The organism is Flavobacterium sp. KH_001, assembly GCF_057840745.1.
In genome coordinates this window covers 2,479,872-2,595,214 of record NZ_CM174520.1, presented here as the reverse complement: position 1 = coordinate 2,595,214, position 115,343 = coordinate 2,479,872, and the positions used below count along the sequence as shown (strand labels likewise).

Here is a 115,343-nt window from a genome sequence, read left to right as displayed (position 1 = left end):
CGCAAAAGCGACCAAATGGAAAGCGAAATACAATATCCCCGACAAGAACATCTATAATTATCAAAATTTTGATGAGATCGCCAATAACAAAGATATTGACTTAGTTTACGTGATACTGCCTAACAGCATGCACAAAGATTTTGTTGTTCGTTCTGCAAAAGCACGCAAACATGTCATTACCGAAAAACCTATGGCGATTACGGTCGCAGAATGTGAGGAAATGATCAAAGCCTGCAACGATAATAACGTACAACTGGCTGTTGGTTATCGTTTGCATTATGAACCTACGCACATGGAAATTAAACGATTGGGGCAAGAGAAAGTTTTTGGAAAAGTTAGATACATAGAAACATCCTTAGGATATAAAACTTACGATACGATTGCTAAAAAGCCTGTCGATTTAAATGATCCAAGCGTATGGAGGTTAAATAAAAAATTATCCGGCGGTGGTCCGTTAATGGATCTGGGGATTTATTGTATCCAAGCAAGTCGTTACATTTTAGGCGAAGAACCTATTGCTGTTACCGCTCAATTCGGAACTGTAAATGATAAAAACAGATTTTCAGAAACGGAAGAAAGTATTTCGTGGCAAATGGAATTTCCAAGCGGTGCAATGGCAAACTGCAATTCTTCTGTTGGTTATTATATTGACCGAATTTATGCCACTGCAGATGAAGGTAATTTTCAATTAAGTCCTTCTTTAAGTTACGGTCCCTACGAAGGAAAGACCTCAAAAGGTCCATTAAAATTTCCCGCAATCAACCAACAGCAAACACAAATGGATGAAATTGCGAAAGTACTGTTAGAAAACAAAAAACTCCCAAGCCACATCACTGGCGAAGAAGGTTTAAAAGACATTAAAGTCATAAACGCGATATACAAAGCCGCTGAAACCGGGAAGAAAGTTTCGTTAAAGTAGTTTTGACACAAAGGCTCTAAGACACAAAGTTTTTTGCCACGAATTGTTTTTGCCACGAAGACGCTAAGGCACGAAGTTTTTTTTGCCACGAATTGCACGAATTGCCACGAATTGTTTTTTCACGCAGATTTAAAAAGATTTAAGCAGATTAGCGCAGATTATTTATTTGCTAAGCTTAAAAAAATCTTTTTAAATCTGCTTAAATCTGCAAAATCTGCGTGAAAAACTGCCAAAGATTAGCAAAAAAACTCAGCGCTAATCTGCTTAAATCCTTGTCATCCGCGTACCATCTCTCATTTCAGGCAACTTCTTAAAATACTAACCGGATGCTGCGCTTCCCTACTCGTTCCATCATAGATTTGATGGCGACAGCTCGTTCCTGCAGCGGCAATTTTTACATTTTCAGCCGTTGCGCGCACTTTTGGGAATAATGTATCTTCTCCCATTTGCATACTCACCTGATAATGCTCTTTTTCGTAACCAAAAGATCCCGCCATTCCACAACAACCCGAATTATAAATCGTAACCGTATTATTAGTTGGCAAATTAAGCATCGCAAAAGTCGCTTCAACAGAACTCAATGATTTCTGATGACAATGGCCGTGAATTTTGATTTCTTTCTTTTCATCCGAAAATGAATCCGGTTTAATTTTACCATCTATAATTTCCTTTTTAAAGAATTCTTCGATCGTAAAAGCATTTCGGGATAACTTCTCAGCTTCTTCCTTATCATCAGCCAAGCGAAGATATTCATCCCTGAAAGTTAAAATAGCAGAAGGTTCAATACCAACCAAAGGCGCATTGCCTAAAACCAAATCTTTAAAAATGCGGACATTGTGATTGGCTATTTTTTTTGCTTCTTCTAAAAAACCTTTAGATAAATACGCTCTTCCGCTTTCTTCATGGTCGATAACCAGAACCTGATAACCTAATTTGGTTAATAATTCGAAAGCATCGATTCCTATATTTACATCATAATAATTGGTAAATTCATCTACAAACAAATACAATCTTCCGTTCGGAAAATCTGTAACTGTAGGTTTATGGTTTTCATGCCATTTTCTGAAAGTCTTTTTCGCCAAAAGCGGCACTTGTCTTTCCGGCGCAATTCCCATACTTTTTTTAACCAGTGACTGATTCGAAATAAAGTTGGTGATTGACGGAAACAAACTTCCCATTTTATTCAGTTTTGCGTTGTGTGCAAAAATTTTGTTTCGGGTTGAGAAACCGTTTGCTTTTTGATATTGGTATAAAAATTCGGCTTTTAAGGTTGCAACGTCCACATTACTCGGACATTCGCTGGCGCAGGCTTTACAGCTAACACACAACTCAAAAACTTCGTATAATTCTTTCTGGTCAAATTTATTTTCTTTCTCAGAATACGTCAAATATTCACGCAACGCATTCGCTCTCGCACGCGTGGTTTCTTTTTCATTTTTCGTCGCACGATAACTCGGACACATTGCTCCGCCTGCCGATGGCAATTTTCTACAATCGCCGGAACCGTTGCATTTTTCGGCTGCACGCAAAATCCCTAAACTGTCTGAGAAATCCTGAAACGTTTTAATATCCGGTTCTACCCTGCCCGAAACCACACGATGGTTTTCATCCATCTTTAAAGCGTTCACAATCTTCCCGATATTCAAAACCGAATTCGGGTCAAAAGCCAATTTAATGCGTTTCAGCAATTCATAATTCGTCTCGCCAATCATAAACGGAATAAACTCGCCGCGCACAATTCCGTCGCCGTGTTCCCCGCTTAATGAACCTCTGTATTTCTTAACCAAAATCGCCACATCGGTCGCGATGGTTCTAAATAATTTTAAGTCAGATGTTTTCTTCAAATTCAAAACCGGACGCAAATGCAGTTCTCCTGCACCGGCATGTGCATAGTAAATTGCACCTTGTCCGTGACGCAGCATCATCGCCGAAAACTCGGCAATATAAGCGGGTAAATCGCTCAACTCAACCGCAGTATCTTCAATCGAATCGGCGGCTTTGTCGTCTCCTACTATACTTCCTAAAAGTCCAAGGCCGGCTTTTCTAAGTTCGTTTACTTTTTCAATATCCGCTCCGTAAATTTTTACGAGCGCGTAACCAAAGTTATTTTTTTCTAAATCGGCAACCAAAGCATTCGCCTGATTTTCGGCATCTTGTGCATCATGCGAAGCCACTTCAAACATCATAATCGCTTTTGGTTCTCCAACCAAAAAGAAACGGTTTTTAATGTGTTCGCGATTCGTTTTCGTACAATCTAAAATCGTGTCGTCGATCATTTCTGCGGTGTACAAATGATGTTTCATCGCCACCACGACAGATTCCAGCGATTCCTGAATACTATGATAATGCGCCACGACCATAATATTATTGGCCGGCGGTAAATCGTCAACTTTTAAGGTAATCTCATACGTAAAGGCCAAAGTTCCTTCGCTTCCGCAGAGTAATTTCCCCAGATTTATTGTTGGTTCGGTTCCGCCAAACAAATCCGATTTCAGTAAAATATCAACGGCATAACCCGTATTTCTTCTGTGAATCTCCGGTTTCGGAAACTCTTTTACAATTTCATCCTGCGTTGCTTTTACCGAAAGTTCGTCGTAAACGCTTTTGTATATTTTATTTTCTAAAGTATCGCCTTTGGTTTTCTCGATAAATTCCGCCGAAGTCAGTTCCTTAAAAACTACTTCCGATCCGTCGCTCAAAATCGCTTTGATTTCCACAATTTTATCGCGCGTCACGCCATAGCGAATCGAAGTCGTTCCCGAAGAATTATTTCCCACCATTCCGCCAATCATACAGCGGTTGGAAGTCGAAGTATTAGGACCGAAAAACACGCCATGAGGTTTCAGAAACAAATTCAGTTCATCGCGAATCACGCCGGGCTCGATCGTAACTGTTTTTTTAATCGGATCGAAATTCAGGATTTTGGTAAAATTCTTCGAAACATCGACCACAATTCCGTCGCCCACCGTTTGTCCGGCCAGCGAAGTTCCCGCCGTTCTTGGCGTAATCGAAATTTGATGCTCCCCTGCAAACCGAATCAGTTTACTAATATCTGCGATCGTTTTAGGCACGGCAACCGCTTTTGGTTTAATCCGGTACACCGAAGCATCGGTCGAATAAAGTGTTTTATGAAGATCATCGTATAAAAGTGTTCCTTCCAACGATGCTGATAATTGTTCTAAATCCTTAAGTAGTGACATTATTTATGACCTGAAAATGAATTACAAAAATAGTTTTTTTTAGGTTACAGAGATGCTTTTTTTGAGGTTCAAAGATGCAAAGGGACAAAGGTTCAGAGGTTTTTTCCACGATTGTCATCCTGAGCGTCCCGAGACTTCGGGAGAAGGCTTTTGAAAATTGGAATTTGGGATTTTTAATATTGGAATTTCAATTTCATTTATTGGAATTTCGTTTTTAATTAGGAGCTATTTCCTGCTGTCCTTCCAAATCTTTTGTGTCCGCCGCGGCGGACACAAAAGGATTTTCCCTCCCATCAGGGCTAGGGTACTCTTTTTCATAAGAAGGTTTATCCAAAGTTAAAATTTGTAAGAAAATTATTTTATTTTAAGAAAAACATTATATTCGTTAATTATAAGATTTTATTTACAATTAAAATAAAAAAAGATTATGAGTGAAAAACATGTTGTAGTGAGTGGTGCAACTTGCAAATGCAATTTTAGTGTAGAACCAAAAACAGATATTTTACAAGTTAAATCCCAAAGTAAACATTTTGCAAATGATAAAAATGCGGAGAAGAAACTTATTGCTACTGATAAAGAGATTGGACAAACATTGAAAGCAAACACTTTTGGCAAATGCAAGAAACAGCCAGCGGGAAATGATTATTTACCATGCAAAGCAGTAATAACTAAGTGGAGCGGTTTTTATGAAAAAATAACTTTAAGCAATCAAGGCAAAATTTTAGTTGAAGACAGCAAAGCAACTTGTCCAATTGGTGGGTCAGATTGCATTGTAATTACAAAGCATGGACAAAAAGCGGAGATAAGCAAACAGCAATTGCTAAGATCCGATCGTGAAATATTAAGGCAAATAAATCCACTAATAGATCTTGATGATTTTGAAGATGAAGATTCCATTTGTAGTTAAAACAAAATAGTATGTCGAAATTAAAAATTACAGGCAATTCAAACCCTATTGTAGGAGAATTAGAAAAATACTCTGTCGACGATTTTTTTCAGAAATTTAATTTGCACCAAAATACAATATCAGAAAATCACTCTTCTAATGTATTTGATAATCAAATAAAATGGAGTATTTGTATATTAGACAAAGGCTCTTGGCGAAAAACGAAAGAAAACGACAAAACAGGAGCTACAGTAAATTATACTTTTCATCAAAAGAGCCTTACCCGTAAAGGAATAAAAATGCTTGTCGAAGCAAATGGCGAAAAAGATATTCTTGACATAACACCAAAACCAGCAAATCAAGCCAAAATAATAAAAGTTGATTTATTAGATGCTGATTTTAGCAAACCAACAAGACCTTTTGCTTATGGAGATTCTGTTATTGCACGCGTACATTGCGTCGATATGGAAAGATTTCCGCTTTTAGTTACACTATGGGAAGATGATAGTCCCGGCGCAGGACATAACAAAGCAAATACTTTTATAAAGTCACAAAAAGGAACAGTTTTAAATGGCAAAGCCGATGTTGAATTTTATTTAGACCCAAGTATTTCCTGGCTTGCCAATGCAAGGCTAGCTCCGGGAGATAAAAACGAGGGAGCAAATCACGAATATTATGTAACGGCTGAAGTTTTTGAAAAGGTTCCCATAAAAAGAGTTGCCAGCTCAAATACAAATGTGCCCAACCCTGATTATAAACCTGAAATTACAAAACCAAAACCTCCTAGCCCGGCTTCTCAAAAAGAACCTTCCAAAAAAGACAAAAAAGAAATAAATAAATCAGAACAAAAGGTTCATGATTATCATGAGCAGAAGGTAACTGTTGAGAATAAAATTGTCTTCAATCCTATGAATCCTATTAACAGTTTGATGAAAGTTAATATGGATCCTGATTGGTGGAAGTCTGAAAATCAAAATAAAAAAAGCATTTGTCCAAACTGTGATAAAGATATTACCTTATTAGAATTTAATACTATGTTTCCAAACTCTAAGCATTTATTTCAAAAAGGAACAAACAGTTTATCTTCTAAAACACCACAAGAATTTATTGATTCACTAAATAAAACTTTAAAAGAATTTAAAATAAACACTTGTGTAAGAAAAGCTTTCTTTTTGGCTCAAATTGCAAGAGAAACAGGAGAATTTTCAAGGATAGATGAAAATTTAAATTATACATCAGAAAGTGCCTTACATGCTTTTTGGCAAAGTAACACTCACCCATTATTATATTCTCATGCTAATATTTTTCTTAATAATCCTGAGAAATTGGGTAATTACGTCTATCGAAATATTGCTGAAAATGGTAATGAAATAAGTGGAGATGGTTATAAATTTAGAGGAAGAGGTTTACTACAGATAACAAGAAAAAAAGGTTATCGAAGATTTGGAGAGTTCAGTTGTAAAAATCTAACTTCTAATCCTGATTTACTTTTAGATGATTTAGATCTAATGGTACGTTCTGCCGGTTGGTACTGGAGACATGGTGTCCTTTTGAGTGATGGCTCAGAAAAAGATATTAATAATGTCGCAGATCTTGAAGATTTTATAAATACAACAAAACTAGTTCATGGCTCTACATCTGATGTTGTGGAAAGAGAAAAAATCTTGAATAGAATAAAAATCACTTTAAAAACCAATGAATGTAAAAAGACAATTGTAGAAGTTTTATCTAACTCTGATATTGAGTATCATATCTTTTACAGTGGTATAATACGTTATAAGATACATAATGAGAAAAGAGAAAATGCATCTTACTATTATCATGACGACCAAGGAACAATACACAGCATTGGTACATATAATTTAAAAAAAATAGCAAATACCCATGGCGAAGATTTTAAAGATAGATTAGAGAATCCAAATATTTATTTGTTTGACATTAGAAATTTAAAAAACTACATGAACGGAAACACTAAGTTCTCTCTTACAATGAATCCTGGCACAAACCGCTTTTTCATGAATGATATAACAGTGGCTTCATTGATTGGAGCTATGTTAGATTGCAATTATGAAGATTTTGTCTATAACGGTTTCAGTGATGAATTAGGCGCATCTACTGGAGGAAGTAAATCTCACAAAAATGGTATGAATGGCGATTTTAGATATTTGAGAAAGGATAAATCCGGAAAAAACGTACATCTAAATCAAGAATCTGAAAAAGGTGATCCTTGCGGATGGAAAGGTATGGATGAAAAAAGGCAAAATATTTTTAATGATGCTTTATATAAATATGGATGGAAAAGCATGTTATCCTGGAAATATAATGGAAAGACATTAAATCATTCAAAACATTATGCTGATCATCATCATCATTTACATGTACAAACTTTTACTCCAACTTTAAAAAAAATAAAATGAGATATTCAAAATTATTAATTGCTTCCTTTCTTTTGTTGAGCGTAGTTTCTTGTAAAAAGAACAACAAACAATTAACAGATGCCTTAGAAAAAACACAAATCAAAGTAAGAATTAGCGATACATTAATAGACGGAATTGATTCATCTAAAATCGAAAAGTTAAGTACTAACAAGGAAAAAATTATTGATTTATTTTTTAAAAGTTTTCAAAAAGATTACAATAAACCATTGATAAATTTTAATAGAGTGAAAAATTCCAAAGAAAAAATTGAGGTAAAAAAATACTCAACTTTTGATATTAGTGGAACAGAGTATAACTCATTTTTAATCTCATTCACATATGAAAATGATGAACTTTATAAATCAATACTATTAACCAACTCTCTTTTAGATGATGGTTTAATTATTTATGAAAAAGTTCTAGATGAAGGAGAATATTTAAGGATTACAAGAATTAGTAAAAATATCATCACTAATTCTGTTTTTCAAATAGAACATTTTAAATACGACAAAGAAGGCAATATCTCAGGAGAATTAGCAAAAAAAGATTCTTTACTTGTCATGAAAAATAATTATCTAATTCAAGAAAATTACTTCTCAGAATATTTTAAAGAAGCTGATTTAAACTTGGGCAGGAAATGGGGAGCGAAAGAAATTATATATACAAAAGACGGACTAGATTCTTCATACGTTTATTTATATGAGCAGAAAGGAAAAATTCAAAATCACTTAAAAGTTGGAAATTGGGAAGAAAAAATATATATCATGGAATATGATAAATCTGTTTGGTTAGATGGTAACTATGTAAGAGGATTAAAAAATGGTAAATGGCATTATTCTCCAGATGGTCCAGTTGATAAAGTTGAAATTTACGAAATGGGAAAATTAATTAAAACATCTTTTCCTTAATCTATCTATTTGCATCCTAAAAAAAGAAATTCAACTAGTAGATTTTAAAAGAATAAATATTTATGGGATGGCGAAAAAAAATGGAACATGGCATGGGTTTAAAATGGTTTTTTAGTATTCTATTTTTAATTCCGATTATGGTTTATTGTCAGGATAAGGAATTTAAAAAGGAGGATTTAGCGTTGATGCATCAGCGCTAATTCTATTTCCCTATGCTTTTAGTATAGCTTCAGAACATGATGAAATATCTGAGACTAGTACAAAATCTAAAATAGTAGGCACAAGCGTACACTTAAACTATTACATTTCTAAGTGTTTTGCTTTTACAATAAGTAGCGGTTATGAATCTATCAACCAGCCAAAAATGGATTATATCCCAATCACTGGTGGAATTAAATGGATTCTAAACGATACAAAAGAAAGCCTATTAACTTCTTTTGATTTGGGAGGACATGTCGGACAAGTAGAAAAATTTGGGGTTTTATTAAGAATAGGTGTTGGATATCGATTTATCATTTTCAAAAAAATACTTGGAGATTTTGAATTATGCTATTCTCATCAAAATTTGTATAAAACATTTATCAGGCAGGATAATCGAAAAATGGATTATCACAATATTGAAAGTGCCGGATTTAAAATAGGAATAGAAATATACTAAATAATCTAAACAATGAAATTATCAAAAATAATAGCTCTTTCACTTTTCTTAACATTTGGACCAAAGAGTATATCGCAGAATAAAGGAACATTAGAAAATTCGATTTTTGGAGTAGAAACCGGTTTTTTAGGCTTTTGGGTCAATAACGAAACCAGACTAATTTCTAATTTATCATTAAAAAGTGAATTAGGTCTTGATGCCGGTTTTTTTGGCGGAGCATCTGACACCAAAATTGGTACCGTACTTGTTCCGGTAATTACGTTAGAACCCAGATATTATTACAATATTGAAAAAAGAGCACGTAATAACAGAATTACATCAAACAATAATGCCAATTTTATTGCATTAAATTTAAAATATCAACCTGATTTATTTGTTGTTTCAAATAGTAATGTAGATGCAATCACTAACATTTCTATTATTCCGAAATGGAGTATCCGAAGAAACTTAGGAAATCATTTCCATTATGAAACAGGTTTTGGTCTTGGCTACAGATATTTTTTAGAAAACACAAATAGTGAAAAAGGAGAAATGGCTGCCGATTTACACTTAAGAATTGGGTACAATTTCTAAATTATTACAATTATTCACTCCGTACTTTAAGTGCGGAGTTTTTTTTGCACTCTTTTTAAATTAAAGTGAAGAGTTACGAGATAATAACCAGAGCCCGGAAATAGAATTTCTCGTTATTTGAGGAGCTCTTTCCTGCTGTCCTTCCAAATCTTTTGTGCCGAACCCCGGCACAAAAGGATTTTCCCTCCCATCAGGGCTAGGGCAATCTTTTTCATAAGAAGTTTTGTTGTAAAATTAATTGACAAGAAATAGTTACCCAACAATGCCCTCATACAATATTTACAATCCCCACTTACAGCACTTTATTTTGATTTGTTTACAGTGTAAATTCCGCCCACAAGTAAAATGACGCCCAGCCCTAAATAAAGGTATCCCTGTTGTTTACCGGATTCGTTGGACGCATTAATTTTTAGTCCTAATAAATTAATTTCTTTTGTATTATCAGCTATTTTGTTGATACCTATATATCCCACACCGAGACTAATAACGATTAGAATTATTCCTATTATTTTTGATGGATTCATGTTTTTTGAATTTAATTGTTTCTCTAATTTAAGAAAAATATTTTTCAATCAGTTGATAATATTCATTTTATCCTAATTTATACAACGATAGCGCGGATTTGTAATCCGTGCCCGCAAAGTATATTTTTTGGCTTTTCTTATGTTCACTCGTGGTGGGCACGGATTGAAAATACGAGCTACCTTGTTGATTGTAAGTTAATTAACAACATAAGGCGGTTCCAGAAGAACTCTATATTCCATAAAAACGCATCCAAAATTTTTCCCTTCTATTTCTTCAATAATAACCCAATCTAATATTCCTTTATTTATAAGTTGATACAATTCATATTCAATAAATTCAGGAGTATAATTTAATTTTTGATATTCAGGATGTGTTCTAATAAGCTCTGAAAATTTCCATTGTGAAAACTTAATTTCATCTACAGTAATATCATAAGCATAAATAACTCCATCTTTCTCTGCCGTACAACCGCTTCCATGAAACCAATATTCAATTCCGTCTATACTTCCTTTTCTTTCAAAATAAGTACTTGAAAATGAACACGGATTTATATCTTGTTTGTACTTCCTTTTTAATAAAGTTTCAAAATGCCTTATAAAATTGACGTAGTTGGTTAAAATTTCTTCGATCATAATTATTGCAAATTCCTAATTGGAATCGAATATAAGTTATTTTCAATAATGCTCGGAATTATTTCAAAAACTTCTTTTTACACATAAGGGTTTTACTATATTTGCCTTTCCTAAATTACAGAATCATGACATCTAAAAAACTTTTGCCCATGTGGTATGGTGGCGGTATTGGAAACAACCGTAACACTTCTGTAAGTGTAGGACACCTTAGCCTCATGGGTTTTATATTTCCTAAATTACAGAGTTATGAGTACCAACACCCTTTCAAAAGAAGCCGAAAAAAGGCTGACAGATTTTTTTAACCACACAATAGAACCCGAAGGAATGGCCAAGGCAATAAGGCAAGTAAATTATTTACTCGCTTTAGGAATTATGAGGGAACATGAAACCCTTCAAACCCAAATAAACACCTTAGAAAACAGCTTTTTTTGGCTGAATGAATTAGCCGAAGTTTTAAATCCTTATTTGAGTTTAGAATAAGATTTTGATTTTACAGTAAATGGAAAAACCTCGATTTTAAAAGATTGAGGTTTTTTTGTTTGATTTCGTTATGGCTATTGCAAATCCGCATTATCTGGAAAATTAGATATGATTCAAAAACATACCAAAAGCACTTTCTCGCAGAAACAATGGCTAGAAGCTTTTGCCTATCGAGGCATCAAATCAAGCAAGCTCTATAAGTCAAGACATTATTGATGTAATATTTGTTCTAAGTGTTGAAAATTAAAGTTTGGCAGTCTTAAAATCGCTTGTCTAATTTTAAAAACATTGATTTCTACTTCTTTATTCCAATTTAACGTCATATAATCTGAATTTGTTCTTGAAAATAAATGGAAAATCAAACGAAATTGAGGAATAGCTTCAAACTTCGGAATGAACTCATCATAAGTATATATTTTCATTCTATAAATTCTGTTTTCTTCATCAGTTTGTATAAATCCTGGATAGTTATTTTTAATATTTTCTAACAATTCTATGAATTGATTTATACCATCTTGCAATCTATAAATTAATAAATATAGAGTAATTGAACCCAATTCTGAATGTATGCATATTTTATCTTCTTCGTCTCTAAAGAGATTGCCATCCAAATATTCATCAGAATATCTTTCTAATGCAATATGATTTTCAGAAAAAACATGTCGTAGTGTTAAATTTTCAAATCTTTTTAACACATCCAAGTTTTCCCCTCTTACACCATAAAATTCTGGATTATAACATTTAAACCATCTTTCATAACTATATTGTTGATTTTGATCAAATCGTTTAGTTAAAACCTGATAAACTAAAGATATCCTATTGTATTCTTCATTACTCATTTATGTTGATTTTTAGTTACATTTCTCAAATTTGCTGTACTGTTTCGCTTCACAACAATTGGATTTAATTTAATCTCTTTATATTAAAAAAATGATTATTTATTAATCAAAACTCTCTCCGAACAACCAATCTTTTGGTTCTTTATCAGTTAATTTTAAACGAATACTTGACAATATAAATTCTTTTTCTTCTACAGTTAAAATATTTGTCTCAAGAATTTCTTGTAATGAATTGTCTCCAATATTTACAAAGTATTGAAAGTCATTCTCTTTTAATAAATCTAAGATGACCTTGAAAATAGTTGATTTCTGCCTTGGATCCATTTCTGAAAAAATGCAACCATCATGAGCTAAAAAGCCAAGTAAGTTGATATTCATTATTAGCAATAATACATCATAACAAAATATTTTAACTTCTCCAACACCTTGTGATCCTTCTTTTGGAATATGCGAATTGATATCAAAAAGATACTTTGCTTTTTTTGTTTCTTCAATTTTGAAAGATCCTCCAAGATTTTCATAAAATTTTTTCACTAAACTTCGAAAAGTACTCTCGATGAATTCGAAATATTCTTTATTTTCATTCAAATAAAGAATACTGTTTTTCTTATTTATTGCATCATCAATTTCCAGTCTACTTTTATCATGCTTAAAGTCTGCAAGTAAATGTTCATATTTTTCTAAATTTTTTTGTTCATCTTCTAACGATGTGATACGATCTTTTAAAGAATCTCTTTCTTCTAAAGCACCAGTATTATGTAAGTCCTTAATTAATGTATCCCTTTTTATTCCTAATTCATTTTTATCAAGGTTTAATTTTTCAAGTTCAATCTTAATTTCATTTATTTCACCACTTAACCTTTTCTTTCTATTTTGAATTAAGTTTTCATGAAAAGTTTGAGCTTCCTCTAGTCTTTTTGTTACTTTATTATCAAAAAAGAAATTCGCTTCATCATAAAGATCTTTTATTTTTTGCAGATCAATTTGTGTATTTTTTGAAGCTTCAAAACTTTTTTCTTTTCTTAAAAGTTTGTTTTCTAAATAATATATATTATTTCTAAAATCATTAATTTGTTCAGTCAATAAATCAGCTTCTTTTTTTAAGCTATCAAAGTTTTCAGTTATTAGAAAATTTCTTAAATCATTATTTAATTCAATTATCTCATCTTTGATGTCATTTATGTTAGAACTGTCTAACACTTTTTTATATTCCTCAATAGTAGTCTTTGCCTTGTCAAGCTTAGATAATTTTTCCTTAATCGTATTACTTTCTTCAACAAGTTTCATATCTAACCCTAACAATGCTAAATTGGTATACCTTTGATGATAATCTTCTAAAGGCCTACTTTGTTGAGCAAGAATATTGCTATAATAACTTACCTCACTACTGTATCTTCGAGCGAAACAATTAAATATTTGTTTAAATGTGGGTTTAGCATCTTGACTTCCTAGAAAAATATAATTTAGCTCTTTCGGATAATTTGTTTTTAATATTTTATTACCATTAATATAATATTCACTTTGTCCAAAGTTTTTTTTAATACTGTATTGTTCTCCATTATGATTAAATGTTAGAATAAAATCTCCATATTTCGATAAAAACTTTTCAAGTTTTAGTTCAGATTTGCTTTTAAACCGGGATCCAAACATGTAATGAATAAGATTCAAAGACATACTTTTTCCTATTCCATTTATAGATTTTTTTTGTTCTGTAGTTAATTGTGTCCCAACAACGATATTTAATCCAGATTGAAATGTTATCGTTCTAAACTTAGGATTACTAGATGTTAATTTTAATAATTTCATTCTTATACTTAATACTATCAGTTATATAAAGAAAGTCTAATGCTAACATCATTTTTTCGATGGAGATTTCTTTGTAATATTTTTTATTAAATGCCTCAAGCAAATCATCTATATTCATGCTCTTTGAAATAAGTATTTCAATAATAAAAGCAGAAATACTTATTAAGCTATCAACCGGTTCAATTGTTTTTGTCGGTAAAATCATTTTTTAATACCTATATCACAAATTTCAAAAAAGAATGAAATTATTATCCAACTTATTGACATTGAATTATAATCTGAAATATCAATCTTGCTTTCTAAGATTGTGTGAAGATTGTGCATAATTTTATTAAAATCTAAGTTAAATTTCACTGATAATTGATGAAGTTCTTTTAAATCTAGATCGCATAAATCAGAAGCAGAAACTTTATTGGATAATGCTTCTAATAATGTTTTTTTGTATAATCCATCGACTATAAATTCCCTTAAATCACTTATTAAATTGCTTTCATCATTTTCGTGAATTATACTAATATAATCTAATCCATTATTAATTTTACTAGAAATTCTTGAATTTATTTTATTTAATTGAATCTTGTTTTGAGTGTCAATATTTCCAAAATCATCATCATAATTTTTCTGTATTTTCTGTGAATGAAGAATCAAATTCTTAAAAACAAGATTTAATACAATTTCATTAGTATATTTTTCAGACTTGTTTTTAAAATATTTCTCATTAAGCTCTATTACTTCGTGAGTTTGAAGATTATTAATTTGTTTAATAAGATCCGTGGAATCTAGTAGATGATCGTTTAAATTTACTCCATAAGCTTCATTAAAATGTTCCTGAGTATTTTTATTTGGCTTTGATTTTTCTAGCAAATAAAGTATGTTAATTTTATAGTCCTTATATTTTTTATTCTTTAAAGCTTTTAATGTTTTATCAATTTTTTCAGTTGTTCTTGTTGTAGTAATTTGATATGCAATTTTATTCTTTTTATCTAGAAGATCAATACATGAACTATTTTGAGTATTAAAATTGTCGTTCTCAAACTCACATTTATAAACAAAATTCATAACATCTCTAAAGTAATTTTCACCATGAATATTTAGGCTTAAATCATTCAATGATTGTCTTTGTTCAATGTCATATCTTGTTATAGCTAGTACTCTACTAATATTTTGAACAGCCTTTGCCCTTTCGTCAATCATAGATATGTATTTTTCTCTTTTCTAATATTTGGTAAATCCTACTATTAATGTTGTAATATAAGGTTAATTTTTAATTCCCTTAAATTATAATTGTGATATCTTCCAAATATAAATTTATTATTAAATCAATATCTAATATTTTGATTTTTTTTAAAATTTTCTTCTTCAGAAAATACTACTCTCCAAAAATATCAATTAACCATTCCAAACAACCCAGTACATATACCCGTTTTTCTAACCCAAAAAAATCCCCAACTTTCCCTAAATTTATCCCTAAATAAATCCCATTTTAGCATTACCAAATACAACACTTCCTTAAAACAGCATTTTAATGAATAAAAATATAAGCGCACTTTTTGAAATCGCTCAAAAAGAGACCCGAAAAATAATAGGTTTAATGTCCGGAACTTCGCTTGACGGGCTTGATATTGCGCTTTGTGCTATTTCTGGTGCGGGCGAAAATACCGCTGTAAAAATTCTGGAATTCAAAACCATTAATTATACCGAAGACATTAAAACCGAAATCCGTAAAGTTTTTGCACAGAAAACCATCGATTTTCAGCATTTGGCTTTATTAAACGAATGGATCGGTCTTTTGCACGCCGGCATGGTCAACGAGTGTCTTCAAAAATGGAATATTCCTTCCCACGAAGTCGACTTAATCGCCTCGCACGGACAAACGGTTTTACACGCTCCTAAGTTTTTGCATCAGCAGGAAAAATTCCCCAATGCGACTTTGCAAATTGGCGATGGCGATCATATTGCCGTAAAAACCGGAATTATAACCTTATCCGATTTCAGGCAAAAACATGTTGCGGGCGGTGGCGAAGGCGCGCCTTTGGCGGTTTACGGCGATTATTTATTGTTCAGCAAAAAAGGCGAAAACCGCATTATGCTCAATATGGGCGGCATCGCGAATTTCACTTATTTACCCGCTTCCCAAAACGCCGAGGAAGTTTTTGTAACCGATACCGGAACCGCAAATACTTTAATAGACATTTTTACCAAACACTTTTTCCCTGAAAAAAGTTACGATAAAGATGCCGAAATCGCCCAAACCGGAACCGTAAACCAAACCCTTTTAACCGAATTAAAAAGCAATGCTTTCTTCCAGAAAAGCTTCCCAAAAACCATCGGTCAGGAATTATTCAATAAAGCTTTTGTCGATTCGGCTTTGGCAAAAACAAAACTCGAAAACATTTCGGCACCAGATTTGCTTGCCACCTTAACAAGACTAAGCGCCGAAACGATTGCAGAAGCGATTCTGTTTGTTGTAAAAAACACAGGAACGCCAATCGAAGATTTTACGGTTTATATGTCGGGCGGAGGCGCAAGCAATCCGTTATTGGTTAAGGGATTAAAGGAATTATTGTCGTGCCCGTTTCAAAAAAGTGATGATCTCGGTATTTCAGGTGACGCAAAAGAAGCAGTTTTATTTGCCGTTTTAGCCAACGAAACCGTTGCCGGCGGAGATTATAACTTTGGCACAAAAAAAGGAATTCCCTCCATCACAATGGGAAAAATTTCCTTACCGGATTAGGAGGGTTTGCCACGAAGGCACTAAGGCACAAAGTTTTTGTTTTACTGTGTGGCTAAAAAAATTTCACGCAGATTTTGCAGATTAAAGCAGATTTAATTTGGATTTAACTATAAATAATCTGCGTTTATCTGCTTAAATCTTTTTAAATCTGCGTGAAAAAAATATTTGGACTAATTGATAATCTGTGGCTAAAAATTCTCTCGCAGATCATACAGATTTAATTGGATAAACTATTAATAATCTGCGTTCATCTGCTTAAATCTTTTTAAATCTGCGTGAAAAAACTATTCGCACTGATTCATAATCTTTGGCTAAAAATTTTCTCACGCAGATTTAGCAGATCTTGCAGATTTTTTGTAAAAAATAAAAACTTTGTGCCTTAGCGCCTTCGTGGCAAAAAAATTAAAATCACACATATGAAATTCAAATTAATACCGTTAAAATTATAATCTATTAATTATTTACGATAATCAGCTAAAAAAACTATTTTTGGTTTCTGTTAAAAAAGATTGCAATGCATAAAAATCAGCCACTACTATTCTCTATCATATTCTTACTTTTCTTAGGATGGACATCCAACGCGCAGGAAAAACTACTACATCCTAAAAACGAATTTAGAGGGGTGTGGATCGCCACCGTCGTAAATATCGACTGGCCAAAAACAGCGATGGACGGTGTTAACAAAGAAAAAGCAGACTACATTGCCACTTTAGAAGCGTATAAAAAACTAAATTATAACGCCGTAATCGTTCAGATTCGTAGTGTTGGAGATGCTTTTTATCCTTCAGAACTGGCGCCTTGGTCCCGTTTTTTAACGGGTAAAGAAGGTGTGGCTCCAAATCCGTATTACGATGCATTGGCCTGGATGATTGAGGAAGCACATACCAGAGGTTTCGAATTTCACGCCTGGCTAAATCCATATCGTGCGACTTTCGATTTAAACAAACAGCAATTGAGTCCAACTCACGACATTTTCAAACATCCGGAATGGATGATTGAATACGCCGGAAAAATATATTACGATCCTGCGTTGCCTGAAGTTCAGGAACATTTGACAAAAGTCGTAAAAGAAGTCGTGGATAAATACGATATCGACGCCATTCATTTTGATGATTATTTCTATCCTTACACCGTTCCCGGAAAAACATTTAACGACAACGCTTCATACAAAAAATACGGATCAGGTTTAAGCCTTGCCGATTGGCGTCGTGCGAATGTGAGCAACTTTGTACACACGATTTCTACGACTATTAAAGCAAGTAAACCGTGGGTACAATTCGGAATCAGTCCGTTTGGGGTTTGGAGAAATAAATCACAGGATCCAAAAGGTTCTGAAACACAATCGACTTCAAACTACGACGATTTATACGCAGATCCAGTTTTATGGATGGACCAAAAATGGATTGATTATATCATGCCGCAATTGTATTGGAGTATGAATAATCCGAGAGCTTCTTACTCTAAATTGGTAAAATGGTGGTCTGAAAATTCTAATAATACCGCTCTTTATATTGGTCACGCGTCCTACAAAATCAGAGGCGATGCAGATAAAAGCTGGAATTATTTGACTGAAATTCCAACCCAGATTGATTATGCCAGAAGTTTCAAAAAAGTAGGCGGAAGTGCTTATTTTAGTGCCAAATGGTTTACAGATAAAAATTTTGATATTGTACGCCTTTTAGAAGAAAATCAGTATAAATATCCTGCGCTTCCGGCTCCGGTTCCCAATTTAAAACATGTTATTATTGACACACCGGTGGTTACTGAATTTGCACAGGACAGTTTAAAATACAGGTTCACTATTAAGGATCCGTTGAATACCAAAGTGCGCTATATGGTACTTTACGGTGCAGATCATATTTCGAAAATCGACATTAATGATGCCCGCCAAATCATCGACAAAGTGGTAGTACGCCAAGATACAGGGGATATTTTAATTTCGGCTACTGCTGCAAAAATGAATCCGTATAAAGCTTGCGCTGTAACATTTATTGATTATTTTGCGAACGAAAGTACACCTACTATTATTGACTTAAAAAAGCCATTTAAAATAGCTTACCCTAATCAACCAAATGAAAACAGATAATAAACCCTGGTATTGGATTCCGCTTTTAAATTTTGCGTCTGGACTGCCATACGCCGTCATCATTTCCGTTTCGGTTATCATGTACAAAAATCTCGGAATCTCTAATGAAGACATTGGAGTTTACACCAGTTTATTATATCTGCCCTGGGTTATCAAACCACTTTGGAGCCCGTTTATTGAATTAAACGGAACCAAAAGAAAATGGTTTCTTTCGATGCAATTGCTTATTTCGATTGCGTTTTTGCTGGTCGGTTTCACGATTCCGGCTAGTGGGTTTTTCATCATGACATTGGCGATCTTTTGGGTTGCGGCTTTTGCTTCGGCTTCTAACGATATTGCCAGTGACGGCTTTTATTTGTTGGTTTTACCAAAAGAACAGCAATCCTTTTTCCTCGGAATCAGAAGTACTTTTTATCGACTTTCACTTTTAGCCGGAAACGGACTAATCGTTTTGTTTGCCGGATATTTAGAACATAAATATGGCGACAATACTAAAGCCTGGTCGTACACGATGATTGCTGTTGGTTTGTTAATGACTGTTATCACAATTTATAATTTCATCTTTACACCAAAAAATGAAATAAATGCTGGAGAAAACAATACAGAAGTTCATCATCAAAACTTTGCCACGATCTTTATTAGTTTCTTTAAGAAAAAACAAATCGGTTTAGTATTGGCTTTTATTTTGTTATTCCGTTTAGGCGAATCTCAATTGCTTAAAATGCTTAGTCCTTTTTTATTGGACAAAAAAGAAATAGGCGGAATGGGATTAGACACTGAAGCTGTTGGAATTATCTACGGAACTTTAGGTATTTTCGCTTTAACAGTCGGAGGAATTCTGGGAGGTATTGCCATCTCTAAACAAGGCCTTACCAAATGGATGTTTCCGATGTTTTTGGCCATGCATTTGCCGATTCTTGGTTTTATTGGATTAGCTCATTTTCAACCGGCAGAACTTTTCCACCTGCATATAAACCTTTATTTTTTCGAAATAAATTCCCCGCTTAATCTTTATACCTGTATTACTGTAATATTAGAACAGTTTGGATATGGCTTTGGATTTACCGGCTTTATGATGTTTTTAATTCATGTTGCCGAAGGAGAATCAAAAACAGCACATTATGCACTGGCCACCGGATTTATGGCATTAGGAATGATGCTGCCGGGAATGTTAAGCGGTTATATACAACAATTTTTAGGCTATCAGAACTTTTTTATCTGGGTTCTCATAGCTACAATTCCAGGTCTTATTTTATCACGTTTTTTAATTTTCCCGAAAGATTTTGGGAAAAAATCTGAAGAAGTTTAACCCCAAATCAAACATCTTAAATATGGAATTCAACGAAAATCTGCAAGCCGAACGCAACCTAAAAGGAGCTGAGTTCGAGAAAACAGGAGATTTTGAAAAAGCAATTGAAGTATATGAAGAAAATGTCGCGGAAAGCTTTAAAGGAAATCATCCTTATGATCGGTTAGCTACGATCTACAAAAACCAAAATGATATTGACAACGAAATTCGGGTGCTCGAAAAAGCTATTATTGTTTTTGAAGAAATCACACTCGAAGACCGACTAGAAGGTTTACCGAAACTTTTCCGTTTCAAAAACCGTTTAGAAAAAGCAATTGAAACCAAAAAACAACTGGCTAAACAAAAGAAAGCAAAGTTGAAATAAAGCATAAATTTTTACGCATTTTATCATGATTACGCTCAAAAGAACAAACTCTGATGACACTGATTTCAAAAATCTGGTTGTTTTATTAGATCAGGATTTAGCCATCAGAGACGGAGAAGATCACGCCTTTTACAATCAGTTTAATAAAACCGATAAAATAAAACACGTTATTGTTTTTTACGAAAATAATATCGCTGCTGGCTGTGGTGCTTTTAGGGAAAAAGAAAGTGATACAGTCGAAATCAAACGTATGTTCGTTCATCCGGATCATCGAAAAAAGGGATTTGCATCCGCCGTTCTAAAAGAATTAGAAATTTGGGCGAAAGAAGTAGGTTACGCGTACACGATTTTAGAAACCGGAAAAAATCAGCCGGAAGCTATTAATCTGTACCAAAAACAAGATTACACTATAATTCCAAATTATCCTCCTTATGAGGCTATGGATAATAGTGTCTGCATGAAAAAGACTTTATAATAATGAAAATGACAGCTGAAGCATTAAGACAAAAAGTGGGACAATTCTTTTTTCCCGCAGTTTTCATCAACGATACCGAAGAAAATATTCAGGAAACCGAACGTTTAATCAAAGATCACAATATTGGCGGATTGACTTTTTTCCACAGCCGTGCGAGCGCGGCAACGAATTATGAAAGCAAGAAAAAGGTAGTCTTTAATGATGACAGTTATCAAAAAATAAAAGAACTTATTGTTCGTTACCAAAAGTCGGCTTCGACTTCCCTTTTAATCAGCATTGATGCCGAATGGGGTTTAGCCATGCGCATCGAAAAAACACCGCAATATCCGTACGCAATTACGCTTGGCGCTTTGCCGGAAAGCAAATCTGATCTGGTTTACGAGGTTGGAAAACAAATTGGTTTAGACTTAAAAGCAGCTGGAATTCATTATAATTTATCGCCTTTGGCAGATATCAATAACAATCCGAATAACCCGGTTATTGGGTACCGTTCTTTCGGTGAAAACAAAGAAAAGGTAGCCCATTTTGCTGTTGAGTATTTAAACGGAATGTCGGAAGTTGGCGTTTTAGGCTGCCTGAAACATTTTCCCGGACATGGAAACACCAATGTCGATTCGCATTTAGGATTGCCGGTTTTAAAAGAAACGTTAGAAGAATTATTAGAAAACGAATTATATCCGTTCATCAAAGGAATCGAGAATAATGTTGATTCGATTATGATTGGACATTTGGCCGTTCCGAGTTTAAATGACGGAAAAGATACTTCGGCAACTTTGTCAAAAGCAGTTATTCAGACGCTTTTACGCGAGAAGTTAGGTTATGATGGTTTGGTTATTTCTGATGCCTTAAACATGCACAGCGTTTCTAAATTGTACGAAACAAAAGGCGATTTAGAATGGGAAGCGTTCAACGCCGGAAACGATGTTTTGTGTTTTGCAGAAAATGTTCCAGAAGGAATTGAAACCATTCTTAAAAACGCTTCACCGGAAAGAATTGAAGAAAGCTTCAACAGAATTATGAAGGCAAAGAAAAAAGTTGGAATCTTATCTGAAAACAACTTTACCTCAGGCGAATTAAACTTCAAAAAAGCAGCCGAATTAAATTTTGAAATCGCTCAGGATTCCATCACAAAAATCATTGACAATTCAAATACAGAATTAGCTTTTGAAGCGCAGAAAAACAATCAGCTAGCCAAATTGAGTTTGTATAAAAATGTCGAAAATACTTTCTTCCAAACTATAAATTCAAAATTAGAATCTCCAGAATTTGCTTTTGAAAATTTAGAAGTTTCTGATATTTCCAAAATCAAAAAAGAGCTTGAAGATTTCGAAACCATTTTGATTTCCTTATTCGTTCCAAAGGCCAAACCAATGAACAATTTCGAAATTAACGACGAAGTTTTAGCGTTGCTTTCAGAATTGCTTCAAACCAAAAAATGTATTCTTTACGTTTTCGGAAATCCGTATGTTTTACCTATTATTCCGAATCTTTCTAAAGCTTCAGGACTAATTCAGGTCTATCAGGATTTTGCAGAATTTCAAAAAAATGCAGGAATTCAATTTTTAGAAAATAAAATCTGTAACGGAATTCTTCCTGTAAATATTGACCTTCAATAACTTACAATAACACTATACAACATCATAACTAAATACTATCACTTAATAAATATTTATAATTACATCTTATTGTAAGTAACTCTACTTATACCCTACTTTTGCACCACAAATAAATTTTTAACTTTAAAACGAATAAGATGTCTTTAGTAGGAAAAAAATTCCCAAGTATTGCAGTAGATGCTATCTCAGAAATGGGTGATAACTTAAAAATCAACATTTTTGAAGAAGCAGTAAACAACAACAAAAAAGTATTATTGTTCTGGTACCCAAAAGATTTCACTTTTGTATGCCCAACTGAATTACACGCCTTTCAAGCTGCATTACCAGAATTTGATAAAAGAAATACTATCGTAATTGGAGCTTCATGCGACACAAACGAAGTACACTTTGCCTGGTTAAATACTCCAAAAAACAACGGTGGAATCGAAGGTGTAACGTACCCAATCTTAGCGGATACAAACCGTAACTTATCTAACATTTTAGGAATTTTAGATATTGATTCTACAGAATACAGCGAAGAAACTGATTCAGTTATCATCGAAGGTTCAAACGTAACTTACAGAGCTACTTACTTAATTGACGAAACTGGAAAAATCTTCCACGAAAGTGTTAACGATATGCCATTAGGACGTAACGTAAACGAGTACTTACGTATGGTTGACGCTTACACGCACATTCAAACTAAAGGTGAAGTTTGTCCTGCAAACTGGGAAGCTGGTAAAGAAGCTATGTCTGCAGACAGATTAAGTACAGCTGAGTACTTGAGCGCAAACTAATACCTTTTAAAGGTTCTAAGATACTAAGATGCTAAGGTTCTGAGATTTTTTTCTCAAAACCTTAGTAACTTAAAATCTTACTACCCAAAAACATCAAAAGAGACTAAAAAAAAGAAGCTAAAAACCTTAGCCCCTCAGAACCTCAGTCCCTCAGAACCTTAAAAAAAAACAAAAACATGTTAATCGACTTAAACGAAGATACGTTAGCAGATTTAGTTGCTAAAAACGAAAAAGTAGTAGTACAATATTCAGCTTCATGGTGTGGAAATTGCCGTATTATGAAACCAAAATTCAAAAAATTAGCAACAGAAAATGAAGCTATCACTTTTGTTTTGGTTGATGCTGAAAATTCTCCGGAATCAAGAAAATTAGCCAATATAAGCAACTTGCCAACATTCGCTACTTTCGTAAACGGACAATTGGTTGGAGAAACACAAACCAACAAACAAGAAGTTTTAATCGACTTGGTAAACGCTATTGCGTAAATAGATTTTAGATTTTTAGACTGTTAGATTTTTCGAATCTTTATCTAAAAATCCAATCATCCAACAATCTAACAATCAACAAAATGAAATTACCCGTAATAAAGCAATTGACCCAATTTATCGAAGAAAACGATCAGGATTATATCATCGAAACGATTGAAGTTCTGGAAGCAATGACTGAAATTCCGTCTCTAAAAGATGAAGAATTAGATGTAATTGGCGAATTGATCTCCAACATGTATGGTGCGCTTGAAGTACACAAAATGGTAGTTCAGGGTACCGATAAAAAAGAAGCTTTAAATGCGTTCATGAAACGTGTTTTAGGTTCAATTGATAAATAAGAATACCACTATATTTTCAAAAGCAAACAAAAAACAAAGACAGAGGAAGCGTTTCTATATTTAGAGACGCTTTTTTTATGCGCAATGTATTAAGTATTAAGATTTTTGTACAATTTTTTCTTCCGCAAAGTAAATCTAAAATCTACACTCTAAAATCTAAAATTATTAGGGCGAGACAGCATTAGAAAAAGGGGCTACTCTTCTTTGCGCTTATGTGCCCCTTTCCCTAATGCTGTCGGGCTATCCGTACTGCTTCGGCAGTTAACTCCTATCCCTCTCGCGGCGACCCGATTTCAGTTCAACTTTTATGCATAACGTAATCACCACAAACTTGTCAACCTGAGGAACGAAGGGCCACACACGAAACTCCGCACAGTATTTGCCAATCTTTGTCGAGCTACTAGTGTGATCCTTCCTTCAGAATGACAAAAAACCCGCCCAAATCCGTGTCATCCGCGTGCCATTGTACTCCAATCAAATAATAAAATATAGGATTTCCCGTTACTCTTAAAACTCGCCTAATTGTGCTTACAACCCACAACAAATACTTTTAGATTCAAATATTAATCCTTACTTTTGAACCTCATAATTTAAACAAATATCATGGCTTCAATAACATTAGGAGGAAATCCTATTCATACTTCAGGAGAATTACCAACAGTTGGATCACAACTAGCTGATTTCAAATTAGTACAAAATGATTTATCAGTTGCTTCATTAAGTAATTTTGCTAGTAAAAAATTAGTTTTAAATATTTTCCCAAGTATCGATACAGGAACTTGTGCAACTTCTGTTAGAAAATTCAACGAAAGTGCAAGCAACTTAGAAAACACTACTGTACTTTGTATTTCAAGAGATTTGCCATTCGCTCAAAAACGTTTTTGTGGAGCTGAAGGATTAGAAAATGTAGTAAACTTATCTGATTTTCAGGCTGGAGATTTTGGTAAAACAAACGGTTTAGAAATCGTTGACGGACCTTTAGCAGGTTTACACTCAAGAGCAATCATTGTTGTTGATGCTGACGGTAAAGTTTTACATACAGAGCAAGTTGCTGAAATTGCAAACGAACCAAATTACGAAGCAGCTTTAGCAGCACTATAATACCCATTAAATGGAATTTCAAAAAGATAATACTTTTGTAACAGGTCGGTTAAAAAGCATGACATATGCTTTTAACGGGGCTGTAAAACTTATAAAAACAGAGCACAGCATTATGGTTCAGTTCTCATTGGGAATTGTAATGACCATTGCCGGGTTTTATTTTCATATTTCACAAACCGAATGGCTTTGTCAAACATTGGCAATCGGCTTAGTTTTAGGTATTGAAGGATTGAATACGGCAGTTGAAAAAATTGCCGATTTTATTCATCCTGATTACAGCAAACGAATCGGATTTATTAAAGATATTGCAGCTGGAGCAGTATTTTTTGCTGCAATGACAGCGATAGCAATAGGCTTGATTATTTATTTACCCAAATTTATATAGGCAAGGAACGCAAGAATGGCAAAAACAACCAAAAAAGAAACTGTAAATAAAAAAAACGAACCAAACACCGAGAATAAAAGATCTTGGAAGATAACCAAACAACAAAAATTTGTTTTAGGCTGTCTTTTGGTACTCTTTTCTATTGCATTATTAGTTGCATTTATTTCATTTTATGTCAACGGACAATGGCAAACAGATCAAAGTGCGGTAAGTCAGCTTGGCGATCGTTCTGAAGAAGTACAAAACTGGCTCGGAAAATTCGGGGCTTTTCTTGCCGATCTGCTTGTATACAGAGGTTTCGGTCTTGCGTCTTTTATTTTAGTCCGTTTATTTTTCTTAACCGGATTATTTCTGGCTTTAGAAATGTCAACCAAAAGACTAAAAAGCATTTGGTTCTGGGACTTATTTGCCATTATTATTGTTTCTGTCTTATTTGGATTTTTCGCTACTTCTGCACCAGAACTAGGCGGAACTATCGGATACGAACTGAATTTATTTTCACAGGATTACATCGGAAAAACAGGAACTTTATTAGCCTTGCTTTTCGGATTAATTGTGTATTTAATTTTCAAAATAAAACTATCTCCGGAGAAAATTCAATCTTATTTTGATTCAACTAAAAATGAATTCAAATCGGAACTGGATGCTTTAAAGGCGCCGCAACAACCTGAAAGTGCTTACAATTTAGAAGAATTTGCGATTGAGGAAGAAGATCCTGAATTAGACAATATTCATTTAAAAACAGAAGACACGCAATTCGAAATCAACAAAGAGGCTTTAAAACCAACCATTTCAAATTCATCAGAAATTGATTTGAATCCGGTTATAAAACCAGTTCAAATGGATATCAAACCGGCAACAGTAACTGCTCCGGTTCATACCGAAGAATTTGTTGTTGAAAAACCGGAAGAGGAAGATATCATCGAAGAAAACCTGGCTTCTCGCCTGGTTGCTGATTTTGGTTTATTTGATCCGACTTTAGATCTATCTAATTATAAATTCCCAACCATTGATTTATTAAAAGAATATTCGACGGGTGGAATTACAATCAATCAGGAAGAATTAGAAGAAAATAAAAACAAAATTGTAGACACACTTCGTAACTACAAAATTGAAATTGCACAGATTAAAGCAACGGTTGGTCCGTCGGTAACTTTATACGAAATTGTACCGGAAGCCGGAATCAGAATCTCTAAAATTAAGAGTTTAGAGGATGATATTGCGTTGTCATTATCCGCTTTAGGAATTCGTATTATTGCGCCAATTCCAGGAAAAGGAACTATCGGTATCGAGGTTCCGAACAAGAATCCAACTATGGTTTCTATGAAAAGCGTTATTGGATCAGCTAAATTTCAGGAAGCTGAAATGGAGTTGCCAATTGCTCTGGGAAAAACAATTTCAAACGAAACTTTCGTTGTCGATTTAGCCAAAATGCCTCACCTTTTGATGGCGGGTGCTACGGGACAAGGAAAATCAGTTGGTTTGAATGCGGTTTTAACTTCACTTTTATACAAAAAACATCCAGCAGAAGTAAAATTCGTTTTGGTGGATCCGAAAAAAGTAGAGTTAACTTTATTCAATAAAATTGAAAGACATTATTTAGCCAAACTTCCAGATACTGAAGATGCCATTATTACAGACAATGCCAAAGTAGTCAATACTTTAAATTCCCTTTGTGTCGAAATGGATAATCGTTATTCCCTATTAAAGGACGCAATGGTTCGTAATATTAAGGAATACAACGAAAAATTCAGAGCCAGAAAATTAAATCCGGAAGCCGGCCACCGCTTTTTACCTTACATTATTTTGGTAGTCGATGAGTTCGCCGATTTAATCATGACTGCCGGAAAAGAAGTTGAAATTCCGATTGCTCGTTTAGCACAGTTAGCACGTGCTATTGGTATCCACTTAATTATCGCGACCCAAAGACCATCGGTTAACGTAATTACAGGTTTAATTAAAGCGAATTTCCCTGCGAGAATAGCTTTTAGGGTAACCTCAAAAATTGACTCAAGAACGATTTTAGACACACAAGGAGCCGATCAGTTGATTGGTCGTGGAGATTTATTGTATACAAACGGAAATGATGTCGTTCGTGTTCAGTGTGCTTTCATTGACACTCCGGAGGTTGAAAAAATTACAGATTTTATTGGTTCACAAAAAGCGTATGCCACGGCTTATTTGCTTCCAGAGTTCGTGGGAGAAGAAACTGGCATCAATCTTGATATGGATATTTCCGAAAGAGATACTTTATTTAGAGAAGCTGCAGAGATTATTGTTAATGCACAACAAGGTTCCGCTTCATTACTGCAAAGAAAATTAAAATTGGGCTACAACAGAGCCGGTCGTTTGATCGATCAGCTGGAAGCAGCTGGAATTGTTGGTCCGTTTGAAGGCAGTAAAGCAAGAAGCGTGAACATTTCTGACTTAAGTGCTCTTGATCAATTTTTTAACAATGAACAAAATTAATCCCATCATGAAAACGAAAATTCAGGAAATCAACAACAATTCTATCACTAACATGACTAAAAAGTGTTTTCAAATGGCAATTTTATTGCTTTTGAGCTTTACTTCTATTCAGGCACAGGATAAAAAAGCCAAAGATTTATTGAACCAGGTAACAGCAAAAATAAAAAGCTACGATAATATTTCTATTGATTTTAAATACTCTTTAAATAACGCTAAAGAAAACATTAATCAGGACAGCAAAGGAAACGTTATCATGAAAGGCAATCAATATGTTTTGAATTTCATGGGTGTTACTAAAATATTTGACGGGCAAAAAAGCTACACTATCAATCCTGAAGACGAAGAAGTTACTATCTCTAAAGTTAATGAGAAAGATGACAATGCGATTACACCTTCAAAAATGTTAACCTTCTTCAATTCCGGATACAAATACAATATGGACATCGTTCAAAATATTAAAGGAAGAAAAATTCAATACATCAAATTAGCACCAACAAACACTAAGGATCAAAGAAAAGAGATTCTTTTAGGAATTGATGTACAAACAAAACACATCTATAATTTGATTGAAACTGGAAAAAATGGAACAAAAACCACTTTAACCGTTAATTCTTTTAAAACCAATCAGCCTTTATCAAAAAATCAATTTACCTTTGTAGCGAGCAAATATCCAAAATACTACATCAACAAATTAGATTAAACCAAGGTTGAAAATTTTAGACAAATACTTACTAAAAACATTTCTGATTACGTTTACTACGGTATTCGTAATCCTTTTTTTTATATTCATACTTCAAACCGTATGGCTTTTTATCTCTGAATTGGCAGGTAAAGACCTGGATTTGATATTGGTTGTAAAATTCCTTCTTTTCTCAATGCCGAGAATTATTCCGTTGGTTTTACCACTATCGGTTTTATTGGCCTCCATTATGACTTTTGGAAATCTGGCCGAGAATTATGAATTCGCAGCTATGAAATCGTCTGGAATATCACTTCAAAGAGCAATGCGTGTTTTAATCGCATTTATTTTTGTTTTGAGTATTGTAGCCTTTTGGTTCGCCAATAATGTGATTCCGTTTGCTGAATACAAATTTGTTAATTTCCGAAAAAACATCGCTCAGGCCAAACCGGCCATGGCAATTGCTGAAGGTCAGTTTAACGATGTTGGAACTTATAACATTAAAGTAAATAAGAAATCAGGAGAAAATGGCAATATTTTAACCGGAGTTACGATTCACGAAAAAGCGAATAACGTTGGCGAAAATAAAACCGTTATCAAAGCTAAAAATGGTAAACTGATTAGCAATGAGAAATCCAGTATTTTAAAACTCGTTTTAAATGATGGATATTATTATCAGGACGTCACGCCGAAAAAATATGAGGATCGTGCTAAATTGCCATTTGTAAAAGCCTCTTTCAAAAGGCAAATCATTAATATTGATTTATCTGAACTTAATAAGGTTGATGACAATCAGGAAATCAGCAGTACCAATGGAATGCTAAACGTAAGCGAACTTCGTTATACACTAGACTCTTTAAATAAAAACCTGGACAATGAAATCTTGTCCTTTTCAGAAAATATAAATCAGCGTGTTGGATTTAAAAAACAACCTCCTGTAGTAGTCAAAAACCCTAAAAAGAAAAAATCGTTACCTAACAATCTTTTATCTCTTTATGACAATAAACAAAAGCTGGACATCCTTAAAATGGCGACCAGCAACGTTACAAGCAACATTTATTCTATAGAGGCTACCCAAAAAGAATTAAAAGACAAACAAAGAGACATTAACAAACACTCAACTGCTTTATACGAAAAGTTTGTGATTGCTTTTGCCTGCTTTTTAATGTTTTTTATTGGTGCTCCTTTAGGTGCTATTATTCGTAAAGGTGGACTGGGCTTACCTATTGTCTTTGCGGTATTAATTTTTATTACTTTTCATTTCATCAATACTTTTGGAAAAAGACTTTCGCAGGAAGGCGGAATGACTCCGTTTATGGGATCATGGATGTCCTCCTTTATATTACTCCCATTAGCTGTTTTATTAACGTATCGTGCTACAAACGACAACGGATTAATAAACTTTGATGCAATCACAACTCCGATTTCGCAACTATTTCAAAAAATTTCTGAGCGGTTTACTCCTGCTCAAAAACAATAATAATTATGTCAACAAAAATACAACTGAATACCATTGAAGAAGCTATAGAAGATATTCGTCAAGGTAAAGTAATCATTGTAGTCGATGATGAAGATCGTGAAAATGAAGGTGATTTCCTGGCTGCAGCTGAAAAAGTAACTCCGGAAATGATCAATTTTATGGCGACTCACGGACGCGGGTTAATCTGTACACCACTTACTGAAAGCCGTTGTAAGGAACTTGATTTACGTGCCATGGTTAGTAACAATACCGATCATATGGAAACTGCTTTTACCGTTTCTGTAGATTTAAAAGGCCATGGTGTTACCACAGGAATTTCAGCAGCTGACCGATCTAAAACAGTACAGGCTTTAGTTGACGGCAATACAAAACCACATGATTTAGCGCGCCCAGGGCACATTTTCCCTTTAATCGCAAAACAAGGCGGTGTTTTAAGAAGAACTGGTCATACAGAAGCTGCAATTGATTTCGCGAGATTAGCAGGATTTAAATCGGCTGGTGTTATTTGCGAAATTTTAAATGAAGACGGAACTATGTCTCGCTTACCTGAATTGGTAAAAGTGGCTAAGAAATTCAATTTAAAATTAGTTTCAATTGAAGACTTAGTTGCCTATAGAATGCAGCACGACAGTTTGATCGTTAAAAAGGAAGACTTTGATATCGAAACCCGTTTTGGAACTTTCAGACTTAGAGCTTACGAGCAAACTACTAATAAACAAATTCATATTGCTTTAACTAAAGGAACATGGAATCTTGGAGAACCAATCTTAACCAGAATCCACTCCTCTCAGGTAAATAATGATTTATTAGGAACTTTAACCAACAATGCCGAACAACAATTAGACGGTATGTTTAAAGTTATTAATGAAAACGGAAAAGGTGCTGTAATTTTTATCAATCAGGATATGCAGGCAGTAAACTTATTAAGTCGTATCTCTGAACTTAAATCATTACAGGCAGGGGGTACAATGAAAGCTCCAAAAGTAATCATTGACAGTAAAGACTACGGAATTGGCGCTCAAATCTTACATGACATCGATATTTCAAAAATTAGATTAGTTTCCAATACTGAACAAACAAAACGTGTCGGAATGATTGGCTACGGTCTTGAAATCACTGAATACGTAAACTACTAATATGGATACATTAGAAGAGAGAATTGCAAAATCTGAGACTCATATATTCAAGGCGGTTTTTCCGAGCACAACAAATCATTATGACACTTTATTTGGAGGAACTGCGCTTCATTTGATGGATGAAGTTGCTTTTATTTGCGCTACAAGATTCAGCCGAAAGAAAGTGGTAACCATTTCTACTGGCCAAATTGATTTTAAAAAAGCAATTCCGGCTGGAACTTTAATCGAATTAGTTGCAAAAGTAATTAGCGTTGGAAGAACAAGTTGCAAAATTCACGTTGACATTTTCATGGAACAAATGTATTCAGAGCTTCGCGAAACCGTAGTTTCAGGAACTTTTTCGTTTGTTGCAGTCGATGAAAACAAGAAACCAATGCCGATTTTGGATTAATTATATTATTTAACACAAAAATATCCTTTTAGTAAATACTGATTATTAGATACTTGAAAATTAAGTTGAAAAAATCAATGAAAAAGTTTTTATAATCGGAAAAGCGCACTATATTTGCACTCGCAATCAGCAAATGATAGCGACATACTGGAGAAATGGCAGAGCGGTCGAATGCGGCAGTCTTGAAAACTGTTGACTGTAACAGGTCCGGGGGTTCGAATCCCTCTTTCTCCGCTTAATTTGAAACCCTTAACTTTTGTTAAGGGTTTCTTTTTTTTACTATATTATTTTCTTTGTAAAATAGTTCCAAAAAAATTTTTACAATCCAAAAAACCCCTTATATTTGCACTCGCAATCAGCAAATGATCGCAACATACTGGAGAAATGGCAGAGCGGTCGAATGCGGCAGTCTTGAAAACTGTTGACTGTAACAGGTCCGGGGGTTCGAATCCCTCTTTCTCCGCCAGTAGAAGTTTCAAATGAAACTTTAAAAGTCAAAAGCCTTTAAATACAAGTATTTAAAGGCTTTTTCGTTTTTTGTCACTTGTCAAAAAACACATATATTATCAAAGTACGGTGACCCTATGAGTGACCCCTATTTTTTTTGCAAAAAAAAAGCAAAAAAAGGGTCACTAAAAAAAGTGAATTGCCCGGGAATTCCCTGAAAACACTACAAACTTTCAGCGATTTTAAATCAATTTGATTATTAATTTAAAATTGTGAGTTATGTTAAAAGTAATTTTTTATCTCAAAGCAGGTAAATTCAACAAAAGTGGAGAATCTCCAATTTATGCCCGCATTTCGTACAAGAAGCAATCCATAACGATGGCGGCGGGTAAATCGATCTTAAAAGAAAGATGGCAATTTACTGACAACCTAAGAAGTATTCTAAAACTTGAAAAAGAAAAGGTTATTAAGAATGCCCTGGATCTTTTTCTTCTTGGTATGGAGAAGAAGTTCAATGAACTTCTTAAAATCGATCAGGATTTTTCATTGCAATTACTCAAAGATGAATTTAAAGGAGAAAAAGCCGTAAAGGAAGATTGTGTAAGCATAATCGAAATTATGAACAGGCATAATGAGTTCTTTAAAAGAAAGGTCGACGCCGGAGAGCGATCAAAGGCTTCCTACCAGAAATATGAACGTGCAAAAGATTTGCTTGTCACATTTATGACAAAGCAGTATGGAATACAAGATATTTCTTTGCCTGAAGTGAATAGTGCCTATGTTTATAATCTTGAGTCATTTCTTAAATATGACAGCAGCTTTAAAGGCAAAACAGGCATTCAAAATAACTCGGTAGTCAAATACATGCGAATGTACAAAACAGCATGTAAATACAGTATCAGAATGGGAATAATAGACAAAGACCCTTTTAATGTATATGATGGTAAGCTGCATGTCACAGATGCTACATTTCTTACTCAGGAAGAATTAAATTTAATTGAAAACAAGAAATTTTCAGTTAAACGTCTCGAAAAGGTTAAAGATGTCTTTTTGTTTAGCTGTTATACAGGATATGCACCTGTAGATGCCGCTAATCTTACATCCAATAATATATCTTCGGATGGAAATGATAATCTTTGGATTATGACCAATAGGGCAAAAACAGCAATTAGGGCAAATGTCCCTATCCTTCCTCCCACCTTGGCGATTATTAATAAATACAGGAACATGCAAATTGGACTGATCCCAAAGTTATCTAATCAAAAAATGAATGCTTATCTAAAGGAAATCGCTGATTTGTGCGGTATCGATAAACACCTCACTTGGTATGTAGCGAGACATACTTTTGCAACAACCGTGACTTTAGGTAATGGAATAAGAATAGAGAATGTTTCAGCAATGATGGGACATACTAATATTAAACAAACCCAGCATTATGCTAAGGTACTGGATATGAATATCATGGAAGATATGTCAAAATTAAAACAAAAGTATACTTGAACAATTAGCTAGTTAAACACTGACTAGACTACTATTAAAAAGGCAAAAGAATTCACAATTGAATCCTTTTGCCTTTGTATTGAAATAGAATCTTATCTTACTTGTAGAAGTACAATCAATAATAATCACGGTTCGTTTTCGCTAAGTATTTTTTCTATTTTGCTTGATTCATACAAATAAATATCACCTAATTTAGTATAAGGAAGTATACCCGTTTGACGGTATTTAATGATTGTATTATTTGAGAGTCCAAATATTTTCTTTAAATCTTCATTTCTATAATATCGTAAACTGTCTTTTGTATTGTTTCCTTTTATTTTTGAATCTATTTTTTCTAGTCTGGCATATAAAGGATCTAGCAATTGTTTGATTGCTACTATATAGGACATTTTAGTTTTGTTATCTTCTTTAGACATAATAGTTAATTTTTAGTATTGCATTTTAAGTGATACAGATTACCAGCAAATTAATTTTTCTCTCCGTTTTTCAAGTATAACAATAATATTCTCAAGAAATCTTATTTGCTTGTCTTTATAGGTAAATCCTTTTGACTCCGAAAACTGTTTACTTATAGTATCTATGTTTGTTTGAAGCCCTGAATCTCCTATATATGTAAAATTATTTTCTATAAAAAGCTGAATTTTGCTTCTATTACACTTCTGATTAAGGTCATCAAAAAATAAAATTTTCTCATCCATAAGAATATAAAAAAGTTGTGCCAAATCGCTCTTGTTGAAATTAGAACTGCACTTCTCTTGTGCTAAGGCATTAAGTGACGAATTCCTTTTACTAAGGTTAGGTTTATTTTTTTCTAAAAACCTTTCTATTTCTTGCATCCTCCCATACAATTTTGAAACCGCATCGGGAAGTTCTTCAAAAGCAAACTTCTTCATAACATAAACTTTTTTTGCAATTTTACTTGTATATCAATGTCACTAAGAATTGAAATAAATCGTACTCCTTTGGTTTCTATTGCGTTTTGGAAGATAACTTATATAACCATACTCATTTAGTTCACGCATGCATTTATGGTATGTTACAGGCCCGGTTATCTTCGCTAACTTCATAATTTCATACCTATAGACCTCAATAGGATTAATAAAACCCTTTTCCGTCCTAAATTGAAGCAATGCCGCATATATACCAATATGAGTGATACTAATACGGTAATCTTTTTCTATTGCCTTAAAGAAATCAGATAATGGTTTTAATGTTTTCATTATTTCCTAGATTATCAGCTTACACGCATACCATTTCTTGTGGAATGATTCACCTGTTGACTCTCATTTGTCCTTTGCTGCTGTTTTACTGTTTCCATTGTTTTATTCCCCAATGCCGTTGATAGCGTAATTTTTCTTGAGTGCTCGTCATAAATATTTACCGATTTAAATTGAGGATTGGCTTCAATATAAAACCGATTTTCATTTCCATTTTTAATCAAGGTTACAGGCAGCCGATTTCCTTGTTTTAAATCATCCTTTAATTTATCGGCTTGAGTTTTATTTGATAATTCCTTTAAAGGAAGTTTTTGTACGGCTTTTTCAAGATCGTAACCATACCCGGAATGAAATTCTTTGATTCTATGATTACCACTAGCATCTTTGTCGTTAAGATCTAATTGTATCCAAGTTTTTTCCTTTTGAACCGCTCGCCCTGCCAATAAATTATAAGCCTGTGTTGTGTCAACAGAATTTTCTTGCTCAACTTTGAAGTACTGATTCCTGTTTTCTTCAGGTTTTAACTCATTATACAGACTAGCTTTATAACCCTCAAATCGGTACTGTCCACTTTGGTCTTTAACAAAGGACAACTCATGATCCAGTCGTTCTTTTTCGTTGACGTAATAGGAAACCGGAATAGTAAATTGCTGATGACCTTGCTTGATTTGTTGATCAATTTGATTTGATAAATCTATAAAACCAATACGCTGCACTTGATCGCACAGCGCTTGGTTATTCTTCTGCTCTTCTTTTACATCCTTACGCACTGCAATTTGATCTATAAGCGGTGCGACAACTAGTTTACGAATGAGTCTTACCAATAAATTAGGATAAAGTTGTTTTAGAATCTTGTCCTTTTCCTGCTTGAGCATCTGCAAAGCAAAACGTTCCTCAATATTTTTGCTGCCCTTATACTTTGTTCCAATTCGCTCGTAGTGATGCAGCTTTTCTTTGATCAGTGATCTATTATTGGAAAGACTAAAATTAAACAGTTTACTAAAACGCTCTTCCCTGGAGCGCCACTGGTTCAATTCCATCTCTACTCTGTTTATGGGAAGTTGTTCGTTCATCATTACTGATTACATGGATTGACTTTTCTTTTTCTTCTTAGCTTCCTTTGGCACTTCTGGTCCATCATCATCGGCTGTTTGGTTTTGCTTTTTACTGCCCTGTTTTTCCGAAGTTTGCTGCGTTTCGGATTGCTTTTCTTCTTTAGACTTACGATTATCAATGCGCTGCAAATTGCTGTCATATACATTAATTGTTTTGAATTGTGGGCTGGCTTCAATATACTGCTTGATTTCATTACCTTCTTTTTGGAAAGTAGCGGATTGAAGGTTTCCCTTTTTCAAAGAATTTATCAAGTCTTCTTTGTATTTTGGGGTTTCCAATTCTTTAATTGGATGTTTGGAGAGTGCTGCTTCTAAATCATAACCGTAATTTTGATGGTAATGGTTTAGCTTAAAGTTTCCATTAGTTTCGGATTGCTTAAAATCGATTTGAACCCAAGAATTGTAAATTTCTCCTTCCTTATTGGTAAGATCTTTATTTACTGATCTGCCTTCCATAAGATTGTAAGCCTCTTTCATGGTGATGTTGCTGCCTTTATTGATATAAAAGGTTTGCTCCAAATTTTCTTTGGAATTCTCTTTTTGCAATTCCACTTTATAAGAATTAAAGAAATACATATCGCTTTCTTTCGACTTATTGAAATTTAATGTAGCTGCAGCAGTATCATTACCATATTGCGTATTATGCGTCAAAGTGAAATTAGGTTCTTCTTTCTGCATTTTTTCTTTTAATTCAGATTCTAATGCATCTCCAAAACCAGTGTACTTTAACTGGTCGCGTAAGTATTCAAAATTTTTCTCGTTCATTATTTCAATTTTTTAATTATTAAATAGTTTATAGTTTGGGAAGTACAGTCACCTGTACCAGTTTTGTATTCTTGACATGTTCTTCTAAATGTCTGCCGCCATTTTTCTCCATGAGCTGTATGACTAAATATTTTTTTTCCGGAATTGTAAATTTTGGCAGCGCAAACACAAAGATGTTTTCTGCTTCTGCTTGAATTTTATCAACATCATTTAGGATATAAATTGGTTTAATTTCGATTTCCTGTGAAGCAGTACGTTTTATTTTTTTAGTGTCGCGAATAAAAAAACGAAGCTGGTCGATCTCATAATTGATTTTAGAATTGTTGGTTATCTTTATCCTGTAATACATTACTTCGTCACGAATAAAAATTCCATTGAGCCTAAAGTCAATATCATATTTACTTTCCTTTTGACCTCGCAGCTTTTTTTTGTCGTATAAGGCTAACTTTGAATATTTCTCAATATCCTGATCATTAATAATTTCATCTGAAAAATAAATTTCCTGCCCATCAGGCTTAGTTTTATTAAGAGTAAAATTCAGCTGTGGAAACTCTTCATTATAGTCCAGCACAAATGAATAGAGTTTACCATCAGCTGTGACAACCGTAAGATTGGTCTGAAAAAATCCTTTTTGGGCCGCCTTAACCTGAAGTATATTTTCAAGACCTTTAGCTTTTTGCACCAATATATCAGGACTTCCTTTGTCGACACTTTTTATGGCAAAAGGAAATACAAGATTGGTCGTTTTTGAATAGGCTATCATTAAGGAGTCCGATTCCGTTTTATATAAACGGTTTTTACCTGTTTGCTGTGCCAATACACCGATGGTCATAAATAATAGATGCCCCATCACCAATAGTTTAAAATTTTTCATCTCTATCATTTTTAGTTTTTAATTGGAATCTTTTTGTTTCTGTTTTTCATCATGCAGCAGTACCTTATAACCTGCTTTTACCACTACTTTAACCAGTTTTACTTTTTTGCTTAGCAGACTTTTAGCAGCTTCAATTCCCGCTCCCGCTGCCTGAGCTCCCCAGGAATCATCTAGTGTTGCTACTCCTAAAGTTTGCATGGATCGATCAGCCGAGGCTTTTGCTACATCACGATTAATCGCTCCCGGAATGTATATACCGACAAGTCCATCCATATCATAAACTGACAAGTTCACGGGGAATAGGGAGTTGTTGTATCTGATACTACTAATGTTGATTGTTAATCGTTCTCCTTTTAAGGAAGCTGTTCCAAACAGAAAATTATCTTTTGGAATTTTAATGCCATTTATAAATATGTCATTCATGAGTCGGAATTTAACTGTCGAGCCATTTACAATTGTTTGTGTTTCATGAATAATGGCTTCTACAGCATTCTGCATTGAATCATCATTTTCTAGTTCGTCTAAAGAGTAAAAACCATTCTGTTTGTACTCAGAACTGTTCATTGTTTTGCTTTGTAGGGAAGAAACAGGATCTTCATACTCCTTGGTGGAAATAGTAAAGATTTGTCCACGCTGAGCCTCGGACGCTTTTTTCAATTTTTCCTGTACCCTGTTTGGATGTTGGATATCCAAAATACTCTCCAACATTCCACCGAGCTGTTGTAGTTCAGGATCCTGACTTTCCTGCCCATCACTCATGGATTGCATCATTTGTTCGAGCCTGTCCACATCATTGGAATGCAGCAAGGTTTCATTTGATGTTACAATTTTAGTATAATCTCTGTTTTGCTCTGGAACTGCTACTGGTATATTGATTGCTTTTTGCAAAGCTTCCAATTTTTGATGTACTTTTTCTTCATTTGGATCGCGATAAACGGATTTATTTAAACCATGTCGCTCTTTTCTCTGAATAACAGCACTGCTGTCTTCAGTGGAATCAATCTGAAAGGATTGGCTTAAATAGTTGGGATCTTTTTTGATAAGTTCATCAAGCTTTGCTGAATCAAGAGCAGCCAGATCGTAATAATTCATTTTATCTAGCGGAAGTCCTTCTTTCAGGTTCGCATTGGGAAGTTTTAGATTAAAACCTTTTTGCTGTGGTGCTGCCTGGTTGGCAGCATCCATTTTTCCACCTCCCAATGCCCAAAATATGGCAGTTAGAAACGGCAAAGCCAATATTGGCAGTACCAAGAGCATCTTACGATGCTTTAAGGCCTTTAATGATTTTGTGTTTTGTTCCATGATGTTAATTTTTAAGATGTGAGTAATAATAATTTTCTATTATTGTTAAACTGTCCAGAAGTCCGGGACGATTTAATACAATGCTGTCATGCGTTTTTTTCCCTGTCGGACTGCGCCCCAAACTATCCATATACCTACGAAAACTTGTGATTTTTTCAAATTCAGTTTCGCTAATAATTGTATTGAGTTGGGGAGGCTTTTCTTTTGTGGGTACCAGATTGGTTGGTTTGGTAATTGGGGTTACTGTTATATTTCTATTTTTACCTGAAAAACTATTAACAATCAGGTATATACTGCAGCCAGTTGTAAATACTGTAAAACACAACAGAATCACAATCCAGTTAAGACGTGTAAAATGAGCTGTTTTGCGTTCCAGCCAATTGGCGCATTTATACTGCAATCGCAGATTAGCCTGGTCAAACTTTTGCCATAGATTATTTTTAGCAGTTGCAAGAACATCGCTTTTTTTGCTATTTCGTTTAAAAAAGAGTTTCATGATGTACAGCTTTATTATTTTCTATTTTCAGTACTTATGTCCCGATTCTCAATAGTATTCCATCGCTCGATTAAAAAGCCATGCGGATTGTTGTCACTTCTCGATACATTGCGAAGGTTGCCTTCCGTAATAAGGTTTCGATGCGCAATACTGGTGGTACGAATGATATTTTGAGTAGCATAACATCGGAATCCATACGGATAGTTGTTAAGGTCAATAGTCACACTGTCAATCTGTATCGTCTGGCTGACGTTCCCTGATATAATACCGGAATAGTAACCGTTTTCCTTTAAATCATCATAGACCCGTTTTGCACTCTCATCCGCCAAATAAAGAGCCTTTGTTACATTGCTTTTAATGACTTTATCATCAGGGTCAAGTGTAAAAAACAGCTTATGGAAGGTTTTTACATGATCTCTAGCCTCGACAGGAATGTTGTCCTTTCGATCCGAAGCATAGGCTTCCAGTGCTTTTCCATTAGCCAGTATATAAACCTTGTTTTGCATTTGAGATACCAGCGAGAAACTCTTATAAAGCGCAAAGCAGCTAATTAAAATACACCCTATAATGACCAGCATGGTAAATCCGCGAATATGTCGAAAGGCAGTGTCAATATTTTTCATTTTGCTAAACATAAACTTTGAATTTAGGGTTAAGATTTACCTTTTAATTTGTCAGCCATATAATTGTCCTTGTCCTTGAAGTAAGGCGCAGAATTACCGGAATCTGACATGCTTTGGTACATACGCCCGGCAGCATTCCCCATAGCATCCGCTACCATTGTAGTTCCTTGAGATGTAGTATTGACAAGGGAAGTTGTTGAATTACTAAACATACTGGTTACTTTTTGTCCGAGTGCACCGCCACCTCCGGCATGAACAATGTAATTAGCAACAGAAGGGACAGTGAAATAGCCTATAATCCCAATAATCATAAAGACCAAATAGGCAACATCAGTTCTGCTAAAGAAAGTATCTCCATATTCTCCTGCTTGCGCAATATCGATTTTGAGCATATTTTCCTGAATTTTTCCGATGATGCTTCCAAATATGTTAGCCACGGGAAGCCACAGATAGATATTGATGTAACGTGCCAGCCAGACGGTAAGGGTGTGTTGAAAACCATCGAAGACCGAAATGCCAAAAACGATTGGACCTAAAATAGAAAGTACTACCAATTGAAAAGTCCGAAGTGTGTCGATGCACAGGGAAGCCGCTTCAAATAATACACGCAGTACCTCGCTCATCCATTCTTTTACTGAATTTCGGAAATTATAAGAAGCTTTGCTCATGGCAAATTTGATGTCATTTCCAATACCATCCAGCATTCCCTGCCCACTAGGATCTGCATCATCATGTGTGTATCGGTACCATTTATCCTGATCGCCGCTTCCTGTTGAACCCACATACATTTTCCAGGGATCTGTTTCTTTGAGTGCTTCTTCCTTTTCTTTAAGCAGTCTTTCAATCGCTTTATTCGATCCTTCCACCATTGCAGCAGTTGCTGTAACAGTAGGTTTCATGACACCATTAATCATATAGAGGACAGAGGGAAAAATCATAATGCAAAATCCGATAACAAACGGACGAAATAGTGGATAAAAATCTATAGGTTCAGCACTGGCAATATGTCTCCAAACTCTTGAGGCGATATACCACATAGCTGCAAAACCGGCAAGTCCTTGTCCGACGCCAATAAGGTTACTGCATAAAGGCATCATTTCATCATACAGTTGTTCCAGTACACTATGCAGGCCGTTCATGTCGTCTGCAATTCCTTGTGCCTGGATCGTAAATGGCAATATCATTGCAGGAAGAACAATTATTATTTGCTTATTTATCTTTATCATAACACTGGATATTTAGTTGTTTAACTTATAAATACTGCGCATTGCGCGGGTATCATTGCGCTCTTTTGCACGCTGTAAAGCCAGTACAGTTGTATTATTGTTGAAGTTTCTCAGGAACAAAAGTTTGTCCTGCATATCTGCATATATTTTGTCAATAGATGCCAGCCTTTCATCATCTGACATTCGCATTTTATTAGCAGTAATCACCGATGTGAGTTCATCAAGATTTCTAAGACTTTGTTTAAACAGATTATCGTACACCCTTTCGAAATAGGCAATTTCTTCAGCATTAAAATTTTTACTGTCCCTAAAGCGGCTAAAAGCGGACTTGTATTCTTTTACCAGCAGCACCTGATAATTCACAATGTCACCAATACGCCTGTAATTCTTAACTGTGGGGCTAACCTGCATGAGCGCATCAAGAAATGTTTCATGAAGGTTGAAATTTCCTTCAGACAAATCTTTTACAGTATTATAGCCTCCACTTAGTATTTTATAGCCCTTTTTCATATCCTTTAAAATCTGTTTGAACTGGGCCAATTTCTCTATGTTCAAAATCAATTGCTGGATTTCCTGTTTTTGAGCGGTTATCTGGGATGGAAATATGAGTCCGATAAACACAATTCCTATAATCAATAATTTTTTCATGGCAAATCAGTATTAATACCGTTTACGACACGGCTGTTTTTTGCTTCTTTCAATTCGGTTGCTTTTGACACAGCCAGGATTTTAGTTTCATTACTGAAGCTCTCAGAGAAAGTATAGTTATCCAGCATATTCTGGTAAATCATATCAATGCGTTTCATTCGCTCGTCATCTTTCATCTCTAACTTTCCGTCCGTAACGATTGTTAGAAGCTCATCCAGATTGGTATCACAATTTTTGATTAACCTTTCAAAGACCCTTCTGATATAATCGACTTCATTTCCATGAAACAAATCATCCTGCCGGATTTGCTGATATAAGCTTTTGTAGCTTTTCATGATTTTTGTCTGGAGCCCTATAATTTCCGTTACCTTGGCATACTTTTTTATTTTGGGATTGACTGTCTTAAGAGAATTCAGGTAATCGGTATGAAGATTAAATTCTCCACGTTTGAAATCTCCTATGGTATTGAGTCCTTTTTTGACTGCCGAATAGCCTTTTTGAGCATATCCGATATAGACTTGCAGGGCTGCTATTTGCTCTAAAAGCATCCTTTGCTGTTTTGCCTGTGCATGAAGATTCCCTGTGGTCAGTGCAGTAAAAAGCACTACTAAAAATATCTTTTTCATGATTTTATTACTTGTTTACGGAATTCCGTAAAATTGTTTAACGGATTTGACATCATGCTCTGTTTTGGCTCTTTGAAGGCTCAGTAGTATATTCTGTCTGTTGAAGAGCGTCAGGTCATCATAATTAGCATCAATCTGATCTGCAGCAGCATTTATAATCTCCAGTCTTTTGGCATCACTCATCTGTGTGGTAAAAGAATCCAATACAAGGAAAATCTGATCGATGTTTTTCAGGCTTTCATCGAGTATTCCAGAATACACACTTTGCATATAATCGAGTTCGCTGGAATTAAAATGAGCATCTTTTTGAAACAGGTTCCATGCTCTTTCGTATTCATCTACCAAACGAACCTGCTTTTCACTGATATCTTTGATACGCTGGTAATAGGTAATAATGGATTTAACTTTTGCCAGTTCTTCGTAATAATTCTTATAGAGTTCTTTTTGTTTCTGGGTCCAATCGGAAATCTCATCCAACTTTAGTTTGGAGAGGATATTTTCTATTTTTTTCTGCGCATTCTGCAGCCAGATCGTTTTGTTCTGCAGTTTTTGGATCCTTAGGTCAATAGCCTTAATTACCTTTTTGGCAACCGCTTTTACAATTTCTAAAATCGGTATTGCTACAACCGTTGCCGGTCTTGCCGGAGTGCTGATCAGTAAAAAGCACAACAGGCAAATCATGATTTTCTTTTTTGTTTTCATAAGTATTGTTGTTTAGTTTTTATATTTTTTATGCTCTTAAGTCATTAGCAAGTGCCGCAATGCCTTTTCTGATGTCTCCATCAAATTTCTTAGCATACGCCTGTACTTTTACTTTTTCAGTTTCTTCAGTTGTGTAGGCATAATACTCCTCAAGGGATACCTCGGTGCGGTATACTTTAGACTGCATACCTCCAAGGGAGATAAACACTTCTTTGTATTTCTTATCAGGATCATTGGCTTTGTTTACCGATAGTACGAGTGCCTTTTCTTTTTCGGTAAGCCCAAGCAGTTCCTGAATCTGTTCGAACTTATTTTGATACTTACTTTGGTCCAGTAGTATTTTGCAGTCACTGTTATTGATAATAGCCTGTTTAACGACCGGAGAGGATATAATATCTTCTACTTCCTGAGTCACTACAATGGCTTCCCCAAAGAATTTACGAACAGTCTTGAATAAATACCGTATGTAATCTGCCATCCCTTCTTTGGCAATTGCCTTCCAGGCTTCTTCAATAAGGATCATTTTTCGAATACCTTTCAGCTTGCGCATCTTACTGATAAACACTTCCATGATGATGATCGTTACCACCGGAAAAAGTATTGGATGGTCTTTGATATTATCAAGTTCAAAAACAATAAATCGTTCTTTTAACAGATCAAGATTTTCGGTAGCGTTGAGCAGGTAATCAAATTCGCCTCCCTTGTAATAAGGACGAAGCACATAAAGAAAATTATTCACATCAAAATCTTTTTCTTTTACCTTATCGCCTTCCAATATGGTAACAAACTCGTTTTTCAGAAATTCATAAAAACTGTCAAAACAGGGAAATAAATCGGAATTGCTATCTAACTTTTCATAGTACAATTGCAGTGCATTGGACAGTGCTACATATTCACTTCGATTGAAAGTTTCATTGTCTTTTTTCCAGAGTGCCAATAAGAGTGTTTTAATACTTTCTTTTTTCTCGGTATCCAGAGAATCACCTTCGCTGATATAAAAGGGATTAAACCTAATAGGGTTCTTTTCATCGTAGGTAAAGTAGTAGCCCTTTACCATATCACAAAGCCCTTTGTAGCTGTGTCCAACATCAACAAGTACAACGTGGGTTCCTTGCTCATAGTAACTTCTAACCATATGGTTGGTAAAAAATGATTTACCGCTTCCTGAAGGCCCTAGTATGAACTTATTCCGATTGGTACAAATCCCCATTTTTACTGGTTCGTCGCTAATGTCTACATGAACCGGTTTTCCAGTCAATCGATCTCCTAATCGAATTCCAGTTGGACTCAGTGAAGAGCGGTAACCTGTTTCCAGATTCAGAAAACAGGCAGCTTGTTCCGCAAACGTATCAAAGGTGTCATTCATTGGGAAATCTGCGGAATTCCCGGGAATTCCTGCCCAAAATATTTGTGCGCCACCCACTGTTTCTTGTTTAGCAGCTGCATCCATCTGAGCCAGTGCTGAAGAAACTTTATTCTTCAGGTCTTTGAGCTCTTCTTTATTATCTGTCCAGATCAGCACATTAAAATGTGCTTTTACAGGCAGTCGCTGCTGGCTGATAGCCTCGTTAAGAAAATCATTTGTAGCATCTCGCGCAATCAGGTTCTCCCTACTGTAGGCTGATAAGGATTGCAGTCGCAGTCTTTTACTTTCAAGTTTTTGCAACGTTTTCTGGAAATCCTCTATGAAAATATATTGATTATAAATGTGGTTACAGGAAAGTAATTGCCCCAGAGTCGAAGCAAATCCGATACTGAATTTGGTCTTATCTGTGGAATAGCGGTCATAATTAATTCTCGAACCACATAAGGCAGGCAGATCAGCGGCATCCCCCAACGTATAAATCTGGCAATGTTTGTCTCCTACCTGAAGACCATCATCAAAAGAGATATCTTTAAAAATAAATGAGTTTTGTTTTTCAGACAAAAAACAATATTGTTCAATAATACCGATCTTTCTGCTATGGCTTTTAAGTTCATCATTACCAAGGCGGGTCAATTTGACAAAACCACTGTCTTCCAGTATGCGTCTGAATTGTCCGGTACTGTCAATAAATTCCTGACGTAGCTGTGCTTTTAATGTTTCTTCGGGAACTATTGAACTTCTAAGTAAATTTGAAAACAGGGAACTGGATGTTTTTCTGCCTGCCGGTTTTTTGGTTAAAAAAATGTAACAGGAATGATCCAGAAAGGGACGTTCATTAAAAAAGCGTTCACTGCTTCGGGTAAGAAAACTCGAATCTTCGCTTTTGAAATCGGGTTCAAACTTGCTGTCTATAAACCAGTCCTGCTTATGGAATACGCTAAATTTCGGAAGCAGTTTTATCGCTTTAAGCCACGCCTGATGAAATGCTTCGTATTCCTGATCCGACAGGGTAAATATCTCGGGCAGTTCTGCTTTAAACACTACTGTCACATCTCCTTGTTTGGACAGGATGCAATCGTGCTGCACATCCATAATTGGTAAAATATCATCTATCATCTTTTCCATCATCCTTTTTTTTACCTCTCAGCTAATGCTGAGCAAATTCTATTTGGTCATCATAAAAATTTTTCTGCTTTGCGATTTCACAGCTTTAGGAATCTGTTGTTTCGCTAAAGCTTTCATCATTCCATATTGACCGTATTGGTGGCTCATTTTATATATTTTCAAAACCCACAATGTTCCTGAAACACCAATAATTCCGATACAGATTAAAGAGGGTAAGCCGGCTATGTACATAATGGCAAACAGTATCATAAGCACAATGACACCACCACCCAAATACCAGATATACTGCGCTTTTAACCCTTTAAACTCGATGCTCTGGTTAATTCCTTTGTTGATTTGATACACACTGTTTGACATGGTCTTTATTTTAAAATTTCATCCTGCTGCTGCGTCTCATTTCTGAAAAAGAGCGCTCCTGCCATTTATCACTATTGCTTTCTGCCGCTTTGAAACCCTGTGATTCTTCACTGCTTTTTACTGGCAGTTGAATTACCGGAGTTGTATCCGATAGTTTTGTTTCATTACTGAGACTAGCCTCTTGCGGATTGGCTTCTTTCAATTGGTTCTCCTGAATTTTCAGGGCTATTTCCCTTTCCAGACTAGAGAGATCGCTTTTCATTTTTTGAAGCTCATCTTCCTGACTAAATACTCTTGTGGTTAATTGTTGTAATTCCGGCAGTTGATTTTCAATATCATTCAGGGACTTTTGGTATTTAGACCTGAGATGTTCCACCTTATCAATGGCATTTAGAAAATGGCGGGCTGCCAATTTTGGATTGTCCACATTTGGAGTTCCTCCATTGGAAGTATATTTAATACCATCTTCAAAACGTTGTGCATAAAAGCTGTTGGAGTAACGGTACTGGTACAAACCATCATTTTGATAGGCTTCACGTTCTCTTTTTATATAGAGTCCAAAATCATATAACTTCCCAATTTGTTTGGCCTGGTTTTCTCCTTCTGGAGGTTTCCAGTTTTTATAGAGCAGGATAATTTCTTTGCCGATACTTTCTGGATCTGCTGTCTTGCAGTCATACAACTCTATAGGATTTGCTTTGGAACCATCAGGTTCATACTTCAGATTGTTTTTGTAAAAACTGTGATCAGAAGTTAGTTTGTCCAGTGTTTTAGTGGTGATTCCTTTTTCCTCCATTAGGTATTCAACCTGATATTTAGTTCTGGAAATTTCCTTGTAATGTGCTTTTTTAAGGCTTTCCATTACCGTTACTTTTTTCTCCAATTTTGATTTTTCCAGTAATGAAGTATCACCTGATAATACTGCGATATATTCTGAAAAGTTCATTCCACTTTGCTCGTCCATGGCTCCCTCATCAATAGTCCTCACATTAAGTTCACAGTTTTTCATCTGACTGATAAAAGTCTGTTTGTTCTTCAAAAGGTTGAATTTGTAATTGTCCAGGGATTGCTCTGTGGCATAGATGAAGTTCTTTACTTTATTACCATAATGCTGTTTGGCGACTTCATTACCTTGTCTGCTGCCTCGGCCATTGCGTTGTCCCAGATCTGATGGTCTCCAGGGAATATCCATATGATGCATCGCCACAACACGCTTTTGCACATTAAGCCCGGTACCTGCTTTTTCTGTACTGCCCAGAAGAATACGTATCTCACCTGTATTCATTTTAGAAAACAACTCCGGTTTCTTCTTATCGGTCCAGTCGTGTATATAGGTAATCTCATGAGCAGGGATATTAAAATCCCTTACCAATTTTTCTTTAAGTGCATCATACATATTAAAGGCATCCGGCTTGGGTGTCCCGATATCCGAAAAAACAATCTGGGTGCCTTTATGCTCGATGGAAGCCTGATAAATTTCAACCAGATTTCTGGCGCATGTATTGACCTTATTATTCGGATGATCATCATATCTTTCATTTATCAGCCTCATATCGGCAGCCATTTTTTTAGCGTAATTAGTAGCTATAAGCATCCTGCCTTTGTCTTCCTGCGAGGTAAGAGGCGCCCTGCCGATAAGTGTCGCATTACCTGTTTTGGCAAACTGCATGAGCTGGGTAATGAACTCGGTTTGTTCCGGTGTCGGGCTGACATTGATAAGTCGCTCTTCAATTTCAGGTTTGTCCAGATCAATATGTTTGGCTGTTTTGTAATCGGTTATCTCATTATAAAACAGTGCCAGTTCCGGAACTTTAATAAAATGGCGAAAACGCTCCTTGGCAATAATTTCATTAGTGACAGAAAACTCAAAATCAGTTGTTTTTCTGGCAAAAACAGCTGCCCATCCATCAAAGTTTTCAATATGCTGGCGTTCCATTTCTTTAGGTCGCAGGTATTTGAAAAGAAGGTACATTTCGGTAAGACTATTGGATATTGGAGTACCGGAAAGAAAAGTTACACACAGATCCGAATCGAATTTTCCCTGAAGCGTGCGTACCGCAAATAACATATTAAGCGCCTTTTGGCTTCCCTGCATATTTCCAATTCCGGCAACACGGTCATGACGGGTAGTGAAAGTCAGGTTTTTGAATTTGTGAGATTCATCTACAAACAAATGATCGATACCCATTTCTTTAAAGTTGATACCGCTGTCCTTTTTATCTTCTATATCTTTCAGCAGTGTTTTTAGTCTGCCGTCCAGATTATTTTTTCGTATTTCAAGACCCTTTAATATTTTCTTGGAGATATCGCCTCCCAAATCTCTGGCCGTATCAAGGTCCCGTTCTATATTATCCAGCTCATTTTGTAAGATCTCTTTTTGTATTTCGGGTGACTGCGGAATTTTACCAAACTGATCGTGGGTTAAAATGATACAGTCCCAATTGTTATTTTTAATCTCATGGAAGAGTCTCATTCTTTTGGCCGGAGTAAAATCATTTTCACCAGGTGCTAATATTCGTGCATTGGGATAAGCCTTGCGATAGGTTGCTGCAATTTGATTTACATTGGCATTCAATGCCAGTATTGCAGGCTTATGAATAATTCCTAATCGTTTCATTTCATTGGCAGCCACAATCATGGTTAATGTTTTTCCAAGCCCAACCTCATGATCGATTAATGCACCACGGTTCTGAATAATACGCCATGCCGCATTTTTTTGAGAGCTGTACAAGTCATCAATCTCCAGGGCTTTTTTATCCAAGCCCGGAAAGCTCAGATGATTTCCATCATATTCGCGCAATACGTAACAATTGAACGTATTGTTATAGAGACTCTCCAGTTCATTTTTATCGCTTATTGGCAATTCCTGCAGCCACTCAATAAAGCCATTACGGATGTTTTCAATTTTTTGATGGGCAAGCTGTATGGCTTCATTATCGGGCAGTCGGATGGGTTTGCCACCAGTGCCCTCAATTTCATAGGTAAAAAAGGGAGCCGTATTTTCGAGGGCATGTTCCAATATCGTGTAACCATAAGTGGTTCTGCCGCTTTTGGGAGTCACCGAAAATTCTCTGTCTATTTTGGTATTATGTCCTGTACTTACTTTAAAGGTATCCAGTGATGGGAAATAATTAATTTCAGTTGGCTGGTCAAATAATTTTCCGGCAAAACTTTCATAGTATCGGTTGGGAATCCATCGCTCGCCCAGATTGAAATCGAGTAATTCAAAAGGGATACGCTCCGGCTGTACTTTTTCAAGTGCCTGCAATCCTTTGTAGTATTGTGTGTTTTCAGGGTATAGCTGCACAGCCTGTTTAGCCTGTTGTAACTTTTCTACAACATTGCCGCTTAAATAGAGGTCTGAAGTTTCCCAATTCTGATCTGTAGGATTCAAATAGATATGATGGTTCAGACGTTCTATAACCTCGTTTTGTTCAAGTCCTGTTGCAGCAGTTATAAATCCTAAGTCAACAGCTCCTTTTTCATTCAGACTTCGGGCCAGCGCCTCAACAGGATCATCTGTATAATAGCGCTCTTGCTGTTTTACTACAGATTCTATTAAAATATCCGACTTCACATAACGTTCGCCTTCTTTGCGTTCCAATGAAGAAAGAATGGTGAAACCAAAAGCGGAATCCTGCATGATTAACCTGCGATTCTCAGCGCTGTTCAAAATACCATAGTGAGAAACAAATTTGGTATACTGCTCATCTAGATTTTTCCGAATCTCTTCACTGCCAGCTTTATCTGATTGCTCTTTCTCAAACAATTCCACATAATGATCCCGAATAGCAATATAGGAATCATAGAATTTCAGATTGCCTTGTGATACTAATGGTTGGAAAAAGGCTTGTTTGTGCTGCTCATTGATATCACTGATAATTCCAACGGATTCTCCAACTCTAACAAGAGTACCTTCTGTGTAAAAAGATTTCAATGAAGTAACTTCTTCATAAAGTCTTTTTTCAAGGTTAAAAGCAGGTTCAAGGGTTTTATCTCCTTCATAAATATACTTGTGATTATAGTATTGAAGGGTATTGGATAAAGCCAATAACTCATGCGGCAGTAATCCGCCATTCATCCAATTGGCTGAAAAGCCATCGATTTCTTTTACATTGGAATATAATTTATACAGGTATCGATTGGTCTTAATTTGTTTAGCAGTGATAAGCAACACATTTTCATGTGAGGGATTATCATTTGTGCGTATGGTACTGAGTATTCGTGCTGTTTTTTTATCCACTACAGTTTCATCAAGCTCGTTGATGTAATCCATAGCACGGTTGATATTCTCTGCAGGCACAGTATCAAACAAGCCAAGCTGGACTGAAATACCACTTGCTTTACTCTCCGGCATGGGCAAATAAGTGAATTTTTGTCCGATTGCTTCAGCGGGCTGAACGATCGCCGTTTTTTGAGCCTGCTCAAAGCGTTCAAGGTTAAAGTTTTCTTTTAATCCTTTGGCAATATTTTCTCCAAGGTGGTTTCCAATAGAATTAATATCACCGTTTTGTCTCACACTTTGATGCGCCTGTCCGTATTGGTTTTTACCGGCTTGTATTTCATTCCCAATGATGAGCTCTTCTCTATTATGCAGATATTTATTAATACTGTACTTTCCAAATTCATTTGCGAGTTCAACGGTTTGAAGCAGCTCATTTTCATTATCAGACAGCGTTTGTTTATGCTCGTTTTTCTGAACAATAAGCAAATGATTAGGAGCATCGGTATTTCCGGTCTCCTTCATCAGGTTATCAGGCATAACTGCTACACTCACAAAATCTGCATTTTGAAAAAGATATTCTCGTGCGCTCTGATTGGAAGGACTGTTTAAAAAACCGTCTGTTGTAATATAAGCCATAAGACCGCCATCAGCGAGTTTGTCCAGTCCTTTTGCAAAGAAGTAATTGTGAATTTTCCCTGAAATGGCTTTGTCAGGATAGTCCTCGTCGTAAACTGAAAAATTACCAAAAGGAATATTGCTGACCACAAGATCATAACTGCCGTTATCATTTGTTGGAGCTTCTTCCAGTCCTATTACATGTGTCCTATTTTGGGTTGAAAGTGTACTGTTTAATGCTGAAAGCACCAGTCCGCTTAATTGGTCTTTTTCCACAGCAGTAATTTGTTCCAAATTTGAAAATGCATTGTCTGCTTCGGTGATAAAAATGCCTGATCCTGCTGATGGCTCGTATAATCTTTTAGGGTTAATACCTTGTTCTTCCAAAGCAGTGTACAAAGTTTTAGGTACAATTTCCGGCGTATAAAATGCAGTAAGGACACTATTGCGAAGTGAAGAAACAACTGAATTATAATCTTTTTCAGAATAGTGTTTCTGAAGTATTGTGTGCAGTCGTGTCATTTCAGGATGCAGCTTCAAATCTTCTTTTGTAGCACCCGATTTTGTCCAGTCTTCAATAGTACCATGTGGGTATAACACAGCCTTGATACCTCCGAAGCCGGCATATGCCTTAAGCGCGTCAACTGCTTCTGCCGATAAAGCATCACCTTGCTGCCATTGCATTGCAATGGTAATCGCCTTGATATTGGCACTTAGTTTTTGGGATAGATTGTAAGCCATAATTACTCCTTTTCATACTACACATTGCTATAAATAGCTCAATTCAGATAGTCAGTAATCTGACCAATAAGGGCATTTCTTAAAGTGGGGTCTTCTTCATTTTCTTTAGTAAAACCAATGGTTTCAAAAACGGGCCTGCAGTTTTCCATAAGGTTGATTACCTCATAGGTCAGGATACCTGATTCCTGAAAAGCAGTATAGGTTTTCTCAAACTCATCCGAAAGAAGGGAGCGGATATATAAAAACCGGGAAGGTTTCAGATCTTCGGTAAGTACATTGAGACAGATTTCTTCGATGATATATTTAGGTGTACCATCAGATAACATATCGTCCAATATGGATTTTACACTACTTATTTTCTCATTGAGATAATCCAATACACTATAATCTTCCTGTAGTGTAAACATCAAATCTGGATTGTTATGGATAATGTAAAACCATAACTTTTCTTTGAGTAAATCTTCCATAACGATTTGTTTTAAATCCCAAAGAAGGATTTGATTACAGTAGCCACTACTACCAGAAAAACACAGCTTCCAAACCAAGCTGCAGCTACTTTTCCGGTATCAGGATCACCTGCGTTCCATTTTTGATATACTTTCACAGCACCGATGAGTCCCAATAGTGCTCCTACGGCATACATCAGTTCCGTTCCTGCATCAAAATAACTTCGTACTTGTTGGTTGGCTTCATTGATTCCTGCCAGACCATCCTGGGCATATGTTTCATAACTGATCACAAAAAGGATTTGTACCAGAAGCATACAGATACTATTTGTTCTTTGCTCAATAAACTTTTTAAAATTCCTGTTCCATTTTTTCATCACTCATTATTTTTAAAGTTTAAAAATTCAGATAAAAAACGGAGGTGTAGCCGCTGTCGCAGTTCCACTTTCCTGTTACATATGCCATACTGCGCCGGGATGGACAGGGGCGATTCCTCCGTTAAATTGTTTTAGAGTTTATTCCCAAAGGGCTTCTGCTTCCTTCTGGGTTAAAGTAATTGATTCGAGTTTCTCACATTCTGAGACTATCAGTTCACTTATCGAAGAATTAAAAGGGGAATTTTTCACTGAGGGGAATTCTCTTAGGAGAAGCTGCAGATAATAGGTAAATTCTTTTTTGACTAATTTTTTCTTTGCTGCATCTGTTATAAAACTTTTTAATCTGGCCACCAAAGTATCAACGTCCTGAAAGGTGGTGTCAAACTCTCCGAAGGAAGTTTGGTTTGAAATCAGTTCAGGAGAATCCTGATCTTTTAATTCGGGTTCAATATCTTGGTAATTTGGATTTTCAAATCCACGGAATTGAAGTTTCCGCTTTCCTGATATGACTTCTTTGAGGTCATCAAAATAAAATCGAAATCCAACAAATAAATACCAGCTTGCCAATAGCAGAATAACTACAACCATGTAATTACCCCATGAAATGTTTGTAAACATACCTCATCATTTTATCGTTCTACATTAGTTCTCACAATCCCGGCAAATGGATAATTCCAAACCAGGTTCTTCATCATTACAAGGCAAAGAAACGATAGAGATAAAACTGATACAAGTACAACTTTTTGTTGTACCCCAGTTGTACCCCATTGAACCCCCAGTAAAATCAAGAATAAAAAATTAAAAAAAATGGAAGAAAAATAAAAGCCTCCCGAGTGGGGAGGCCAAATTGATGATGAAATAGATTATTTTTGAATCGTTGATCCTATTCTAATAAGATAAAAATTCAAGTTCTGACTTTTTATCCATGAGCTTCCAGCCATTATCGTTTCGTATAAAATAGACTTCATGATTGAGTGTATCTTTCAAACCATTTTTAATAGCAACAGCAAAAACATTCTTTCTTCGAATTGTAGTATATTCTACAATTGCTTTATTACCGGAACTCATCATCCTTATTGCTGCAATTGCTCCAAATTCTTCATCAGCTACTTTTACGCGCTGTATTTTACTTATTTTATCATCTGCTGGTGTATGTAGTAAGTACGGTTTTGCTGCAGGAGTAAAACTAACAAAAGCCGTTGTATCGCCAAATTTTCTGGTTTGAAGTACCTTCACAAATCCTTTTTCTACGAGTCCTGATTTAAAAATGGTATAAGCATGTGTGGGATCACCGCAGAAAATATCATGGCCTACAATAGTAGGGTAATGATTTTTTTCCAGAATAAGGGCAGTAGCCAAATTCTCATCCAGTTTTTTAGGCTGACAGCCTGTGATTATTAAAATCACTGTAGTTAAAATATAAGATAGCTTTTTCATGTTTTTAAATTTTAAATTAGTAATATTTAATTAATATTCTTTGATCTGTTTGATCATGCGTTCCAATGTTTCAATAGCTATCTGCTTATCCCTTTCTTCAAAAACATAAGCTTTGCTCCGCATGGCATTATAAGACAGATCTGCTTTGTTTGGAGTGGAAAGAAAAGGAACGATTGTTTTGAATAAATGATTCATCGATTTTGAAATAAGAATTTTTAATTCATCTGATGCCCTTAATATTAAGGCCGTTTGATCGGTTGAAAGTTTACATAAAACTTTACCAGAAAGCCCATTCATTACTATAGGACTATTTGTCTTCCTTTCAACAATTTGAAAAGGTGCAGTTAAATAGTTTGCGAATCTTGATTCTACAAAAATTATTAATTCATTCAAACAGGATATTAAAGTAGTTGTTACTTCTTTTAGAGTATCCCTGTGTAAATCATTACTATTATTTATTTCTGTGATTTTATCTAAAAGAAATAGTAATGTAGAATAATAATTTCCAACTAAGATTTTTATCTGTTTCTCTTTAGTAAGTGAAAAAACCTGTATAGTAAACTGTGACTGAATAAAAAATGTTTGTTCATTCGCTTTTTCAATAATCTCTCTTGATTGAATTGGAGAAATCAGAGTAAGGTCCGTTTTGTTGGGATTAAGGGTTGAAGTTACCGTTAAGTCCATCCATTCTAAAAGATAGGTTTGAGTCATTTCTTTTACTTTTATTTAGTAAATATTCCTCCCGACTTACAATCGACAGTACTCTAAATCAATGCTTATAGAACATTCTTAACCCGGTCAAAACATTTATTATATTAGTATTTAATTGAAGTTTAATCGTAAACGGTATTCAGAAGGAGACAGGGAAGTATGCTTCTTAAAAAAAGTACTAAAAAAAGAAGTATTGGCAAATTTCAGTTCTTCTGAAATATATAAAATGGTTAAATCATTATTTTGAAGCAAGATTTTGGCCTCCAGAATGATTGCATTTTCAATGCATTGTTTCGCTGTGATCTCCGTAACCTGTTTGACAGTTTTAGTAAGATGCCCTACAGTAACATTTAGGATATTTGCATAGAATTTTACACTGTGTTCTTTTCTGCAGTGTAGTTCTAATAACCTAAAAAAATGCATAACTATTTTTTCATTTCCAGTATGTTTGACATTATCATACCAAGATGACCGATAATATATTACAGCAAGTTCATAAAGGAAAAGATTAAAACTCAAAAGCAATGTTTCCTTTTTCAAAATATTCTTATTTGAACTTCTGACCTTACTATTGATTAATTTAAGGAGATCTACAAGTAATCCAATTTCTTTATTTTTGAGAAAAATCTTGGAAGTATTTTTTGCAACAAAAAATTCAAAATATCCTATGTGCGGCCATCTTATACTATTAGCAAAAGCAAACTCTGATGAGAATGAAAGCTGGCATATTTGCAATTGATTGGTCATTATCAAAACTTCACAGATAGACTTTTTTGGAATAACGATTAGTTCATTAATAAATAAATGAATCTTTTTACTGTTGATCAACAGGCATACTGCTCCGGAATTTATAATCAAAACGGTAAATCGATTCAATATAATTGATTCTTTAAAAGCAATTCTGGAGGTGAACGTTTCAAAGATGTAGACTTGTAAGCCTGATGGGTTATATTTTGATTTTAGAGATGCCAAAATAAGCGCTTTAAAATGTTTAATTTAATTGTTCTAGTAAGTACTACTTATCGAATAATCTGGCCATCAATGAAACGCAAACGAACAATAAATTTGAAATGCCGTTTACAAAAAATAGATATGCCAATTTTCTGGGAGAATCAGTTTTTATCCCGCCGTCGGTTAAATAGCCTATTATTTCATCATAGGATAATAGATCTATGATGAAATAAAGGCTCACAATATTGAAAAGAATCAAAAACACGCAATACACATATTGCAATTGTTTTTCAATCGACTCAGTTATATACATAACTATTGCGTTAGGAGATTTTGAATTATGAGTCCTGTCACTATTGATTTATTAATCGCAGTTGAAGAATTTGCTACTGCACCCTGTACCGCTCCAACACGATTTCCAACAGAAGCTTCCCAATCCTTATCTTTACGTTCTTTAGCATAATACGATGAATATCTTGCGATAGAGGAAGTCGTGAGAATAATCCTCTTATCCTCATTGCTAAACTGTGTGTTAGATATAACGGACGCCTCGAATGAGATTATGGATTGATGAATGATAGCATATTCATTAGTTTCCCATAACAGTATAGAATCCATAAAGTTGGAAAGAGAAATTTTAGCGGCATTTGTCATTGAGGAATTTACAATCGCTTGCTCTAATTTTATTTGAGGACCATCGACAGTTTCTTGAATTTCCTGAAAGTTGCAGGGAAGACTTGTTGCCATATTTAATAGATTGTTATTCAGAACCGAGATAGAATCTACTTTTTGGCTGATTTGAGCAATCGTATTGAAAGTATAATTTCCAGACAAGTAAACATCAAGGATGTCATTATGTATTTTACCTGCTATGTCATATTCATTAGCCGGATTTTCAGGACTCAGGTTCTGAAGCAGTTTTGCCGTTTTTTTAGATTTATTTTCAAGAAGACCATCATCTAAAATTTTAGTATTATCAATACTCTCACTGGTACAAGAAACAAGTAGTGATGCTAAAACAACTAGCAATAATAAAAGATTTTTCATGATTAAAAGTGTTAAATGTAAAGACTGTTTTTTTTCAGTCAGTTCATTTCACCCGGGTTAGCAGAACTTTAATCCGGCACGATGCCAAATGTTTTTTGCTATTGAATTCAAGACAAATCTAGAAGTAGAATTTTTGATTTGCAAAACGTTGTATGTGGATTTTCCGAATTTAGGATATCGATTTTCCGAAAATCGACATACCTTTTTTAATCAAAACCACACTAATTATCAATGTATTACGTTATTAATGATGCTGTTTTAAACAAAACACAATATTATATTTACTCTATAGTGTTTTTAGCTGATAAAAATGCATTTTCATTTCAAATAATGTCTCATTTTTTAATTTAACTTATGATTAAAAATTATATATTATTAGCAATTCTTTGCTTTGGAAATCAATTGTATGCGCAGGAAATGGAATCGAAAATTTCCGATACGCTTCAAAGAAAAAATTATGATTACCTTTTTGAACGTATAGAAGCTACGGCTGAGGATAAAATAAAACAAGCATATTATCTTCAATACTTTTTGAACAAGGCAAAAACGGATAAAAATTCCAAGGAAATTGTAAATGGATATAAAAATTATTTATTCTATTCTCCTGAAAAATTAAAATTGGTATATGCTGACAGTATGATTTATACTGCTAAAAAAGCCAATTATAATGCTCTTATTGGCTCTGCTTATCTTTCAAAAGGAATTGTTTACTATGGACAGAAAAAACATAAACATGCTCTTGATAATTATCTTGCAGCCGATAATTATATTTCGAAAACCAGCGACAAGTATCTAACTTATAAAGTTAAATATAATATTGCAGGTGTAAAGTATTATCTCGGATTCTATGATGAGGCAATTTCTCTTTATAACGAATGTATTGATTATTTTAAAGAAAATAATTCAAGAGCATATTTGAATTCATTGCATTTACTTGGTTTGTGTTATAACAGGGTTGGTAATTATGGCTTGTGTTCTGAAATAAATGAAAAAGGTATTCAGGAAGGAATAAGATTAGACAATAATGAAGTGAAAGATTACTTTATTCATTCAGAAGGCATCAATCAGTACTTTAAAAACAACTATGCAGAAGCTATAAAAAAAATTAATTATGCGATTCCATCCATAAAGAAAAATAAAGATTTTGGTAATGAGTCTGTTGGATATTTTTATATTGGTAAAAGCTACTGGAATCTTCACAAACCTGAAATAGCTTTGCTATATTTTTTTAAAGTTGACAAGATTTTTGATGATAAAGGGTATATACGTCCGGATTTACGGCAGAACTACGAATTACTATTAAAGTATTATAAATCTAAAAAAGATCTTCATCAACAGCTCTATTATACGGATAAGCTACTAAAGGCAGACAGTATATTAGACAACAAGTTCATCTATCTTTCCGGCAGAGTTCACAAAGTGTATGACACGAAAGTATTACTAAAAGATAAGCAGGATATTGAAGATTTGTTTAATAAGAGGAAGTATAATGATTTCATTTTTACTGGTATCGTATTAGTATTATTTTTAATCGTATCATTCATTGCTTACAGGCATATCAGAAATAAGAATATCTACAGGCAAAAATTTGAGGAATTGATGGCAAAAAATGAGGCAGTTTCTAAAGTGGAAGTCAAAAATGTAAGTAATGGAATTGGAAATATAAATAAAGATACTATTGCAGATATACTTAAGCAATTGGAAAAATTTGAAAAGGATAAAAAATTTCTAGTAAAGGACCTGACTTCCGCAAAGCTTGCCGCTACTTTCAATTCCAATCCAAAATATTTATCACAGATAATTTATCAATACAGAGGAAAGAAATTTGTGAAATATATCGCTGATCTTAAAATCAATTATCTAATAAAGTTATTAAAAGAAGATAGTAAAATAAGGAAATATTCTAATAGTGCATTGGCTGAAGAAGTTGGCTTTAGCAGTACTAAAACATTTACTCAGGCTTTTTTTGCAGAAGCTGGCTGTCCAACGTCTTATTTTATTGAAGAACTAAATAAGATGTCTCAGGAAAATAAGATTCTTTGAATAAATAATTCCTATAATAATTATGAATTAAAAACGTTTTTAATTTTTGCAGCAAAGTTGCAATATAACAAGCAAAGTTTTATTTTCGCTGCCTTAATTTAATAAAAACATATCATGAAAGATTTAGTAGCTAAAATAAACGCCGAAATCGAAACATTTAAAACAGAATCGGATTTACTAATTGAAAAAGGTGTTAAAGCAGCTGGAGCGAGAGCTCGTAAATCAACTTTAGAAATTGAAAAACTATTAAAAGAGTTTAGAAAAGTTTCTATCGAGGAGTCGAAAAAATAATTCAATCTTTACTTTACTTAAAAAGCCTTTCCGATTTTTCCGAAAAGGCTTTTTTTGTAATAAGTAAATTTATTATGACTCTTGTAATAGATCTTAATAAATCTGTAAGTAATTTTAATCTCTGAGATTCTAACGTTAATAAAAGTAACTCAATTAGAACTTAAAAGAATAATTGCTATTATCTGTTTGGTTATCGGCTGTTATCTACAGTTTCTAACTTTAGAGATTCACTAAATTTTACATGCTTTTCAATTTTTGGCCTCCATTTGTCTTGTGTTGACATAGTATCGCAAATTTTTTCATGAAAATAAACCTGAAACCATGTCTTTTTATGGAACTCACAAACATTCTGATATGTTTTTTCAGAATGTATCATTAACTTCAGAATAAATTCTTCTTTAGGTTCTCTGTGATTGTTTATGACTTGACTTAAACTTACTGGAGTTATATCAATATCTTTTGCAAAACTACTTCTCTTATTGTAAATAGTATCAATATATGCCGATAAGAATTCTGAAAAATAGTGGTGATTATCATAAGTCGGTTTGCTTATATAAGCTTCCATTTTTAATTTTAATTGTAATAGTTTGGCACGAATAACCTGATCTATGGGTAAGTTTTTAATTCGTTGTAAACGTGCTTCCATTAAAGCCGCTCCATCAGTATCACGTTCTGAATTTGATTTGTATCTTGAATCTACTCCAAATTCAATATCTTCAATATTTACTTTCTTATTCATTATCGTATGTGTTTATCAAGTTTAAAATTTCCGGAACCTCAAGACTCAAAGTCATTCCGGTTATATTCATATTGTATTTGTCGATATAATGCTGGGCAATATTACTTTTTGGTTTGAGTGATACGCAGGCTAACTCTGCATATTCTGCTACTGCAATTTTCGCAGCATGGGTAATTAAGTTTGCAGCAATATTGTCAAATATCTTATTTGAACCTTTATTTTCTAATGAAACAGTCAGAAGCCTAATATGGACTCTCCATTCCTCGGGTATTCTTTCCAAAGAAATAATTCCTAAAATATCATTTGAATTGATAATTTTTAACTTATAGATTTCGTAAGCCCTTTCAGTCTTCCAATCGAAAAAAAAGCGTTTTTTATCTATAGACTTAAAATCAATATCTTCTACTGGCAGAATTTCTACATTGTAAATTTTTCCCGAAGAAGTTTCTTGAATTGTCATTTCACAAATTTACAAATAGTTTACTTAAAACGGAAACATTTATTGTTAAGTTTACGTTTTTGGCAAAATATCAGGTGACTTGTATTTACTAACAATTTAAGTAATTTTGCTCCTATGATACGTCCTGTTTTTTTTTAAATGTTCCGATGCTAGAACAGATGCAGGGGAAAATTAATCCGAGCTTTTAATATCAATCAATGAAGGTTGATCTAAGATTGCATCTTGTAAAACAAGAGTGTCATTTTTATCAGGAGGGCTTTCTGTTTGGTAAAGATTGACTTCCGCTCTTGTAATAGCAACATATTTAAGACATTTTTCTTGATATAATTGCCATTCTAACATGTTTTCTTTTTTTATGGGCAGTTCATTATAACCAATTATAAAAACATTTTTTTTCTCCAATCCCTTTGATCGATGTATTGATGATAGTATCACAGAATCTTCATCCTCACAATTCATTAAACTTTCAATATAGTCAAATAAATCATTTAGTGTTTTTGCATTTTGGTTATGAAAAAAACATGATTCAAGGATATTAATACTATCTCCTAGATTTTCCAGTTTTTCATAATTAGCAGGATTATTGCCTAATTTATTTTCAGCAATCTTATATATCTTTTGTAAGTGATCAGGTAACTCTTCATAATATTTTTCACTATATAGTTTATTATTATCAATTATATCTTTTAGAGATTTAAGAATTTCTTTTTTACCAATGATTTTACATTTGATATTATGACATAAAAGTTTGAAAACTACTTCAAACAAATTACAATTCTGTCTAGATAATACAAAATCTCCTTTTTGTACATATTTAATTATATCATCAAATTTTATTTTTATTATACTAGATTTAAAAGAGTTAGTAGTAGTAATGTCAGGTCTAATCTCTTGTGCTAATTTTACGATATCGCTTGAACACCTAAAGCAATTTGTGAGTTTAAACATTTTAGGGTTATATAATGTTTTGATGTTGTTAAAAGATTCAGGCGAAGCTCCTGCAAAACCATATATTGATTGAAATGGATCTCCTACTGCAAAAAATCTTCCGCCTTTTTTAAGATATTTAGTTATAGTTATTAATTGTGCGTTTGATAAATCTTGACATTCATCAACAAATACAATATCAAATTGATCAGGTGAACTTAATTTAAACTCACATGGTAAGAATATCATATCAGCATAGTCGTAAATACCTAATAATTTTGCTTTTATATTTCCCTCTCCTATGGCTAACTCAACTAATTTTCTGTACAATTCAAGTAATTGAGTGTTTTTCTGATCAATATCAATAGCATATTTTTCTACTAATCTTTGAAATGAACTTTCACCTTTTGCATAGCTTAATGTGTATCTTAATAAATCAACAAGTCTGTAATAATTTGAATAAAATGTCTTATAAAATATATCTGGCTCTTCTTGTTTCTTCTCTTGGTAATATATAAATTTTATTTTCTCAAAATACTTTGTGAATTTTGTTTCCTCAACATAGTTATTAGACTTATTTTTTCTTAATTGTTCATTTAAAATATTAAAATATTTTGACTTATCAAGGTTTGGACTTCTAGTAAATATTTCAAAATGATATTTTAGGATACTAAGTCCTAATGCATAAGTAGTTTTAACAATCACATTTTCTTTATTGACTGTTTTTTGTTTAATTTCTTCTTGAATTTTTTTATTAAAAGCGCAAAATAGAATTTTGTTTTTTTTATCAATGTAATCTATACCATTTATTATTGTACTAGTTTTTCCTGACCCTGCTACTGCATCAATCATACCATTTTCTTTTCCATTTTTAAAGAAGTTAAAAATTTGATTTTGTTCAATAGTTGGTTTAAAACTCATAGCTTTACTCAATTATGGTAATTATTCTATTTAGATTATCTAGCTAATATTTTTTTAAATGAAATATCTGTAGTCATATTCAACTTTATCTCTGTTTTCTATTAGTTTACCAATTTTAGCTATTTTATTGGAAGAATCAATAGTTGCGGGCATTTGTGAATACATATTTAAAGAGTTCCAATTCATTTTGGTAAGCCCAAGTATTTCATTAGCGATTTGTTCTAAACTACCTACTCCATAGTGTTTTATTATTCTTAATGGTTTAGGAATGTATCTTCCACCTGGATAAAAATTGTAACTAGGATTTTTTACAGATGGAATTACTCCATGTGCGTAAAGTAATGCTTCTTTTTCATTTAAAAGAATACAAGTCCCTCTTGAAACAGAATATCCATCAATTTTGGCTTCACGATTGTATATTTTACTTGATACATACCTTATAGTATCTTCAAAATTGATTTCAATTAAATCTATATTTTCAATTTTCTTATTGTCGTGAAGGCTATCTAAAATTCCTTGTTTTTCGTCTTCTGTATAGAAAGTTCTTTTATGGATGACAACCCTTTTAGGTACTTCATTCATTGATTCATAAAATAAATTAATTACATTTTTTCCAAACTCGTAAGCATCATCATAACTTAAATGTGGTTTCTTTTTAATCCATTCTATTTTGTCATTAACTTTTGATAATTTATACTTTAATCCTTCCCCATTTGAACTATAAATGTGGCTACAGCCTAATATAATATGTCCTTTATCTTCTTTTTTACTCTCTACACTATAACCTATACCAGCAAAAGCAGTTTTGTTATCAGTATTATCGATTACCCAAGGAGTTCTAAATGACTTAACGAAATAGGATAAAGAAAGCCACCAATTTATTTGGCACTCTAAATTATTGTCAAGTATTGTTTTTTCCCTGATAAGTTGAGAAGTTACTTTTTTTTCTGTACAAAAAGCTTTAATGTAGTCATGTAAGTCAAATGATTCAACTGCATCATTGTAATGAACAAAATTGTCCCATCTTTTTGGAATAAAAATCACTATTGTTTTTTGGCCTCCAATAGAACATAACTTATTGATTTTGTCACAGATATTGTTTTTTATTTCATGAATGATTTCTTTAGAATCTCTGCTAACTGGTTCATTCGTCATCTCCCAGTTAGGGGATGATGTGGTTGGTATATTAAGGCTAAGTCCATAAGTATTATGAAATCCTTTGTAATCAATAACATATTGATCTTTAATATTTACATTTTTAATTTCTTGATTCTGTTTATTTAAAAATGTATAAAAATTCTCTGAGTCTTGCTGTGGACAAACAATACCCAGATTGATAGTTGTATTTTTTAAACTACTTAATCCTTTATCAAAAGGGCTATGATTGACAAGTCCTCTCATAGGATGAGTCTCTTTAACAACTTTATCGCCATTTTGACTAGAAAATAACAAGTTAGTTTCCTTAAATTGAACACCCTTCAATTTTATCATATTTATAGGGATATTATGTTCATTAGTATAGTTACTATTCAAGTCATCAATGTTAGTAAAAATAGGGTTTTTAGAAATTTTGAATACAAATCCAGTACCCGAATTCAGAGGAAGTTCATAAGATGTAGTCTCTAATATTTTTTTTCTCCAAATATTAATGTAATCGTTAAACTTGTCATTGTAAATTTTGTGAAAGAATTCCAAGCCAACTTGCTGATTAATATCATTGGGAACATTATCGTCTGCCAATTGAAAATCAGGATTTAGAGATAAGTAGGATTGTTCTTGAATTTTTACAAGATCAATTTTTATCGCATTATATACCTTTTGGTTATGAACTGTTTTATAACTTGATTCATCCCAGATTTTGCTTCTGAAATCAGTTTTTAAATTGTATGTTTTGGAAAAAAGTTTACATAAGGATGAGAGCAGTAAGAATTTTATATTGTGATTATATAATCTAATATCCGTAAGAGGTTTCCTCTGTATTTCTCCTTTAATTATATCTGCAAACTTTTCATATACGTTATTAGCAGTTCCAAAAGCCCAAATATCTTTTTCAAAAGGAATAGCTGAGATTTCATAATCACTTAACGTTTTTTCTTTTACTAATTCCCATGGGTTTTTGTCAAAAGTAGCATTGAAAACAAATATTTCTTTTGGAAATGTAATGGGAAATAGGTTGCTTTTTAATACTTTGTTTATTCTTTCAGGGTTCAGTGTAAAAGGAGTAGTTGTATTTTTATTAATGATACTCTTTTTTAACTCTCTAAATTCTTCTTTCAAATTATCATCATCTTCAATAACATGCTTAGTAAGATTTAACATTGTATTATCAAATCCTTCTGTAGAAACATAGAAAGCACTTCTTCCTTTATCTTTTATAAATTTCAAAAGCTCCTTAACTTGATTAGATGGACTATTACCGTAGCCACACCAAAATAAAATTCCGGCACCAGGTTTTGAGTAGGTTTCTTTTAAAGATTCCATTAACGAATTATCTCGACCGCTATATCCAATAACAATTAGATTTTTATCAGATAAATAATCGAGTAATTTACTTCTTAAAGTTTCATCCTGATTTTGCAATTCTTCGGATGTGTTTTTTAGATCTCCATATTTAAAATCCCCATGAAGTTTTATAATAGGTAATTCATTTTTTGATTGATTTCTTTGATTGATTCTATTTACTGTTTGTAAAGAAATATCGATTCCTTGTACACCGCCCCCAATGCAAGCTACATTTACTAAGTCATCAAAATTGGTAGTCCAAATAGAATCTAACATGCCTTGTTTTACCAATAATGGAATAGCTCTATATCCAACAGAAGGTTTTTTATTAGCACATATTTTTTGAAAGTACTGACGCCTATTTTCATCAATTGGAAAGCACTTCTTAGCATAGAATGAATATTCCTCTATATTATCCTTTTCAGGATTATTACCCTGATTATCCAGCCATTTTTGAATTACATCTTGTGTTTTAGGGCTTTTATAGTTTTCAATCCAGTCTTGAGTATTTGGATTATTACTTTTATAGATAATTTTTTTCCACTCCCAAATACAATCGTACGCTGATTGAATATCCGAAGTTATTGAGCAACCTGCACCTATAAGCATAGAATATGTGTTGTCCTTGCTAATAGAAACCGATCTTAGAAATTCATCAAATTTTAAATGGCTAATCATTTTTTTGTGGTTTTTAGGGATAGTTTGTCTTTTGGATTGAAAAGACAATATAAGATAATTTTCAGAACATTCTTATGATTATCTATATTGCCTAAGTAAATATTTTGTGTAGGTATTTCCACTATGAGCATTAGAAAGACTCTTTTTAAAGTAAAGACAAATAAGAAATATAAAAAATTAACTAAGTAAGAATTTGGAAATAAAGTAGAATATTATTAACCACTATTTTCGGATTTGCCTAATCATCTCAAATGCAAAACGAACTTCCCATTAAGCTAATTGCCTAAATTAGGATATAGCTGTTAACAGTATTACTTATTTCAATATTTCAATTTTGTCTGCTCTAAAACTATATAAATAAATTTTGTCAAATTTTGTTTTAATTTCTGAATAATCAATTCTATCAAATCGATGAGATGAAGCTTTCGTTCCGAAGTCAGAAACTAATAATAACCAATTTTCATGAAACTCTTTTTGGTATTTTTCAATATTTTTTTCTTTATTTTTAATCACTTCCTTTAGCCATTCCATATCTATCCAATCCACTAAATAGGCACCGAAGTGTTGCCAATTACTAAAATTCCGTGTATTGTCAACAGAGAAACTTTCAATTAATTCTGACACCCTTGCTTTTCGTTTTTTAGAATGAATTATAAATTCATAGTTCTTATTACATAAATATATATTTTCAATTAAAGTAAAAACTTCGTCTGTATATTTTTGTTCTGCTACTTTTCCAGATTTGAGAATGATATTATTAAAAGTCACTAACAAATACAATTTTGCAGAATATTTTTCCTCAAATTTAATCCGAGCATTTTTTATTATTCGTTCTCGATACTGCTCAACTTTTTTTAAATATGGATTTATCAATCTCGTATGTTCGATTGAAATTAATTTTTTATCAATGTTGGCAATGAAATCAGGTGTTTCAGAATCCTCAATTCCATAAACTAAAAGTTTAAGTTTTTCATTTGAGATAAAACTTGTCAAATGATGCCTTTCAATTTCCTTTTTTGTATTCAAATTTTTTGTGTTTTAATAATAATACAGCTGAGTTCTGGGACTACAACAAGTTTGCTTAAATTAATCCATATTAGTATTTTCTAAATCATTCCAAGTGCAAACCAACTCCAAATTAAGTATCAAAATCCCAAACTTACCAAACGATTTTTGCAGTACTTACTTTATATTAAACTCAGGTCTCAAATTTGGATAATTTTTTGAATCACTTATTTCAATATACATTTTTTGAGGTTTTTTTGGTAATGGACCAATTATAACTTCATCAATATTTTTATTTCTAATAACTTCGAAAGTTCTATGTCCTTCAAATTTTTCAGTTTCGATGACTTTATCTCCTTCTACTGAAATAAATCTCCAGCGATTATGATATTTACCATAAAGATAAAGTTCATTGTTACTCAATAAATCTTTTTCTGAAAAAGCATTTGATTCTGTTAGTTTTGCTAAAAGCTTATTGTCAATTTTTGCTTTGACAAAATAAGCATCTTCTTTTTTGTATTCAACTCCATCTCTCCAATTATTTGGATAATAATGACAACAATATTCTAATTTCTCTTTTTGAGAATTAGTCAAATCATTGAAAGTTAAAATTTCAGCATTTTGTATAACATTGTTAAGGTCAATTTTAGGAACTTCTGATTTCCCACAACCAATAAAAAATTGAATGAATATTATTATATTTAAATATAATTTTTTCATTTGTTTAACATTCTTTCGTTAAAGACTATTTCGTTATTCTTCGCGATAATTATTGCCAGACAGCTTTTAATACACAGTAATTTTTATATTGATCTATTTTTCGGCTTAAGTTTTGTCTGAGTCTGTGACCATAAAATCTAAAAATAATAACTCTTTTTTTGAGTGTTCATTTTCAAATTTAATATTCCATCTTTTCTCCATAAACTCTATCAAACCCAATCCACGTTTTAAAATACTGTCGGAATTCCATTCATCATAAGATGAAACTTCAATTTCTGAATGTGACCCGTCAGAATACCCTTGTCTAATTTTTTCGCCTCTTTCGTTGTATCTTGGTTTTTTCTTGTCAAAAAAACTGTCGTTTTGTAAACTTGAGTTTATACTTTGCGATAAAGGAAGTAAATTCCCTAATGTCCCTTGCAAAAAGTTCAATTCACTTTCTTTATAACCTTTAAAAGATTTTTTCCAATCTTTATTGTCAGGTGTTTGTGGGTAAATATGTTCAATTGAAACTTTGTCTTTTTCTCCTTTAACAAATAATTTCCAGTCTATTTTTTGGCTTCCTCTATGTCTTACTTTTTCCATTTCATACTCATACAAGAAATATCTTAAATCGTTCCAATAATAAAAACCGCCACCAATTTTAAACTTCTTGTCTATGAATTTTTGAAAATAAGTGTAGTCAAAGAAGTTTTCTGTTGAATCTTCTGGTGTGTAAAAACAATAGCTCATTCTATCTTCAAGACGTTTGGTTATTTCGTCAATTGTTAATTCATTATTTCTAAGTTGTCGTGCTGCTTTATAAAATTCGCTATTTCTATAAGTTGAAAAAGCACGACTTAATCTAAACGTAATAAAAATAAATCTTTCAATTGCTTTGAAAAGTTTAACTCGTTGGGTTGAATCAATTTCATTAGAAAGGAACGAAACAGTAACAAGTGGTCTGAAATAAATTATACCTATTCGATTTAATCTGTCTATCCATAAACTTTCTGTATTTGTTAAATCAGGATTGTTTACTGGATTATGAGTATTATACCAATGAACGGCAGCAGATTTTAAGCTATTAACGTAATCTTCAATCTCTTTTGGAGAAAGTTTAGAGCGAAAAACAACTATTTCTTCACTTTCATTTTCTTCAATTTCTTCTTGGTCATTTTCTTCATCTTCTTTTACTTCTTCGATTTCTTGTAATGAAGTAACTTTTACTTCAGTCTTAGCATAAATATTTTGAGGTGTAAATTTTTGCTCTAAAAGAAAACGAATGTAATCATCACCTTTTTCTCTAGAGTATTGAAAATACATAATCCAATGAGCAACAAGAAAATCATCATCGTTTAGTGGATTTTTTTTGTTTCTACCAAGTTGATAATAAACTTCTTTCCAAGAATCATTAATTTTTTCACGAAGTGAAAAACGTTCGTCAGCTTTTAATTCGGTCTCCTCATATAGTGTTGAAAGATAGATAAGTCTATTTTTTAATAGTTCAAGGTTTGATAATTTTTTACCTCTATTATTCATTGTTTCAAAGGCAACGAATACGTCAAAATCATCACTAATTTCATAAACGTTGAACATTAGATTTTGTGTGAGTTTTTTAAATAAAATTTCAATTTCTAATATTCCGTATTTTTCATAGTAATTTTCTAAGTTTTCAACAAAAAATCTTTTAGCATTTTCAAGATTCAAAGTATAAAATGTCTCTTGAATAGTTCCACTATTTGGTTCGTTAAAGATTCTGTATTTTAAAAATTTGAAACTTGGATTATCTACTTCATAACTGAATTTATAAGTGCTAATTATGAATTGGGGTGGTTTTTGAATAACCAAATATTCTTCTTTTATAGCTTTGAGGCTAAAAGAACCTAGATAAATATCATCTTCTTTTTTGTCTTTGTTTTCGGGAATAGCTTTTAATAGTTCAGAAATTGCTTGTATGAAAATCACAAAAGTTGTTAGCCTTTGTTGACCATCAACAACGTGAAACGGTTTGTAACCTCTGTCTTCTAACAGCCACCTTTCGTCATTCCAGTTGTTCCAAACATTTCGTTCAACTTTTTTTAATGATAAAAGCCCAGTATAATGAAATCTATCGCTAGGAAGATTTACCACGTCTTCCCAAAAATCTTTCAGTTGTCTTTCTGCCCAAGCATAACCACGTTGATAATCTGGAATTTTAAAAATTCTATCCTTGAATATGTTTTTTAATGATTCTAATTCGTTCATTTTAAGTTTGAATGTTTATGTTATTGGTGTTACTACACGTAGTATCGTTTGGCGAAATTGGGAACTTCTTAAACGCTAAATTTTTCACAAAGAAAAATTCTTGCAAAACTTGAACTTGATACAAAATCCGAAATATTGCAAAACCGGCCTAGTAATTATTCCCTACATTGGTAAACATCCCACCATTGTTGCATTTGACGTGTTGGTAAATTCCCGTTTAAATTTTTAATTACCTTAAGTTCTCGGCATATACATTCTTTGAGGCCGTCAGAATATCTATCAAGTTGATTTGGTGTAATATTTAGGTTCGACACAGAATCATTAAAATCATTCCAGCAAACTTCAACCCTTGATCTTAATGTTCCCAAAATTGGAGTCGGAATTAAACTTTCAAGTAGTAACCCTTCATCAACTATTCCTGTACTATTCGTTACTTGATTAAATTGTTGAAGTTGATCTTGTACTTGTATAACATTTCTTGTTTCTCGCCACAGATTCAAAGTTTGAAATCCTACGGATAACACTCCTGTAATAAATTGTCCTAATCCAAAGTCCATAATTTCTGATTTTTCGTTAAAATATTTTGAAAATAATCGATTTAAAATTTTGCGTTGTACAAATGGTAAATATTCTTCATAGAAAGTTGCTGCTCTAATATTCGTCAAACGTCCTTCTTCGGAAGGTATTTTAATTATGAATTGTTCAGTTACAATCCATCTGATTGGAATAGAAAAATTATTCCAATCTGAAATATAAGAAGGATCTAAATTGTTTTCGATGAAGTATTGAATAAAACTTTGCTCAACAACTCCAATAGCCTTGACTCTAATATTTCTAGATCCTGGGCGGTTCGCTTTTAAGTAAATTATGTCTCCAACTTTAAGCGAGGAAACCGCCTCATATATATCTTTAGCTGATAAATAATTCCATCCAACAATAAAATTTTTGTTTTCGAAGAAATGGTCTTTCATTTCCTCATCCCAAACAGATCCAATTCCAAATATTGCCATATATTATTGCTGTAGTTACTTGATTATTACACACAACTTACTTATATCTGCCATAAAATGACTTCAATAAATCTAGTTACGTTTGGATTTGTGTCACTTATTTTAATTTACCAAACATACAAAACCGCTTTTACTCTATTTTACGGTTTTCCACAATAGTATTTAAGTTGCAAAATAATTCTTTTATTAATGAAGAGTTTACCGTATAAATACCTGTTTTTAAATTCAATTGAGCATAAAAAAAGATGCTTAGAGCATCTTCATATTTTATAATCCCGTTAATTTAAAAAATTCTGATAGTTTCAAATTTTTTGCCTCACAGATCTTATTTATGGTTTCAAAACTTATATTGTAATTTGGATCATTTTTTATACTTCTGACCGTTTTTTCATCAATATTATGTTCTACAGCAAAAGAACTCTGGGATTTAGCTTTACTAACCCATTCATCCTTTATATAGTCAACAATAATACGGTTTGTACTCTTCATCTTAACAAAGTAAATCCCAAGAGGATAAAATAATTCGGATTTAAATCCGAATTATGAAATATTTTGTTATATTTGTTCATAATAAATTATATTTGCGACTCTTCATATAAAAATATTTGAAGCATTCGCTTTGAATCTCGTTTTCAAAAACTGGTAATTTTTAAACGCTCGAGATGATAAGTAAGATGCTCACGTCTTATGGCGTGGGCTCACTTATTCGTGCGTAGGGTATACCAGTACCTTGAAAGCGTTTAAGTTGAGTTCCGCGCCTTTTTTATGGTTATAACTCTCTTATTATTCATAGCAAATCACTCTTCTTAATTTTTAAAAGTTTCGCAACAAGAAAATCGAACTTTTTAAAACTATCATTGCCTGTGTATTAAACAATCATCATTTATGTTTATTAAGCCGTCTACTTAATACATAAAAAATGGCCCTCTACCACAGTGACCAAACTAGTATAGAGAACCATAGCTAATCAAATATTCGTTTAACTAACCAATCCAATATTATGAATAATTTTTCATATTACAGGGATGGAAAAGAACTTTATTGTCTAATTTTTCTTGGCATGGTACTATCTTTTTCATCTGCTTTAGCCGGAAACTCCAACCAGCAGTTCAAAACTATTTTACAACAGACTCAGGTTCAGGGATCTGTAACAGATGGCAGCGCTCCCTTGCCCGGAGTTACAATTGCTGTAAAAGGCAAACTAAAAACCACTGCCATCACGGATTACAATGGGCAGTACACTATTAATGTCACGGCTCAGGATACTTTGGTGGTCACTTTTATAGGTTTTAAAACGGCCATTATTCCTATTGCCGGGCGCACCAAAATTGATATTGCCCTGCAATATGATACGACAACCTTGCAGGAAGTTCGCGTAAATGCCGGATATTATTCCGTAAAAGAAAGCGAACGCACCGGAAGTATTGCCCGGATTACATCCAAAGATATCGAAACACAGCCCGTAACAAATATCCTTGCAACGATGCAGGGCCGTATGGCTGGAGTAAGTATAACCCAGGCAACTGGAGTTCCCGGGGGAGGCTTTGATATAAAGATAAGGGGACAGAACAGCATCAGAACGGATGCCAATTCACCTCTGTATATTATTGATGGTGTACCCTATTCCTCGGAACCGGTTGGGTCTTTTTATACTGGAACAACTTTCCCTACACTTACCAGTCCTTTAAACAGTATAAATCCTGACGCGATCGAAAGCATAGAGATTCTAAAAGATGCAGATGCTACCTCTATCTACGGATCTAGAGGTGCCAACGGTGTCGTTTTGATTACAACCAAGAAAGGTAAAGCCGGAAAAACAAAGTTTACCGTGACGGCATCGACAGGTACTGGGACGGTGACTAAGTTTATAAAACTGATGAATACACAAGAGTACTTGGATATGCGCAGACAGGCCTTTATAAATGACGGGATTAGCGAGTACGGGATTTCTGATTATGATATAAACGGGACATGGGATCAAAACCGCTATACAGACTGGCAGAAAGAACTACTTGGAGGAACCGCTCAAATAACGGACCTTCATGCATCTGTGTCAGGAGGTTCAGAGAATACACAGTTTCTGGTCAGTGGTTCTTACCATACAGAATCTACTGTGTTTGCGGGTGATTTTTTATACCGAAAAGGGGGCAGCCAGATAAATTTAAACCACCAGTCAGAGGATAATAAATTTAAGCTGACATTCTCGGCAGGATTTAATAGACAGGATAATAACCAGCCGTCATTTGATTTTACCTATGATGCGCGGGCACTGCCTCCTAATGCGCCAGCTTTATATAATTCCGATGGTGAACTAAATTGGGAAAACGGAACTTGGGATAATCCGCTTAGGAATCTTAATACGGAATTTGAATCTGCAACCAATGATTTAACAGCAAATACAACTCTTACATACGAACTGGCAAAAGGATTATCGGTAAAAAGTAACCTTGGATATACAATCTTGCATAATGATGAAACCCGAATCGTGCCATCCACAATTTATAATCCGGCAAATAATGTAAGCAGTGCAGGTTCTGCTATTTTTTTAAATAATACAGATCGCTCGTCATGGATTATAGAACCACAGATCAACTGGAAAAAAGATCTTGGTAAATCTAATCTCGACATTCTCTTGGGAGCCACATTTCAAAGCCAGGAGTCCCAATCACTTGTTCAGTCTGGAACAGGTTTCGCTTCCAACAATCTAATTTATAACCTTGCCGCCGCAAAGAATGTACGTGTGCTCACTAACGACCAGACTCAGTATAAATATCAGGCTATTTTCGGAAGGATAAATTACAACCTCAAAGAGCGGTATATCATCAATCTGACAGCAAGACGAGATGGATCCAGTCGTTTTGGTCCCGGAAATCAATTTGCTTATTTCGGGGCAGCAGGTCTGGCTTGGATTTTTTCAAATGAAAATTTACTAAAAGACAGCTCATGGCTAAGTTTTGGTAAAATCCGTTCCAGTTATGGAACAACAGGAAATGATCAAATCGGTGATTATCAATTTCTTGATACCTATACCACCTCATCAGTGCTTTATGGTGGCAACACCGGACTTTCTCCCTCCAGATTGTATAATGCAGATTTTGGATGGGAGACAAATAAAAAATTTGAAGCGGCGCTCGAACTTGGTTTTTTTCAGGATCGCATATTTGTAACAGGAGCTTGGTATCAAAATCGATCGTCCAATCAGCTGGTGGGCCTATCCTTGCCGGGAACAACAGGTTTTACAAGCATACAGTCTAATCTTGACGCTGTTGTAGAAAACAGCGGACTGGAATTTACACTTCGTACCAGTAATTTTGTAAAAGGAAATTTTACTTGGATAACAAATCTAAACTTAACGTTTGCCAACAATAAATTGGTACGTTTTCCAGGTCTGGAAAGTTCAGCCTACAGCCAGCAGTACCGCATTGGAAAACCTTTAAATATTGCACTGCTCTACGACCTCAAAGGTGTTAATCCGCAGACAGGCTTATATGAATTCGAGGATTTAAATGGCGATGGCAGTATTACATTTCCTGAAGATAGACAGGCAGTGGCCGATCTGAATCCGAAATATTTCGGAGGAATTCAAAATCAGCTGACATATAAAGGAATCACTTTAGATTTTTTATTTCAGTTTATAAAACAAAAAAATAGGACCTATCCTATGGGGCCTGCCGGAATGATGTCCAATCAGCAGCAAAGAATAGCCGGCAGCTGGAGGGAACAGAACGATATTGCACCATACCAGATATACACTACCGGGTATAACGATGATGCTATGACAGCCAGTTATTTACTTGATGAAAGTACGGGATCTGTTACCGATGCTTCATTCGTTCGGCTGAAAAATATATCTCTTTCCTACAACCTGCCTCTTTCTTTAAAAGAAACCCAGTGTAAAATTATGCTGCAGGGGCAGAACCTTTTGACATTCACAAAATATAAGGATGGTGATCCTGAGTTTTTAAGTTACGGTTTTCTGCCGCCGCTAAAAGTTATAACAGCAGGAATACAATTAATATTTTAAATCAATTAATATGAAAACCCTTTTTAACACATCGATCAATGCCTTGTGCCATATTATTATAATTTTGATGTTCTCCTGTGATTCGTTTGTAGAAGTTGATCTGCCAAAATCCCAGCTGACCACACCAACTGTTTTTGAAGACTATAATACTGCCAGTGCAGCACTTCTAAATATTTACTCCAATATTAGGGATACGGGAATTTTCACTGGAACAGCTGTAGGGATTTCCAATCAGCTTGGCAACTATGCAGATGAAATTAAAAGCAGTGAAAGTCCAACCAATTCCAGTTTAAGTTTTTATAAAAATACACTTTTGCCTGCCAACACTGTTATCAGTGGGTACTGGAACGCAGCTTATAATCAAATTTATGCTGCAAATGGGATAATCGAAGGCTCAGCTGCAAGTAGCAATCTTACCCTTGATCAGAAGAATCAGCTTCAGGGAGAAGCATTGTTTATCAGGGCACTGGTTCATTTCTATCTTACAAACCTTTTTGGAGATATACCCTATATTACTAGCACTGATTATAAAGAAAACAGCACTGTTAGCAGAAAACCTGTTGCGGAGATATATGGAAAGCTTAGGGCAGATCTTGAAAATGCTATTCTTTTACTGCCTGTTCAGTATCAGGGTCTGGAAAGAGTGCGTCCTAATGTTTTAACTGCAAAAGCTCTTCTTGCCAGAGTCTATTTGTATTCAAAAGCTTATCCTGAAGCGGCAAATGCCTCCTCTGCTGTACTTAACAGAGAAGAACTTTATCATCTGGAAAGTCCCGACCGTACATTTTTATTGAATTCAAATGAAACGATATGGCAGCTGCAGGCCGGAGCTGCAGGTAGAAATACAGCAGAAGCTGCCACTTTTACTTTTATTTCGATTCCTCCCCCTCGTGTTTCGCTCAGCAATTTTCTGGTGGATTCATTTGGGGCTGGTGATTTGCGCAGGTCCCTATGGATAAAAGCAGTTACAAAAAATACTTCGACATTTTACCACGCATATAAATACAAAGAAAACAACTCAACAGCAGTTTCAAAAGAATATGCAATAATGTTTCGATTAGCCGAGCAGTATCTTATCAGAGCAGAGGCCAGGGCCTATCAGGGAGATCTCATCGGTGCCAAGGAAGATTTAAATAAAGTGAGGCATCGCGCAGGCCTTATTGACACTTCAGCTGCAACGCAGCAGGAAATTTTGGACGCCATAATTATTGAGAGAAAATGGGAACTTTTTACTGAGTACGGGCATCGTTTTTTTGATCTTAAAAGGACGGCTAAATTAGACATTGTACTCAGTGGAATTAAACCTGGCTGGAATACAACTGATAATTTATTACCTATTCCTCAAAGTGAGTTTAGTACAAATCCTTTTCTTGGATCTCAAAATCCGGGATATTAAATTTATAATTATGTTTTTCAATATAATAAAGAAGCATCTGAGAACCATGAGGTTCTGTGAAATGCAATGCCCACTATATTTAGTTTTATTATTTATTTTGCCATTAGTAGCCTGTCCCTTATGGGGGCAGGTGGTGCAAAAAAAAAAATTGTCCCCTGATGAGTATCATCTTTGGGGAGAGGTGCGTTTAGACAAAGTAAGCCATGATGAGAAATGGGCAGTATACAATATGGAGTATACTAGCGGAAACGATACTTTATTTGTTCAGAATGTCGAAAAAAATACTACATATGCTTTTCCGGACGGCGAAAACGGCAGCTTTGCGCCTAATGATATATTCGTTTGCCGTTCAGGAGATAACCTGCATATTCTTAATTTGAAAACTTCAAAAAAAGAAACAGTACCCAATGTGATGCAGTATTCATTAAGTGAAACAGGGTATTTAATTTATTTGCGAACCAATAAGAATAATAAAAAAACCCTTGAAATCAGATCGATGCAAAGCGGAAGCATCAAAAAGATCAATGATGTAACTAGTTATCTGATGAGTCCTGATGGTAAAAATTTGGTCTATACAACTTTATTGGATAACAGGAATGCTATTGCTTTAATTAGTATTAAAAAACCGGAACAGATAAAATGGTTTCAGCAGAACAGCAGGGAAAAATTCATAGGTTTGACATGGCAGAAAGAAGGCAATGCGCTGGCCTTTATAAAGCAGTATGATGATTCCAAAGAAAATATTTTGTTTCTATACAACCTATTGAATCATGAATTATATCATCTTAGCGCATCTGATATAAATTTTCCGGAAAATTGGTCCATAGTAAATGACACTTTTCGAAAAATTATAATATCTGAAGACCTGCAGAAAGTTTTTTTTGCTGTTGTTACCTCATCTGCTCTAATACAGCAGCAATCAAATGTTGAGATATGGAATGCAAATGATAAGTGGATATATCCGGTTGAAAAATTTCAGGGCAGTATTGAAAAGAAATCAAAATTAGGTTTATGGCAGCCTGCAGAAAGCAAAGTAAATATTATTACCTCAAATGAGTTATCAAGTGTTATACTTACAGCCGATATGAAGTATGCTGTATTATCAAATCCCAAAGCGTATGAACCCCAATTTGAAATAGAAGGTCCGAGAGATTATTACATCTTAAACTTGAAAACTTTCGAGAAAAAATTAATTCTGGAAAAACATCCCTATGATTTAGAGGCATTGAACCCTTCGCCCACAGGAAAATACCTGGCGTACTTTAAAGAAAATAACTGGTGGGTTTATAATCCGGCCACTGATGCCCATACAAATATTACTGCCTCGACAGGCATTAAATTCAAGGGAAAAAAGCAGGAACTTGTTCCGGAATCAGTCTATGGAAATCCGGGATGGACACAAAAAGACAATGAGATTATCCTATACGACCAATACGATATTTGGGCCATTCCCCCTGATGGAAGTAATTTTAGAAGATTAACTAAAGGAAGGGAGCAGCAAATACAATACAGAATTATTAATCCGTCTGTCAATTATAGAAAACTCGTATATGACGGACCCGTTGTAGAGACCTTTGAACTGAACAAAAAAATATTTCTAAGGGCAAAGGGAAATGACGGCAAGATGGGCTGTTTTAGATGGGATAAATCTTCCTTTGAAAAAAGAATAGTCTATTTAGACAGTTATATTGATCAGTTTAAATACAGTGAGAAAAGAAATAAAATTTTCTATCGAGAGCAAAAATTTGACATGCCTCCACAACTTGTCAGCAGTAATAATTCATCGCTGCCGGTTAGTTTTTTTAAAAGCAATCCCCAGCATGAAAAATACTTTTGGGGAAAATCCGAACTGATTAATTTTAAAAATTCAAAAGATCAGAATTTAAAAGCTGTTCTATTATATCCTGCCGCTTACGATCCTAAAAAAAAATATCCAATGATTGTTAATATTTATCAGGGTAAAGCCGATGAGCTGCATCTATATCAAAACCCTACCTTTGCAAACGAAGGAGGATTTAATGTTACTGTAATGACATTGGAAGGATATTTTGTGCTTCTTCCCGATATCAGCCTTATTTACCAGAGCCCAGGTATTTCTGCTGCTGACTGTGTGGTTTCTGCAACAACGGCAGTAATGAAAAAAGGGATTGTAAATTCGGCAAAAATAGGGCTTATGGGACATTCTTTCGGCGGATATGAGACCGCTTTTACTATTACGCAGACGCCTATGTTTGCTGCTGCAATCGCTAGTGGGGCAATCACGGACCTGGTAAGCCTTTATTATTCTGTCGGCAGATCTGGAAATCCGGAAATGTGGCGCTTTGAGGGCGAACAATGGAATATGGGTGGATCTCCACATGATATACCATCAAGCTATCATGCTAATTCACCTCTTCCAAATGCTGTAAATATTCAATCACCTCTACTGCTGTGGAGTGGTAAAAATGACAAGCAGGTAGACATACACCAGAGTTTAGAATTTTACCTGGCAATGCGCCGATTAAAGAAAAAAAGCATCATGCTTTTATATGCTGATGAAGGTCATGTTTTTACAAAACCAGACAATCAAAAAGACATTACGATACGCATGATAGAATGGTTTAATTACTTCTTGAAGGATGATCATTCCTATTCTTGGATTAACAAAGGAGTACAATAGAAATTTATATAAAAATGCAGTCCCAAATGGGACTGCATTCTTCCATGAAAACGAAAATTACTGACCATTTACAACACGATATAAAGGTTGAACACAATTGTTTTGGTCATCTTTTTCATAAGCAACAGGACCTGATGTTACGTTAAGACGACATAGCTGCGGCTTTTGAATGTTAGAGCAATCTATTGGTTCTTCTTCAGTACAGTCTCCATTTGAATCAGGAAAGTATCCTGGTCGAATGGCAAGGGTATCTGCTTTTGGCGAACTCTGCATGGAGGTAGTTGCAAAAGCTCCTGCCATTGCCAATAATACGGCAGCCACAGGCATTCCATTTTTTAAAAATAAACTTTTCATAATATTAAATTTAAAATTATAATTTGATCTACTTTTTCTACAGGTTTCGATCTGTTTCCTGTCACCAGCGCTGGTAAATTTTTAATTATTGAATTTCATTTCATTCTTAATTATTTTTTTTAGTTCATAAACCATAAGATCATTCCCAATTATAGCATACAAATGCGTATCAGTTGCTGCAAAAGAATTAAGGACTTTGCTCGAAGTGTGAAAGAGAGGAAAACTGAGCAGATATGTATTGTTTTTTAGATCGTATACGTCTATAATAAAGGATTTATCCCATAACTTTTTATTCTCATACCTGCCCTTTACCCTGGAATGCACGAAGAGCAGATTGCCGACTACTGCGGCATTTGCATTTACTACGAATGATGGCGTGGACATTGCATATTGTTTTCCATCCCTGAGGAGTGAAACCTTTAAATTTGGATGGCTTATAGTATCAATGGTATGTCCTCTGGTGATAAGTTTTCCGTTTTTTTCAGCGGTCATAAATTCATTGCGGTAATAGTATAGGTAGACAATTTTCTTTGCCGCTTCACTGTACAGAAGCGTTCCATCAGTATCAAAAATGCCATCATTGCGGCTCTGCAGAAGTTCTCTGCTATATGTTGTTTTTTGTTCGGCGTCAGCATTATAAATCCCCAAAACATTTGCCAGTTTTTTTGAATTGTTTGATCTGAATACCGCCATGCTGCTGTCAATTGGGACTATCCTTGTAAAGTAAGGAACTGAGTTTAATTCTCTAGTGATGGTCCAGTTTTTCATATCTCCTCTAAGGAGCACAGGAACATTCCCATCCGATAAATAAAAATAGGGTTCTCTGACACTTATCGTAATTGATTGGAAGGGGATTTTTTTTGCATCGAAATGCAGTTTATCTAATTTTTTGTTCTTTAGATTTTGGTCCAATGAAAGTACATACATTGGATATTGATAGTTTCCAAGATAGATCCTGTTATTTGCAAAACCGGCAATATAATATGAATGATGTTTTAAATCTATTGTATTTGAAAACTCAGCTGGATGATTTGGATATGTTCTTATAAAAGGGTTGTTATGATGTATGATATTTTCAGAGGAAAGAAATAAAGCAAACACAATCAGTATACTGCCAACAATAATTCCAATTGTTAATTTAACAGTTCTGGTGCCTGTTATAGATGCAGTAGCATTAATGTTGGTTTGTTTTTCTAGCACAATTGCAAAAAGGGCCAGGACAATAAATATACAATTGAAAATCAAGTGCATATTCCAGCTCATTTTCTCTAAAATCCCTCCGCAGGAACAGGGAATAAAAGAACTGAAATTTAGAATTATAAAAATATAAGCAGAAAACATTGTCATCAAACCCAGTGCAGCATACAAACCTATTGATTGCAATTTGGGTACTAGCAGTGCTGCAGCGATTAATAGTTCAATACTAATTACCAGCCACGAAATCCACGAGGCATATATACTTAATAATGGAGACTGACCAAGCTGCACTTCAAAATTCTCAAAATTCAATAATTTACTTACTGCTGCATAAACAAAAAGAATTGTATACAAGAGACAAATGATCTCCGAAATTGCTTTTTTACTATGTAAATTTAATTTTTTCATCTTCATAGATTTTGAAAATCGTTCCTGTTTCAAATTCAAGAAAGAATATCTTAACTTGAAGTTTTACTAATAAGAATTTGATAAGACAAAATTACAGTGGCCTCTGCAATAAACTGTTACCGAAAACAAGCCAAGATTTTTCAAAAACAATCAATCATAGTTAAAAAAATAAAAAAGACATCACTAAACTATTTTGTTTAGCAATGCCTTTTGATTAAATACTTCAATTCAAAAAAAATTACTTGACCGTTTCACTCAGCGTATTTAGTTTTTCACTAAGTTCAATCAGTCCGGCTTTTTGTAAGCATTCATCTCCAAAGAATCTTAACTCCTGAAGATTTTCGTCTGGGATACTCGTCATGAGAATTGAGGGTTTATCATTTTCCTTAGCAGATAATCCACGTTCAATAACATGGTATAATAGCAATACATTTTTTCGTGAAATTTTCAAATCAATCTTCACTACATCATTCATGCCTGGGATACTAAGTACAGTATCAAAAACCTTGGCCACATCATTTGTTGTCATAATCTTCACGGTTTTAATTAATAATTTATTTCTACAAAGGTATAAAGCCAGTCTTAAAGTGTCATGGACATAATATGTCCATCATAGGTAAAATCCATTTCGCTTACTTAATTTTGTCTCTGAAATAAAAAGGAAAGGTTAAAATGAGCAACCAAAAACCTTCCCTAAAACAGTCAGGATTTTGTTGTTTTAAAATTGGTTTATTGCTTTGAAAGAGCACGTTTTTCAATCTAAGATTCGGAAGATTAATTGTCATAATTGCTACTCAGTTATAATAGTTCTGAATTTTATGCAGTGTGCACTTTCCATGAGTTCCAAAATAAAATGAAACAGATTTTATAAAAGGATATTGAAATTTTAATGACTTAATGAATACAGCATTGAATTTCCAGAATACTACAATAAGTACAGCAAATAGTATAAAAGAAGTCTGTAAAAGAGAAATTTAAGTTTTGAGTATTTTGGAAACATAGGAATATCAGAAAAACATTTAAAGTATCAGCAGGATTGCAACGTTCCTGCAATCGGCAAGATGTCCTGTTGTTAAACAACAGCCTTCTTACTACTCTATACTCGGAACTCGTGAGCAGTCATACTGAAAGCATAAATTAAGGTTTGATAACAATGAAAAAGAGAGAAAATGAAAAGAGAAAATTCAAACAGAACACGCATTGTTGGGTTAAGGTTTACACCCGAAGAGTATGCGAAAATTGAGAAAAAATGGAAAGCTAGTACTTGCCGCAAGCTGAGCGATTACATTCGCAAACACCTATTTGAGAAATCTATAAATACCACTTACAGGAATCAGTCTTTAGATGATATGATCCATGAAATGACCCAGTTGTTCAAGCAATTAAATGGTATTGGAAACAACTTCAATCAGGCAGTAAAAAAACTACATACACTAAATCAAATTCCGGAATTTAAAGTATGGATTTTGAGTGCTGAACTGGATAAAAAAAAACTTTTTGACAAGATTGATGAAATCAAAAATTACATCCGGAAAATCTCGGAAAGATGGTTGCGATCATAAAAACAGGATACGCTATCCACAAGGTTTTCTATTACAATGAAAACAAAGTAAAAGAGGCTGTTGCAGAATGTATTGGAGCCGGAAATTATCCGATTGATGTCGATCAAATGAGGGGTGACGTAAAACTAAACCGGTTTTTAAAACAGCTGGAACTAAATGAAAATGTAAAGCGAAACACTGTACATATTTCGATCAATTTTGATCCTTCAGAAAATCATTCCAAAGAAAAATTAATGGCTATCGCGGATACTTATATGGAAAAAATCGGATTTGGCCAGCAGCCTTATCTCGTGTATCAGCATCACGATTCCGGACATCCGCACATCCATCTGGTCTCCATAAATGTTCAGAGAGATGGTAGACGTATTGACATGCAAAACATTGGCAAAAACCGATCTGAACCGGCAAGAAAAGAAATCGAAGAACGCTTTGGACTTGTTAAGGCGCAAGGGAATAAAAACAGTACTGATTTTACGCTTAAGCCAATCATCTCACAAAAGATTCAATACGGGCGAAGCGAATCGAAAAAGGCTATTGCAAATGTACTGGGTCAGGTACTTTCATCTTATAAATATGCCAGCTTTCCAGACCTCAATGCTGTGCTTAAACAATACAATGTTTTAGCAGATCGGGGCAATGAAGATTCAAAAATGTTTAAAGCAAAAGGATTGATGTATAGAATACTTGATGATGACGGTAAACCTATCGGAGTCCCCATAAAAGCCAGTCTGTTTTACAACAAGCCAACAATGAAATTTTTAGAAGAAAAATTTGAGTCTAATAAAACAAATGAAGTCTCAGATTTAAGAAGGGTAAAAAATGCCATTGATATGGCATTCTTTAAAACTCAAATATCACTCGCAGAACTAGTTCAAGTACTGCAAAAAGATGGAATCAATACTGTTTTTAGAAAAAACGCAGAAGGATTGCTTTATGGAATTACCTACGTTGACCATACCACAAAATGTGTTTTTAATGGAAGTACACTTGGTAAACAATACAGTGCTAAAACGATACAGGAACGTTGCGCGTACGTTAATCCAGCCGAACAAAAAATGACAAATTTGGTTAGTGAAAAATTACACGAAATCACATTTGAAACACCGAAATCGGAAATAATTGTAGCACTGTTTGGTGATGATTTTAGGGATAACAAATACATAGGATCCAGCACTATAATGGGGCAATTAGCAGAGATGCTCATGCAATCAGAACAAACGGCTAATTATCTTCCGTATGAGCTGAGAAACAAAAAGAAAAAAAGAAAAGGACAATCTAATAATCGATAAAACTTGACATCATGGCTATGCAGACAGGAGAAAACGAACAGGCGCTTAGAAAGATCTTGGATATGACAAGACTTATAAGCATCATTATTTTAGTAATCCATTTTTATTATTACTGCTATGCTGCCTTTCAGCAGTGGCATCTGGTCAGCGGATTCAGTGATAAAATTATGGGTAATATTTACCATACAGGATTATTCAATAATTTTCATAAATCCAAACTCTTTGCTCTGGGATTTTTAATCATCTCTTTAATTGGTGCAAAAGGAAGAAAAGATGAAAAACTGAATTACAAAACAGCTTTTGCTTACATCATTACGGGGATTCTGATTTACTTTATAAGTTGTCTTTCACTATACCTGAAAATAGAATTAATCTTGGCAGCAATTACCTATATGACCATAACTTCCAGTGGCTTTCTTCTGATGCTTTCCGGAGGTACGCTATTATCTCGTATTATAAAGAACAGGCTCAATAGTAAGGATGTTTTTAATAAAGAAAATGAAACTTTTCCTCAGGAAGAAAGACTTCTGGAAAATGAATATTCTATTAATCTGCCAGCCCGATATCACTTAAAGGATAAGATAAGGGACAGCTGGATAAATATTATTAATCCTTTTCGGGGACTGCTGGTTTCCGGTACGCCCGGATCCGGAAAATCTTATTTCGTCATACGCCATGTCATTACCCAGCACATACGAAAACAATTCACCATGTTTGTCTATGATTTCAAGTTTGATGACCTAACCAGAATAGTCTATAATACCTGGCTTAAATACAAACATCACTATCCGAAATTACCACAGTTTTATGTCATTAATTTTGATGACCTGACCCGGACAAATCGTTGTAATCCTTTAGAGCCATCTGGTATGAGTGACATTACGGATGCTTCAGAATCAGCGCGTACTATTTTGCTCGGACTCAACAGGGAATGGATCAAAAGACAGGGCGATTTTTTTGTAGAGTCACCGATTAATTTTCTTTCCGCCATAATATGGTATTTACGAAAATACAAAGACGGAGAATTCTGCACACTTCCCCATGTAATTGAACTCATGCAGGAAGATTACGATAGTCTCTTTACGCTACTTAGAACCGAAAAAGAAATCGAAGTACTTATTAATCCCTTTGTGAATGCCTACCTAAATAATGTTATGGACCAATTAGAGGGGCAAATTGCTTCTGCAAAAATTGCCATGGCACGGCTTTCCTCTCCACAATTGTATTATGTTTTATCGGGTAGTGACTTCACATTGGACATCAATAATCCAGACGATCCTAAGATCGTATGCATGGGCAATAATCCGCAGAAAATCCAAATATATGGAGCTGTGTTATCACTGTATGTTAACCGATTGGTAAAGCAAGTGAATCAAAAAAAGAAACAAAAAAGCAGTCTGATATTTGATGAATTTCCAACTATTTATCTAAACAATATGGACAGTTTGATTGCCACAGCTAGGAGCAATAAAGTAGCAACTTGTTTGGGTATTCAGGATTTTAGTCAGCTGCGTAAAGATTATGGACGAGAACAGGCAGACGTGATTATGAATATTGTTGGAAACGTAGTAAGCGGACAAGTTACAGGTGATACTGCCAAACAATTGTCAGAGCGTTTTGGAAAAATTATGCAGGATAGGGAAAGCCTTTCCATTAATAGCGGAGATACTTCTATAAGCCGGTCCAAACAATTGGAATCGGCAGTGCCTCTATCCAAAATTTCCGGACTTAGTTCTGGTGAATTCGTGGGTATGGTAGCGGATGATCCTGATTGTAAAATTGAACTAAAAACATTTCATTCTGAAATAGTAAATGACCATGAAGCATTAAAAAAAGAACAGGATCAATATGTTGATATTCCTATTATTCGCAAAGTTGATAATGCAATGGTACAGCGCAATTATCTACAGATAAAAAAGGACATCAAGGATATTATTTATGCAGAAAAGGAAAGACTATTAAATGATATTGAACTAAGTCATTTAGTAATTAAGAAGTGATAATAAATTAAAATCAAAAATAATGATACAAGAACAATTTACCGATGTAATCCAATTAATAAAACAATCCAGATCAAAAGCCATTTCAGCAGTTAACACTGAAATGATTAATCTGTACTGGAATATTGGACAATACATTTATAATCGTATCGAAACAGCACAGTGGGGAAAATCAGTAGTAAAAGAGCTGGCTGATTTTTTACAAAGAAGTGAGCCTGATTTAAAAGGATTTTCGGATAAGAATCTTTGGAGAATGAAGCAATTTTATCAGACATACAAAGCTTTTCCAAAACTCTCAGCACTGCTGAGAGAAATCAGTTGGACAAACAATCTCATTATTCTAAGCAGGACTAAATCAATCGAAGAACAAGAATTTTATTTGCGGCTTTCAAGTCAGGAAAAATTTAGTTCAAGAGAATTAGAAAGGCAAATAAACAGTGGCGTTTTTGAAAGGACTATTATTGGAAATACAAAAGTCTCATCAGTGATGAGAGAATTACATCCCGATATCACAAACACATTTAAGGATAGTTACATATTTGATTTTTTAAACCTTTCGGATTCGTATAGCGAAAGTGATTTGCAAAAAGGTCTGATTAATCAGATGAAAAATTTTATACTTGAATTGGGTAAGGATTTCTTATTTATCGGAGAAGAGTATAAAGTTCAGGTGGGACATAGTGATTTTTATATTGATCTGGTATTTTATCACAGAGGTTTACAATGTTTGGTAGCATTTGAGTTAAAATCAGATAAATTTAAACCCGAACATTTGGGTCAGTTAAATTTTTACCTAGAAGCATTAGATCGAGATGTGAAAAAGCAGAATGAAAACCCAAGTATTGGTATTTTATTATGTAAAGACCAGGATCATGCAGTTGTAGAATATGCTTTAAGCCGAAGTCTTTCTCCAACAATGGTTGCTGAATATAAGATTCAGCTGCCGGATAAGTATTTGCTTAAGCAGAAACTAGACGATTTGTTTTAATTATAGTTCTTATTTGACTGAAATAGAATATAAAAAGTTAATTATTTCAATAACTTAGCTATTCAAAAAAAGACACATGGCAAAAATTCAAGTAGACGGTAATACAGTTTTAACTTTTCAATATGATGGTTACGTTGATATTTATTGGACAGAATTATCAATGGAAATTAGCGCAAAGTATGGTCATGATACTATTTATAATTCACTGATAGTTGAAGAGATATTGTTACATTCTTTTACTTACTATTGCAATAAGTTTAGGGAGTTATTGATAAGCGAAAATAATTTTCAATTTTTTAAATATGTTTTTTACCTTCATGAAGAGTCTCAAAAAATAGTTGAGAAAACTCAAAATGGTTTTAAGCTTCCTCCCACAATAAATAAAGATTTTGCCGCATATCGACGAATACTCAAGCTAATTTTAGAACAAGGTTGTGATAATAATCTAAACTGGGGGACTTATCCAATGGAAGCTGAATTTGAAGCGATGGATGAGAAAATTCAGCATCTTACCTATCTAGGAACATGGATGTATCAATTTGCTGAATTTATTGCATATCAGAAAATGATTGAGGAGGCTCATAAAATTGAATTTGATGAGGGAGGGATGGCAATCAGCTGGCAGCATCATTATGGAGCCATTTACAAAGAATTTTTCTCTACACTTTCAGTTGATTATGAGAAAGGGGTATTTGATGAAACAGCTGTTGACGAGTTAAAAAAGGCAATTAATAATTGTTTTGATATAGATTATGATTTCGCCGGCGGGCAGATATTCGAAATAAAAAAACACCACAATCCTAAATCACCTGAATTACAAACAATTGAACCTTATGTTTTGCCAGCTAATTTACATGCACAAAAAGGTGTTAGCATTCAAAGTGCTGAACAATTTTATAATGGATTGTCACTATCACGCAATAACAAAATGTCACTTGAAGATGTTGTATTAAAACCATATTCTACCGAAAGGTATATGTACAGACCAATTCTCATATATACGATTGATGGAGTCGAAAGGGCTTTAGTTGGTAAGCATAAATTTATGGAAAGTATATTTGTTTTGGCAACTAATGCTATCAGTTGGAACACTATTCCACCTGAATGGAGGACTAACAAGCTTATGTTAAAGTATATGAGTTTAAAAGGTCACCAACACGACAAAATTCTTGAAGACAAAATTGAAGCTATTCTTGTGGAAAAAAAACTTTTGTATTGTCGAAATATCAAGTCCTTTAAACAACCTAAAAAAGACAATATAAACATTGATAATCAGCTTGCAGGAGAAATTGACTATATTATTGTAAACAGAAAATCAAAATTGATTCTAGTGGCTGATTCAAAATACAATAAGACAAGATATGAAGCTGTCGGTTATAGAACAGATACTACACATTTTATTAAAAAATATGAACCTCAGCTTGAAAGAAAGATTACTTGGATTTCACTAAATAAAGATATTTTACAAGAGCACTTAAAAATAATATACAATATTTTAGATTTGGATATATTGAATTATGATGTACAAGGAGTATTCTTTATCAATACGCCAACGTTTTACATGTTCAATGGAAAATACAAAGTTATCACATTGGCGCAGACCGCTGATTATCTAGATGGTAAATATGCATATCCTACTGTGAGTTATGAAAATGAGAATGGAGAAAAATCAATTATTGAGCATCCCTATTTCATCAAACCTAAAAGTTAAAATTATATCAATAATGAATGAACAAGTAAGAAGTTATCTCATAGAAGCAGCAAGGATACCTGGTAAGTTTGTATTTTACAGTGATGTGGTTAAAGACTGCAATCTAAATTACGATTTATCAACTATACAGGGTAAAAAGCAATTAAGTGATATGCTTGGTTTAGTGTCTGAATTCGAAAGTATACAAGGACGTCCTTTGATAAGTTCTTTAGCTATTTATAAAGATGTAAAAATAAATGACCATGGAAACGGATTTTATAAAATTGCAGAACAATTAGGTAAAGGAAATTTCAGTAAACTGAAAGGCGACTTGTATGGTTTCATAGAAGCAGAAAAATGTCGTATTTATTGGCAAGAGGAAGATAATTATACACAGTTTGCAAATCTGACATCACAAGTTAATTCTAAAAAAGAACCTGATTTTTTTACAAAAGATGAATTCAACTTTTTTAAAGAATGGCAATTGAAGTCCTACAACCCTAAAAATCAAAATCATGTTGAGGCTAAAAATAATCTTATGGATACTGTTTGGGAAAAGAGTGTTTATTTAGGAAAGGAAATTGTTAAAAGATTAGATGGGTTCGATTTAGATGCTAAAAAAATTTGGAGCCAGAGAGGTTGGAAACTAGAAGATGGGAAAAATGTTCAAGCAGCAAAATTTAAAGCTTACACATGGGTAAAAATCTTTAAAAAAAATGATCGTGATAAAGATATATTTTTTACGTTCGGAATAGATGCATTTCCTGAAACCGAAGCATTTGTTTATAAAATTGATTGTCAAGAAACTCGAAATTCAAAGCTTAGTGACAAACAAATTATCCTATTCAAGGAAATGAGACCTAAATCTGCTCATTGGAATACGATTGCTTTTAATGATTTACTTAATCTTACTTGGGAAGATCTCATAATAACTTGTGTAAATTTTATTAAATCGCATGTCGAACAATATAATGCTATTATAAATGCTATTTGGGGAGAGCCGATTCCTTCCACTTTATTTAAAAACTATCTAATTAAAAGAGATAAGCCTACTAATGGGGCTGAATCAATTCCAGAGAACAAAAGCGAATTCAAAGGTGTTGATGTCGATTTTGAAAAGTTAAGAAGCGAACAAAAAAAATTAGGAGATGCTGGTGAAGCACTTGTAAAACAGAATGAAATTGATTTTCTTGAAAAGAAAAAGATGTTTAATGAAGCTGCCTCCGTTAAAATTGTAAAAGATGGAGAAGGCTATGATATTCTTTCATTTGATGAAAAGGGAAATCATAAATATATTGAAGTTAAAACAACGAATAGCAATGAATATACACCTTTTTACTTAAGTAATAATGAAATAAATTTTATGAAATTAAATTTAGAATCATATTGTATTTACAGGGTTTATAATTATGATGTAGAAAATAATTTTGGAGAATTCTTTGAGTTAAGAGGCGATTTACAAAACCAATTATTAATGGAACCAATACAATATAGAGTATTTATAAAGAAAAGTTAGAAACTTTTCTTTATAAATATTTTAAATATCTTTAATTTCTTTCTAGTCCTGATATAATTATTACTTTATATTTAAGCTATTTGAGACTTCTTTAAAACTAGCTAAAGCACTTTCTAGATTACTAATAATCTCCAATACTAGAATTTCTGGATCTGCTAAGTTGTCAATATCAACTAAATTATTATCCTTCAACCAGAAGATATCAAAGTTTGTTTTATCTCTTGAATATAGTTCTTCTAAACTAAATTTTCGAAATCTACCCTTAGAATTTTTGACATTCCAAGTTTCACTTGTTAAATTTCGATCTTTTGCATGATAACAATTTACGAAAGATTCCAAATGTTCATAACGTAAAATTTGAGTTTTTAAAGTATGATGAATATTTGTCCTGTAATCATAAAACCATATTCCATCACTCTTTTTTTGAAAGTCTTTTTCAAAAAACAGTACATTACATTGCACCCCATTTGCATAAAAAATACCAGTTGGTAATCGCAAAATAGTATGTAAATTTGTCTTTTCTAAAAGCTCCTTTCTTATTATTTCACCTGCCCCTCCTTCGAATAAAACATTATCAGGAAGTACAACTGCAGCCCTTCCATTAGCATCTAAAAGAGAAATAATATGTTGTACAAATGCTAGTTGTTTATTACCTGTCGTTACCCAAAAATCTTTACGTAATTTGTATTCATTATTTTTTAATAACTTTTCATCGTTTGTTAAAATATAACTACTACTTTTTCCAAAAGGAGGATTAGCCAAAACAATCTTACATTTGTCATCTGGTGGATTTAATAAACTATCTTCCACATTAATATTAGGAGTTTCTTTTAAATCTCCAATACCATGTAAAAATAAATTCATCAAGCACAATCTCGCAGTGGAAGGTACAATTTCCCATCCTCTAAAAGTATCAAATTCAAAAAATTTTTTAGTATCAGTTTTTTTTAAATCAGATTTATAATTAGTTTTTAAATATTCTATTGCTCCCAAAAAAAAGCCACCAGTTCCACAGCTAGGATCCCAAATAGTCTCCTTCGGTTTTGGCTGTATACATTCCACCATCGCTTTAATAATTGGTCTTGGAGTAAAATATTGACCTGCACCACTACTTTCAGCGCTTTTTTGAAGAAGTGACTCATAAATATCTCCTTTAATATCAACTTTATCAGATACCCATTCATCTTCATTAATTAACTCTATTAATTTATGCAACTTATATGGATCATGAATTTTATTTTGAGCTCCATCAAAAATTTTCTTCAACATTCCTGTAGAATTTGACAATATATGTAATGCGTCAAAATATGCTGTAGTTAAATTATCTGTCGAATGATTTAATAGATATTGCCAATTACATTTTTCTGGAATATCAAATTTTTTATTATATGGAGGGTTAGAAAATTCATCTGCCATTTTTAAAAATAGGAGATAAGTAATTTGCTCTAAATAATCACTATAATTCACCCCATCGTCTCTAAGGGTATCACAGAAAGACCATATTTTTGCTACTAAATTATTCATTTTAAACTAATTTATCTCTTTAATTAATTGATTATATAAAACAGAATTATTACACTTATAAAGATATTTATAAAGAGATGATTTAACAATATATCTCTTTTGTAATTTATCTTTTCCGTATCTCCTAAAATGCATTATAAAATATTTTTTTAAACAATTTTCGTCTGCTACTTTAATTCCATGATCTTTTAATTCTTGTTTAAATTGACCAATCCAAGTATTATAATCCGTTAATAGTATGTCCCGTATATAGCGCTCCCTTATTTTATATACTTCATCCCAAGAACGAGTTATTTCTGTATCTGGTTTGATTTGAATTTCCCATTTTCCATTTCGATTTGCAGTATCAGTAAAAGGAAATACTGTTCCAGAAAAATTTAATTCTATATCAATAGAATTTAAAAATGGATAATTAAATACCCTTCTTGTTTTGTCAGAATGATAAAAAACATCCGTATCATGTTTGTATTTTTGATTACACTCAGAACATGAAGGAGCCATATTTTTTAAATTTATAGCCGAAATTGGATAATCTCCCTTAAATGCCAAGTGATCATAATCAGCCCTATAAGACTGTGGATGTGATAATGGATTTATACCGCAAAAAGTACAAATCCGTGACTCTGGAAGGTGATCAAAAATTTCTTCATAATGTTTGTCAATTTCCCAGGAATTAGTCTTCAAACTGTCCCACAATTCACTCATTAAATGATCAAAAGAATTATTGCCTAAAATTTCAGAAATTCTATCCTTATGCATTACTGAAACATTTATTAAACTATTTTCAAAATAAAGATGCAAATCCCTTGAAAAAAGAATAAGCTTATAAAACTTTAATTTTTCGGAATCGTCAAGTTTCTTAAATGTTTCAAAAAATATTTTAAATTTATCATTTAGTTTTTTATTCTCCCTTCTGTGTGGAGCTATCTTTCCAGCTTTATTTAGAAAACTATTATGAAAATATATAGTAGGTTCGTATTTAGCTCGCTTCTTTACATTTCTAATTTTTCTTATAAAGAATAAAAAATGCTGATTTAATTTATGCATTTTATGTTCTTTTACGTAATGATATTTATAGAGCATATATTAATTTTGGATAGATTTTAAAAATTCAATTTTTCTATGTAAAGATGTTAATTCATAAGATTCTCCTAACTCTTTTATACGCTTTTCAATGTAATCAACATCATCCGAATTCTCCAATTCTTTAATTAACGAGAGAGAATCTTCTGAAATAGGAATCTTTATATCAAAAGCCATTTTTAAAATTTCATCAAAAGATGCTCCATATGTCTCCTGAGTTGGTTCTGTTATTAATATTTTATCATCATTTCGAGTAAAAATAAATACATTTTCATTTTTACTGTCCGAAATGACAAAAGGTGAGTGCGAGGTTATAAACATATCTTGTTTACGACCTTTGGTTATTTGCTTTAAAATACTAATAAATGTCCTACGCCAAGTTGGATTAAAATGTGTTTCCGGTTCATCAAGAAGAAATAAACAATTATCTAAATCAATCATTAAAACTGTTCCGAAAACATTCAGAAATTGGTGCTCTCCGTCACTTAGACTCAAATAGTCCAGAACATTTTCATTTGTTAATCGTAGTTTTAATTCTGAATAACGAAGAACTTTATCTTCCTCAGGAACCATAGGCATTCTTGTAACAAGCCTACGTTCTTTTCTATCTGTCTTAATCTTTCTAACTATGTCATCTTTTATTATCAGATTATTTAATAATTCAAATTTATACAATGCTGTATATAACTCTAAAGCACTATTAAAATGATATTTAAAAAGCTTAATTATATTCTTATCATCTAAATTATATTCTAAAACCCATCTCTTGTGTTTAATATCACTTTCATCTTGCACTGCTTTAGGACAACATTTTATTAATTTTTCTTTCCAAATTTCTAGTTCTTTTGTCAACTTAATTCCTCCATCACCTTTATGGTTATAAAAAGGTGCATTTGGCTGGTTGGTTTGAATTGTTATTTTAAAACTTACTAAATTTTTAATTCGCAATTCTTTTTTCAAGACAGAAATAGTTTCAATATTATCTTCAAAGATTAAACTACTTATTGCTATTCCTAAATTTGTATTATAGTTCATAAAATACAACATAGGCTCGTAATCTTTAGCATTCTTAAATTCTTTTTTTAATGCTCTTTCGCCTGTATATTTTGCATATTCATCATAATATAGATCAAAAGGAAGACTTAATGTTTCATTATCACCTGATGTATAACCAATAACTTTTTGTGGTAAAAAATTTTTAAAATCATTTATATCAAAAACATAAGAAGAATCAGTCTCTTTCAGAATATCAATAAAAATATCTTTTTTCTTCGTTCCTATTTTATCACAATCGATAATTACAAGATATTTCACATTATCAATAGTTACTTCGTACTCTATTTTAAAGGCAAAAGGTGATACTTCTTTCTCTTTCTTATTTTCCAACCTAAATAATGCATCCAAGAACAAAAATATTTCTGCCAGCAATTCTAATATTTGAGATTTACCTGATCCATTTATACCTATTAAACAATTAGCATGTATAAAGTCATCATCTGACTTTGGGAAAAATAAATCAACCCCTTTCATTAAAGGCTTGTAGTCAATATCATGTATTTTCAGTCTCCTAATTTTCATTTTATGCTGTATTTAATAATTCCAGATTTATCATCAAAATGATCAATAATAATATTTTTACTTTCAAGTTTTTCAAACTCCAAGCTAAAATTAAATTTAGACAAATTTGCAACCGCAAATAGTTCTGCATAAGTAAAATATTTATCATCAAAATGTTTAATAATAATTTTTTTTAAATCAATATTTTCTTTTTTAAATCTTACACGCGTCTTATTAATTTCTAGCTCATTTTCTTTGTAAGCTTTTTTATGCACAAGTAGAGTTTGCAAATATTCTTTAATATCACTGTCCGATTTCAGCCTACTAGTAAGTTTTCCTTGAAATGCATGATCATATATTTTTTTAATTAATGAATTATTTGCTAAAATATTCTGTTCGATTTCTTGTGAAATTTTAATAATAGATGTAATATTTTCTTCTAAATGATTTACAATATCACTTTGGATATCTAAATCTGGTACTCTCAAATTTAAAAGCCTTAGATCTTTTAAAACAATTCTTTTTATTGCAACTCCCTTTTTTGAGCTTAATGCTTGGTTTAAAAAGATATCCGACTTTAAATAATAATATAAATATTTAGCAGATATTAAACTTAAATTCGGTGTAATAATGGCTAAAGATGACAATACAACAAATTCTTCCTTATAATTATTCAAGGCTACTTTACCAACTGTCCCATCTTTAGAAAACAATATATCATTCATTAAAGGAGAGCATCCACTCTTCTTTAAAACATCAAAACTCGCTTTGTCTATTTTCTTACAATTTATAAAATCTATTAAATCATCTTTTATGTCTTTTACTGTAACATAAGGCATTCCATTAGCTTGTGATTTAGGCGAGAAATGCGATCCATCTGTTATTTTTAAAGTTATATCTTTTAAAAGATAGCTTTTATAAATAATATTTGAATTAGTGAACGCGGCATTTAAAATTGATTTAAGTAATAAATTAGTTTTTTGCTTTGCAATATCTAGTTCCTTATTGCTTTTATCTAACTCACTAATTAACTCTTCAATTCTGTCAACTATTCTAACTTGCTCTTGCGGAGATGGTAATGGAATTGATAATTTTTTAAGAGTATTTAGATATACTCCTTTTTGAGCAGTGCCTTGAGCATTTTCCAATAACTGCTTTTGAAAAAAGGGAGATTGTAAAGCATATAATAAATATTTAGGCTCGATCAAAGATTTTAAAACAGTTACGCTCCTCTGCAAGGTAAATTTTACAAACTTTTCTGGTACGATTGCACTTCTTCCTATAGTTCCAACGGTCGTTAACAGTATATCATTATATTGAATATCTGTTCGTGAATTTTCAACATGATAATCCTCATCCGAAAGATACCTAACATTCTCATAAGAAATAAAATTATTTTGTATGTTTCTTGCACTAAGCATTGGAGATCCGTAATCAATACCTTTAGGCGGATTATGTGACCCGTCAGTTATTTTTTTTGTAACATCGTCCAACGTTACCCATAGCCAATTATTTACCGTCTTTTTTAAATTCATTCGATGCCTATTCCTATTTAAACTTCTGATCTTTTAACTCGGAAATGTACGATAAATAAAGATTATTATTATAAATAATAAATGTTTTTATTACGGAACACAATCTTCTAAAATACAACAATCTAAGATACTATTTCATCTTCCATTTTATTTATTATTTCCATTCTATTTTGTGAGGTAATAAAATATCGTCGAGCTATAGGACTTAAAGCTTTCACTCGAAACGGACTAAAAGGGCAGCTAAGATAGTGACTTAAGCATGCCCCGTGCGCATAATGGCGGCGCTTCCCCTTGCCACCCTTCGGGACTTATAGCACTTACCCATCCTTAAGCCACTTGCATCTTGCTTTCTTTTTTCCCGTTTTTTCGTTTTGAAAACAATTTTTGTGGGAGCAGGATTAGAGAGAAACTAAAACAGTAGTAATCTTTAAATTTTAAAATTATGGAAATCACAGGACGAGTAACAGCAGATGCATCAGTTCAAAAAGTGAACAATGACAAACAAGTGGTCAATTTCAGTATTGCCATCAACGACAATTACAAACCTAAAGGAAGTACCGAAGTAAAGGAAGTAACAACCTATATCAATTGCTCTTATTGGTTAAATACTGCTACAGCACAGTGGCTTAAAAAAGGAACTCTTGTACAGCTCTTTGGGCGTATTGGCATGAATGTTTACAATAACAGCGAAGGTATGGCAGTAGGCACTTTGACCTTTCACACCAACAATATTAAAATTTTGGTTTTTCCCAAAAAAGCAGAGACTACTAAAGCCTCTTCAGCAGTAAAGGAAAAGAAATCAAAAAAAGCACAGGACGTACCCTTTTAACACAATCACAATAACTTAAAATGTAACATCATGGCACACAATATCAATTACAACGAGAAGACAGGAAAACACAGTTTTTTCAGCACTAAACAAAAAGCATGGCACAATTTGGGGCAGATTATTACCGATTACCCGACAAGCGCCGAAGCAATTAAACACGCTGGTTTGGATTATGAAGTAGAAAAACGCAAGCTTTTTACACCTAGTTCAACAGAAATTATTTTGGATAATGAAATCATTCACAATAAAATAGAAGTACCTAATTACTTCAGTACGGTACGAATCGACAATGATGCCGTTTTGGGCGTAGTTGGAAAAGACTACCAAATTGTACAAAACAGGGACGCCTTTTCTTTTTTTGACAGTATCGTAGGCGGTGACGGAATCCTATACGAAACCGCAGGGGCACTCGGAAAAGGGGAACGCATCTTTATAACGGCAAAACTGCCCGATTATATCAGGGTTGGTAACGATGATTTGATTGAAAAATATATTTTCCTGACCACTTCCCATGACGGAAGCGGAAGCATAACCGCAGCATTCACCCCCATACGTATCGTATGCAACAATACCCTTAATGCCGCTATGAACAGTAAAACTAATACCGTTCGTATTCGTCATACCTCCAATGCCAAACAACGCTTGGAACAGGCACATAAAGTAATGGGGATATCCGATATGTTATCATCACAGATGGAGAATATTTTTAACCATTGGACAAAAATCCGAATCACGGACAATGAAGTGAAAAAACTAATACAGTCTGCCCTTGTTCCGAGCAAAGGGGTGCTTAAAACCATACAAGATGGTAAGGAGGATGAACTTTCAACTTGTTTTACAAATATGGTGGATAATGCATTTGAATATGCCATGAACAACCCAACACAACTGATGGACACTACCAAAGGGACTGTTTTTGGGGCTTACAATGCAATCACAGGATATTTTCAGAATGTTAGAAATTACAAAGATGAAGAGGCTAAATTAACTTCGCTTTTGATGGGGGGTACAGGACAGATTCGCACACAGTCCGCTTTTAACCTTTGTGTGGAATTTGCAAATAAAGGCTCGGACGCCTTGATTCTGAATTAGCTAATCGGGACAGGCATAATCTGCCTGTCCTTTTAAACCCTGAAATCATGATACAAATAGAAGATAGAAATGGAGAGAATATTGAAGTTATAAATTTAGCAGAGGCAATAAAACAGGCAGACTACTTCAGGAATTTTGCCCATGAAGACAAACTCTTTGAAAACTTTGATAAAAAACGGCAAGCCTATTGGCAAGACCTGTACGAAAAGTTAGTAGCAATTAGTGATTTAGAGGTAAAACAAATTAAACAGTAAAGCAATGGAAACCAATTTTTTTAAATCAATCCTCGCCTTGCAGGTAGCAGGGAATTGGAAAATAAACATAGTCAAAGAAGAAGCAGACAAACTAATCGTATCGGTATTGTTTTTTAATGATACCGTTGGCGATGATGCCCGCAAAAAAGTACCGCCTATTTTGCTAAAAGGCACGGCGGAGGAACTCGACAACGGATTTTTTCAGGCGATTACAGAGCCTGTAAAAGATACCGCAAAGCTTTTTGCCAATATGGAACAGTTCCTCAAAGAAAAGGAACAGGCAAAAGTGAGTTCACAGATGGAAAAAGACAACATTCTGAAAAGAGATAAGGAGAAATCCGAATTGCAGAAACAATACGAATCAGCCATGAAAAAAGCAGACGAACTCCAAACGGCAGGTAAATTTAAAGAAGCATGGATGAAAGTGCCTCCCGCTGACCTGTATCCTGAATATAAGGACATTATTCATGCCCGAAAAGCAGAGCTTTCCGATAAGTTCCCCATAGACCTTTTCAATGACCTCAAAACCGAAGAGCCATGTTAACAGCCACCACCTTAGAGCGCATTTTTATCTTCAGAGATAAAGAAGTAGATATAAAACTCGCCGACCCATCGCCGTCATTCAGCCCCGAAGCGGTACTCAATTTTTATGCGCAGACCTATCCGATTTTAACCACGGCATCCATAGAAGGACCTGTTATAAATGACGATGCCGTGCAGTACAAATTTGTATCTCAGATCGGCACAAAAGGATAAACCATGAAAACGCAAACAATAACAGGCAGTATTAAACTGCCAAAAAACAAAAAGCAATGCAGACTATACAGACAGTTAGGGGAATTCGCAGAAAATACAGACCGACTGCCCGATGCGCACCAAGTAAAAAAGAACCCGAACAGTTCCGCTCCGCTAGAACTCCTGCCGATAGTTTTTTAAGACATTCTTTTCTGCCATTGTTCGAAATGGGTAAAAAAATACCCGACCAATTTCAGGTAGAAAATGATTTTTTTAATTCTCTTGCTCTCCTGACAGGATTGTATGGTTTTGAGGTTTTGGGTACTACAGGCAAATCCTATCCCTATAATATATTATTAGCACATTGCGATGCTCAGAAGCAGTTGAACCGTTTGGGTCGCGATATTGAATTGTCCATTATGCAGTGTAATAATGGCTGTGTAAAATTAGCAACCAAGCATATTTATAACACGTGCAATACGCTGTACTATATTCCTGTACTGCCCTTGTACCGACTATTACAAAAAAGGAAACAGAAACGAACGGCAGAATTACTGCTCTCTGTTTTTGCCTATCTCTACCATATTGCAGGGATTCCCTATTACAGGGAAGACAATAGTTATCTTTATTACCACTATGAGTGTATGGAAGAATGGATGATTGATGAACTGGAGGATGAAGAGTCTGAAAACGGAAATAGTATGATTTCAGAATTAAACACGGCTTCATACTATGGAGATGTTATGCACCGTAAAATGTACAATCCCTATCATCTGAGTGTCTTTGAAAAACGCATAGGCAGTTATAAATTCAATAACCCTTTCGAAAAAGACTGCCTAAGTGTTGCCAAACAGGCATTGGCATTAATGCTTGAATATCCTGCGGACACTATTTTTCAAAATACCTCCAATGAGGTGTTTGAAAGTGAAGAAGGAATTATAAGGGCAGAACAGTACATTTCCTTTATAGCAGAGACTGATGGACAACTCTATGAGAATATTGCACGGGTAATCAATGATGAATTGAACGAATGCTCCGAAATAGAAGAGCCTTCACTCCTGCAGATCTATGATGCCCAAAACGAGTTAACCCATAAAGCGATCGATTTCGAATACAGGCTGTTTCCACTTCTAAATGATTTATGCACCCTTTTAAATAATATACCATGAAAGATATAACCTCCGCATTCGGAACATTGTACAATCCTGTAAAAGCCTTTGTAGTCTATCAGAAACATTCTGCTGAAAAATCCATTTATGTGGAAGCCTATGATATGGATAAAAATGGCTGTCCCATAAACGCCCATCCCTTAAGCCTTAAAGAAAGCACGCAAATTGCCAGTGCCCTTGATACATCAGACGAACTGACCCGTAAATTTTTAAAGCCATCAGGACTGCTTCCTAAAAATGTACTGCATTTGAATCCCGAGCATAATGGTTCTGCCATTTGGTACACCCCTTCGCAAAAAGTCAGTTTGTTTTTCGTGGAGAGTTTAGGAATTACAAACGGAGAAGCATTTGTACCGCCCTTGTTATGGAAAGCCTCTAAAAACACGCTGTACATTTATGCAATAGACACCGAAATGCAAATAAACGAACAGACACCCCTTTATCATGCACCGTTTTTTAATTTATATGACGATGGCAGGGTCTGCATGGGGACGGTATCAGTTACTATAAAGTCAGACTGCCATTTGGAAGAATTCATTTCGCTTTGGGAACAGTATTTTTTTAACAGCTATTTCAGTCATCTGATTGGAAATACAAGTCCTGTAAAAGGAAACATCATACAGCTTTGGCAGAAATTGGTGGGTAGCGGAAAATCGTTTCCCATAAAATCCTTACTCAAAAATGGTTTAACACTTAAAAAATTACTATCATGAATACACAAAGCGCCATGCATTACGCGCACAATTACCTGATAAACCCAACCAATCCCATAACGGTAAATCTTATTGGCGCAGGAGGAACAGGAAGCAGGATGCTCACTGAACTCGCAAGAATGAACCACAGCCTTATAGCCTTGGGACATCCTGGACTACAGGTTAATTTGTTCGATGATGATGTAGTCACTAATGCCAATCAGGGACGACAGCTTTTTGCAGATGCTGAGGTTGGGCTTCCCAAAGCAGTAGCACTTATAAATCGTATCAATCGCTTTTTTGGAACGAATTGGAAAGCCGTAACAGAGCAATTTTCAACAGCTAATCTGAAATCCCTGCCCAATCGTGGCAGAGCAAATATTTACATTAGTTGTGTTGATACCGCAAAGGCACGTTTTGATATTGCAGATTTATTAAAGAACTGTAATGGAAATAATGATTTTGAACGCAACAAATCCCTTTATTGGCTCGACCTCGGCAACGCCCAAAATACAGGTCAGGCGATGCTCTCGACAATCAGCGAAATCCAACAGCCTGATTCCAAACTATACAGGACTGTACCCAGTCTTCCGATGCTAACCGATGAATTTAAGGAATTACTAATGGCGCAGACAGATAACAATGAGCCGAGCTGTTCCCTTGCCGAGGCACTCGAAAAACAGGATTTATTTATTAATGCGACACTTGCCTGTATGGGGGCATCACTACTATGGAAATTATTTCGTGAAGGCATGACTGCCCAAAGAGGATTTTTTCTGAATCTTGGCACTTTTAGGTTAGAACCTATAGCGGTAGGCTAATGCCCGCCGCCCCGCAATTGGTCGGGCAATTGCGGGGCGCTTTAAAACGGAACAACATCATTAGCTATATTGCTCATTACACAATCGCAATATAGCTAATGATGTTTGTGTGTTTAGTGTTTTATTTTCAAAATGCAATAAGTACCCTAAACTACTAATTTTTAATTTTTACTAGAATAATTAATATACTGACAGCCATCATGGTAATGTTTCTAACCCTGATAAATCGTTAAATTAATTTTATATGAAATGACATCTAAATCCCCTATAAACCATTCTCCTTATTTTAACATTCATAGTAAAATGAGAAACATTATTATATATTAATTGGCAAATAGCTAATTATTAAATCGTCACCATAGATTATAAACTAAGACCGTAGTAAAAGAAATTTAAAGTAATTGATTTTGCTTTTTAGGCAACCTTTTTATTGTATAAATGGTTTTAACATTTTTTTTTGAAAAAACCGAAAAAATATAAGTAAGTTTGTTTCTATTATTTTTTCACATGAATCGATTTCACATCATAGTACTTGTTTTACTTGGCTTATTCCTAATGCCAACAGACACTTTTGCCTGTGAAAAAATTGTGGTAAATCATTCTTGTACAAAAGAGACTTCGCAATCTGATAAAGATGATTGCTGTTCTAAAACGAATCATTCAGGTGAGAAAAATCATGATGGATGTGGCGGAAAATGTGGGCATTCAATGTGCGGGTGTGCTTCAATTTGCAACGGAGGAATTACGTTTGTAAACCAGCTTGAATTCAAAAACATTACCTTGAGTTTTTTTTCTGAAAAACAAAAATTCTACAATTCAGAAACCGCAATTTTAACTGGTTTCTCTTCTATCTGGCTTATACCTAAAATAAGCTAAAACCCTTTTTTGACAGCCATACGTGTGTCAAAAAAGGAAGGCATTTGCTTTTCATTATTTTAATTTTTCGCTTTAGAGAATAATAGTCTATACACCTCGTATATACAATTATTTCTCATAAGGCTACATTCACTTCTAATACATTTTAAAATGAAATCAATTCAAAAAGGATTGATGGCAATTACAATATTGCTATCAGTCATAGTGTATGGCGCACCTATAAAAAATGCCAAAACCGTAAACACAAAAATTTATGGTAATTGTCTAATGTGCAAAACTGCTATTGAAAAAGCAGGAAACATCGAAAATATCGCTTCGGTAAACTGGGATGAGAATACCAAAATTGCGGCCATTACCTACGACCAGAAGAAAACAAATCAAGATGAGATTCTAAAACGAATTGCCTTAGCGGGATATGACAGTGAGCAATTCTTATCTCCTGCCGATGCATATGCAAAACTTCCAAAATGCTGCCAATACGAAAGAACAAATAAGATGGCTGTCCCAATGAAAGAATCAAAAATGGATATGGAGAAAATGGATCATTCCCAGCATACAACCGCAGTTCTTCCAGATGCAGAACAAGAGAGTCCATTTAAAATAATTTTCGACAACTACTTTGAGGTAAAAGATGCTTTGGTGAAAACAGATGCCAAGACTACTGCAATCAAATCTAAAGAGCTTCTTACTGCAATCAATGCCATTAAAATGGAAAACCTAAAATCTAAAGAACATACTGCATGGATGAATTTAATGAAAAGTTTAGCTATGGATGCAAAGAACATTTCTGAAACCCAAGATATTAAGAAACAAAGAGAATCCTTTAAAAGCTTATCTAAAAACACTTACGATCTTATAAAAACTACCAATCCGCCACAACCGGTTTATTATAACCATTGCCCAATGGTTGATGCGAATTGGCTCAGCAAAGAAAGCGGTATCAAGAATCCGTATTACGGTTCCCAGATGCTAAGCTGTGGATCAACTATAGAAACAATCAAATAATCCCAAATCATAAAATTAAAAATATAATTACAGGTACTTCAATCCTTGGAGCATTAATCTTAGGAACCCTATGGCTGTCTTCTTGCAGTAAATCAGATGATATGAATATGTCCGATCCAAAATTGAACATAAACTATCCTGCCGCATATGTGGTCAATGCCCAGGACGGCACAATTTCAGTAATCAAATTGGCAACCAATAAAGTTACAGAGACCGTCAGCCTTATGGGGACCGGAACTGATATGATCATGTGGCCTTACCACATTTCTTTACATTCTAATCATGTGACCATTGGCGTGCCCGGAATGGACTTCTCTGCCGGTCATACTGTCGGCATGGAAGGAATGACAGGTAAACTCCTAGTAATTGATGCCGTCCATGGGACAACTGTAAAAAATATTAACCTGCCAATGATGAACCATAACACGATCTACAGTCCAAATGGTTTAGAAATTTGGGTGCCTCAAATGGACATGAATGGAAAAGTTAGGATTTACATTTTTAGCTTAAAAAGGTATTCAAAATGCCAACAGGAGATTGAATTTGCACAATCAAAAAAAGAATAATTCGTATAACACTCAAATAAAAGAATGTTGGACAAAACAACATTTATAAGAGATCAAAAACTAAAAAAATGAAAAAAATAATTTTCTCAACCCTTGTAATGGCAATTGTACTTATAGCCTGTAATTCAAAAAACAAAGAAACTACAACGCCTGAAGCTGCTTCTGGGACCGCTCAGAATGATTCACAATTGTATGCCTGTTCCATGCATCCTGAAGTTACAGGAAAAAAAGGAGACAAATGTTCCAAATGCGGAATGGAATTAACCGAGCCAGTAAAGGAAACTACTGAAAAAAGCGCAGAAGTAAAAACAACCCAAGCTGCTCAAGCAACATTTTCTATAAACGAAATTGTCAGCAATTATCTGACGCTAAAAAATGCATTAACAAAAGATGATACAAAAGGAGCTGCAAATGCCGGAAAAGCATTGTATGCAATTTTTAATAATGTAAATCCTAATTCAATAGATGCGAAATTAAAGACAGAATATCTTGATATTGCTGATGATGCTAAAGAACACGCAGAACATATTGGAGCAAACGGTGGAAATATCGAACACCAAAGGGAACATTTCGCCATGTTGAGTAAAGACATGAATGATTTGATAAAATCTTTTAAATCAGAGCAAAAATTGTATCAAGATTTTTGCCCTATGTATGATGGTGGGAAAGGAGCTATCTGGATCAGTGAAACAAAAGAGATAAAAAATCCTTACTATGGTTCTAAAATGCTAACCTGCGGCTCAATGAAAAAACAATTGTAAAATGAAACGATTCATCAGAAAGATTCTTTTTATTGGGTTAATTATTTTTCTACTGATGCAATTGTATCAGCCTGCCCGAAATTCCGATTACGGGCAGGTTTTACCAATTCACATTTCGAGAGTCTATCCCATTCCCAAAAATGTACAAACGATTCTTCAGACTTCCTGTTATGATTGTCACAGCAGCAACACGCAATATCCATGGTACTCCTACATACAGCCGGCACGTACTTTCATGGAGGGGCATATTACTAAGGGTAAAGAAAATTTGAATTTTAGCCAATGGGGAAGTTATTCCAAACGAAAACAGGAAAATAAATTAGACCGAATTGCCAAGCAGATAAAAGCTAACGAAATGCCTTTGGCTTCCTATACGCTGATCCATAAAAATGCAGTGCTGAATACTGTTCAGAAAGAACAACTGCTCAATTGGATTGAAAAAGTAAGCGATAGTCTTGCACAAATAAATTAAATCTATGGTACACAAATTAATAGAATGGTCGCTGCGCAACCGTTATATCGTTTTACTATTATCAGCAGGAATATTTGTATGGGGTATCATCTCTATTCAAAAAAATCCTATTGATGCTATTCCCGATTTATCTGAAAATCAGGTAATCGTTTTTACAGAATGGATGGGACGTGCTCCACAGCTCGTTGAAGACCAGATCACCTATCCCTTGGTTACCAACCTTCAGGGATTGCCCAAAATTAAATATGTAAGAGCTGCTTCCATGTTTGGTATGAGTTTTATTTATGTCATTTTTGAAGATGATGTTGATGTATACTGGGCAAGATCAAGAGTACTGGAAAGGCTCAGTACTATTAGCAGCACCTTGCCCAAAGGAGTTGCCCCGCAATTAGGACCCGATGGAACTGGGGTTGGGCATATACTCTGGTATACTTTGGAGGCACCCGGTGTTGACCTTGGCGAACAAAGAGCCCTACAGGACTGGTACGTCAAGTTTGCTTTGCAAAATGTTCCCGGAGTAAGTGAAATTGCTTCTTTTGGAGGATTTCAAAAAGAATACCAGGTTACCATTGATCCAAACAAACTGCTATATTATAAGCTGTCTGTCCCGGAGGTTATAAGTGCTGTACGTGCCAATAATAATGAAAGCGGCGGAAGAAAATTCGACATGAGTGATATTGGTTATATCATTAAGACATCCGGTTATCTGAAATCCATCAAAGAGATTGAGGATATCCCACTGAAAAACCAAAATGGCATTCCTATAAAAGTCAGCGATATAGGAACTGTCCAGATGAGCGGGGAAACCCGATTGGGAATCTTTGATCATAATGGCACAGGCGAAGTCGTTGGAGGTATAGTAGTGATGCGTTATGGTGAAAACGCAGATGCTGTAATTGATAATGTGAAAGAAAAGATGAAGGAAGTTGCTAAAGGGCTTCCAAAAGGGGTAAAATTTAACATTGTATATGACCGGGGGCATCTGATTAAAGAATCTATTGATTCGGTTAAGCGTACCTTAATTGAAGAAATGTTTGTAGTGTCGCTTATCGTTATTATTTTTCTTTTTCACTGGCGCAGTGCACTGAGTATTATCATCCAGATACCAATTACCATTGCAGCAAGTTTCATACTGCTCAATGCCTTTGACATATCCTCCAATATTATGTCCCTTACCGGTATAGCACTTGCCATTGGAGTAATAGTTGACAACGGTATTATTATGAGTGAAAACGCCTACCAGCATCTCTCGCAACGGTATGCACAATGGGAATCTGAACAAAAAAATGAAATAAACTCTGATGAAAAGAATTAAAAATATATTTCGCAAAAAACCACAGTGGATATCCGAAGAGGAAAGACTCAAAATAATTGAGAAAAGCAGCAAGCAGGTTTCTCGTGGCGTATTCTTTGCCACTGTAATTATAATTACCTCTTTCTTGCCTGTGTTTATGCTTACCGGACAGGAAGGAAAACTATTCCATCCTTTAGCCTTTACAAAAACATTCATACTGATTGTGGATGCCCTGTTGGTACTTACATTAGCTCCGGTACTGATTTCTTTTTTTATGAAAGGAAAATTCCGTCCAACCGATGCACATCCAGTAAATCGCTTTTTGGAAAGAGGTTATGAGCCAATTATACGCTGGGTTCTGAAATGGAGAAAAACAACTCTTGCAGTCAATATTCTGGCATTATTGATTTCTATTCCATTATTGATGCGGCTCGGAACGGAGTTCATGCCGCCATTGGATGAACAGAGTATTTTATTTATGCCTGTTACCCTCCCTGATGTATCTAATGGAGAAATCAAACGCATTTTGCAGGTACAGGATAAAATAATCAAATCGGTTCCTGAAGTTGAAAGTGTTTTGGGTAAGGCAGGGCGAGCTAACACAGCTACGGATAATTCCCCAATGAGCATGATTGAGACCATTATCATGCTAAAACCAAAATCACAGTGGCGTGAAGGAATAGATAAAAAAGATATTATTAAGGAACTCGATACCAAACTCCAGATACCTGGTGTAGTAAACGGTTGGACACAGCCCATTATCAACCGAATCAATATGCTGGCAACAGGAATTCGTACTGATGTAGGAATTAAAGTCTACGGACAAAATCTCGACACCATTGCTCGTGTATCTGAAAGGGTGAAAATGGCTTTAGAAGGAACTCCGGGAGTATCTGATTTATTTGTGGATCCTATTACCGGAGGTAAATACCTTGATGTTGATGTTAATCGCCAGGAATTGGCCCGATATGGATTAACAGTAGATGATGTAAACCAAACCGTGGAATTTGCTTTAGGTGGTGCATCCATTGGCAATACTGTTGAAGGACGAAGACGTTTTTCAATAAGTGTGCGTATGGCACAGGATTATAGAAATAGCGTGGAACGCATTAAACGCATTCCCTTACAGTCTCCTGCCTTTGGAGAAGTGCCATTATCTGCCGTTGCTGATATTAAATTCGTAGACGGACCGCCAATGATCAGTTCTGAAAATGCACTCCTTCGCGGAGCAGTCATGTTCAATATACGTGATCGTGATATGGGAGGAACCGTACAGGAAGCAATGAAAAAATTAGAAAGTGCCAAAAACATACTTCCTGAAGGGTACTTTATAGAATGGAGCGGACAATATGAGAACCTGATCAGCGGAGAAAAGACCCTTAAAGTCATTGCGCCGCTAGTATTGCTTATTATTTTCTTCGCCCTATATTTTGCCTTTAATTCCCTTAGGGAAGCCTTTTTAAGTCTTATAACAGTTCCTTTTGCTTTAATTGGAGGTGCCTATATAATTTTTTTCTGGGATGTCAATCTATCAGTGGCGGTAGCAGTAGGTTTTATTGCCCTTTTTGGAATTGCCGTGGAAACCGGAATTGTGATGGTTATCTATCTCAATGATGCCATGGAGCAACTTATCCGGGCCAAAGGAAACTCAAGGGAAACCATCACTAAAGAAGATCTCAGGGAATATGTGGTACACGGTGCCGCAAAACGATTGCGCCCAAAACTAATGACCGTTTGCGTCTCATTATTCGGATTAGTACCCGTCCTGTGGTCCAATGGTGTTGGAATGGATGTAATGAAACCAATTGTATTGCCTATGATTGGTGGTGTATTTACCTCTGCCGTGCATATCTTATTAGTAACCCCGCTTATTTTCCTAATGTCCAAAGAATATGAACTAAGAAAATATGGCAAACTCGAAGTACATGATGTCAAACATTAAAATACTGGCAGTACTATTGCTTTTACTGCCCATACAGCTATGGAGCCAGACCAAACAGGTCTTGTCTCTCGATACAATCCTTCAAAGGATTGATAAAAAAAATGTGCTCCTGCAAAGCTATAGTTTAAAGGCAGAAGGATACAAGTACAGTGGCGATGCCGCAACGGCATGGATGGCACCAATGGTGGGTGTGGGAACTTTTATGACCCCCTATCCCTTTCAGGAGGTTATGGATGACCGCGACAAAGGATCTTTAATGTTCAGAATTGAACAGGACATCCCCAATGTAGGAAAGCTAAACAAGAAGAAAAAATTCATCCAGTCCCAAGGAAACATTGAGAACGCTACCCGTGCCGTTACCCTTAACGACTATAAATCGAAGGCCAAACAGCTCTACTACAGCTGGATGGTGGCCGAACAGCGAATGAAAGTTTTGGATCAGAACGAAAAGATAATGCTGACCATGAAAAAGATTGAGGAAGTGCGCTATCCCTACAACCAGTCGCAATTGGGTAATGTATACAAGATCGACGCAAGGATTGAAGAAAACAAAAATATGGTCCGCATGCAGGAAGGTGAAATTGCAAAAGCAAGAGCATGGCTCAACAGCTTGATGAACCAGCCCGGCAATGCTGATTTTGCCATAGACACGAGTATTAATCCTGTCTTCAACCCAGCTTTACACGACACCACAAGCCTTGCAGGGGTACGTGGAGATATCAAGAAGATGGATGCTGGAATTGAATCGATGCAGCTTAGTATTGAGGCCATGAAAGCAGAAAAAAATCCCTCTTTTAAAATCCAGTTTGATCATATGAATTCTTTTGATAAAATGATGCCCAAAGCCTATTCGGTAATGGCAATGATGTCTATTCCTATTGCTCCCTGGTCTTCAAAAATGTATAAATCAGATGTCAAAGCAATGCAATACAATGTACAGGCTATGGAGAAAGAGAAATCCGCCATGCTGCAGGAAACCCAAGGTATGTTATATGGTATGCAATACGAAATACTGACCATGCAAAAAAGGATTCAGGGACTCGAAACAAAAATAATCCCTTCTATGCAAAAGTCCCTGGATGTAAACTTTCTGAACTATCAGGAAAACAAACTGCAGATTCCTGTAGTAATTGACTCCTGGGAAGCTTTAAATATGCTGCAGAATAACTTATTAGATGAAAAATTAAAACTATATCAAATGATTGTCGATTATGAAAAAGAACTCTATCGCTAAGTTAGTCGCATTGTTATTCGTTTCGATATTATTATTGACAGCCTGTAACAAGAAAACCGAGCATAACAATAAGCCATCACATCAGCATGTTACAAATCAGGAATATACCTGTCCAATGCATCCCGAAGTTATTCAGGTTAAGCCCGGCAGCTGTCCAATATGCGGTATGGAATTGGTTCCAAGACATACCCCTGGTACGGAAACAGCTATAGACAGCAGCCTGAAACACCTTTTAAAACCCGTCAACGAACAGGTCGTTTCTAATATATCTGTCATAAAACCTCAGGGAGGGACTAAAATATTCTCTCTGCAGGTGCAGGGAATTATCACCTACGATACCCGTGAGCAGACCAGCATTTCCAGCAGGGTAAGCGGAAGGATTGAGCGCCTGCTGATTAAGTACAATTACCAGCCCGTAAAAAAAGGACAGCTAATCATGGAAATCTATTCACCTGACCTCGCTGCCGCGCAAAGAGAATTGTTGTTTATTTATCAATCCGATGCAAACAATCCGATGCTTCAAAAAGCAAAAGAGAGACTGTCTCTGCTAGGTATGCAGCAGAAACAAATACAACAGGTATTAAAGACAGGTACAATTTCCTATCGCATTCCCGTTTACAGTAATGCCACCGGGTACATCTTAGACAATACTGCAAGAGCAAGCGCCTCTAGAGCAGCTCCGGCAGCTTCGCCTCAAAATGCATCATCAGATGATGGCATGGGCGCTATGGGTTCAAGTGGCAATGCAGCAACAAGTAGCGCACCTGCACCTGCTGCCCCTGCTATTATGCTAAGAGAAGGGCAATATATTGGTGCTGGACAATCACTCTTTACAATCTATACCAACAAAAACCTTATCGCTGAGTTTGCTTTTGATCCATCGGTATCCCCCCAGATTAAAAAAGGACAAAAACTGGTGTTTTATGAACCATCAGATAAGCAAACTGTATATACTGGTATTATCGGACTCATTCAGCCCGTCTTTAAAGAGGGAAGCAACTTTACTATAGCAAGGATTTATTTGCAGGATAATAAATTTCAGACCGGAAAATTAGTAACTGCAGCCGTTCCTATTGTCAGTAAAGGCTGGTGGCTTCCGCAAAGTGCCGTTCTCAATCTAGGTAATAAATCCATCGTTTTCAAAAGAGAAAAGGACGTATTTGTTCCCAGAGAAGTTAAAACGAAAAACAATGCTGATGGAATGGTCCTAATAGATCAAGACATCAGTGATTGGGGTATTGCCAGCAATGCGGCCTATATGATAGACAGTGAGAGTTTTATCAAGATAGCTTCAGAAAATAAATTAAAAAATTAAGTCATGAACAGTAAATTAATAATTCGTACTATTTTGCTCATTGCAATGGTTTTTCCACTTCTATTTACAGCATGTGCCCAAAAAGAAGAAAAAAAAGTCAGTCAGGAAAAAGCTCAAACCTATACCTGCCCCATGCATCCGCAAATTGTAAAAGATAGTCCTGGCTCATGCCCAATCTGTGGAATGGATTTAGTGCCCTTCGAAAAAAACAGCGCACAGGACTTTCTAACCTTGGGACCTAGTCAGCAAGCTCTAGCCAATCTGACTACAATAACTGCAGGGGAAAATGAATTTTCAAATTCTTCCCGTCTAAACGGGCGTCTGGTCACTGACCCTGAGCAAACTGTTTACATCTCAAGCCTGGTTGCAGGAAGGATTGAAGAGTTGTATGTAAAAGAAACTGGTGTTCCCGTTCGAAAAGGACAGCCTTTATACAGCATATATTCAGAACAGCTTTCAGCCCTGCAACAGGAGTATCTTCTTGCCACAGCACAGGCTGCAAGCTTTACAGAGGATAAACGCTTTGCCCAAATAAAAAATGCTGCAAAACAAAAACTATTATTATATGGACAATCTGAAGCACAGCTTAATGAATTATTAAAAAAACAAAAAGTTTCTCCTTATGTTGTTTATTATGCCCCTAATTCAGGAATAGTTGCGGAACTTTCCATTACGGAAGGCCAATATGTAGCAGAAGGAGCCTCTATTATGAAATTAGAAGATTATAATCGTTTATGGGTCGAAGCTGATGTTTATCCAGCCGATGCAGGTAAAATTAAAACCGGCCAAAAGGTTAAAGTTATAATCTCGGGTTATGAAGATCAGCCCCAAACAATGACCGTAGATTTTATAAATCCTGCCCTGCAGACAAGCAAGCAGTTAATACAGCTGCGCGGTACTATTGCCAATCCAAACAATCAATGGCAGGCAGGTCAGCAGACAATTGTTTTACTGCCTTCCTCAGAACAGAAAATGAAATTGACAATACCTGTGGATGCTGTTATAAGAGACGGCAGCGGCACACATGTTTGGATTGAAATCGAAAAAGGCAAATATCAGCCTAGAATGGTGGCGATTGGTTCGGAAACCTTCGATGAAGTCGAAATTACCAGCGGCTTAAAAAAAGGCGATGTCGTTGTTGCATCCGGAGCCTATCTCCTTTACAGTGAATTTATATTAAAGAAGGGCAAAAACCCAATGTCAGGAATGAAAATGTAATAACCAATCTCACAACAGACGATGAAAAAAATAACCAAAATAGGAATCCCAATAGTATCAATCTTCTTACTTATTGCCTGCGGTAATAATGAAAACAAAAAGCAAGAGAATCCTCAGGATAGTGAAACTTCAGTCCAAATTTCAAAGGAACCCGAAATCAGGATAAATGATGATGTATTAAACGCGATATACAGCCAGTATGCCAATTTAACAGTAGCCCTTGCCCAGGATAATCTGGCGGAAGCAAAACTGGCGGCCAATGCGATTGAAGCGGGAGCAAGGGAAATCAGCAACAACAGCAATCTTGCAGAAAGTGCTGCATCAATCGTTTCAGCTCCTGATATCAATAAGCAGCGGGCTGCCTATTCTAAACTAAGTGATGAAATGGTTGCCTTGCTAAAAAAAGCAGGAATGGCTCAGGCTGAACTATACGTTGAATATTGTCCCATGGCTTTCGACAATAAAGGAGCTGTATGGATTAGTTCTACGAAAGAAGTGCGTAATCCTTACTTTGGAGAAAAAATGCTCAACTGTGGTGAGGTGAAAGAAATAATTAAATAATAAGAATCTAAATACATAACTATTTGTAATTATTTTTCATTGCTTAACAATAGGCTGTAACAGCTGATGAACAACAAGCCGTTTTAAGTAAATTAAAATTACAGGTTTACTAAAAAAAAACTAACTTTCTATATACCAAACAAATAACACTTCTAAACTGTAAAAAAACAACCTTATGACACACACCTATACAATATCGGGAATGACTTGCGATGGATGTCGTACAAAAGTAGAAAAAACATTAAATGCAGTGGAGGGAATAAAAGCAAATGTTACTTTAGATCCCCCATTGGCAACCATTATAATGGAAAAACATATTGCGACCGAGCAACTGCAGCAAGCATTGACTGCCGTTGGAAAGTACACCATTGAAATGACCCACAACACTCATTCGCAAGAAAAAACAGCCGAGAAATCATGCTGTGGTACTGCTAGCGATCAGGATCATAAAAAGTTGGCTGTGCCTCATAATGATGCGGGCGGGCAATACTATTGCCCGATGCATTGTGAAGGAGATAAAATGTATGATAAACCGGGAGATTGTCCTGTATGCGGAATGCATTTGGTACAAGAACCAGCTGCGGTTCAGGCACTGCAATACACATGCCCGATGCATCCGGAAATTATAACCAATGCGCCAGGTTCATGTCCTATTTGCGGGATGGATCTAGTACCAATGGAACCAAGCGAAAGCGAAGAACAAAGGATTTATAAGGGTTTGGTTAAGAAAATGAAAATAGCGGTTGTATTTACAGTTCCTATTTTCGCCATTGCCATGATAGAAATGGCACACAACAATCCTTTACTCGGGCTAATGGATGCGGCTAAATGGAATTGGGTACAGCTTATTTTATCACTTCCTGTTGTCTTTTATGCCTGTTGGGTATTTTTTGTACGAGCATGGAAATCAATAATTACATGGAATTTAAATATGTTTACCCTTATCGGAATTGGTACAGGAGTGGCATTTTTATTTAGTTTAGTTGGAATGTTTTTTCCAGACATTTTTCCAAGTGAATTTAAGACCCAGCACGGGACAGTACTATTATACTTCGAGGCCACAACAGTTATTCTAACTTTGGTTTTGTTAGGACAATTGCTTGAGGCCAGGGCGCACAGTCAAACCAGTGGCGCTATAAAAGAATTGTTAAAATTGGCTCCTACCGAAGCTACTTTGGTAATTGATGGCGTTGATAAAGTAATCTCAATCCATGATATCAAAAAAGGTGATTTATTACGGGTAAAACCCGGAGATAAAATTCCTGTGGATGGAAAAATAACCGATGGTGAAAGCACAATAGACGAATCGATGATTACCGGCGAACCTATTCCTGTAGATAAAAAAATAGGCGATATGGTATCTTCAGGAACTATAAACGGAAACAAATCATTTATCATGATTGCCGAAAAAGTTGGTTCGGAAACCTTGCTTTCGCAAATTATACAAATGGTTAATAATGCAAGCCGTTCCAGAGCACCAATTCAGAAATTAGCCGATAGTATTGCTAAATATTTTGTACCAATTGTTGTTGTAATTTCCATTCTTACCTTTTTTATTTGGGCGAAATTTGGTCCCGAACCGGCATTGGTCTATGGTTTTATAAATGCCATTGCGGTACTAATTATTGCCTGTCCCTGTGCTTTAGGACTGGCAACCCCTATGTCTGTAATGGTAGGAGTTGGAAAAGGCGCTCAATCGGGAATTCTGATAAAAAATGCCGAAGCTTTAGAAAAAATGGATAAGGTAAATGTTCTGATTACTGATAAAACAGGAACAATTACAGAAGGGAAACCTTCGGTAGAAAAAATTGTTGCATTTCAATATTCAGAAGATGAACTGTTGCAATACATTGCGTCTTTAAATCAGTATAGCGAACATCCTTTAGCACAAGCAGTAGTAAAATTTGCAAAAGCTAAGAATGTCTCTTTAACGAAAGTCGATGATTTTGAAAATATTGCAGGAAAAGGAGTTATTGGAACTGCTATTGATAAAAAGATCGCATTAGGGAATAAAAAATTAATGGAGCAAGTAGGCGCAGCTATTTCTGCCACAATTGAAGAGAAAATTATTGCCGAACAAAAATTAGGAAAAACAGTTTCTTATATCGCTGTGGATAATAACGTAGTGGGATTTGTAACGATAACCGATGCTATAAAAGAAACCAGTGCTGCTGCTATAAAAGAATTAATGAGTCAAGGAGTTGAAGTAATTATGCTTACGGGAGATAATGTAAATACTGCCAAAGCTGTTGCTGACGAGTTGCATTTAACCTCTTTCCAAGCAGGTTGTTTACCGGAAGACAAATTAAAAGTAATAGAAAAATTACAAGCTGAAGGAAAAGTTGTTGCTATGGCAGGAGATGGTATAAACGATGCGCCAGCTTTGGCACAATCGGACATTGGCATTGCGATGGGAACAGGAACAGATGTTGCGATAGAAAGTGCCAAGATTACTTTGGTAAAAGGAGATTTGCAAGGAATTGTAAAAGCAAAAAATCTGAGCCACGCTGTAATGAGCAACATCAAGCAAAACCTGTTCTTTGCTTTTATATATAATGTCTTAGGTGTACCAGTTGCTGCGGGAGTTTTATATCCGTTTTTCGGAATATTACTTTCTCCTATGATTGCTGCCCTGGCAATGAGTTTTAGCTCGGTATCTGTTATTGTCAATGCATTGCGATTGAGAAACTTAAAACTCTAAAGAAAAATAATTTATTATAAAAACAAATGACCAATCTAGGACAAATTATTCTGCAGTATAAAAACGATAACGAAAGTGTCTACAATAACTGGTTTATAGATAACAACCAACGGTTAAAGGCATTTCGGACTATAAGACGCGGTGTTTTACAAGTCATTGAGGATATTAAAAAGAAAACCTTTCCTAATGATTTTAAAGAAAGCAGCTTAGAATTTGTTCTGAGTTGCATTGCTGAACAAAAACAAGTCTTTGCAGGGGTTTCCCATCCGTTTTATTGGAAACCCAAATTACGCATTCCTGATATCTATGAAAATCAAAACAATAAATTGGCTTTCGGTCAATTCCTTGAAAATTGTATCAATGCCAAGTCTGAAGAGCAGGTTGTAAAAGAAATCATAAAACTCGATGAATTAAAAATTAAAGGATTAGGGCCTGCGGTTGCCAGTATTTTGTATTTCATACACCCAACCTGGTTCCCGCCATTCAACACTGCTATTCTCAATGGTTTTAATTTTCTTTTTAAAGACAAAAAAAAATTGGGAAGCTGGACAGAATATCTTAAAATAAGAGAAACTTTGATGGAAACTAACACTTTGCATAAATCTCAGCTGTCAAATGATTTGGGTGCCATTGCAGGATTGTGTTTTGAAATTGGAACTCAGAAAATGCTAATCGGTAATGATGAATATTTGAGCGAGGCAGAACGTTCAAGATTTGAAAAAAATGTACACAAGCGTCAAAAAGAAATACTTGAAGAAAAACTAGAAGAAAATCTGCATAGTGAAATGCAGTACCATCTACTAAAAATAGGCAGCTCCCTGGGTTTCGATGTTACTCCGGCAAGCAATGATAAAAGCAAATCGTTTGATGGACAAAATTTCTCCTTTATTTCA

General features: G+C 34.5%; 103 protein-coding genes and 2 tRNA genes (2 of these 105 cut by a window edge). 59 read left to right on the top strand and 46 right to left on the bottom strand.

Going from position 1 to position 115,343, the window contains the following annotated elements:
• Positions 1-919 carry the 3' portion of a Gfo/Idh/MocA family protein gene (locus AC3ITQ_RS11190; RefSeq protein WP_489238797.1) on the top strand. 236 nt of this gene lie to the left of the window's left edge, so the window shows 919 of its 1,155 coding nt (coding positions 237-1,155); the start codon falls outside the window, past its left edge; it ends in the stop codon at positions 917-919.
• 293 nt (positions 920-1,212) lie between these two features.
• Here the strand turns inward: AC3ITQ_RS11190 and AC3ITQ_RS11185 are convergent, their stop codons facing one another.
• Positions 1,213-4,119: an FAD-binding and (Fe-S)-binding domain-containing protein gene (locus AC3ITQ_RS11185; protein WP_489238795.1), complete on the bottom strand. Its 2,907-nt coding sequence runs from the start codon at positions 4,117-4,119 to the stop codon at positions 1,213-1,215.
• Positions 4,120-4,546: 427 nt separating this feature from the next.
• Here AC3ITQ_RS11185 and AC3ITQ_RS11180 point away from each other — a divergent pair, with 427 nt between their 5' ends.
• The 6 genes from AC3ITQ_RS11180 to AC3ITQ_RS11155 all read left to right on the top strand — a co-directional run bounded on the left by AC3ITQ_RS11180 (position 4,547) and on the right by AC3ITQ_RS11155 (position 9,561).
• Positions 4,547-5,026 carry a DUF4280 domain-containing protein gene (locus AC3ITQ_RS11180; protein ID WP_489238793.1) on the top strand — a complete coding sequence of 160 codons (480 nt, stop codon included), beginning with the start codon at positions 4,547-4,549 and terminating at the stop codon, positions 5,024-5,026.
• 11 nt (positions 5,027-5,037) lie between these two features.
• Positions 5,038-7,422, top strand: a complete 2,385-nt coding sequence (locus AC3ITQ_RS11175; protein WP_489238791.1) for a glycoside hydrolase family 19 protein — start codon at positions 5,038-5,040, stop codon at positions 7,420-7,422.
• Entirely contained in the window at positions 7,419-8,330 is a 912-nt protein-coding gene (locus AC3ITQ_RS11170) for a hypothetical protein (RefSeq protein ID WP_489238789.1), read from the top strand. Before AC3ITQ_RS11175 ends, AC3ITQ_RS11170 begins: the two co-directional genes overlap by 4 nt.
• A 62-nt stretch (positions 8,331-8,392) precedes the next feature.
• Entirely contained in the window at positions 8,393-8,530 is a 138-nt protein-coding gene (locus AC3ITQ_RS11165) for a hypothetical protein (protein WP_489238787.1), read from the top strand.
• A 164-nt stretch (positions 8,531-8,694) separates the two neighbouring features.
• A complete protein-coding gene (locus AC3ITQ_RS11160) occupies positions 8,695-8,988 on the top strand; it encodes a hypothetical protein (protein WP_489238785.1) in 294 nt (97 codons plus the stop codon).
• Positions 8,989-9,000: 12 nt separating this feature from the next.
• Complete coding sequence (locus AC3ITQ_RS11155) at positions 9,001-9,561, top strand: hypothetical protein (protein ID WP_489238783.1); 561 nt, start codon at positions 9,001-9,003, stop codon at positions 9,559-9,561.
• Between the two features lie 302 nt (positions 9,562-9,863).
• On the opposite strand, the gene AC3ITQ_RS11150 is transcribed toward AC3ITQ_RS11155, so the two are convergent.
• Both AC3ITQ_RS11150 and AC3ITQ_RS11145 read right to left on the bottom strand, forming a co-directional pair.
• Entirely contained in the window at positions 9,864-10,085 is a 222-nt protein-coding gene (locus AC3ITQ_RS11150) for a hypothetical protein (protein WP_074656283.1), read from the bottom strand.
• Between the two features lie 195 nt (positions 10,086-10,280).
• Positions 10,281-10,718, bottom strand: a complete 438-nt coding sequence (locus AC3ITQ_RS11145) for a DUF6896 domain-containing protein (protein WP_489238781.1) — start codon at positions 10,716-10,718, stop codon at positions 10,281-10,283.
• Positions 10,719-10,964: 246 nt separating this feature from the next.
• Between AC3ITQ_RS11145 and AC3ITQ_RS11140 the strand changes: the two genes are divergently transcribed.
• Entirely contained in the window at positions 10,965-11,198 is a 234-nt protein-coding gene (locus AC3ITQ_RS11140; RefSeq protein WP_489238779.1) for a hypothetical protein, read from the top strand.
• A 209-nt stretch (positions 11,199-11,407) separates the two neighbouring features.
• Here AC3ITQ_RS11140 and AC3ITQ_RS11135 read toward each other — a convergent pair whose 3' ends face one another.
• The 4 genes from AC3ITQ_RS11135 to AC3ITQ_RS11120 all read right to left on the bottom strand — a co-directional run bounded on the left by AC3ITQ_RS11135 (position 11,408) and on the right by AC3ITQ_RS11120 (position 15,037).
• A complete protein-coding gene (locus AC3ITQ_RS11135) occupies positions 11,408-12,037 on the bottom strand; it encodes a hypothetical protein (RefSeq protein ID WP_489238777.1) in 630 nt (209 codons plus the stop codon).
• Positions 12,038-12,139: 102 nt separating this feature from the next.
• Positions 12,140-13,843, bottom strand: coding sequence for a DUF2326 domain-containing protein (locus AC3ITQ_RS11130; protein WP_489238775.1), 1,704 nt, complete (start codon positions 13,841-13,843; stop codon positions 12,140-12,142).
• The gene (locus AC3ITQ_RS11125) at positions 13,818-14,048 is read right to left on the bottom strand and encodes an ABC-three component system middle component 6 (protein WP_489238773.1); all 231 of its coding nucleotides are present in this window, start codon (positions 14,046-14,048) and stop codon (positions 13,818-13,820) included. Before AC3ITQ_RS11125 ends, AC3ITQ_RS11130 begins: the two co-directional genes overlap by 26 nt.
• Positions 14,045-15,037: an SMEK domain-containing protein gene (locus AC3ITQ_RS11120; protein ID WP_489238771.1), complete on the bottom strand. Its 993-nt coding sequence runs from the start codon at positions 15,035-15,037 to the stop codon at positions 14,045-14,047. Before AC3ITQ_RS11120 ends, AC3ITQ_RS11125 begins: the two co-directional genes overlap by 4 nt.
• A gap of 331 nt (positions 15,038-15,368) precedes the next feature.
• On the opposite strand from AC3ITQ_RS11120, the gene AC3ITQ_RS11115 reads away from it, so the two are divergent.
• From AC3ITQ_RS11115 to AC3ITQ_RS11025, 19 genes are all read left to right on the top strand, one after another.
• Positions 15,369-16,577 carry an anhydro-N-acetylmuramic acid kinase gene (locus AC3ITQ_RS11115; RefSeq protein ID WP_489238769.1) on the top strand — a complete coding sequence of 403 codons (1,209 nt, stop codon included), beginning with the start codon at positions 15,369-15,371 and terminating at the stop codon, positions 16,575-16,577.
• Positions 16,578-17,091: 514 nt separating this feature from the next.
• Entirely contained in the window at positions 17,092-18,663 is a 1,572-nt protein-coding gene (locus tag AC3ITQ_RS11110) for a glycoside hydrolase family 10-like protein (protein WP_489238767.1), read from the top strand.
• The gene (locus AC3ITQ_RS11105; RefSeq protein ID WP_489238765.1) at positions 18,650-19,972 is read left to right on the top strand and encodes an MFS transporter; all 1,323 of its coding nucleotides are present in this window, start codon (positions 18,650-18,652) and stop codon (positions 19,970-19,972) included. The genes AC3ITQ_RS11110 and AC3ITQ_RS11105 overlap by 14 nt, the downstream gene beginning before the upstream one ends.
• A 22-nt stretch (positions 19,973-19,994) precedes the next feature.
• A complete protein-coding gene (locus AC3ITQ_RS11100) occupies positions 19,995-20,336 on the top strand; it encodes a tetratricopeptide repeat protein (protein WP_056188821.1) in 342 nt (113 codons plus the stop codon).
• A gap of 25 nt (positions 20,337-20,361) precedes the next feature.
• Positions 20,362-20,811, top strand: a complete 450-nt coding sequence (locus AC3ITQ_RS11095) for a GNAT family N-acetyltransferase (RefSeq protein ID WP_489238762.1) — start codon at positions 20,362-20,364, stop codon at positions 20,809-20,811.
• A gap of 2 nt (positions 20,812-20,813) precedes the next feature.
• Positions 20,814-22,427, top strand: coding sequence for a glycoside hydrolase family 3 protein (locus AC3ITQ_RS11090; protein ID WP_489238760.1), 1,614 nt, complete (start codon positions 20,814-20,816; stop codon positions 22,425-22,427).
• Between the two features lie 137 nt (positions 22,428-22,564).
• Positions 22,565-23,203 (top strand): peroxiredoxin, encoded by a 639-nt coding sequence (locus tag AC3ITQ_RS11085; RefSeq protein ID WP_489238758.1) that lies wholly within the window; start codon positions 22,565-22,567, stop codon positions 23,201-23,203.
• A gap of 176 nt (positions 23,204-23,379) precedes the next feature.
• Positions 23,380-23,688, top strand: coding sequence for a thioredoxin family protein (locus AC3ITQ_RS11080; protein WP_489238757.1), 309 nt, complete (start codon positions 23,380-23,382; stop codon positions 23,686-23,688).
• An 83-nt stretch (positions 23,689-23,771) separates the two neighbouring features.
• Positions 23,772-24,029, top strand: a complete 258-nt coding sequence (locus tag AC3ITQ_RS11075; protein ID WP_017495510.1) for a DUF6952 family protein — start codon at positions 23,772-23,774, stop codon at positions 24,027-24,029.
• A 603-nt stretch (positions 24,030-24,632) separates the two neighbouring features.
• Positions 24,633-25,130, top strand: coding sequence for a thiol peroxidase (tpx, locus tag AC3ITQ_RS11070; RefSeq protein WP_489238755.1), 498 nt, complete (start codon positions 24,633-24,635; stop codon positions 25,128-25,130).
• Positions 25,131-25,140: 10 nt separating this feature from the next.
• Positions 25,141-25,515 carry a diacylglycerol kinase family protein gene (locus AC3ITQ_RS11065; RefSeq protein ID WP_489238753.1) on the top strand — a complete coding sequence of 125 codons (375 nt, stop codon included), beginning with the start codon at positions 25,141-25,143 and terminating at the stop codon, positions 25,513-25,515.
• 15 nt (positions 25,516-25,530) lie between these two features.
• Positions 25,531-27,984: a DNA translocase FtsK gene (locus AC3ITQ_RS11060; RefSeq protein ID WP_489238751.1), complete on the top strand. Its 2,454-nt coding sequence runs from the start codon at positions 25,531-25,533 to the stop codon at positions 27,982-27,984.
• A gap of 73 nt (positions 27,985-28,057) precedes the next feature.
• Positions 28,058-28,684: an outer membrane lipoprotein periplasmic chaperone LolA1 gene (gene lolA1, locus AC3ITQ_RS11055; RefSeq protein ID WP_489238926.1), complete on the top strand. Its 627-nt coding sequence runs from the start codon at positions 28,058-28,060 to the stop codon at positions 28,682-28,684.
• A 7-nt stretch (positions 28,685-28,691) separates the two neighbouring features.
• Positions 28,692-30,143, top strand: coding sequence for an LptF/LptG family permease (locus tag AC3ITQ_RS11050; protein WP_489238749.1), 1,452 nt, complete (start codon positions 28,692-28,694; stop codon positions 30,141-30,143).
• A 5-nt stretch (positions 30,144-30,148) separates the two neighbouring features.
• Positions 30,149-31,279, top strand: a complete 1,131-nt coding sequence (gene ribB / locus AC3ITQ_RS11045; protein ID WP_072975968.1) for a 3,4-dihydroxy-2-butanone-4-phosphate synthase — start codon at positions 30,149-30,151, stop codon at positions 31,277-31,279.
• Position 31,280: 1 nt separating this feature from the next.
• Positions 31,281-31,670 (top strand): acyl-CoA thioesterase, encoded by a 390-nt coding sequence (locus AC3ITQ_RS11040; protein WP_489238747.1) that lies wholly within the window; start codon positions 31,281-31,283, stop codon positions 31,668-31,670.
• Positions 31,671-31,819: 149 nt separating this feature from the next.
• A tRNA-Ser gene (locus AC3ITQ_RS11035) sits at positions 31,820-31,904 on the top strand.
• A gap of 144 nt (positions 31,905-32,048) precedes the next feature.
• A tRNA-Ser gene (locus tag AC3ITQ_RS11030) sits at positions 32,049-32,136 on the top strand.
• A gap of 260 nt (positions 32,137-32,396) precedes the next feature.
• Positions 32,397-33,617: a site-specific integrase gene (locus tag AC3ITQ_RS11025; protein ID WP_489238745.1), complete on the top strand. Its 1,221-nt coding sequence runs from the start codon at positions 32,397-32,399 to the stop codon at positions 33,615-33,617.
• Between the two features lie 125 nt (positions 33,618-33,742).
• On the opposite strand, the gene AC3ITQ_RS11020 is transcribed toward AC3ITQ_RS11025, so the two are convergent.
• The 23 genes from AC3ITQ_RS11020 to AC3ITQ_RS10910 form a co-directional block, all read right to left on the bottom strand.
• Positions 33,743-34,033 carry a helix-turn-helix domain-containing protein gene (locus AC3ITQ_RS11020; protein ID WP_065450762.1) on the bottom strand — a complete coding sequence of 97 codons (291 nt, stop codon included), beginning with the start codon at positions 34,031-34,033 and terminating at the stop codon, positions 33,743-33,745.
• A 39-nt stretch (positions 34,034-34,072) separates the two neighbouring features.
• Positions 34,073-34,510, bottom strand: a complete 438-nt coding sequence (locus AC3ITQ_RS11015; RefSeq protein ID WP_110306818.1) for a hypothetical protein — start codon at positions 34,508-34,510, stop codon at positions 34,073-34,075.
• Between the two features lie 42 nt (positions 34,511-34,552).
• Positions 34,553-34,837 (bottom strand): hypothetical protein, encoded by a 285-nt coding sequence (locus AC3ITQ_RS11010; protein ID WP_489238742.1) that lies wholly within the window; start codon positions 34,835-34,837, stop codon positions 34,553-34,555.
• A 14-nt stretch (positions 34,838-34,851) separates the two neighbouring features.
• On the bottom strand, positions 34,852-35,910 hold the full coding sequence (locus AC3ITQ_RS11005; RefSeq protein WP_489238741.1) for a hypothetical protein: 1,059 nt from the start codon (positions 35,908-35,910) through the stop codon (positions 34,852-34,854).
• A gap of 6 nt (positions 35,911-35,916) precedes the next feature.
• A complete protein-coding gene (locus AC3ITQ_RS11000) occupies positions 35,917-36,714 on the bottom strand; it encodes a hypothetical protein (RefSeq protein WP_489238739.1) in 798 nt (265 codons plus the stop codon).
• A gap of 28 nt (positions 36,715-36,742) precedes the next feature.
• Positions 36,743-37,588, bottom strand: a complete 846-nt coding sequence (traN, locus tag AC3ITQ_RS10995; protein WP_489238737.1) for a conjugative transposon protein TraN — start codon at positions 37,586-37,588, stop codon at positions 36,743-36,745.
• Positions 37,589-37,606: 18 nt separating this feature from the next.
• Positions 37,607-38,890: a conjugative transposon protein TraM gene (gene traM, locus AC3ITQ_RS10990; protein WP_489238736.1), complete on the bottom strand. Its 1,284-nt coding sequence runs from the start codon at positions 38,888-38,890 to the stop codon at positions 37,607-37,609.
• A gap of 4 nt (positions 38,891-38,894) precedes the next feature.
• The gene (locus AC3ITQ_RS10985; RefSeq protein ID WP_489238735.1) at positions 38,895-39,386 is read right to left on the bottom strand and encodes a hypothetical protein; all 492 of its coding nucleotides are present in this window, start codon (positions 39,384-39,386) and stop codon (positions 38,895-38,897) included.
• 14 nt (positions 39,387-39,400) lie between these two features.
• The gene (gene traK, locus AC3ITQ_RS10980; protein ID WP_489238734.1) at positions 39,401-40,021 is read right to left on the bottom strand and encodes a conjugative transposon protein TraK; all 621 of its coding nucleotides are present in this window, start codon (positions 40,019-40,021) and stop codon (positions 39,401-39,403) included.
• A 17-nt stretch (positions 40,022-40,038) separates the two neighbouring features.
• Positions 40,039-41,235, bottom strand: a complete 1,197-nt coding sequence (traJ, locus tag AC3ITQ_RS10975; protein ID WP_489238732.1) for a conjugative transposon protein TraJ — start codon at positions 41,233-41,235, stop codon at positions 40,039-40,041.
• Between the two features lie 12 nt (positions 41,236-41,247).
• Positions 41,248-41,883, bottom strand: coding sequence for a TerB family tellurite resistance protein (locus AC3ITQ_RS10970; RefSeq protein ID WP_489238730.1), 636 nt, complete (start codon positions 41,881-41,883; stop codon positions 41,248-41,250).
• Positions 41,880-42,509 carry a hypothetical protein gene (locus AC3ITQ_RS10965; protein ID WP_489238729.1) on the bottom strand — a complete coding sequence of 210 codons (630 nt, stop codon included), beginning with the start codon at positions 42,507-42,509 and terminating at the stop codon, positions 41,880-41,882. The genes AC3ITQ_RS10970 and AC3ITQ_RS10965 overlap by 4 nt, the downstream gene beginning before the upstream one ends.
• 15 nt (positions 42,510-42,524) lie before the next feature.
• Positions 42,525-43,211, bottom strand: a complete 687-nt coding sequence (locus tag AC3ITQ_RS10960) for a conjugal transfer protein TraI (protein ID WP_489238728.1) — start codon at positions 43,209-43,211, stop codon at positions 42,525-42,527.
• A 28-nt stretch (positions 43,212-43,239) separates the two neighbouring features.
• Positions 43,240-45,702 (bottom strand): TraG family conjugative transposon ATPase, encoded by a 2,463-nt coding sequence (locus tag AC3ITQ_RS10955; protein WP_489238726.1) that lies wholly within the window; start codon positions 45,700-45,702, stop codon positions 43,240-43,242.
• 39 nt (positions 45,703-45,741) lie between these two features.
• On the bottom strand, positions 45,742-46,059 hold the full coding sequence (locus tag AC3ITQ_RS10950) for a DUF4133 domain-containing protein (RefSeq protein WP_489238724.1): 318 nt from the start codon (positions 46,057-46,059) through the stop codon (positions 45,742-45,744).
• Positions 46,060-46,069: 10 nt separating this feature from the next.
• A complete protein-coding gene (locus AC3ITQ_RS10945) occupies positions 46,070-51,640 on the bottom strand; it encodes an Eco57I restriction-modification methylase domain-containing protein (protein ID WP_489238722.1) in 5,571 nt (1,856 codons plus the stop codon).
• 38 nt (positions 51,641-51,678) lie between these two features.
• Complete coding sequence (locus tag AC3ITQ_RS10940; protein WP_489238720.1) at positions 51,679-52,107, bottom strand: hypothetical protein; 429 nt, start codon at positions 52,105-52,107, stop codon at positions 51,679-51,681.
• Positions 52,108-52,118: 11 nt separating this feature from the next.
• Positions 52,119-52,463, bottom strand: a complete 345-nt coding sequence (locus AC3ITQ_RS10935; RefSeq protein ID WP_489238718.1) for a DUF4134 domain-containing protein — start codon at positions 52,461-52,463, stop codon at positions 52,119-52,121.
• Between the two features lie 138 nt (positions 52,464-52,601).
• A complete protein-coding gene (locus AC3ITQ_RS10930; protein WP_489238717.1) occupies positions 52,602-53,081 on the bottom strand; it encodes a hypothetical protein in 480 nt (159 codons plus the stop codon).
• Positions 53,082-53,351: 270 nt separating this feature from the next.
• Entirely contained in the window at positions 53,352-53,900 is a 549-nt protein-coding gene (locus AC3ITQ_RS10925) for a hypothetical protein (RefSeq protein ID WP_489238715.1), read from the bottom strand.
• Positions 53,901-53,930: 30 nt separating this feature from the next.
• Positions 53,931-54,611 carry a hypothetical protein gene (locus tag AC3ITQ_RS10920; RefSeq protein ID WP_489238714.1) on the bottom strand — a complete coding sequence of 227 codons (681 nt, stop codon included), beginning with the start codon at positions 54,609-54,611 and terminating at the stop codon, positions 53,931-53,933.
• 111 nt (positions 54,612-54,722) lie between these two features.
• Entirely contained in the window at positions 54,723-55,583 is an 861-nt protein-coding gene (locus tag AC3ITQ_RS10915) for a helix-turn-helix domain-containing protein (RefSeq protein WP_489238712.1), read from the bottom strand.
• Positions 55,584-55,877: 294 nt separating this feature from the next.
• The gene (locus tag AC3ITQ_RS10910) at positions 55,878-56,609 is read right to left on the bottom strand and encodes a hypothetical protein (protein ID WP_489238710.1); all 732 of its coding nucleotides are present in this window, start codon (positions 56,607-56,609) and stop codon (positions 55,878-55,880) included.
• A 354-nt stretch (positions 56,610-56,963) separates the two neighbouring features.
• Between AC3ITQ_RS10910 and AC3ITQ_RS10905 the strand changes: the two genes are divergently transcribed.
• Together AC3ITQ_RS10905 and AC3ITQ_RS10900 are read left to right on the top strand one after the other, a co-directional pair.
• Positions 56,964-58,652: a helix-turn-helix domain-containing protein gene (locus AC3ITQ_RS10905; protein WP_489238708.1), complete on the top strand. Its 1,689-nt coding sequence runs from the start codon at positions 56,964-56,966 to the stop codon at positions 58,650-58,652.
• Between the two features lie 114 nt (positions 58,653-58,766).
• Positions 58,767-58,943 carry a histone H1 gene (locus AC3ITQ_RS10900; protein ID WP_489238706.1) on the top strand — a complete coding sequence of 59 codons (177 nt, stop codon included), beginning with the start codon at positions 58,767-58,769 and terminating at the stop codon, positions 58,941-58,943.
• A gap of 190 nt (positions 58,944-59,133) precedes the next feature.
• Here AC3ITQ_RS10900 and AC3ITQ_RS10895 read toward each other — a convergent pair whose 3' ends face one another.
• From AC3ITQ_RS10895 to AC3ITQ_RS10855, 9 genes are all read right to left on the bottom strand, one after another.
• Positions 59,134-59,682, bottom strand: coding sequence for a hypothetical protein (locus tag AC3ITQ_RS10895; RefSeq protein WP_489238704.1), 549 nt, complete (start codon positions 59,680-59,682; stop codon positions 59,134-59,136).
• Positions 59,675-60,142, bottom strand: coding sequence for an N-acetyltransferase (locus AC3ITQ_RS10890; RefSeq protein WP_489238703.1), 468 nt, complete (start codon positions 60,140-60,142; stop codon positions 59,675-59,677). Before AC3ITQ_RS10890 ends, AC3ITQ_RS10895 begins: the two co-directional genes overlap by 8 nt.
• Positions 60,143-60,313: 171 nt before the next feature.
• Positions 60,314-61,990: a UvrD-helicase domain-containing protein gene (locus tag AC3ITQ_RS10885; RefSeq protein WP_489238701.1), complete on the bottom strand. Its 1,677-nt coding sequence runs from the start codon at positions 61,988-61,990 to the stop codon at positions 60,314-60,316.
• Between the two features lie 54 nt (positions 61,991-62,044).
• On the bottom strand, positions 62,045-65,170 hold the full coding sequence (locus AC3ITQ_RS10880) for an SIR2 family protein (protein WP_489238700.1): 3,126 nt from the start codon (positions 65,168-65,170) through the stop codon (positions 62,045-62,047).
• A gap of 315 nt (positions 65,171-65,485) precedes the next feature.
• On the bottom strand, positions 65,486-66,196 hold the full coding sequence (locus AC3ITQ_RS10875; protein WP_489238698.1) for a hypothetical protein: 711 nt from the start codon (positions 66,194-66,196) through the stop codon (positions 65,486-65,488).
• A 156-nt stretch (positions 66,197-66,352) separates the two neighbouring features.
• Positions 66,353-66,895, bottom strand: coding sequence for a hypothetical protein (locus AC3ITQ_RS10870; protein ID WP_489238696.1), 543 nt, complete (start codon positions 66,893-66,895; stop codon positions 66,353-66,355).
• Between the two features lie 105 nt (positions 66,896-67,000).
• On the bottom strand, positions 67,001-69,121 hold the full coding sequence (locus tag AC3ITQ_RS10865) for a DUF262 domain-containing protein (RefSeq protein ID WP_489238694.1): 2,121 nt from the start codon (positions 69,119-69,121) through the stop codon (positions 67,001-67,003).
• A gap of 155 nt (positions 69,122-69,276) precedes the next feature.
• A complete protein-coding gene (locus AC3ITQ_RS10860; RefSeq protein WP_463477024.1) occupies positions 69,277-70,131 on the bottom strand; it encodes a hypothetical protein in 855 nt (284 codons plus the stop codon).
• Positions 70,132-70,398: 267 nt separating this feature from the next.
• Positions 70,399-70,620, bottom strand: coding sequence for a helix-turn-helix domain-containing protein (locus tag AC3ITQ_RS10855; protein WP_463477025.1), 222 nt, complete (start codon positions 70,618-70,620; stop codon positions 70,399-70,401).
• Between the two features lie 511 nt (positions 70,621-71,131).
• Here AC3ITQ_RS10855 and AC3ITQ_RS10850 point away from each other — a divergent pair.
• From AC3ITQ_RS10850 to AC3ITQ_RS10840, 3 genes are read left to right on the top strand one after another with little or no spacing between them, the layout of a single operon-like run.
• On the top strand, positions 71,132-74,155 hold the full coding sequence (locus AC3ITQ_RS10850; RefSeq protein ID WP_489238692.1) for a SusC/RagA family TonB-linked outer membrane protein: 3,024 nt from the start codon (positions 71,132-71,134) through the stop codon (positions 74,153-74,155).
• 10 nt (positions 74,156-74,165) lie between these two features.
• Positions 74,166-75,551 carry a RagB/SusD family nutrient uptake outer membrane protein gene (locus AC3ITQ_RS10845; protein WP_489238690.1) on the top strand — a complete coding sequence of 462 codons (1,386 nt, stop codon included), beginning with the start codon at positions 74,166-74,168 and terminating at the stop codon, positions 75,549-75,551.
• Positions 75,552-75,597: 46 nt separating this feature from the next.
• Entirely contained in the window at positions 75,598-78,210 is a 2,613-nt protein-coding gene (locus AC3ITQ_RS10840; RefSeq protein WP_489238689.1) for an alpha/beta hydrolase family protein, read from the top strand.
• Positions 78,211-78,267: 57 nt separating this feature from the next.
• Here AC3ITQ_RS10840 and AC3ITQ_RS10835 read toward each other — a convergent pair whose 3' ends face one another.
• The 3 genes from AC3ITQ_RS10835 to AC3ITQ_RS10825 form a co-directional block, all read right to left on the bottom strand.
• Positions 78,268-78,564, bottom strand: a complete 297-nt coding sequence (locus tag AC3ITQ_RS10835) for a DUF6520 family protein (protein ID WP_072974240.1) — start codon at positions 78,562-78,564, stop codon at positions 78,268-78,270.
• Between the two features lie 81 nt (positions 78,565-78,645).
• On the bottom strand, positions 78,646-80,169 hold the full coding sequence (locus AC3ITQ_RS10830; protein WP_489238687.1) for a MauE/DoxX family redox-associated membrane protein: 1,524 nt from the start codon (positions 80,167-80,169) through the stop codon (positions 78,646-78,648).
• Between the two features lie 238 nt (positions 80,170-80,407).
• On the bottom strand, positions 80,408-80,698 hold the full coding sequence (locus AC3ITQ_RS10825) for a hypothetical protein (protein WP_073409939.1): 291 nt from the start codon (positions 80,696-80,698) through the stop codon (positions 80,408-80,410).
• A 640-nt stretch (positions 80,699-81,338) separates the two neighbouring features.
• Between AC3ITQ_RS10825 and AC3ITQ_RS10820 the strand changes: the two genes are divergently transcribed.
• The 6 genes from AC3ITQ_RS10820 to AC3ITQ_RS10795 all read left to right on the top strand — a co-directional run bounded on the left by AC3ITQ_RS10820 (position 81,339) and on the right by AC3ITQ_RS10795 (position 89,214).
• Positions 81,339-81,731 (top strand): plasmid mobilization protein, encoded by a 393-nt coding sequence (locus tag AC3ITQ_RS10820; protein ID WP_489238685.1) that lies wholly within the window; start codon positions 81,339-81,341, stop codon positions 81,729-81,731.
• Positions 81,716-83,020 carry a relaxase/mobilization nuclease domain-containing protein gene (locus AC3ITQ_RS10815; protein ID WP_489238683.1) on the top strand — a complete coding sequence of 435 codons (1,305 nt, stop codon included), beginning with the start codon at positions 81,716-81,718 and terminating at the stop codon, positions 83,018-83,020. The genes AC3ITQ_RS10820 and AC3ITQ_RS10815 overlap by 16 nt, the downstream gene beginning before the upstream one ends.
• Before the next feature lie 17 nt (positions 83,021-83,037).
• A complete protein-coding gene (gene mobC, locus AC3ITQ_RS10810) occupies positions 83,038-85,020 on the top strand; it encodes a conjugal transfer protein MobC (protein WP_489238924.1) in 1,983 nt (660 codons plus the stop codon).
• A gap of 22 nt (positions 85,021-85,042) precedes the next feature.
• The gene (locus tag AC3ITQ_RS10805) at positions 85,043-86,008 is read left to right on the top strand and encodes a PDDEXK nuclease domain-containing protein (RefSeq protein WP_489238681.1); all 966 of its coding nucleotides are present in this window, start codon (positions 85,043-85,045) and stop codon (positions 86,006-86,008) included.
• 76 nt (positions 86,009-86,084) lie between these two features.
• Positions 86,085-87,719 (top strand): hypothetical protein, encoded by a 1,635-nt coding sequence (locus AC3ITQ_RS10800; protein WP_489238679.1) that lies wholly within the window; start codon positions 86,085-86,087, stop codon positions 87,717-87,719.
• 13 nt (positions 87,720-87,732) lie between these two features.
• Positions 87,733-89,214 carry a protein NO VEIN domain-containing protein gene (locus AC3ITQ_RS10795; protein ID WP_489238677.1) on the top strand — a complete coding sequence of 494 codons (1,482 nt, stop codon included), beginning with the start codon at positions 87,733-87,735 and terminating at the stop codon, positions 89,212-89,214.
• A gap of 60 nt (positions 89,215-89,274) precedes the next feature.
• On the opposite strand, the gene AC3ITQ_RS10790 is transcribed toward AC3ITQ_RS10795, so the two are convergent.
• From AC3ITQ_RS10790 to AC3ITQ_RS10775, 4 genes are read right to left on the bottom strand one after another with little or no spacing between them, the layout of a single operon-like run.
• Positions 89,275-90,738 (bottom strand): type I restriction-modification system subunit M, encoded by a 1,464-nt coding sequence (locus tag AC3ITQ_RS10790; RefSeq protein WP_489238675.1) that lies wholly within the window; start codon positions 90,736-90,738, stop codon positions 89,275-89,277.
• A 6-nt stretch (positions 90,739-90,744) separates the two neighbouring features.
• A complete protein-coding gene (locus AC3ITQ_RS10785; RefSeq protein WP_489238674.1) occupies positions 90,745-91,785 on the bottom strand; it encodes a hypothetical protein in 1,041 nt (346 codons plus the stop codon).
• 39 nt (positions 91,786-91,824) lie between these two features.
• Positions 91,825-93,399 (bottom strand): restriction system-associated AAA family ATPase, encoded by a 1,575-nt coding sequence (locus AC3ITQ_RS10780; RefSeq protein ID WP_489238673.1) that lies wholly within the window; start codon positions 93,397-93,399, stop codon positions 91,825-91,827.
• Positions 93,396-94,913: a restriction endonuclease subunit S gene (locus AC3ITQ_RS10775; protein ID WP_489238671.1), complete on the bottom strand. Its 1,518-nt coding sequence runs from the start codon at positions 94,911-94,913 to the stop codon at positions 93,396-93,398. Before AC3ITQ_RS10775 ends, AC3ITQ_RS10780 begins: the two co-directional genes overlap by 4 nt.
• 442 nt (positions 94,914-95,355) lie before the next feature.
• On the opposite strand from AC3ITQ_RS10775, the gene AC3ITQ_RS10770 reads away from it, so the two are divergent.
• The 21 genes from AC3ITQ_RS10770 to AC3ITQ_RS10670 form a co-directional block, all read left to right on the top strand.
• Positions 95,356-95,742, top strand: coding sequence for a single-stranded DNA-binding protein (locus tag AC3ITQ_RS10770; RefSeq protein WP_395431594.1), 387 nt, complete (start codon positions 95,356-95,358; stop codon positions 95,740-95,742).
• Positions 95,743-95,772: 30 nt separating this feature from the next.
• Positions 95,773-96,834 carry a DUF932 domain-containing protein gene (locus AC3ITQ_RS10765; RefSeq protein ID WP_489238669.1) on the top strand — a complete coding sequence of 354 codons (1,062 nt, stop codon included), beginning with the start codon at positions 95,773-95,775 and terminating at the stop codon, positions 96,832-96,834.
• A 47-nt stretch (positions 96,835-96,881) separates the two neighbouring features.
• Entirely contained in the window at positions 96,882-97,088 is a 207-nt protein-coding gene (locus tag AC3ITQ_RS10760) for a hypothetical protein (RefSeq protein WP_489238668.1), read from the top strand.
• Between the two features lie 4 nt (positions 97,089-97,092).
• On the top strand, positions 97,093-97,632 hold the full coding sequence (locus AC3ITQ_RS10755; protein WP_489238666.1) for a prtrc system protein e: 540 nt from the start codon (positions 97,093-97,095) through the stop codon (positions 97,630-97,632).
• The gene (locus AC3ITQ_RS10750) at positions 97,626-97,844 is read left to right on the top strand and encodes a PRTRC system protein C (RefSeq protein ID WP_073409949.1); all 219 of its coding nucleotides are present in this window, start codon (positions 97,626-97,628) and stop codon (positions 97,842-97,844) included. Before AC3ITQ_RS10755 ends, AC3ITQ_RS10750 begins: the two co-directional genes overlap by 7 nt.
• A 56-nt stretch (positions 97,845-97,900) precedes the next feature.
• Positions 97,901-98,992 carry a hypothetical protein gene (locus AC3ITQ_RS10745; protein ID WP_489238664.1) on the top strand — a complete coding sequence of 364 codons (1,092 nt, stop codon included), beginning with the start codon at positions 97,901-97,903 and terminating at the stop codon, positions 98,990-98,992.
• Positions 98,989-99,705, top strand: coding sequence for a PRTRC system protein B (locus tag AC3ITQ_RS10740; protein WP_489238662.1), 717 nt, complete (start codon positions 98,989-98,991; stop codon positions 99,703-99,705). Before AC3ITQ_RS10745 ends, AC3ITQ_RS10740 begins: the two co-directional genes overlap by 4 nt.
• Positions 99,702-100,505 carry a PRTRC system ThiF family protein gene (locus AC3ITQ_RS10735; protein WP_489238660.1) on the top strand — a complete coding sequence of 268 codons (804 nt, stop codon included), beginning with the start codon at positions 99,702-99,704 and terminating at the stop codon, positions 100,503-100,505. The genes AC3ITQ_RS10740 and AC3ITQ_RS10735 overlap by 4 nt, the downstream gene beginning before the upstream one ends.
• A gap of 507 nt (positions 100,506-101,012) precedes the next feature.
• Entirely contained in the window at positions 101,013-101,381 is a 369-nt protein-coding gene (locus AC3ITQ_RS10730; protein WP_291285317.1) for a hypothetical protein, read from the top strand.
• Between the two features lie 150 nt (positions 101,382-101,531).
• Entirely contained in the window at positions 101,532-102,386 is an 855-nt protein-coding gene (locus AC3ITQ_RS10725) for a DUF3347 domain-containing protein (RefSeq protein ID WP_291285318.1), read from the top strand.
• A 122-nt stretch (positions 102,387-102,508) separates the two neighbouring features.
• On the top strand, positions 102,509-102,952 hold the full coding sequence (locus tag AC3ITQ_RS10720) for a YncE family protein (RefSeq protein WP_489238659.1): 444 nt from the start codon (positions 102,509-102,511) through the stop codon (positions 102,950-102,952).
• Positions 102,953-103,020: 68 nt separating this feature from the next.
• The gene (locus tag AC3ITQ_RS10715) at positions 103,021-103,713 is read left to right on the top strand and encodes a DUF3347 domain-containing protein (protein ID WP_489238657.1); all 693 of its coding nucleotides are present in this window, start codon (positions 103,021-103,023) and stop codon (positions 103,711-103,713) included.
• A 1-nt stretch (position 103,714) separates the two neighbouring features.
• Entirely contained in the window at positions 103,715-104,185 is a 471-nt protein-coding gene (locus AC3ITQ_RS10710; RefSeq protein ID WP_035650032.1) for a heme-binding domain-containing protein, read from the top strand.
• Positions 104,186-104,189: 4 nt separating this feature from the next.
• Complete coding sequence (locus tag AC3ITQ_RS10705) at positions 104,190-105,500, top strand: efflux RND transporter permease subunit (RefSeq protein WP_489238655.1); 1,311 nt, start codon at positions 104,190-104,192, stop codon at positions 105,498-105,500.
• Positions 105,487-107,421: an efflux RND transporter permease subunit gene (locus AC3ITQ_RS10700; protein WP_089055912.1), complete on the top strand. Its 1,935-nt coding sequence runs from the start codon at positions 105,487-105,489 to the stop codon at positions 107,419-107,421. Before AC3ITQ_RS10705 ends, AC3ITQ_RS10700 begins: the two co-directional genes overlap by 14 nt.
• On the top strand, positions 107,405-108,655 hold the full coding sequence (locus tag AC3ITQ_RS10695; protein ID WP_244284433.1) for a TolC family protein: 1,251 nt from the start codon (positions 107,405-107,407) through the stop codon (positions 108,653-108,655). The genes AC3ITQ_RS10700 and AC3ITQ_RS10695 overlap by 17 nt, the downstream gene beginning before the upstream one ends.
• Positions 108,633-109,970 carry a heavy metal-binding domain-containing protein gene (locus AC3ITQ_RS10690; RefSeq protein WP_489238653.1) on the top strand — a complete coding sequence of 446 codons (1,338 nt, stop codon included), beginning with the start codon at positions 108,633-108,635 and terminating at the stop codon, positions 109,968-109,970. Before AC3ITQ_RS10695 ends, AC3ITQ_RS10690 begins: the two co-directional genes overlap by 23 nt.
• A 3-nt stretch (positions 109,971-109,973) precedes the next feature.
• Positions 109,974-111,188, top strand: a complete 1,215-nt coding sequence (locus AC3ITQ_RS10685; protein ID WP_489238651.1) for an efflux RND transporter periplasmic adaptor subunit — start codon at positions 109,974-109,976, stop codon at positions 111,186-111,188.
• A 21-nt stretch (positions 111,189-111,209) separates the two neighbouring features.
• Entirely contained in the window at positions 111,210-111,749 is a 540-nt protein-coding gene (locus AC3ITQ_RS10680) for a DUF3347 domain-containing protein (protein ID WP_489238650.1), read from the top strand.
• Positions 111,750-111,924: 175 nt separating this feature from the next.
• Positions 111,925-114,450: a heavy metal translocating P-type ATPase gene (locus AC3ITQ_RS10675; protein ID WP_489238649.1), complete on the top strand. Its 2,526-nt coding sequence runs from the start codon at positions 111,925-111,927 to the stop codon at positions 114,448-114,450.
• A 26-nt stretch (positions 114,451-114,476) separates the two neighbouring features.
• On the top strand, positions 114,477-115,343 hold the 5' portion of the coding sequence (locus tag AC3ITQ_RS10670; RefSeq protein WP_489238647.1) for a hypothetical protein. 378 nt of this gene lie beyond the right edge of the window; only the first 867 of its 1,245 coding nucleotides appear in the window; it begins with the start codon at positions 114,477-114,479; the stop codon falls past the right edge of the window.

Excerpts from the sequence above, each read along its gene's own strand:
- AC3ITQ_RS10765 (WP_489238669.1), top strand. The coding sequence starts at position 95,773 with ATGGCACACAATATCAATTACAACGAGAAGACAGGAAAACACAGTTTT.
- AC3ITQ_RS10775 (WP_489238671.1), bottom strand. The coding sequence starts at position 94,913 with ATGAATTTAAAAAAGACGGTAAATAATTGGCTATGGGTAACGTTGGAC.
- AC3ITQ_RS10675 (WP_489238649.1), top strand. The coding sequence starts at position 111,925 with ATGACACACACCTATACAATATCGGGAATGACTTGCGATGGATGTCGT.
- AC3ITQ_RS11105 (WP_489238765.1), top strand. The coding sequence starts at position 18,650 with ATGAAAACAGATAATAAACCCTGGTATTGGATTCCGCTTTTAAATTTT.
- AC3ITQ_RS10750 (WP_073409949.1), top strand. The coding sequence starts at position 97,626 with ATGTTAACAGCCACCACCTTAGAGCGCATTTTTATCTTCAGAGATAAA.
- AC3ITQ_RS10905 (WP_489238708.1), top strand. The coding sequence starts at position 56,964 with ATGATTAAAAATTATATATTATTAGCAATTCTTTGCTTTGGAAATCAA.
- AC3ITQ_RS10895 (WP_489238704.1), bottom strand. The coding sequence starts at position 59,682 with ATGAATAAGAAAGTAAATATTGAAGATATTGAATTTGGAGTAGATTCA.
- AC3ITQ_RS11180 (WP_489238793.1), top strand. The coding sequence starts at position 4,547 with ATGAGTGAAAAACATGTTGTAGTGAGTGGTGCAACTTGCAAATGCAAT.
- AC3ITQ_RS10730 (WP_291285317.1), top strand. The coding sequence starts at position 101,013 with ATGAATCGATTTCACATCATAGTACTTGTTTTACTTGGCTTATTCCTA.
- AC3ITQ_RS10955 (WP_489238726.1), bottom strand. The coding sequence starts at position 45,702 with ATGGAAAAGATGATAGATGATATTTTACCAATTATGGATGTGCAGCAC.
- AC3ITQ_RS10940 (WP_489238720.1), bottom strand. The coding sequence starts at position 52,107 with ATGGAAGATTTACTCAAAGAAAAGTTATGGTTTTACATTATCCATAAC.
- AC3ITQ_RS11155 (WP_489238783.1), top strand. The coding sequence starts at position 9,001 with ATGAAATTATCAAAAATAATAGCTCTTTCACTTTTCTTAACATTTGGA.
- tpx (WP_489238755.1), top strand. The coding sequence starts at position 24,633 with ATGGCTTCAATAACATTAGGAGGAAATCCTATTCATACTTCAGGAGAA.
- AC3ITQ_RS11000 (WP_489238739.1), bottom strand. The coding sequence starts at position 36,714 with ATGAACGAGAAAAATTTTGAATACTTACGCGACCAGTTAAAGTACACT.
- AC3ITQ_RS10945 (WP_489238722.1), bottom strand. The coding sequence starts at position 51,640 with ATGGCTTACAATCTATCCCAAAAACTAAGTGCCAATATCAAGGCGATT.
- AC3ITQ_RS11170 (WP_489238789.1), top strand. The coding sequence starts at position 7,419 with ATGAGATATTCAAAATTATTAATTGCTTCCTTTCTTTTGTTGAGCGTA.
- AC3ITQ_RS10825 (WP_073409939.1), bottom strand. The coding sequence starts at position 80,698 with ATGACAACAAATGATGTGGCCAAGGTTTTTGATACTGTACTTAGTATC.
- AC3ITQ_RS10695 (WP_244284433.1), top strand. The coding sequence starts at position 107,405 with ATGATGTCAAACATTAAAATACTGGCAGTACTATTGCTTTTACTGCCC.
- AC3ITQ_RS11075 (WP_017495510.1), top strand. The coding sequence starts at position 23,772 with ATGAAATTACCCGTAATAAAGCAATTGACCCAATTTATCGAAGAAAAC.
- AC3ITQ_RS10690 (WP_489238653.1), top strand. The coding sequence starts at position 108,633 with ATGAAAAAGAACTCTATCGCTAAGTTAGTCGCATTGTTATTCGTTTCG.
- AC3ITQ_RS11020 (WP_065450762.1), bottom strand. The coding sequence starts at position 34,033 with ATGTCTAAAGAAGATAACAAAACTAAAATGTCCTATATAGTAGCAATC.
- AC3ITQ_RS11080 (WP_489238757.1), top strand. The coding sequence starts at position 23,380 with ATGTTAATCGACTTAAACGAAGATACGTTAGCAGATTTAGTTGCTAAA.
- AC3ITQ_RS10950 (WP_489238724.1), bottom strand. The coding sequence starts at position 46,059 with ATGTCAAACAGTGTGTATCAAATCAACAAAGGAATTAACCAGAGCATC.
- AC3ITQ_RS10865 (WP_489238694.1), bottom strand. The coding sequence starts at position 69,121 with ATGAACGAATTAGAATCATTAAAAAACATATTCAAGGATAGAATTTTT.
- AC3ITQ_RS10705 (WP_489238655.1), top strand. The coding sequence starts at position 104,190 with ATGGTACACAAATTAATAGAATGGTCGCTGCGCAACCGTTATATCGTT.
- AC3ITQ_RS10925 (WP_489238715.1), bottom strand. The coding sequence starts at position 53,900 with ATGAAAAAGCTATCTTATATTTTAACTACAGTGATTTTAATAATCACA.
- traM (WP_489238736.1), bottom strand. The coding sequence starts at position 38,890 with ATGGAACAAAACACAAAATCATTAAAGGCCTTAAAGCATCGTAAGATG.
- AC3ITQ_RS10800 (WP_489238679.1), top strand. The coding sequence starts at position 86,085 with ATGGCAAAAATTCAAGTAGACGGTAATACAGTTTTAACTTTTCAATAT.
- AC3ITQ_RS10985 (WP_489238735.1), bottom strand. The coding sequence starts at position 39,386 with ATGAAACTCTTTTTTAAACGAAATAGCAAAAAAAGCGATGTTCTTGCA.
- AC3ITQ_RS10735 (WP_489238660.1), top strand. The coding sequence starts at position 99,702 with ATGAATACACAAAGCGCCATGCATTACGCGCACAATTACCTGATAAAC.
- AC3ITQ_RS11085 (WP_489238758.1), top strand. The coding sequence starts at position 22,565 with ATGTCTTTAGTAGGAAAAAAATTCCCAAGTATTGCAGTAGATGCTATC.
- AC3ITQ_RS10930 (WP_489238717.1), bottom strand. The coding sequence starts at position 53,081 with ATGTTTACAAACATTTCATGGGGTAATTACATGGTTGTAGTTATTCTG.
- lolA1 (WP_489238926.1), top strand. The coding sequence starts at position 28,058 with ATGGCAATTTTATTGCTTTTGAGCTTTACTTCTATTCAGGCACAGGAT.
- AC3ITQ_RS11160 (WP_489238785.1), top strand. The coding sequence starts at position 8,695 with ATGGATTATATCCCAATCACTGGTGGAATTAAATGGATTCTAAACGAT.
- AC3ITQ_RS10725 (WP_291285318.1), top strand. The coding sequence starts at position 101,532 with ATGAAATCAATTCAAAAAGGATTGATGGCAATTACAATATTGCTATCA.
- AC3ITQ_RS10785 (WP_489238674.1), bottom strand. The coding sequence starts at position 91,785 with ATGCATAAATTAAATCAGCATTTTTTATTCTTTATAAGAAAAATTAGA.
- mobC (WP_489238924.1), top strand. The coding sequence starts at position 83,038 with ATGCAGACAGGAGAAAACGAACAGGCGCTTAGAAAGATCTTGGATATG.
- AC3ITQ_RS10795 (WP_489238677.1), top strand. The coding sequence starts at position 87,733 with ATGAATGAACAAGTAAGAAGTTATCTCATAGAAGCAGCAAGGATACCT.
- AC3ITQ_RS10855 (WP_463477025.1), bottom strand. The coding sequence starts at position 70,620 with ATGAAGAGTACAAACCGTATTATTGTTGACTATATAAAGGATGAATGG.
- AC3ITQ_RS10970 (WP_489238730.1), bottom strand. The coding sequence starts at position 41,883 with ATGAAAAAATTATTGATTATAGGAATTGTGTTTATCGGACTCATATTT.
- AC3ITQ_RS10910 (WP_489238710.1), bottom strand. The coding sequence starts at position 56,609 with ATGAAAAATCTTTTATTATTGCTAGTTGTTTTAGCATCACTACTTGTT.
- AC3ITQ_RS10745 (WP_489238664.1), top strand. The coding sequence starts at position 97,901 with ATGCAGACTATACAGACAGTTAGGGGAATTCGCAGAAAATACAGACCG.
- AC3ITQ_RS10845 (WP_489238690.1), top strand. The coding sequence starts at position 74,166 with ATGAAAACCCTTTTTAACACATCGATCAATGCCTTGTGCCATATTATT.
- AC3ITQ_RS10740 (WP_489238662.1), top strand. The coding sequence starts at position 98,989 with ATGAAAGATATAACCTCCGCATTCGGAACATTGTACAATCCTGTAAAA.
- AC3ITQ_RS11015 (WP_110306818.1), bottom strand. The coding sequence starts at position 34,510 with ATGAAGAAGTTTGCTTTTGAAGAACTTCCCGATGCGGTTTCAAAATTG.
- AC3ITQ_RS10870 (WP_489238696.1), bottom strand. The coding sequence starts at position 66,895 with ATGAAAAAATTATATTTAAATATAATAATATTCATTCAATTTTTTATT.
- AC3ITQ_RS11090 (WP_489238760.1), top strand. The coding sequence starts at position 20,814 with ATGAAAATGACAGCTGAAGCATTAAGACAAAAAGTGGGACAATTCTTT.
- AC3ITQ_RS10920 (WP_489238714.1), bottom strand. The coding sequence starts at position 54,611 with ATGACTCAAACCTATCTTTTAGAATGGATGGACTTAACGGTAACTTCA.
- AC3ITQ_RS10780 (WP_489238673.1), bottom strand. The coding sequence starts at position 93,399 with ATGAAAATTAGGAGACTGAAAATACATGATATTGACTACAAGCCTTTA.
- AC3ITQ_RS10710 (WP_035650032.1), top strand. The coding sequence starts at position 103,715 with ATGAAACGATTCATCAGAAAGATTCTTTTTATTGGGTTAATTATTTTT.
- AC3ITQ_RS11120 (WP_489238771.1), bottom strand. The coding sequence starts at position 15,037 with ATGATTGACGAAAGGGCAAAGGCTGTTCAAAATATTAGTAGAGTACTA.
- AC3ITQ_RS10835 (WP_072974240.1), bottom strand. The coding sequence starts at position 78,564 with ATGAAAAGTTTATTTTTAAAAAATGGAATGCCTGTGGCTGCCGTATTA.
- AC3ITQ_RS11175 (WP_489238791.1), top strand. The coding sequence starts at position 5,038 with ATGTCGAAATTAAAAATTACAGGCAATTCAAACCCTATTGTAGGAGAA.
- traN (WP_489238737.1), bottom strand. The coding sequence starts at position 37,588 with ATGAAAAATTTTAAACTATTGGTGATGGGGCATCTATTATTTATGACC.
- AC3ITQ_RS10715 (WP_489238657.1), top strand. The coding sequence starts at position 103,021 with ATGAAAAAAATAATTTTCTCAACCCTTGTAATGGCAATTGTACTTATA.
- AC3ITQ_RS11065 (WP_489238753.1), top strand. The coding sequence starts at position 25,141 with ATGGAATTTCAAAAAGATAATACTTTTGTAACAGGTCGGTTAAAAAGC.
- AC3ITQ_RS11040 (WP_489238747.1), top strand. The coding sequence starts at position 31,281 with ATGGATACATTAGAAGAGAGAATTGCAAAATCTGAGACTCATATATTC.
- AC3ITQ_RS11005 (WP_489238741.1), bottom strand. The coding sequence starts at position 35,910 with ATGATGAACGAACAACTTCCCATAAACAGAGTAGAGATGGAATTGAAC.
- AC3ITQ_RS11135 (WP_489238777.1), bottom strand. The coding sequence starts at position 12,037 with ATGAGTAATGAAGAATACAATAGGATATCTTTAGTTTATCAGGTTTTA.
- AC3ITQ_RS10840 (WP_489238689.1), top strand. The coding sequence starts at position 75,598 with ATGAGGTTCTGTGAAATGCAATGCCCACTATATTTAGTTTTATTATTT.
- AC3ITQ_RS10965 (WP_489238729.1), bottom strand. The coding sequence starts at position 42,509 with ATGAAAAAGATATTTTTAGTAGTGCTTTTTACTGCACTGACCACAGGG.
- AC3ITQ_RS10770 (WP_395431594.1), top strand. The coding sequence starts at position 95,356 with ATGGAAATCACAGGACGAGTAACAGCAGATGCATCAGTTCAAAAAGTG.
- AC3ITQ_RS10860 (WP_463477024.1), bottom strand. The coding sequence starts at position 70,131 with ATGGCAATATTTGGAATTGGATCTGTTTGGGATGAGGAAATGAAAGAC.
- traJ (WP_489238732.1), bottom strand. The coding sequence starts at position 41,235 with ATGATAAAGATAAATAAGCAAATAATAATTGTTCTTCCTGCAATGATA.
- AC3ITQ_RS10815 (WP_489238683.1), top strand. The coding sequence starts at position 81,716 with ATGGTTGCGATCATAAAAACAGGATACGCTATCCACAAGGTTTTCTAT.
- ribB (WP_072975968.1), top strand. The coding sequence starts at position 30,149 with ATGTCAACAAAAATACAACTGAATACCATTGAAGAAGCTATAGAAGAT.
- AC3ITQ_RS10790 (WP_489238675.1), bottom strand. The coding sequence starts at position 90,738 with ATGAATAATTTAGTAGCAAAAATATGGTCTTTCTGTGATACCCTTAGA.
- AC3ITQ_RS10935 (WP_489238718.1), bottom strand. The coding sequence starts at position 52,463 with ATGAAAAAATGGAACAGGAATTTTAAAAAGTTTATTGAGCAAAGAACA.
- AC3ITQ_RS10900 (WP_489238706.1), top strand. The coding sequence starts at position 58,767 with ATGAAAGATTTAGTAGCTAAAATAAACGCCGAAATCGAAACATTTAAA.
- AC3ITQ_RS10960 (WP_489238728.1), bottom strand. The coding sequence starts at position 43,211 with ATGAAAACAAAAAAGAAAATCATGATTTGCCTGTTGTGCTTTTTACTG.
- AC3ITQ_RS10680 (WP_489238650.1), top strand. The coding sequence starts at position 111,210 with ATGAAAAAAATAACCAAAATAGGAATCCCAATAGTATCAATCTTCTTA.
- AC3ITQ_RS11150 (WP_074656283.1), bottom strand. The coding sequence starts at position 10,085 with ATGAATCCATCAAAAATAATAGGAATAATTCTAATCGTTATTAGTCTC.
- AC3ITQ_RS10830 (WP_489238687.1), bottom strand. The coding sequence starts at position 80,169 with ATGAAAAAATTAAATTTACATAGTAAAAAAGCAATTTCGGAGATCATT.
- AC3ITQ_RS11130 (WP_489238775.1), bottom strand. The coding sequence starts at position 13,843 with ATGAAATTATTAAAATTAACATCTAGTAATCCTAAGTTTAGAACGATA.
- AC3ITQ_RS11100 (WP_056188821.1), top strand. The coding sequence starts at position 19,995 with ATGGAATTCAACGAAAATCTGCAAGCCGAACGCAACCTAAAAGGAGCT.
- AC3ITQ_RS10880 (WP_489238700.1), bottom strand. The coding sequence starts at position 65,170 with ATGATTAGCCATTTAAAATTTGATGAATTTCTAAGATCGGTTTCTATT.
- AC3ITQ_RS10685 (WP_489238651.1), top strand. The coding sequence starts at position 109,974 with ATGAACAGTAAATTAATAATTCGTACTATTTTGCTCATTGCAATGGTT.
- AC3ITQ_RS11010 (WP_489238742.1), bottom strand. The coding sequence starts at position 34,837 with ATGAAAACATTAAAACCATTATCTGATTTCTTTAAGGCAATAGAAAAA.
- AC3ITQ_RS10700 (WP_089055912.1), top strand. The coding sequence starts at position 105,487 with ATGAAAAGAATTAAAAATATATTTCGCAAAAAACCACAGTGGATATCC.
- AC3ITQ_RS11125 (WP_489238773.1), bottom strand. The coding sequence starts at position 14,048 with ATGATTTTACCGACAAAAACAATTGAACCGGTTGATAGCTTAATAAGT.
- AC3ITQ_RS10820 (WP_489238685.1), top strand. The coding sequence starts at position 81,339 with ATGAAAAGAGAAAATTCAAACAGAACACGCATTGTTGGGTTAAGGTTT.
- AC3ITQ_RS10885 (WP_489238701.1), bottom strand. The coding sequence starts at position 61,990 with ATGAGTTTTAAACCAACTATTGAACAAAATCAAATTTTTAACTTCTTT.
- AC3ITQ_RS10890 (WP_489238703.1), bottom strand. The coding sequence starts at position 60,142 with ATGACAATTCAAGAAACTTCTTCGGGAAAAATTTACAATGTAGAAATT.
- AC3ITQ_RS11140 (WP_489238779.1), top strand. The coding sequence starts at position 10,965 with ATGAGTACCAACACCCTTTCAAAAGAAGCCGAAAAAAGGCTGACAGAT.
- AC3ITQ_RS11095 (WP_489238762.1), top strand. The coding sequence starts at position 20,362 with ATGATTACGCTCAAAAGAACAAACTCTGATGACACTGATTTCAAAAAT.
- AC3ITQ_RS11060 (WP_489238751.1), top strand. The coding sequence starts at position 25,531 with ATGGCAAAAACAACCAAAAAAGAAACTGTAAATAAAAAAAACGAACCA.
- AC3ITQ_RS11110 (WP_489238767.1), top strand. The coding sequence starts at position 17,092 with ATGCATAAAAATCAGCCACTACTATTCTCTATCATATTCTTACTTTTC.
- AC3ITQ_RS11145 (WP_489238781.1), bottom strand. The coding sequence starts at position 10,718 with ATGATCGAAGAAATTTTAACCAACTACGTCAATTTTATAAGGCATTTT.
- AC3ITQ_RS10755 (WP_489238666.1), top strand. The coding sequence starts at position 97,093 with ATGGAAACCAATTTTTTTAAATCAATCCTCGCCTTGCAGGTAGCAGGG.
- AC3ITQ_RS11025 (WP_489238745.1), top strand. The coding sequence starts at position 32,397 with ATGTTAAAAGTAATTTTTTATCTCAAAGCAGGTAAATTCAACAAAAGT.
- AC3ITQ_RS11115 (WP_489238769.1), top strand. The coding sequence starts at position 15,369 with ATGAATAAAAATATAAGCGCACTTTTTGAAATCGCTCAAAAAGAGACC.
- AC3ITQ_RS10760 (WP_489238668.1), top strand. The coding sequence starts at position 96,882 with ATGATACAAATAGAAGATAGAAATGGAGAGAATATTGAAGTTATAAAT.
- AC3ITQ_RS11165 (WP_489238787.1), top strand. The coding sequence starts at position 8,393 with ATGGGATGGCGAAAAAAAATGGAACATGGCATGGGTTTAAAATGGTTT.
- traK (WP_489238734.1), bottom strand. The coding sequence starts at position 40,021 with ATGTTTAGCAAAATGAAAAATATTGACACTGCCTTTCGACATATTCGC.
- AC3ITQ_RS10805 (WP_489238681.1), top strand. The coding sequence starts at position 85,043 with ATGATACAAGAACAATTTACCGATGTAATCCAATTAATAAAACAATCC.
- AC3ITQ_RS10850 (WP_489238692.1), top strand. The coding sequence starts at position 71,132 with ATGAATAATTTTTCATATTACAGGGATGGAAAAGAACTTTATTGTCTA.
- AC3ITQ_RS11185 (WP_489238795.1), bottom strand. The coding sequence starts at position 4,119 with ATGTCACTACTTAAGGATTTAGAACAATTATCAGCATCGTTGGAAGGA.